At 66.8% G+C, this 113,212-nt stretch carries 94 protein-coding genes and 1 riboswitch; of the genes, 35 read left to right on the forward strand and 59 right to left on the reverse strand.

Annotated elements, in window-relative coordinates; translation table 11 throughout:
• Positions 1–165 precede the first annotated feature (165 nt).
• The 21 genes from ileS to HH308_RS19135 all read right to left on the reverse strand — a co-directional run bounded on the left by ileS (position 166) and on the right by HH308_RS19135 (position 25,551).
• On the reverse strand, positions 166–3,375 hold the full coding sequence (gene ileS, locus HH308_RS19035) for an isoleucine--tRNA ligase (RefSeq protein ID WP_170195822.1): 3,210 nt from the start codon (positions 3,373–3,375) through the stop codon (positions 166–168).
• Positions 3,376–3,634: 259 nt separating this feature from the next.
• Positions 3,635–4,405 carry a hypothetical protein gene (locus HH308_RS19040; RefSeq protein ID WP_170195823.1) on the reverse strand — a complete coding sequence of 257 codons (771 nt, stop codon included), beginning with the start codon at positions 4,403–4,405 and terminating at the stop codon, positions 3,635–3,637.
• A gap of 14 nt (positions 4,406–4,419) precedes the next feature.
• Complete coding sequence (gene wag31 / locus HH308_RS19045; RefSeq protein WP_170195824.1) at positions 4,420–5,256, reverse strand: DivIVA-like cell division protein Wag31; 837 nt, start codon at positions 5,254–5,256, stop codon at positions 4,420–4,422.
• 424 nt (positions 5,257–5,680) lie between these two features.
• Positions 5,681–5,968: a YggT family protein gene (locus HH308_RS19050; RefSeq protein ID WP_170195825.1), complete on the reverse strand. Its 288-nt coding sequence runs from the start codon at positions 5,966–5,968 to the stop codon at positions 5,681–5,683.
• A gap of 102 nt (positions 5,969–6,070) precedes the next feature.
• Positions 6,071–6,835, reverse strand: a complete 765-nt coding sequence (locus HH308_RS19055; protein WP_170195826.1) for a cell division protein SepF — start codon at positions 6,833–6,835, stop codon at positions 6,071–6,073.
• Between the two features lie 85 nt (positions 6,836–6,920).
• The gene (locus HH308_RS19060; protein WP_170195827.1) at positions 6,921–7,679 is read right to left on the reverse strand and encodes a YggS family pyridoxal phosphate enzyme; all 759 of its coding nucleotides are present in this window, start codon (positions 7,677–7,679) and stop codon (positions 6,921–6,923) included.
• 3 nt (positions 7,680–7,682) lie between these two features.
• Entirely contained in the window at positions 7,683–8,441 is a 759-nt protein-coding gene (gene pgeF / locus HH308_RS19065) for a peptidoglycan editing factor PgeF (protein ID WP_170195828.1), read from the reverse strand.
• A gap of 2 nt (positions 8,442–8,443) precedes the next feature.
• Positions 8,444–9,604, reverse strand: a complete 1,161-nt coding sequence (gene ftsZ, locus HH308_RS19070; RefSeq protein WP_170195829.1) for a cell division protein FtsZ — start codon at positions 9,602–9,604, stop codon at positions 8,444–8,446.
• A gap of 258 nt (positions 9,605–9,862) precedes the next feature.
• A complete protein-coding gene (locus HH308_RS19075) occupies positions 9,863–10,561 on the reverse strand; it encodes a cell division protein FtsQ/DivIB (protein ID WP_170195830.1) in 699 nt (232 codons plus the stop codon).
• A gap of 10 nt (positions 10,562–10,571) precedes the next feature.
• Positions 10,572–12,053, reverse strand: a complete 1,482-nt coding sequence (gene murC / locus HH308_RS19080; RefSeq protein WP_170195831.1) for a UDP-N-acetylmuramate--L-alanine ligase — start codon at positions 12,051–12,053, stop codon at positions 10,572–10,574.
• Between the two features lie 2 nt (positions 12,054–12,055).
• On the reverse strand, positions 12,056–13,225 hold the full coding sequence (murG, locus tag HH308_RS19085; protein ID WP_376767237.1) for an undecaprenyldiphospho-muramoylpentapeptide beta-N-acetylglucosaminyltransferase: 1,170 nt from the start codon (positions 13,223–13,225) through the stop codon (positions 12,056–12,058).
• Entirely contained in the window at positions 13,213–14,853 is a 1,641-nt protein-coding gene (gene ftsW / locus HH308_RS19090) for a putative lipid II flippase FtsW (protein ID WP_170195833.1), read from the reverse strand. Before ftsW ends, murG begins: the two co-directional genes overlap by 13 nt.
• Positions 14,850–16,415, reverse strand: a complete 1,566-nt coding sequence (gene murD, locus HH308_RS19095) for a UDP-N-acetylmuramoyl-L-alanine--D-glutamate ligase (protein ID WP_312870712.1) — start codon at positions 16,413–16,415, stop codon at positions 14,850–14,852. The genes ftsW and murD overlap by 4 nt, the downstream gene beginning before the upstream one ends.
• Positions 16,408–17,496, reverse strand: coding sequence for a phospho-N-acetylmuramoyl-pentapeptide-transferase (gene mraY / locus HH308_RS19100; protein WP_170195834.1), 1,089 nt, complete (start codon positions 17,494–17,496; stop codon positions 16,408–16,410). Before mraY ends, murD begins: the two co-directional genes overlap by 8 nt.
• A 108-nt stretch (positions 17,497–17,604) precedes the next feature.
• Entirely contained in the window at positions 17,605–19,638 is a 2,034-nt protein-coding gene (locus HH308_RS19105; RefSeq protein WP_170195835.1) for a UDP-N-acetylmuramoyl-L-alanyl-D-glutamate--2,6-diaminopimelate ligase, read from the reverse strand.
• A 113-nt stretch (positions 19,639–19,751) separates the two neighbouring features.
• Positions 19,752–21,662, reverse strand: coding sequence for a peptidoglycan D,D-transpeptidase FtsI family protein (locus HH308_RS19110; protein ID WP_170195836.1), 1,911 nt, complete (start codon positions 21,660–21,662; stop codon positions 19,752–19,754).
• 21 nt (positions 21,663–21,683) lie between these two features.
• Positions 21,684–22,466 carry a cell division protein FtsL gene (ftsL, locus tag HH308_RS19115; protein ID WP_312870713.1) on the reverse strand — a complete coding sequence of 261 codons (783 nt, stop codon included), beginning with the start codon at positions 22,464–22,466 and terminating at the stop codon, positions 21,684–21,686.
• On the reverse strand, positions 22,463–23,500 hold the full coding sequence (gene rsmH / locus HH308_RS19120; protein WP_170195837.1) for a 16S rRNA (cytosine(1402)-N(4))-methyltransferase RsmH: 1,038 nt from the start codon (positions 23,498–23,500) through the stop codon (positions 22,463–22,465). Before rsmH ends, ftsL begins: the two co-directional genes overlap by 4 nt.
• Positions 23,501–23,663: 163 nt before the next feature.
• Positions 23,664–24,104, reverse strand: a complete 441-nt coding sequence (mraZ, locus tag HH308_RS19125) for a division/cell wall cluster transcriptional repressor MraZ (RefSeq protein ID WP_170195838.1) — start codon at positions 24,102–24,104, stop codon at positions 23,664–23,666.
• Positions 24,105–24,558: 454 nt separating this feature from the next.
• Entirely contained in the window at positions 24,559–24,969 is a 411-nt protein-coding gene (locus HH308_RS19130; RefSeq protein ID WP_170195839.1) for an SCO2097 family morphological protein, read from the reverse strand.
• A gap of 84 nt (positions 24,970–25,053) precedes the next feature.
• On the reverse strand, positions 25,054–25,551 hold the full coding sequence (locus tag HH308_RS19135; RefSeq protein ID WP_170195840.1) for an SAV_6107 family HEPN domain-containing protein: 498 nt from the start codon (positions 25,549–25,551) through the stop codon (positions 25,054–25,056).
• A 238-nt stretch (positions 25,552–25,789) separates the two neighbouring features.
• On the opposite strand from HH308_RS19135, the gene HH308_RS19140 reads away from it, so the two are divergent.
• From HH308_RS19140 to HH308_RS19170, 7 genes are all read left to right on the forward strand, one after another.
• Positions 25,790–26,560, forward strand: coding sequence for a GNAT family N-acetyltransferase (locus HH308_RS19140; RefSeq protein ID WP_170195841.1), 771 nt, complete (start codon positions 25,790–25,792; stop codon positions 26,558–26,560).
• Between the two features lie 71 nt (positions 26,561–26,631).
• A complete protein-coding gene (locus tag HH308_RS19145; RefSeq protein ID WP_170195900.1) occupies positions 26,632–28,281 on the forward strand; it encodes a phytoene desaturase family protein in 1,650 nt (549 codons plus the stop codon).
• Between the two features lie 41 nt (positions 28,282–28,322).
• On the forward strand, positions 28,323–29,111 hold the full coding sequence (locus HH308_RS19150; protein ID WP_211188615.1) for an LppM family (lipo)protein: 789 nt from the start codon (positions 28,323–28,325) through the stop codon (positions 29,109–29,111).
• Positions 29,112–29,154: 43 nt separating this feature from the next.
• Complete coding sequence (locus HH308_RS19155; protein WP_170195842.1) at positions 29,155–30,243, forward strand: polyprenyl synthetase family protein; 1,089 nt, start codon at positions 29,155–29,157, stop codon at positions 30,241–30,243.
• Complete coding sequence (gene crtI / locus HH308_RS19160) at positions 30,240–31,826, forward strand: phytoene desaturase family protein (RefSeq protein WP_170195843.1); 1,587 nt, start codon at positions 30,240–30,242, stop codon at positions 31,824–31,826. Before HH308_RS19155 ends, crtI begins: the two co-directional genes overlap by 4 nt.
• On the forward strand, positions 31,823–33,409 hold the full coding sequence (gene mptB, locus HH308_RS19165) for a polyprenol phosphomannose-dependent alpha 1,6 mannosyltransferase MptB (protein ID WP_170195844.1): 1,587 nt from the start codon (positions 31,823–31,825) through the stop codon (positions 33,407–33,409). The genes crtI and mptB overlap by 4 nt, the downstream gene beginning before the upstream one ends.
• The gene (locus HH308_RS19170; RefSeq protein WP_170195845.1) at positions 33,406–34,344 is read left to right on the forward strand and encodes a phytoene/squalene synthase family protein; all 939 of its coding nucleotides are present in this window, start codon (positions 33,406–33,408) and stop codon (positions 34,342–34,344) included. The genes mptB and HH308_RS19170 overlap by 4 nt, the downstream gene beginning before the upstream one ends.
• A 1,032-nt stretch (positions 34,345–35,376) precedes the next feature.
• On the opposite strand, the gene HH308_RS19175 is transcribed toward HH308_RS19170, so the two are convergent.
• Both HH308_RS19175 and HH308_RS19180 read right to left on the reverse strand, forming a co-directional pair.
• Complete coding sequence (locus tag HH308_RS19175) at positions 35,377–36,969, reverse strand: DUF222 domain-containing protein (RefSeq protein WP_170195901.1); 1,593 nt, start codon at positions 36,967–36,969, stop codon at positions 35,377–35,379.
• A gap of 959 nt (positions 36,970–37,928) precedes the next feature.
• Positions 37,929–39,116 carry a protein kinase domain-containing protein gene (locus HH308_RS19180; RefSeq protein ID WP_170195846.1) on the reverse strand — a complete coding sequence of 396 codons (1,188 nt, stop codon included), beginning with the start codon at positions 39,114–39,116 and terminating at the stop codon, positions 37,929–37,931.
• Between the two features lie 75 nt (positions 39,117–39,191).
• On the opposite strand from HH308_RS19180, the gene HH308_RS19185 reads away from it, so the two are divergent.
• Positions 39,192–39,557, forward strand: coding sequence for an Rv2175c family DNA-binding protein (locus HH308_RS19185; protein ID WP_170195847.1), 366 nt, complete (start codon positions 39,192–39,194; stop codon positions 39,555–39,557).
• 432 nt (positions 39,558–39,989) lie between these two features.
• Here HH308_RS19185 and HH308_RS19190 read toward each other — a convergent pair whose 3' ends face one another.
• On the reverse strand, positions 39,990–41,384 hold the full coding sequence (locus HH308_RS19190) for a class II 3-deoxy-7-phosphoheptulonate synthase (protein WP_170195848.1): 1,395 nt from the start codon (positions 41,382–41,384) through the stop codon (positions 39,990–39,992).
• A gap of 100 nt (positions 41,385–41,484) precedes the next feature.
• Positions 41,485–41,970, reverse strand: a complete 486-nt coding sequence (locus HH308_RS19195; protein WP_170195849.1) for a polyadenylate-specific 3'-exoribonuclease AS — start codon at positions 41,968–41,970, stop codon at positions 41,485–41,487.
• A 71-nt stretch (positions 41,971–42,041) separates the two neighbouring features.
• Between HH308_RS19195 and HH308_RS19200 the strand changes: the two genes are divergently transcribed.
• Complete coding sequence (locus HH308_RS19200) at positions 42,042–43,370, forward strand: glycosyltransferase 87 family protein (RefSeq protein WP_170195850.1); 1,329 nt, start codon at positions 42,042–42,044, stop codon at positions 43,368–43,370.
• A 75-nt stretch (positions 43,371–43,445) separates the two neighbouring features.
• Here the strand turns inward: HH308_RS19200 and HH308_RS19205 are convergent, their stop codons facing one another.
• From HH308_RS19205 to HH308_RS19230, 6 genes are all read right to left on the reverse strand, one after another.
• Complete coding sequence (locus HH308_RS19205; protein WP_170195851.1) at positions 43,446–44,165, reverse strand: lysophospholipid acyltransferase family protein; 720 nt, start codon at positions 44,163–44,165, stop codon at positions 43,446–43,448.
• Between the two features lie 150 nt (positions 44,166–44,315).
• The gene (locus HH308_RS19210; protein WP_170195852.1) at positions 44,316–45,284 is read right to left on the reverse strand and encodes an ROK family protein; all 969 of its coding nucleotides are present in this window, start codon (positions 45,282–45,284) and stop codon (positions 44,316–44,318) included.
• A gap of 28 nt (positions 45,285–45,312) precedes the next feature.
• On the reverse strand, positions 45,313–45,660 hold the full coding sequence (locus HH308_RS19215) for a hypothetical protein (RefSeq protein WP_170195853.1): 348 nt from the start codon (positions 45,658–45,660) through the stop codon (positions 45,313–45,315).
• A gap of 87 nt (positions 45,661–45,747) precedes the next feature.
• Entirely contained in the window at positions 45,748–46,899 is a 1,152-nt protein-coding gene (locus tag HH308_RS19220; RefSeq protein WP_170195854.1) for an ArsA family ATPase, read from the reverse strand.
• A 20-nt stretch (positions 46,900–46,919) separates the two neighbouring features.
• A complete protein-coding gene (locus HH308_RS19225; RefSeq protein ID WP_170195855.1) occupies positions 46,920–47,375 on the reverse strand; it encodes an SRPBCC family protein in 456 nt (151 codons plus the stop codon).
• Positions 47,375–47,794 (reverse strand): hypothetical protein, encoded by a 420-nt coding sequence (locus tag HH308_RS19230; protein ID WP_312870716.1) that lies wholly within the window; start codon positions 47,792–47,794, stop codon positions 47,375–47,377. Before HH308_RS19230 ends, HH308_RS19225 begins: the two co-directional genes overlap by 1 nt.
• Positions 47,795–47,959: 165 nt before the next feature.
• Between HH308_RS19230 and HH308_RS19235 the strand changes: the two genes are divergently transcribed.
• Positions 47,960–49,765 (forward strand): AMP-dependent synthetase/ligase, encoded by a 1,806-nt coding sequence (locus tag HH308_RS19235; protein ID WP_170195856.1) that lies wholly within the window; start codon positions 47,960–47,962, stop codon positions 49,763–49,765.
• Positions 49,766–50,228: 463 nt separating this feature from the next.
• On the opposite strand, the gene HH308_RS19240 is transcribed toward HH308_RS19235, so the two are convergent.
• From HH308_RS19240 to HH308_RS19260, 5 genes are all read right to left on the reverse strand, one after another.
• Positions 50,229–51,353, reverse strand: a complete 1,125-nt coding sequence (locus HH308_RS19240) for a glycosyltransferase family 4 protein (protein WP_170195857.1) — start codon at positions 51,351–51,353, stop codon at positions 50,229–50,231.
• Positions 51,354–51,373: 20 nt separating this feature from the next.
• Positions 51,374–52,789, reverse strand: a complete 1,416-nt coding sequence (locus tag HH308_RS19245) for a hypothetical protein (protein WP_246284715.1) — start codon at positions 52,787–52,789, stop codon at positions 51,374–51,376.
• Positions 52,790–52,795: 6 nt separating this feature from the next.
• Positions 52,796–53,821 carry a C40 family peptidase gene (locus HH308_RS19250; protein ID WP_170195904.1) on the reverse strand — a complete coding sequence of 342 codons (1,026 nt, stop codon included), beginning with the start codon at positions 53,819–53,821 and terminating at the stop codon, positions 52,796–52,798.
• Between the two features lie 108 nt (positions 53,822–53,929).
• Complete coding sequence (locus tag HH308_RS19255; protein WP_170195858.1) at positions 53,930–54,598, reverse strand: C40 family peptidase; 669 nt, start codon at positions 54,596–54,598, stop codon at positions 53,930–53,932.
• Positions 54,599–54,612: 14 nt separating this feature from the next.
• A riboswitch (cyclic di-AMP (ydaO/yuaA leader) is annotated at positions 54,613–54,783 on the reverse strand.
• Positions 54,784–54,892: 109 nt separating this feature from the next.
• Positions 54,893–55,186, reverse strand: coding sequence for a hypothetical protein (locus HH308_RS19260; protein WP_170195859.1), 294 nt, complete (start codon positions 55,184–55,186; stop codon positions 54,893–54,895).
• Positions 55,187–55,400: 214 nt separating this feature from the next.
• On the opposite strand from HH308_RS19260, the gene HH308_RS19265 reads away from it, so the two are divergent.
• Together HH308_RS19265 and HH308_RS19270 are read left to right on the forward strand one after the other, a co-directional pair.
• Positions 55,401–57,239, forward strand: a complete 1,839-nt coding sequence (locus HH308_RS19265; RefSeq protein ID WP_246284716.1) for a DEDD exonuclease domain-containing protein — start codon at positions 55,401–55,403, stop codon at positions 57,237–57,239.
• A gap of 5 nt (positions 57,240–57,244) precedes the next feature.
• Positions 57,245–57,520 (forward strand): Lrp/AsnC family transcriptional regulator, encoded by a 276-nt coding sequence (locus HH308_RS19270; protein ID WP_170195860.1) that lies wholly within the window; start codon positions 57,245–57,247, stop codon positions 57,518–57,520.
• A 33-nt stretch (positions 57,521–57,553) separates the two neighbouring features.
• On the opposite strand, the gene trpD is transcribed toward HH308_RS19270, so the two are convergent.
• Positions 57,554–58,612, reverse strand: a complete 1,059-nt coding sequence (gene trpD / locus HH308_RS19275) for an anthranilate phosphoribosyltransferase (RefSeq protein WP_376767238.1) — start codon at positions 58,610–58,612, stop codon at positions 57,554–57,556.
• A 216-nt stretch (positions 58,613–58,828) separates the two neighbouring features.
• Between trpD and ctaE the strand changes: the two genes are divergently transcribed.
• The 4 genes from ctaE (at position 58,829) to qcrB (ending at position 63,253) form a co-directional block, all read left to right on the forward strand.
• Positions 58,829–59,440, forward strand: coding sequence for an aa3-type cytochrome oxidase subunit III (gene ctaE / locus HH308_RS19280; RefSeq protein WP_312870719.1), 612 nt, complete (start codon positions 58,829–58,831; stop codon positions 59,438–59,440).
• Between the two features lie 62 nt (positions 59,441–59,502).
• Positions 59,503–60,441 (forward strand): cytochrome bc1 complex diheme cytochrome c subunit, encoded by a 939-nt coding sequence (gene qcrC / locus HH308_RS19285; RefSeq protein WP_170195862.1) that lies wholly within the window; start codon positions 59,503–59,505, stop codon positions 60,439–60,441.
• Positions 60,438–61,595, forward strand: coding sequence for a cytochrome bc1 complex Rieske iron-sulfur subunit (qcrA, locus tag HH308_RS19290; protein WP_170195863.1), 1,158 nt, complete (start codon positions 60,438–60,440; stop codon positions 61,593–61,595). Before qcrC ends, qcrA begins: the two co-directional genes overlap by 4 nt.
• Positions 61,592–63,253 (forward strand): cytochrome bc1 complex cytochrome b subunit, encoded by a 1,662-nt coding sequence (qcrB, locus tag HH308_RS19295; RefSeq protein ID WP_170195864.1) that lies wholly within the window; start codon positions 61,592–61,594, stop codon positions 63,251–63,253. Before qcrA ends, qcrB begins: the two co-directional genes overlap by 4 nt.
• A gap of 67 nt (positions 63,254–63,320) precedes the next feature.
• Here qcrB and HH308_RS19300 read toward each other — a convergent pair whose 3' ends face one another.
• The 4 genes from HH308_RS19300 to ctaC are packed head-to-tail and all read right to left on the reverse strand — an operon-like array spanning position 63,321 to position 65,937.
• Positions 63,321–63,785: an SRPBCC domain-containing protein gene (locus HH308_RS19300; RefSeq protein ID WP_170195865.1), complete on the reverse strand. Its 465-nt coding sequence runs from the start codon at positions 63,783–63,785 to the stop codon at positions 63,321–63,323.
• A gap of 7 nt (positions 63,786–63,792) precedes the next feature.
• Complete coding sequence (locus HH308_RS19305; protein ID WP_312870721.1) at positions 63,793–64,380, reverse strand: GNAT family N-acetyltransferase; 588 nt, start codon at positions 64,378–64,380, stop codon at positions 63,793–63,795.
• Between the two features lie 18 nt (positions 64,381–64,398).
• Entirely contained in the window at positions 64,399–64,815 is a 417-nt protein-coding gene (locus HH308_RS19310; RefSeq protein ID WP_170195866.1) for a cytochrome c oxidase subunit 4, read from the reverse strand.
• Positions 64,816–64,818: 3 nt separating this feature from the next.
• Positions 64,819–65,937: an aa3-type cytochrome oxidase subunit II gene (gene ctaC / locus HH308_RS19315; protein WP_170195867.1), complete on the reverse strand. Its 1,119-nt coding sequence runs from the start codon at positions 65,935–65,937 to the stop codon at positions 64,819–64,821.
• A gap of 224 nt (positions 65,938–66,161) precedes the next feature.
• Between ctaC and asnB the strand changes: the two genes are divergently transcribed.
• Positions 66,162–68,087, forward strand: coding sequence for an asparagine synthase (glutamine-hydrolyzing) (asnB, locus tag HH308_RS19320; protein WP_170195868.1), 1,926 nt, complete (start codon positions 66,162–66,164; stop codon positions 68,085–68,087).
• Between the two features lie 407 nt (positions 68,088–68,494).
• Here the strand turns inward: asnB and HH308_RS19325 are convergent, their stop codons facing one another.
• Together HH308_RS19325 and HH308_RS19330 are read right to left on the reverse strand one after the other, a co-directional pair.
• Positions 68,495–69,466 (reverse strand): carbohydrate kinase family protein, encoded by a 972-nt coding sequence (locus HH308_RS19325; RefSeq protein ID WP_312870722.1) that lies wholly within the window; start codon positions 69,464–69,466, stop codon positions 68,495–68,497.
• A gap of 193 nt (positions 69,467–69,659) precedes the next feature.
• Positions 69,660–70,019: a HesB/IscA family protein gene (locus HH308_RS19330; RefSeq protein ID WP_170195870.1), complete on the reverse strand. Its 360-nt coding sequence runs from the start codon at positions 70,017–70,019 to the stop codon at positions 69,660–69,662.
• A gap of 205 nt (positions 70,020–70,224) precedes the next feature.
• On the opposite strand from HH308_RS19330, the gene HH308_RS19335 reads away from it, so the two are divergent.
• The 3 genes from HH308_RS19335 to HH308_RS19345 are packed head-to-tail and all read left to right on the forward strand — an operon-like array spanning position 70,225 to position 73,371.
• Positions 70,225–70,908, forward strand: coding sequence for a DUF3043 domain-containing protein (locus HH308_RS19335; protein ID WP_170195871.1), 684 nt, complete (start codon positions 70,225–70,227; stop codon positions 70,906–70,908).
• 5 nt (positions 70,909–70,913) lie between these two features.
• The gene (gene cobT, locus HH308_RS19340; protein WP_170195872.1) at positions 70,914–72,629 is read left to right on the forward strand and encodes a nicotinate-nucleotide--dimethylbenzimidazole phosphoribosyltransferase; all 1,716 of its coding nucleotides are present in this window, start codon (positions 70,914–70,916) and stop codon (positions 72,627–72,629) included.
• Positions 72,619–73,371 carry an adenosylcobinamide-GDP ribazoletransferase gene (locus tag HH308_RS19345; RefSeq protein ID WP_170195908.1) on the forward strand — a complete coding sequence of 251 codons (753 nt, stop codon included), beginning with the start codon at positions 72,619–72,621 and terminating at the stop codon, positions 73,369–73,371. The genes cobT and HH308_RS19345 overlap by 11 nt, the downstream gene beginning before the upstream one ends.
• 426 nt (positions 73,372–73,797) lie before the next feature.
• Here the strand turns inward: HH308_RS19345 and HH308_RS19350 are convergent, their stop codons facing one another.
• From HH308_RS19350 to HH308_RS19360, 3 genes are read right to left on the reverse strand one after another with little or no spacing between them, the layout of a single operon-like run.
• Positions 73,798–74,898: a branched-chain amino acid aminotransferase gene (locus HH308_RS19350; protein WP_170195873.1), complete on the reverse strand. Its 1,101-nt coding sequence runs from the start codon at positions 74,896–74,898 to the stop codon at positions 73,798–73,800.
• 57 nt (positions 74,899–74,955) lie between these two features.
• Positions 74,956–76,068 (reverse strand): glycine cleavage system aminomethyltransferase GcvT, encoded by a 1,113-nt coding sequence (gene gcvT, locus HH308_RS19355; protein WP_170195874.1) that lies wholly within the window; start codon positions 76,066–76,068, stop codon positions 74,956–74,958.
• Between the two features lie 42 nt (positions 76,069–76,110).
• The gene (locus tag HH308_RS19360; protein WP_312870723.1) at positions 76,111–76,716 is read right to left on the reverse strand and encodes a CHAP domain-containing protein; all 606 of its coding nucleotides are present in this window, start codon (positions 76,714–76,716) and stop codon (positions 76,111–76,113) included.
• 79 nt (positions 76,717–76,795) lie between these two features.
• On the opposite strand from HH308_RS19360, the gene HH308_RS19365 reads away from it, so the two are divergent.
• The 7 genes from HH308_RS19365 (at position 76,796) to eccA (ending at position 85,674) form a co-directional block, all read left to right on the forward strand.
• Positions 76,796–78,325, forward strand: a complete 1,530-nt coding sequence (locus tag HH308_RS19365; RefSeq protein ID WP_170195875.1) for a leucyl aminopeptidase — start codon at positions 76,796–76,798, stop codon at positions 78,323–78,325.
• A gap of 206 nt (positions 78,326–78,531) precedes the next feature.
• Entirely contained in the window at positions 78,532–80,343 is a 1,812-nt protein-coding gene (gene sucB, locus HH308_RS19370; protein WP_170195876.1) for a 2-oxoglutarate dehydrogenase, E2 component, dihydrolipoamide succinyltransferase, read from the forward strand.
• A gap of 6 nt (positions 80,344–80,349) precedes the next feature.
• Positions 80,350–81,237: a TIGR01777 family oxidoreductase gene (locus HH308_RS19375; RefSeq protein ID WP_170195877.1), complete on the forward strand. Its 888-nt coding sequence runs from the start codon at positions 80,350–80,352 to the stop codon at positions 81,235–81,237.
• Entirely contained in the window at positions 81,230–81,964 is a 735-nt protein-coding gene (gene lipB / locus HH308_RS19380) for a lipoyl(octanoyl) transferase LipB (protein ID WP_312870725.1), read from the forward strand. The genes HH308_RS19375 and lipB overlap by 8 nt, the downstream gene beginning before the upstream one ends.
• Positions 81,965–82,050: 86 nt before the next feature.
• Complete coding sequence (gene lipA / locus HH308_RS19385) at positions 82,051–83,031, forward strand: lipoyl synthase (RefSeq protein ID WP_170195910.1); 981 nt, start codon at positions 82,051–82,053, stop codon at positions 83,029–83,031.
• Positions 83,032–83,070: 39 nt separating this feature from the next.
• Positions 83,071–83,817 carry a DUF4191 domain-containing protein gene (locus HH308_RS19390; RefSeq protein WP_170195879.1) on the forward strand — a complete coding sequence of 249 codons (747 nt, stop codon included), beginning with the start codon at positions 83,071–83,073 and terminating at the stop codon, positions 83,815–83,817.
• 87 nt (positions 83,818–83,904) lie between these two features.
• On the forward strand, positions 83,905–85,674 hold the full coding sequence (gene eccA / locus HH308_RS19395) for a type VII secretion AAA-ATPase EccA (RefSeq protein WP_170195880.1): 1,770 nt from the start codon (positions 83,905–83,907) through the stop codon (positions 85,672–85,674).
• Positions 85,675–85,759: 85 nt separating this feature from the next.
• Here eccA and HH308_RS19400 read toward each other — a convergent pair whose 3' ends face one another.
• The 4 genes from HH308_RS19400 to HH308_RS19415 all read right to left on the reverse strand — a co-directional run bounded on the left by HH308_RS19400 (position 85,760) and on the right by HH308_RS19415 (position 90,060).
• Complete coding sequence (locus HH308_RS19400) at positions 85,760–86,467, reverse strand: DNA alkylation repair protein (RefSeq protein WP_170195881.1); 708 nt, start codon at positions 86,465–86,467, stop codon at positions 85,760–85,762.
• 265 nt (positions 86,468–86,732) lie between these two features.
• A complete protein-coding gene (locus HH308_RS19405) occupies positions 86,733–88,238 on the reverse strand; it encodes a flavin-containing monooxygenase (RefSeq protein WP_170195882.1) in 1,506 nt (501 codons plus the stop codon).
• A complete protein-coding gene (locus HH308_RS19410) occupies positions 88,235–89,173 on the reverse strand; it encodes a patatin-like phospholipase family protein (protein WP_170195883.1) in 939 nt (312 codons plus the stop codon). Before HH308_RS19410 ends, HH308_RS19405 begins: the two co-directional genes overlap by 4 nt.
• Positions 89,170–90,060 (reverse strand): SDR family oxidoreductase, encoded by an 891-nt coding sequence (locus HH308_RS19415; RefSeq protein ID WP_170195884.1) that lies wholly within the window; start codon positions 90,058–90,060, stop codon positions 89,170–89,172. The genes HH308_RS19410 and HH308_RS19415 overlap by 4 nt, the downstream gene beginning before the upstream one ends.
• Positions 90,061–90,161: 101 nt before the next feature.
• Here HH308_RS19415 and HH308_RS19420 point away from each other — a divergent pair, with 101 nt between their 5' ends.
• Positions 90,162–90,797, forward strand: coding sequence for a TetR/AcrR family transcriptional regulator (locus HH308_RS19420; protein WP_170195885.1), 636 nt, complete (start codon positions 90,162–90,164; stop codon positions 90,795–90,797).
• A gap of 537 nt (positions 90,798–91,334) precedes the next feature.
• On the opposite strand, the gene HH308_RS19425 is transcribed toward HH308_RS19420, so the two are convergent.
• Positions 91,335–91,829 (reverse strand): RDD family protein, encoded by a 495-nt coding sequence (locus tag HH308_RS19425; RefSeq protein ID WP_170195911.1) that lies wholly within the window; start codon positions 91,827–91,829, stop codon positions 91,335–91,337.
• 316 nt (positions 91,830–92,145) lie between these two features.
• Here HH308_RS19425 and glnA (HH308_RS19430) point away from each other — a divergent pair, with 316 nt between their 5' ends.
• Both glnA (HH308_RS19430) and HH308_RS19435 read left to right on the forward strand, forming a co-directional pair.
• On the forward strand, positions 92,146–93,579 hold the full coding sequence (gene glnA, locus HH308_RS19430; RefSeq protein ID WP_170195886.1) for a type I glutamate--ammonia ligase: 1,434 nt from the start codon (positions 92,146–92,148) through the stop codon (positions 93,577–93,579).
• Between the two features lie 171 nt (positions 93,580–93,750).
• Positions 93,751–94,365, forward strand: coding sequence for an FKBP-type peptidyl-prolyl cis-trans isomerase (locus tag HH308_RS19435; RefSeq protein WP_170195887.1), 615 nt, complete (start codon positions 93,751–93,753; stop codon positions 94,363–94,365).
• An 82-nt stretch (positions 94,366–94,447) separates the two neighbouring features.
• On the opposite strand, the gene HH308_RS19440 is transcribed toward HH308_RS19435, so the two are convergent.
• Positions 94,448–96,037: an AMP-binding protein gene (locus HH308_RS19440; RefSeq protein ID WP_246284719.1), complete on the reverse strand. Its 1,590-nt coding sequence runs from the start codon at positions 96,035–96,037 to the stop codon at positions 94,448–94,450.
• Between the two features lie 77 nt (positions 96,038–96,114).
• Between HH308_RS19440 and HH308_RS19445 the strand changes: the two genes are divergently transcribed.
• On the forward strand, positions 96,115–96,987 hold the full coding sequence (locus HH308_RS19445) for a TetR family transcriptional regulator (protein WP_170195888.1): 873 nt from the start codon (positions 96,115–96,117) through the stop codon (positions 96,985–96,987).
• A gap of 82 nt (positions 96,988–97,069) precedes the next feature.
• Here HH308_RS19445 and HH308_RS19450 read toward each other — a convergent pair whose 3' ends face one another.
• From HH308_RS19450 to HH308_RS19460, 3 genes are all read right to left on the reverse strand, one after another.
• Entirely contained in the window at positions 97,070–98,737 is a 1,668-nt protein-coding gene (locus tag HH308_RS19450; protein WP_170195889.1) for a class I adenylate-forming enzyme family protein, read from the reverse strand.
• Entirely contained in the window at positions 98,734–99,690 is a 957-nt protein-coding gene (locus HH308_RS19455; protein WP_170195890.1) for a cyclase family protein, read from the reverse strand. The genes HH308_RS19450 and HH308_RS19455 overlap by 4 nt, the downstream gene beginning before the upstream one ends.
• A 149-nt stretch (positions 99,691–99,839) precedes the next feature.
• Positions 99,840–101,342: an MFS transporter gene (locus HH308_RS19460; protein ID WP_211188618.1), complete on the reverse strand. Its 1,503-nt coding sequence runs from the start codon at positions 101,340–101,342 to the stop codon at positions 99,840–99,842.
• Between the two features lie 100 nt (positions 101,343–101,442).
• Here HH308_RS19460 and HH308_RS19465 point away from each other — a divergent pair, with 100 nt between their 5' ends.
• Positions 101,443–102,183: a TetR/AcrR family transcriptional regulator gene (locus HH308_RS19465; protein ID WP_170195891.1), complete on the forward strand. Its 741-nt coding sequence runs from the start codon at positions 101,443–101,445 to the stop codon at positions 102,181–102,183.
• Between the two features lie 698 nt (positions 102,184–102,881).
• Here HH308_RS19465 and HH308_RS19470 read toward each other — a convergent pair.
• The 3 genes from HH308_RS19470 to glnA (HH308_RS19480) form a co-directional block, all read right to left on the reverse strand.
• Complete coding sequence (locus tag HH308_RS19470; RefSeq protein ID WP_170195892.1) at positions 102,882–103,505, reverse strand: biliverdin-producing heme oxygenase; 624 nt, start codon at positions 103,503–103,505, stop codon at positions 102,882–102,884.
• Positions 103,502–106,504 carry a bifunctional [glutamine synthetase] adenylyltransferase/[glutamine synthetase]-adenylyl-L-tyrosine phosphorylase gene (locus tag HH308_RS19475; protein ID WP_312870727.1) on the reverse strand — a complete coding sequence of 1,001 codons (3,003 nt, stop codon included), beginning with the start codon at positions 106,502–106,504 and terminating at the stop codon, positions 103,502–103,504. Before HH308_RS19475 ends, HH308_RS19470 begins: the two co-directional genes overlap by 4 nt.
• A 123-nt stretch (positions 106,505–106,627) precedes the next feature.
• Entirely contained in the window at positions 106,628–107,968 is a 1,341-nt protein-coding gene (gene glnA / locus HH308_RS19480) for a type I glutamate--ammonia ligase (RefSeq protein WP_170195893.1), read from the reverse strand.
• Positions 107,969–108,215: 247 nt separating this feature from the next.
• Here glnA (HH308_RS19480) and panB point away from each other — a divergent pair, with 247 nt between their 5' ends.
• On the forward strand, positions 108,216–109,085 hold the full coding sequence (gene panB, locus HH308_RS19485; RefSeq protein WP_211188619.1) for a 3-methyl-2-oxobutanoate hydroxymethyltransferase: 870 nt from the start codon (positions 108,216–108,218) through the stop codon (positions 109,083–109,085).
• A 21-nt stretch (positions 109,086–109,106) separates the two neighbouring features.
• On the opposite strand, the gene HH308_RS19490 is transcribed toward panB, so the two are convergent.
• Positions 109,107–109,571 (reverse strand): variant leucine-rich repeat-containing protein, encoded by a 465-nt coding sequence (locus HH308_RS19490; protein ID WP_170195895.1) that lies wholly within the window; start codon positions 109,569–109,571, stop codon positions 109,107–109,109.
• Between the two features lie 430 nt (positions 109,572–110,001).
• On the opposite strand from HH308_RS19490, the gene pip reads away from it, so the two are divergent.
• The gene (gene pip, locus HH308_RS19495) at positions 110,002–111,012 is read left to right on the forward strand and encodes a prolyl aminopeptidase (RefSeq protein ID WP_170195896.1); all 1,011 of its coding nucleotides are present in this window, start codon (positions 110,002–110,004) and stop codon (positions 111,010–111,012) included.
• Between the two features lie 87 nt (positions 111,013–111,099).
• Positions 111,100–112,620, forward strand: coding sequence for a CYTH and CHAD domain-containing protein (locus tag HH308_RS19500; protein WP_312870728.1), 1,521 nt, complete (start codon positions 111,100–111,102; stop codon positions 112,618–112,620).
• Positions 112,621–113,212 lie beyond the last annotated feature (592 nt).

Below are 113,212 nucleotides of genomic sequence, written 5' to 3' on the forward strand. Positions count from 1 at the left end.
ACTCGGCTAGCGCTACTTCGACTCGGCTAGCGCCTCGCTCAGCACGGCGCTCGGACCGGCTCAACCAGCAGAGGGGCGCTTCGGCCGGTGAAACCAGGCTCAACCAACGGTAAGTCCGGCTCAACCAGCGGTGATGCCGGCTCAACAGGGCGAGGGCCGGACCCCCTACGCCTTGCGCACGTCCGCGCTCACGCCGTCGCCGAGTTCGATGGCGCCGGGCGCACCGGTCTCGACGTCGAACGTGGTGGCCAGGACCTCACCGGCGATCAGCTGGGCGTGGGTGCGCGCCCAGTCGAGGCGGTCGTCGCCGACGACGAACCGCACCACGATCCGATCCGACACCTCGAGCCCGAGGTTGCGTCGTGCGTCCTGCAACTCACGCACTCGATCCTTGGCCCAGCCTTCGGCTTCTAGTTCCGGTGTGACCGTGGTGTCGAGCACCACCAGCCCGTTGCCGCCGGGCAGTTCGGCCGTCGAGTCCGGTTCGGCGGCGACGAGTTTGCGGGTGTACTCACCGTCGATCAGGTCGATGCCGCCGGCGGTGACCACCTCGTTACCGTCGGCGTCGGTGCGCACCGACCAGTCGCCCGACTTCACCGCCTTGATGACCTTCTGGACGTCCTTGCCCAGCCGCGGACCCGCCACCCGGGCGTTGACCGCGACCTCGACACGACCGAACTCGTCGGCGTCGGAACTCAGCGTCACCGACTTCACGTTCATCTCGTCGGCGATCAGATCGACGTAGGGCTTGAGCCGGTCAGCGGTCGACGACGCGATCGTCAAGCCGGCCAACGGAAGTCGGACCCGCAGCTTGTTCGCCTTGCGCACACTCGACGTCGTCGAGCAGACCGCCTGCACTTCGTCCATCGCGACCACGAGGTCGGCGTCGGCGGGCAGGATGTCTGCGGCGGGCCAGTCGGTCAGGTGCACCGACCGCTCACCGGTGAGCCCGCGCCACATCGCCTCGGTTGCCAGCGGCAGCAGCGGCGCGGCCAGCCGTGCCGAGACCTCCAGCACGGTGAACAGCGTGTCGAAGGCATCCGGGTCGGCGTCTTGACCGCCCCAGAACCGCGCACGTGACCGTCGGACATACCAATTCGTCAACGATTCGCAGAACTGCCGGAACGACTCGCACGCGCCCGCGATGTCGTAGGCGTCGAGCGCCTCGGTCATCTCGTCGCGGGTCACCGCCAACTTCGCCAGGATGTAGCGGTCGAGCACGTTGGTCGAGTCGGTCCGCCACGTCGCCGGGCGTTCCGCGTAGAGCTGCAGGAAGCTGTAGGCATTCCACAACGGCAACAACGCCTGCCGCACGCCCTCGCGGATGCCGCGCTCGGTCACCACCAGGTTCCCGCCGCGCAGGATCGGCGAGGCCATCAGGAACCAGCGCATCGCATCCGAGCCGTCGCGGTCGAACACCTCGTTGACGTCGGGGTAGTTGCGCTTGGACTTCGACATCTTCTGACCGTCGTCGCCCAGCACAATGCCGTGGGCCGCGACGTTCTTGAACGCCGGCCGGTCGAACAGTGCCGTCGCCATCACGTGCAGGTTGTAGAACCACCCGCGAGTCTGGCCGTTGTACTCCACGATGAAGTCGCCCGGATTGTGCGCGATCTGGCCGCCACCGCCGTTGAACCAGTCGGCGTTTTCGAACGGATAGTGCACCTGGGCGAACGGCATCGACCCCGATTCGAACCAACAGTCGAGCACCTCGGGGACGCGACGCATCGTCGACCGGCCACTCGGGTCGTCGGGATTCGGGCGCGTCAGCTCGTCGATGTGCGGGCGGTGCAGGTTCGTCGGGCGCACACCGAAGTCACGTTCGAGCTCGTCGAGCGACCCGTAGACGTCGACGCGCGGGAACTCGGGGTCGTCGGAGATCCACACCGGGATCGGCGCGCCCCAGTAGCGGTTGCGACTGATGTTCCAATCCCGCGCTCCCTCCAGCCACTTTCCGAACTGGCCGTCGCGGATGTGCGCTGGCACCCAGTTGATCTGCTGGTTGAGTTCGAGCATGCGCTCCTTGATGGGGGTCACCGCGACGAACCACGACGGGACCGCCATGTAGATCAGCGGCTGACCCGACCGCCACGAGTGCGGATAGGAGTGCTCGATCGTCTCGTGCCGCAGAACCCGGCCCGCGGCCTTGAGATCTTTGATGATCACCGGGTTGGCGTCGAAGACCATCAGGCCCTCGTACGGGGGCACCTGCGCGGTGAACCTTCCGCCCGGATCGAGCGGCTGCACCACCTCGATGCCGTTGGCCGTCGCAAGGTCCATGTCCTCTTCACCGAAGGCCGGCGCGAGGTGGACGACTCCGGTGCCGCTGTCGGTGGTCACGTAGTCGCCCAGCAGGATCTGATGGGCGTTCGGGTGTCCGACGAAGAAGTCGAACGGCGGTGTGTACCGCAGGCCGGCGAGCTGCGACCCTCGGTAGGTGCCGAGCACCTCCGGCTCGGCGATCTCCCTGGCGTAGGCGCCGAGCAGCGCCTGTGCCAGCAGATACTCCTGCCCGTCGGCGGCGCGCACATGCACGTAGTCGACGTCGGGGTTGACGGCGATCGCCAAGTTCGACGGCAGCGTCCACGGGGTGGTCGTCCAGATGAGCGCGTTGACTCCGTCGAGGACGGCGAGGTCGGAGTCGGTGGGGACGACGAGCGGCATCCGGACCGTCAACGCCGGATCCTGGCGCATCTTGTATGCGTCGTCGAGTTTGGATTCCTGATTGCTCAGCGGCGTCTGCTCGTACCAGCTGTACGGCAGCACGCGATAGCCCTGATAGATCAGGCCACGGTCGTGTAGAGATTTGAACGCCCACATCACCGACTCCATGAAGTCGATGTCGAGGGTCTTGTAGTCGTTGTCGAAGTCCACCCAGCGCGCCTGGCGGGTGACATAGGTGCGCCATTCGCCGGTGTAGCGCAACACCGAATCGCGGCAGTAGTCGTTGAACTTCGCGAGACCCATCTTCTCGATCTCAGCCTTGTCGGTGATGCCCAACTGGCGCTCGGCTTCGAGTTCGGCCGGCAGACCGTGAGTGTCCCAACCGAATCGGCGCTCGACGCGCTTGCCGCGCATCGTCTGGAAACGCGGCACGAGGTCTTTGACGTAACCGGTCAGCAGGTGACCGTAGTGCGGCAGACCGTTCGCGAAGGGCGGGCCGTCGTAGAAGACGAATTCCTCTGCGTCGCTGCGGTTCTCGATCGACGCCGCAAAGGTCTGATCGGTCTCCCAATAGTCGAGGACCGTGTTCTCGACGTCGGGGAACCGGGGCGCGCCGCGTCCGGTGCCCGCAGTCATGTCAACGACGGGATAGACGTGTCCGACGGCGGCGGGCGCCGCGGCGTCGGTGGTCTGCTCAGGTGAGGTAGTCATGTTTCCTCCGTGCCGAATCACCTCTGGCACGGGGACGCCGATCCGGGAACGTTCCCGGTGGACCAGCGCGGTACCACCCCGCTTGCATCAAGCGATGCCACTCTGCGACGCCGACGCGAACGTCGAGGTCGAGTGGCTGTGACGGGCCACGCCCGCTCGGGTCTACTGGGTCGGCGCGCATGAGCGCCGACGGTTCTTCCGAGTGCTCCCCGGTGATGGCCGGATCAATGCGATGAAAAACTCCGTGTCTAGTGTGCCACTACTCCGCGGGCGGATGCCAGTCGGGATCGAGCGGATCGAACTTCGGCATTCCCGACGACCCGCCGGTCACCGGCCCGCTGCTCGCATGACGCCGTGAGCGCGTCACCGACTCGCGCGGATGCGTAGTCGACGCACCGGTGGACGGCTCCGGCGTCGACGACGACGCCGTCACCGCCGGTGACGACGAATCGGGTGAGGAGTAGCTGGGCCACTGCGCGAAGTTCGACTCGCCGTCGCCGGGCGCGGGTTGAGTCACCGTCGGTTGAGCGGGGAAATTGCCCGACGTCGCGGCGACGTAGTCGGTGAACGTGCCTTCGGTGGATGCGGCTTCGGTGGCTGCGGCTCCCGTGCCTGCGGCTCCGGCCGGATCGACGGCTCGCGTCACCGCGGTGGCGCCGCGCTGCACCGGATGCTGACCGGTTGCCCAGTCCGGTCGGTCGGCGTCGGCACCGACCGCGGATGCACCTTGCGTCGCCGGCGACCACCGATCGTCGGACGGCGCCGCGGCCCGATCAGATGCCGGCGCGGTGCGGACCGACGGCCGCACCGACGCCGACGCCTGCTCGGCGTCGCCGAAAGCCGCCGAGTCGGTCGTGTCGGTCCGCGCCTTCGCGCGTCTCCCGGACCGGATGACGTCGGCCACCAAAAGACCGACACCGATCAGGCAGACCGCGATGCAGATGATCGCGAACCACACCTGACCGGTGATCAATCCCACTACCAGCAGCGCGAACCCGATGAGGGTCGTCGCAATGGCGAGCGACAACACGAGACGAGAACCTCTTAGTTCTTGGTGAAGTTCGTGAAGCCGCCGCCGTTGTTGCCCGCGTCCGAGCCGTAGGCTTCGTTGCGGTTACCCTCCACCGGAGCCGCGCTGCCACGCTGCTGCAACTCTTCGAGCTGCGACTCCAGGTAGGTCTTCAGACGCGTCCGGTATTCCCGCTCATAGGTCTTGAGCTGTTCGATCCGACCCTCGAGCACGCCGCGCTGCTGGTTGATCGTGCCCATGATCTCGCTGTGCTTGCGTTCGGCATCGGCCTGCAGAGCTTCCGAGCGCTCCTGTGCCTGACGCAGTTGCGCCTCCGAACGGGTCTGCGCGTCGGCGAGGATGGCCTCCGAGCGCTGACGTGCATCGGCCAGCAGTGCATCGGCCTTGGTCTGCGCGTCGCCGACCATCGAGTCGGCGCGGGTGCGGGCGTCGGCGAGCAGCGTGTCGGCCTCGGTGCGGGCGTTCGACGTGACGCGGTCGGCGGTGTCCTGGGCGAGGGCCAGCACGCGCGCGGCGCGGACGTTGGCGTCGTCGCCACTCGGCGGCTGCGGAGGGCCGGCGGCGAACTGCGGCTCGGCGGGTGCAGGCGCGGCCACCGGCGCGGCCGAGAAGACCTGGGTGCGCTCTTCGGGCGCGGGTGCGGCGGCGGGAGCACCGGACCGAGCGTTGGCGAGGTCGCCCTCGAGCTCGTCTACACGTGCCTTGAGATCAGTGTTCTCTTCAATCAGACGCGCAAGTTCCGCCTCGACGAAGTCGAGGAACTGATCGACCTCATCTTCGTTGTAACCGCGCTTGCCGATCGGCGGTTTACTGAACGCGACGTTGTGCACATCAGCTGGTGTCAGCCGCATGGTCGGTTCCCCTTAATCCTTGTCTTCGAGCGTTTCTACTTGTTGGTCGTGCCACTGAACTCGCACACACGTTGACGCGAGGCCGTTGCCAACATGTGACCTTTACTCTGTCACACGTCGACTTGAGACTCACCGTCGCAGTCACTTTGAGTTCAAATCCGTAACTAGCGTCTCATCCTGTCACACCATTACCACCTGTCGCACCCGGTCGATGCGCTCTCGCAACACAATGGTCGCCAAACAATGACATTCAACGTTACGTCATTGAGACCACCGAGACCACCCGGCCGGGTGATCGATCGGTCGATCAAGCATCGGAAAATATACTCTCACCTGCGCAAACACTTCTACCTCGAGTACTAATGACATTGATGTGACTATTGCGAATCACATTAATGTCATTTGACGGAGAAAGAAGCGGGTATCAAATGCGACTACCCGTGAGTTGCATGCCCACAATAGCCACGATCATCACAATCATGAGGGAAAGATCAAGGCGAACAGGGCCCAACGGCAACGGCGGAATCAGCCTGCGGAGCAGCTTGATCGGCGGGTCGGTAACGGTGAACACCGCCTCGATGATGATCACCGCGACGCCCTTGGGGCGCCAGTCACGGGCGAAGGAGCGCACCAACTCGACCACCAGGCGGCCCAACAGGAGCAGCCAGTAGACGAGGAACGCGTAGTAGAGGATGGCCCAGAAAATCGTCACAACACCACTGTGCCCGATTGTCGGCGAACAGCGCGCGCCGGGTGCCCGCCCCACCCCCGATCCGCCGTGCGGATTCGGCTGCGGAGCACTCGGCGCGCGCGGTCAGCTGTGGTTGTAGAAGCCGGTCTCGGCGATCTTGCGACGGTCCTCGGGCGACACGTCGATATCGGCGGGCGAGAGGAGGAACACCTTGGTCGCGACCTTGTCGAACGACCCGCGCAATGCGAACGCCAGGCCCGCGGCGAAGTCGACGAGACGCTTGGCGTCGTCGTTGCTCATATCGACGAGATCCATGATCACCGGGTTGCCGTCGCGGAACCGCTCGCCGATGGTCCGCGCCTCGCTGTAGTCCGACGGACGCAACGTGGTGATCTTGTGCAGTGGCCCGTCGGCGAAGATGCGATCGAGCTCACGCTGATCGGTGCCCGCCACCGACCGCGACACCGCCGCGGCCCGCATTCCCGCGGCCGACCGCGGCAGCGGCTCGAGCCGCGACACGCCGGGACGGTCCCGCTCGGCACGCACCGGCCCGGCATACGCATAGGCGTCGCCCGCGAGCCGGCGCTCCTCGTAGCGGTCTTCGGCGTAGCGGTCTTCGGCAGCGAACCGCTCACGCTCGTCAAGGTAGCGCTCCTCGGCCAACCGATCGGCGGCCAGCCGGTCCGCGGCGAAGCGGTCGCCTGCGAATCGCTCCTCACCGTAGCGGCCGTCGCGGAACGACCCCTGGCCGTAGTACTCATCGCGGTAGGCACGCTCGCGCGACGTCGGGCGTGCCGGCACGACATTCGAGTCTTCGAGGTAGTCGTCCTCGTAGTCGCTCGGAGGCACCATGCCGAAATATGCCTTGAACTTCTGCATCGTTGTCATCTCGGGCCTCTCGTTCTGACGATCGATGTTGCGGTTGTGGTTCATGTGAAACCTGTGAATCGTGGTACTTCTGTGACCAATGTGATTACGGTATCGGCCGAAGGCCCAGGATTGCAGTTCCGACACGCACACATGTAGATCCGAATTTCACCGCCACGTCCAGATCGCCCGACATTCCCGCCGACAAGACCGTCGCATCGGGAAACCGCCGCACGAAGTCGGCATGGACACCCGCCAGCTTCGCCATCCACATCTCCCGCTCCCCGTGCAGCGGTGCGATCGCCATCAATCCACGCAGATGCAGGTCCGACGCTCCCGCGACGACATCGCCCAGAGCCGGGAGTCCGTCGATCGAAACGCCGCCCCGCGCAGCGTCGCCATCCAGGCTGACCTGCAACAACACGCCCAGCGGCGCGGTGCGCTCCCCGGCGTCGAGCGCGGCGCGGGCACCTCGCTGCAGCGCTTCGACGAGCGGCGCGCTGTCGACGGAGTGGACCGTGCGCGCCCAGCGCGCCACCGACCTGGCCTTCTTGCGTTGCACGCTGCCGATCATGTCGAAAACCGGCTGCGCCGACGCGCCGGGCCCGAGCGCCGCGCGGACCTCCGCAATTTTTCGGCTCGCCTCCGGTTCACGAGACTCACCGAACTCGCCGCACCCGAGTTCGATCAACCGCAGGACGTCGGCTGCCGGAAAGTATTTAGTCACGACCAGCAGCGTCACCTCCCCCGACGACCGGCCGGCCGCTCGCTCCGCGTCGTCGACGCGCGTCCGCGCCGCGGCGAGATTGGCCGCCAGTTCAGCGCGCCGGGCGTCGTCGACGCCTCCGACGTTGCCCGACGACACCGGTCACCGCCCGGATTCGCGCCAGATCACCGACGCCAACCGACCGGTCGGCGCCCCACGTCGGTGACTGAACAGCGTCTTGTCGGCGATCGTGTCGCGCGGATCCACCGCGACCGCGGCGATCCCCGCTTCCAGCAGTTGTCTGCGCAGGCCGGCGCGCAGGTCGAGGCCGGTGGTCCCCTTGGCGGTTCGGCTCGCGCTGCCCGGCAGATGTGCCTCGACGTCGGCCTGCATGGCAGGAGGTACCTCGTAGTTGTCGCCCGACGCCGCGGGGCCCAGGAACGCGCCGATGCGCTCGATGCGGGCACCGAGTTCCACCATGACCGCCAACGTGGCGGGAATGATGCCTACCCGCGCCCCGACGCGTCCGGCGTGTACCCCCGCGATCACGCCCGCCTCGTCGTCGGAGAGCAGCACCGGCACGCAGTCCGCGGACAGCACAGCGAGGGCGAGGTCGGGGGCGGCGGTGACCAGTGCGTCGGTCGCGGGCACCACGTCGTCGGACGGGCCCTCCACGACGGTGACGTTGCGACTGTGGATCTGCTCCATCCAGATCACGTTCGACGACGGCAGACCGAGCTGCGCGGCGAGCCGCGCACGATTGGCGGCCACCGCGGCCGGGTCGTCGCCGACGTGATCGCCGAGATTGAAACTGTCGTAGGGAGCCGCGGACACACCACCGGCACGGGTGGTGGTCACGCGCCGCACGCGTGAGCCACCCGACACCTGCTGCGCGGTGCGCGAGTCAGTCGATTCGCTCATTCCTAACGTCGCATGAAGTCCGGAACGTCGACGTCGTCGTCGTCGAGGCGGACGCTGTTCTTGCGCGGTTCGTCGCGCGCGAACGGATCCGACGCCGGGGTCGGGGGCGTCTTGTCGAACAGCGGGTCAGGATTGGCCCGGGTGGTCCCGGCCTGGCCCGGCGTGACGTTCGCGCGTCCGACGTTGGCGATCGGCGGTTCCACCTTCTTGCGTGGCGTGCCGCCGTCGAAGCCCGCGGCGATGACGGTGATGCGAACCTCATCACCGAGGTTGTCGTCGATCACCGTGCCGAAGATGATGTTGGCGTCTTCATGCGCCGCTTCCTGCACGAGCGTCGCGGCGTTGTGGATCTCGAACAGGCCCAGGTCGCTGCCGCCCGCGATCGAGATCAGCACGCCGCGCGCGCCCTCCATCGACGCTTCGAGCAGCGGTGAGTTGATGGCCGACTCGGCCGCCTTGCGCGCACGCTCTTCACCACGTGCCGATCCGATGCCCATCAGCGCGCTCCCCGCGTCGCTCATGACGCCCTTGACGTCGGCGAAGTCGACGTTGATCAGGCCCGGAGTGGTGATCAGGTCGGTGATGCCCTGCACACCGTTGAGGAGCACCTCGTCGGCGCTGCGGAAGGCGTCCATCAGCGCGACTTCGGCGTTGCCCAGCTGCAGCAGGCGATCATTCGGGATGACGATGAGGGTGTCGCACGATTCACGCAGCGCGGCGATGCCCGCTTCGGCCTGTCCCCCGCGGCGTTTGCCTTCGAAGCTGAACGGGCGGGTCACCACGCCGACGGTGAGCGCACCGAGTTTGCGGGCGATCTGCGCGACGACGGGAGCGCCGCCGGTGCCGGTGCCGCCGCCTTCGCCCGCGGTGACGAAGACCATGTCGGCACCCTTGAGGAGCTCTTCGATCTCGTCACGCGCGTCCTCGGCGGCTTTGCGGCCCACCTCGGGATCGGCTCCGGCGCCGAGGCCGCGCGTCGAGTCGCGCCCGACGTCGAGCTTGACGTCGGCGTCGGACAGCAACAGCGCCTGTGCGTCGGTGTTGATCGCGATGAACTCGACACCTTTGAGGCCCTGTTCGATCATCCGGTTGACAGCGTTGACGCCACCACCGCCGATACCGACGACTTTGATGACGGCCAGGTAGTTGTGCGGTGGCGTCATGCCTCGCCCTCCTCGTGAGAAAACCCTAAACCTAAACCATAGATATAGAGTTATGTCAAGTACTTGATGTTGCCCATGACCGTATGCATCGCGGGGACTCCAAGCCAGCTTGTGCGCGGCGTGTCGGCAAAGTTGTCCTGATTTTGCTTGCGGGACACGCGAAATCCGGCGTGACGCAACGCAAATCACCGCACCGAGCGCTATGCATGCACTCTACTTCGTATCGATTTGCAACTTGTCGCTGCTTGTGAGCCGTACCTATTTGTACGCCGGCGACTCGGGACTTGACACGTTGTAACTCGACGCCCGCTGAGTCATGACGAGTCGCAATGCCTCGGCCTTGTCCGCGGTCCGGTCGCTGTCGCCCCAGACGACGGTCTTGTTGCCGCGCAGTACGAACTGAATATCCACCGGCGACGACGCATGGACCTCGAGGAGCTGGTCGGCGACGAACGCGGGCAGGTCGGCGATCACCGGGAGCACGGCCTTCGTCGTCGGGTCCGTCGGCCCCGGGTTCGGCGTCGAGAAGCTCGGCAGTTTCGAGATCTCCGGGGGCAGCGTGATCGACTTGTCGTAGTGGCGGTAGGCCACACCGGTCTTGTCGAGCACCTGTATCTGCGTGTCGGTGACCACCCGTACCACCGGTTCCCGCTCGGTCACCGTGATCACGATCTTCGACGGATACGACCGCTGGATGCGTACCTGCGCGACGTCGGCGATCGCCGCCACCCGTCGCGCCGCCGGCGCCGTGTCGACCTGCAGCAGCGGGGCGCCCTTGGGTATCGCCGCAGCGGACAGGATCTGGTCGGTCGACACTTCGCGGGTGCCGGTGACCTCGATGCTGCGCACCGACATCAGCGGGGTGAAGTAGGCGACGGCCGCCAGTCCCCCGACGATGACGACGACTGCGAGCGCCCAGAGCAGGCCGCGTTTGGACCTGGTCGATCTCCTCGACATGACGGCGCCCTCACGCCCCCGAAGCACTCGGTGCGCTCGGGGCACTCGGTGCGCTCGGGGAGGCACCCAGCACCGCGAGGATTTCCGGGCCCTGCATGGTGATGTCTCCGGCACCCAGGGTCAGCACGATGTCGCCGGGCGCGGCCAGTCCGGCCACGACGGCGGGCAACTCGGACAGGTTCGGTGCGAAAACCGCGGGCGCGGTGACCAATTCGCTGATGCTGCGGCCACTGATGCCGGGCAGCGGCTCCTCGCGCGCGCCGTAGACGTCGGCGACCACCACCTGGTCGGCGGCCGACAGCGAAGCGGCGAAGTCGGCGGCGAATTCCTTTGTGCGCGAATACAGATGCGGCTGGAACACGGCGACCACCCGCCCCGCACCGGCCATCGACCGGGCGGCCGCGAGTACCGCCGCGACCTCCGTCGGGTGGTGCGCGTAGTCGTCGAACACCCGGATACCGCGCGCGGTGCCGCGGAACTCGAAGCGGCGGTGCACGCCGCTGAACGCCTCGATGCCTGCGATCACCCCGGCGAGTTCGCCACCGGCGCGCACGCAGCCGAGGATGGCGCCGAGCGCGTTGAGCGCCATGTGCTCACCCGGCACGGTGACGGTGAACTCGTGGGTGACCTCGTCGGCGTCGGGCAGCGCGAATCGCGCTCGCACGCGACTGCCCTTCGACGTCGGCTCCCATGAAAGCAGTTGCGCCGCAGTCCCGTTGCGGCCGTAGGTGAGAACCGTCACGTCGCGCTCGGCCAGCGTCGACGCCGTGCGCCGCGTGAGCGCAGCCGCGCCGGGATCGTCGGCGCACACCACGACGGTGCCGCCCGGTACGACGCGATCACAGAATTTGTCGAATACCTCGACATAGGCCTGCTCGCTGCCGAAGAAGTCCAGGTGGTCGGCCTCGATATTGGTCACGACGATGACGTCGGGTCGATACTGCAGCAGCGAGCCGTCGCTCTCGTCCGCCTCGGCGACGAAGATGCCGCCCGTCCCGTGATGGGCGTTGGTGCCCGATTCGTTGAGCTCGCCGCCGACCGCGAACGAGGGGTCGAGACCGCAATGCTGAAGTGCCACGACGGCCATCGACGTCGTGGAGGTCTTACCGTGGGTGCCCGCCACCAGCAGCGTGGAGTAGCCCTCCATCAGCGTCGCGAGGACTGCGGGGCGCAGCAGGATCGGGATGCCGCGTTGACGTGCGGCCACCAGTTCGGGGTTGGTCTTGGGGATCGCCGCGTGGGTGGTCACCACCACCGTCGGGCCGCCGGGCAGCTGGTCCAGCGACGCCGGGTCGTGCCCGATCGCGATCTGTGCGCCGCGCGTGCGCAGGGCGAGGATTCCGCGGCCGTCCTTGGCGTCCGACCCGGACACCTGCCCGCCACGAGCGAGCAGGATGCGCGCGAGCCCGGACATTCCCGCACCGCCGATGCCAACCATGTGGACCCGCGCCAACGATTCGGGAAGTGTTGCGGTGGTTGAGGTTTCGTCCATGATCAATCCTTCTGCGCGGCGAAGTCGGCGGCGAGACCCAACGCGATCCGCGCCACCGCGTCCGCGGCGTCGCCGTGTCCGCCGGCGACCGCCGAGCGCGACATCGCGGCGAGCCGCTCCGGATCGGCGAGCAGCGCGGGCACCTCGCGCGCGATCCATTCCGGCGTCATGTCCGCGTCGTCGACGAGCAGTGCTCCCCCGGCCTCGACGACGGGCAGCGCGTTGAGCCGCTGCTCCCCGTTGCCGTGCGGCAGCGGTACATACACCGCGGGCAATCCGGTCGCCGACACCTCGGCCACCGTCATGGCGCCCGACCGGCAGATCACCAGATCGGCCGCGGCGTACGCGAGATCCATGCGCTTGAGGTAGGCGACCGCGACATACGGCGGCGAGTCGTCGGACAGTTGCGGGTCCACGGTGTTCTTGGGGCCGTAGGCGTGCAGCACGCCGATACCCGCCGCACCGAGGGCGCCGGCCGCCCCGACGACCGCGTCGTTGAGCCTCGCCGCGCCCTGCGATCCGCCGAAGACCAGCAGCGTGGGGGCGTCGGCATCGAGCCCGAAGTAGTGACGAGCCTTGTCCCGCAACGCTTTGCGGTCGAGCTGCGCCAGCGACCCGCGCACCGGCATGCCGACCACCTGCGCACCCGGCAGCCCCGACGAGTCGACCGCGGCGAGCACTTTGTCGGCATACCGCGCGCCGACCTTGTTGGCGACGCCCGCCGATGCGTTCGCCTCGTGGATGACCACCGGGATCCGACGCCGGCGGCGCAGATGGCCACGCGCCGCGAGATACGCGGGCATCGCGACATAGCCGCCGAAACCGACCAGCACGTCGGCGTCGACGTCGGCGAGCACCTTGCGAGCGGCCAGTACGGCGCGGCTCAACCGGAACGGCACCTTGAACAGATCCGCGGTGACCTTGCGCGGCATCGGCACGGGTGGGATCAGCTCGAGCGAGTAGCCGCGCTCGGGCACGATGCGCGTCTCCAGACCGCGGGCGGTCCCCAGTGCGGTGATCCGGGCACCGGGTGCCGTCGCGGCCACGGCATCGGCGACCGCGAGTGCCGGCTCGATATGCCCGGCCGTGCCGCCACCTGCCACCACGACCGACAGATCGTCGAATGCGTGATCGTCGAGTGCGTTGTCATCCGGTCCGGTCACGGACGCCACCACCGTTCTTGTTGCGTATCCGCCGCGCGCCGCGGATCGGCGCGCCCGGATCGATTGTCCTCGCCGGCGCGACGCGCTGCCCGCCGGACTCCGGTTGTGTCTCTCACATCGGCGCGACCGCTCCGTCGAGAACCGGCCGAGCCGCGCCGGGCACCCGAGGTGAGCAAGTCATACGACGACGCTCGACCCGCCCCCGGCCGCGGACGTCCCGTCGGCTGGCGTGTTCGGGACGAGCCGGATGCGCCGCGCTGCGGTTTGTCCCGGGGATGGCGCCACCCCGCTCGCGTCGACTGCTCGTCGCGCGGCCGCTGATCGAGGCGGTCGCGGAGCCGATCGGCGCGAGTCGGGTGATAGGCGACCGGGGTGGGCAGCCGGAGCAGCCGGCTGACCCGCGCGGGGCCGCTCGCGGTGAGCGCGGCGACGGCGTCGGGCTCGTGCCGAGCCGCATTGGCCATCAGACCGAGCATCGCCAGGACCGTCAGGGTCGACGTTCCGCCCGCCGACAACAGGGGCAACTGGATGCCGGTCACCGGCAACAGCCCCACCACGTAGCCGATGTTGATGAAGGCCTGCGCCGTGATCAGTACCGTGATCGTCGCGGTCATCAGCTTGAGGAACGGATCGACCGACCGTGCGGCGATGCGCAGGCCGAGGAAGGCGAGCAGCGCGAACAGCCCGACGACCAGCAGTCCGCCGATCAGGCCGAGCTCTTCTCCGATGATCGCGAAGATGAAGTCGTTGTGGGCGTTGGGCAGGTAGTTCCACTTTGCTCGGCTCTGCCCCAGCCCCACGCCGAAGATGCCGCCGTTGGCCAGTGCATACGTCGCCTGTCGCGCCTGGTAGCCCGCGCCCTGCGGATCGTTGATCGCGCCGAAGAAGCTGCGCACACGCTCGGACCGGTAGCCCTCGGCCAGCGCGAGCACGACGGCGATCGCGACGCCGGACGCGACGAAGCCGCCGAACACCCGCAGCGGCAGGCCGGCGAACCACAGCAGGGCGCCGACGATGATCGCGACGGTGATCGTCGTGGACAAGTTGGGTTCGAGCATGATGAACAGACAGATCAGGATCGCCATCGGCAGCAGCGGCACGAGCAGTTCACGCAGTGACGCGTTCTCCCGGCGACGCGAGGCGAGCAGGTGCGCGCCCCAGACGCACAACGCCACCTTGACCAGCTCCGACGGCTGGACGGACAGTCCGCCGATGACGAACCAGCGCCGCGCACCCTGGCTCAGCGTGCCGATCCCGGGGATCAGCACCAGACCGAGCAGGAACGTCGTGATCGCGATCATCGGCATCGCGACGCGGCGGATCAGCCGGATCGGCAGTCGCATCATCACGTAGAACCCGACGAGACCGAGCAGCGCGAAGGTCACCTGGGTGGTGAACAGCCCGTACGCGGACCCCTCTTTCGAATAGCCTTCCACCGACGACGCGGAGAGCACCATGACCAGGCCGAATACGGTCAGAAAGAAGGCCATCGCGAGGATCAGGTGAAACGACGCCAGTGGTCTGCCGAGGACGGTCCGCACGGCCGCGACGATGGCGGCCGGCCAACTCATGTCGTCGGCCGCCGCTCGCTTGGTTCCCGGCGCCTGCGGCTCGTCGCGGCCTGCGCCCGCGCTCATCGGTTCGCCCGGGCCGATTCCACCACGCTGCGGGCGGCGGTGGCGAAGGCATCGCCTCGGACGCCGTACCCGGCGAACATGTCCAGCGATGCCGCGGCGGGTGCGAGCAGCACCGCCGAGACCGGCTCGCTCGCGGCACCCGCATCCGACGCCGCGGCCAGCCGCCACGCCTGCTCGACGGCGGCGGTCATCACCGCCTGCGACGACGACGGATCGCGGACTGGATCGACCGGCTGATTTGGCGCCTCGACCGCGGGCTGCGCCAGAACTGTCCCTTCGACGACACTCACCCGCCCATCGTCCCCTGTGAATACTGTGACTGTTGGGACTTCTGGGGCGTGTCGCGCAATCGTGTCGACGATTACTCGCCGATCCCGGCCGATCGCGACCACCCCGGCGAGCCGATGTGCGTGCGCGGTCACCAGTTCGTCGACCGAGGCACCCTTGAGTAGGCCGCCTGCAATCAGGACGACACGATCATGGCCGGCCAACGCCGCCATCGCCGCGTGCGGATTCGTTGCCTTCGAGTCGTCGACGAATTTCACCGCCACCCCGCCGAGGTCGGCGGTGGCCACCACTTCCCCGCGATGTGCGGCAGGCGCGTAAGCGCGCAGTCCCTGTGCGACCTGCGCGGGCGTGACCCCGACGGCGCGGGCCAGCGCCGCGGCGGCCAGGGCGTCGGCGATCCCCGACGGTCCGGCCGGACGCACCGCACCCGCATCGATCAGTTCGACCTCGACGTCACCGAAGGCGGCGTCGACGAGCATCCCGCCGCGCACGCCGAGTTGTCCCGGCGCCGGCTCGTTCAGCGTGAAGCCGACCCGCCTGCTGTCCGGGCCGATCGGCAGGGTGGCGGCGACGGCGTCGTCGTCGCCGACGACGGCGACCCTCGCCTGCAGCGCGAGCGCCTTGTCAGCGGCGTACGCCGCAAACGATCCGTGCCAGTCGAGATGATCTTCGGCGACATTGAGGACTACCGCCGCATCGGCGTGGACCGAAGGCGCCCAATGCAATTGGAAGCTGGACAGCTCCACGCACAGCACGTCGACCCGGGCTCCGGCAGGTTCGCCGACCATCGCGTCGAGCACCGTCAGTCCGTAGTTGCCGCAGGCCGCTGCAGCGGCACCCGACGCCGACATGATCGCCTCGACCATTCCGGTGGTCGTCGTCTTACCGTTTGTCCCGGTCACCACCAGCCAGGTACGCGGCGCGCCGAGCAGTCCGGCGCGATCGAGTTGCCACGCCAGCTCCACTTCGCCCCACACCGCGACCGCGGCGGCCGCCGCGGTCACGGGCAGCGGGTGCGTCGGCGCGAACCCCGGCGACACGACCAGCAGCTCCACGTCGTCGAACCCGGCGTCGAGCGCGGTTTCGATGGACGACCCCGGCACCTGCACGCCGGCGAGGGTGACCGTGGCCGGCGTGGAGTAGCGGTCGTCGACGAGCCGTACACGTGTGCCGATGCCGGCGAGATAGGTCGCCGCCGAGATGCCCGCGGCGCCGGCACCGGCGACCAGCACCGTCGAGTCCGACAGGGCGGCCACCAATTGCGCGTTATCCACTGGCCGCGATGAATTCGCCGTAGAACAGGGACAGTCCCAGCGCACACGCGATGGCGGTGAGCAGCCAGAATCGGATGATCACCGTCGTCTCCGCCCAGCCGCCCAGCTCGAAGTGGTGATGGAACGGCGCCATCCGGAAGACGCGTCGCCCGGTCGTGCGGAAGAAGGCGATCTGAATGACCACCGACACGATCTCCGCGACGAACAGTGCGCCGAGCACGACGGCCAGCAGTTCGGTCCGCGTCGTGATCGACAGTCCCGCCAGCAGACCACCCAGTGCCAGCGAGCCGGTGTCGCCCATGAAGATCTTGGCCGGTGCGGCGTTCCACCAGAGGAATCCGAGGCAGGCGCCGCCGCCGGCGACCGCCAGCAGGGCGAGGTCGAGCGGGTCGCGGACGTGGTAACAGCCCGGATTGCCGACGGCGGCCGATCCGCCGACGCAGGCGTTGTCGTACTGCCACAGCGCCACCAGCACGTAGGTGCCCAGGACCATCGCCATCGACCCGGCGGCGAGACCGTCGAGGCCGTCGGTGAAGTTCACCGCATTCGACCAGGCGGCGACGACCAGCCAACAGAAGACGACGAACACGATCGAGCCCATCGAGATGGCGAGAATGTCGCGCACGTAGGACAGGTTGGTGCTCGCGGGCGCATCCCCGGCGTCGTTGCGGAACTGAATCACCAAGACGCCGAACAGGATTGCCGCGATGAACTGCCCGACCGACTTGGCGGTCTTGTTCAGTCCGAGATTGCGATGTTTGCGGATCTTGATGAAGTCGTCGAGAAAGCCGACGATCCCCAGTGCGACGGCGAGACCGAGGACCAACATGCCCGACGCGCGTGGGCCGGTGCCGTGCACGATGAAACCGACGAGATGCGCGCCGAAGTATCCGGCCACCAACGCGGTGATGATGGCCACGCCACCCATCGACGGGGTGCCGCGTTTAGTCTGGTGACTCTGCGGGCCCTCGACGCGGATCTCCTGGCCGAAGCCCTGCCGCGAAAACACCTTGATCAGAATCGGGGTCAACAGAATCGCGACCGTCAGCGAGATCGCGCCCGCAATCAGGATCTGCCACACAAGTAGGTCCCTTACCGTTTGTTGGTTCCGATGTCGTCTTGTTGGTTTCGATGACGACGTCTTGTTGGTTCCGATGACGTCTTGTCAGCCTTCTATCAAACCCTGTTCTCAGGTTGTCAAGACGACCAGCCCCGCCGCAGTCAGCTCGGCCGTGAGCCCGGTCACCGCGCCCGGTCCGGCCAGCGCGACCATGTCGCCGGTGGCGGGCTGCCAGTCCGGGTCTGAACGCAGCAGGTCACGTGCCTGTTCGGCGTCGAGCGCCAACACGGCCTCCTCGCCCCACGAGCCTTCCATGACCGCTCCCTGGTGCAACGCGCGCACCGCGCGCGAACTGCCGACGGCGAGGATCTTGTCGACGGCCAACCGGACCGCGAGACGCCCGAGGCGGTCGTGATCGACGACGGTCTGCTGCTCGTCGGCGCCGGCGTCGGGGGCCAATTCCCCCAGGATCAGCCAGGTCCGCGCGCCACGCTCGCGGTGAGCGCTGCCCACCCCGGCGTCGGCCGCATCGGCGACCAGACGCCGGACCAGCTTGCCCGCGTCGGCGACGGTGGCCACCTCGCCCGGTCTCGCCGCCGCGCGCAGTGCCTCGGCGACGACCAGGCGATCGTCGAACGGATGTTTGACGCCGTTGATCTCCTGCCCGGCCTCGTGTCCCTTGCCCGCGATCAGCACGACGTCGCCGGGTCGCGCCCAGGCGACCGCTTCGGTGATCGCGGCAGCCCGGTCCCCGACGTTGCGGATCGGCTCGGCCGACGCGGGACGGTCGCGCGCGGCGACGTCGACCGCGCCGCCGTAGACCGCCGCCCTGATCATCGCCGGGTCTTCGGTGCGCGGATTGTCGTCGGTGATGACTACCAGCTCCGCGCCGCGTGCAGCCGCGGCGCCCATCTTGGCGCGTTTGTCGGTGTCGCGATCGCCGCCCGCTCCGACGACGACGGCGATCCGCCCGGCGGTCTGCGCGCGCAGGGTCGCGATCACGGCCTCCAGGGCAGCCGGTTTGTGGGCGTAGTCGACGACGGCGAGAAACTGCTGCCCTTCGTCGATGCGCTGCAGCCGACCGGGCACCGACACCGCGGCCAGGCCGGCCGTGATCGCATCGAAGGCGACGCCGACCGAGCGTGTGATCGCAAGGGCGACAAGGGCGTTGGCGACGTTGAAGCGTCCCGGCACGGGCAGGGTGAGTGCTAGCTCATCGCCCTCGCGACTCGTCACGCGAACGGTCTGGGTGCCGTCGTCGGCGACCACCGACTCCCCGGCCGTCCACTGTGCGGGCGTGTCGCCGGTCGACACGGTGACCGGCGAGGACGCTATCTGCGCCATCCGGGCTCCCCACGCGTCGTCGACGCAGACGACGCTGCGTCGCGCGTGCAGTGGCGTGCCCCCGCCCGGCGTCGAATCCGGTTGGAACAGAAGCGCTTTAGCCGCGAAGTAGTCTTCCATCGTCGGGTGGAAGTCGAGGTGGTCCTGGGACAGATTGGTGAACGCCCCGACGTCGAACCGGGATCCGGCGACGCGACCGAGTGACAGTGCGTGGCTCGACACCTCCATCACCACGGTGTCGACTCCCTGCTCGACCATCGCGGCGAACAACGCCTGCAGATCGGGAGCCTCGGGAGTCGTCAGCGAACTCGGTTGTGCCACACCGTTGATTCGGGTCGCCACCGTGCCGAGCAGACCGACCGAGCGGCCCGCCGCGAGCAGAATCGACTCGACCATGAAGGCGGTGGTGGTCTTGCCCGACGTCCCGGTGATGCCGATGAGCGTCAGTGCGCCGCTCGGGTCACCGTAGATCGTGGAGCTCAGCTCGCCGAGCACCGACCTGGGGTCGGGATGGACCAGGATCGCGACGGTGTCGGGCAGATCCGTGGGCAGCAGCGCACGTCCCGCGGGGTCGGTGAAGATCGCGCGAGCGCCCGCGAGCACCGCGTCGGCGGCGAATCGCGCGCCGTGCACCCGCGTCCCGGGCAGTGCGGCGAACAGTTCACCGGGGACGATCGACTGCGCGCGCAGGTTGACTCCGGCCACCGTGGTGTCGGGGGAACCGATCACCTCGGCGTCGATCGACGACGCCAACTCCCCGACCCGCGTGGGAGTGACTCGCTGCGGGCGAATCGGCCCGGATTGTTGCGACTGCGACACGCGCCATCGCCTCCTAACTGTTCGCACCGACACGGCTTTCACCGCACATCAAGATACCGCCACCCACCGACAGCCCCGCCGAGCCGTCGGAGCGGGGCCGGACCCGAGACGCCTCAGTCGGTGGTCAACGTCAGCCGCGGGGTCGGCGCGGGTGACAGCGGCACCCGGTCACGCTGCAGCAACCACGACGCGATGGTGCCGAACAGCGGGGCGGCCGACTGGCCGCCGCTGCCGTCGGAGCTGCGCGGCGGGTTGTCCATCATGATGCCGATCACATAGCGCGGGTTGTCCGCGGGCGCGATTCCGGCGAAGGTGATGTTGTAGCTGGAGTTGGAGTAGCGCCCGGTGGCCGGATCGACCTGCTGCGCGGTACCCGTCTTGCCGGAGATCTGGTAGCCGGGGACGGCTGCCTTGTACCCGGTGCCGCTCTGCACGCCGGCCGGATCGTATTGGATCACCCCGCGGAACATGTCGCGGACCGTCTTGGCGGTCTGGGCGCTGACCACGCGCACCGGTTCGGGCCGCTCGGGCGTCGTCGGGTCGTGCCCGCTGCGCTGCTCCGATTTGAGGATGCGCGGCGGGATCCGCATGCCGTCGTTAGCGATCGTCTGGTAGATGCCGGTCATCTGCAGCAAGGTCATCAGCAGACCCTGACCGATCGGCAGGTTGGCGAAAGTCGAACCGGACCATTGGCTCAGCGCCGGCACATCGCCCGACGATTCCGCAGGCAGTTCGACGCCGGTGCGCTCACCCAGACCGAAGCGGGCCAACAGGTCCGCGTATCGCTTGTCGCCGATCTTCTGCGCGAGCATCAGGGTCCCGACGTTCGACGACTTGCTGAACACGCCGGTCGTCGTGAAGTGTTGCGGGCCGTGCACCCAAGCGTCCTTGACGGTCACGCCGCCCATCGAGATGCTGCCGGGCACAAGCATCACCGTGCCCGGCGTCGACACGCCGTATTCGATCGCGCCGGCGGCGGTGATCACCTTGTTCACCGACCCGGGCTCGAACGGCGAGGTGACCGACGGATTGCCGAGTTCGACGCCCTTCTGCTCGGACAGCGGCTTGGAAGCGTTGAAGGTCCCGGCGTTGGCCATCGCCAGCACCTCGCCGGTCTGCGAGTCGAGGACCACCGCGGAGACGCTCTTGGCACCCGACGCCGTCTTCGCCGCGGCCACCTGCGCCTGCACGAACCACTGGATGTCGGAGTCGATGGTCAGTGCCACGGTGGCGCCGTTGATCGCCGGGTGCACGTTACGGGTGCTGCCCGGGATGATCGCGCCGTCGGACCCGCGGTCGTAGGTGGTGGAACCGTTGGTACCGGCCAGAACCGAATCCATCGACGATTCCAGGCCGATCAGTCCGTTGCCGTCGTAGTTGACGTCGCCGACGACGTTGGCGGCCAGCGAGCCGCCGGGGTAGAGCCGGATGTTCTGCGGGTCGGCGCCCACTTCGGGGTAGTCGGCGAGGATCTTCGCGGCGACGTCGGAACTGACCGAACGGGCCAGGTAGACGAACTGGTCGTCGCTGGAGAGTTTGGCGAGCAGGTCGGCCTCACTGATCGAACCGCCGAGCGCACTGGAGATGCCCTTGGCGATCTGACTCAGCCGGGTCTTGACGTCGGGCAGTGAATTGTCCTGCTTGTGCGCCTCGTCGATCGACTTGCGCACCGCCTTGGGCAGGAAGGTCAGCGCCCGAGCCTCGTCGGTGTAGGCCAGCGGACGGCCGTTGCGGTCGACGATCGCGCCGCGCTTGGCCGTCAACACCTGGGTGTATTCCCGCTGCTGCGCCGCCTCCGCGGACAGCGAGCGCGCGTCGATGGCATGGACGAACACCATTTTCGCGGCGACGACGAGTACTGCGACGATGACGAACACCCCGGCCAACCGGCCGCGGAAGACGAACTTCTCCGGCGGCTGGCCGCCGCCGCGCCGCCTACGACCGGACGTCGACGTACGAGACGTCGACGGCCGACGAGCGGCCGGCCGATCGGTGCGCGGCGGGAACAAAGTGGCTCGCGTCATGATGAACGATTGTCCCCCGGCCTATTGGCTGCGCCCGGAATTTGCCGGAGTCGGCGTGCCGTTGCCGGGCAACACATTCGGCGATCCGCCCGACGGTGCCGCCGCGGACGCCGTCGGCGTGGGAGTCGCGGGCGCGGGAGTCGCGGGCGCGGCGGGTGACGTCGTCGTGGGCGCGGTAGCGGCATTGCTGCCGGGCAGTCCCTCCGAGTCGTCGACCTTGGATACGTCGATCTTCGCCGTCGGATCGTCGCTCTGTCGTGGATTGATCGACCTCGGCGCGTGTCCCGTCACCGCCTCGGGAGTGCCGTAGATACGCGGCTTGCCGTCGGCGCCCACCACCATCCGCGCCGGGTTGCGTGCCGGGACCATTCCGAGCTGCGCGGCTTTGTCGGACAGATCGGGCGCCGCGTCGGCGGACTCGAAGGTCTTCTTCAGCGCGTCCCGCTGGTCGGTGAGCGACTGGTTCTGGGCGCGTGCGACGCTGAGATCGTAGGAGTCCTGCGCCGACTTGGTGGACAGCCACAGCGTCAGGGCCATCCCCGCGACGATGAGCGCGACGACGGGAACGACGAAGGGCACGTTGGCGATTCGCTCACGCAGCGTCGGTGTGGGGAGGTGCGCGGCCGGTGCCGGGGCGTCGTCGGCGCGGCGTCGGCGCGACCATGACTGCTGCGGAGCCTGTTCGACGCCGGTGCCGCGCTTGGCGCGGCGGTCCATCGCGCGCTGCGCGGCCTTCGATCGAGTCGACCGAGAAGTGTCGGACGAGGGTGTCTGGGCCCGCGAGCGGGTGTCGAGCAACGTCACAGCGGTGCCTCCTCGGCGATACGTTCGATGGCGCGCACACGGACCGGCGCCGAACGCGGGTTGCGTTCGAGTTCGGCGTCGTCGGGGCGCTCGGCACCGCGCGTGATCAACGCGAACCGTGCCGCCGCGCCCGGCAGCTCCATCGGCAATCCGGGTGGAGTTCGCGACGTAATACGTTGCGCGAACTCCCTTTTCACAATCTTGTCTTCGAGCGACTGGTAACTCATCACGACCACCCGCCCACCGACGGACAGGCTGGCGAGCGCTGCGGGCAGCGCATGCCGCAGCGAGTCGAGTTCGTGGTTCACCTCGATGCGCAGTGCCTGAAAGGTGCGCTTGGCCGGGTGACCGCCGGTGCGCCGGGTGGCTGCCGGAATCGACGAGTAGAGCAGTTCGACGAGCCGTGCGCTGGTGGTGAACGGTTCGGTTTCGCGGGCGCGCAGGACCGCCGATGCGATCTTGCCCGCGAAGCGCTCCTCGCCGTATTCGCTGAGTACGCGGGCGAGCTCCCCGTGACTGTAGGTGTTGAGGATCTCCGCCGCGGTGAGCGTGTCGTCCGGGTTCATCCGCATGTCCAGCGGCGCATCCACCGAGTACGCGAATCCGCGATCGGCCTGATCGAGTTGCATCGACGAGACACCGAGATCGAACAGTGCGCCGTCGATACGGGCGCCGGGTCGGCCGGACTCGGCGAGGATGCCGGGCAACTCGTCGTAGCGCGCCCGGTGAAATTCAATCCGCTCACCGAATCGCGAAAGTCGTTGTCGGGCAATGGCTATGGCACTGTCGTCGCGGTCGATGCCGAGCACGCGAGCGCCGGGAAAGGTCTCCAGCAGCAACTCGCTGTGTCCACCCGCGCCCAGCGTCGCGTCGACGACCACCGCACCGGAACCGTCGTCGGACACGCGGGTCAGCGCGGGGGTGAGCAATTCGATGATCCGGGGCCCCATCACGGGCACATGCCCGAACTCACCCGAGCGACGCGAAGTGGTGGGTGCGGAATCGTCGTGATCGTTCTCGCCGTGATAGGTCATGCATCTACCCCCTCACCGAAGTCGAATGGCACACATGGCAAACGCAGGGACGGGTGAGACTCAGGTCCCAGCCCGAGCCGCACCTGGCGTTGGGGAAGTACGCCAGGGTCGGTTCGGACCAGGGCCTCAGCTCACCCGCCGGGGCCATCGGGTCATACCTGCTCTAAAGCACCGAATCCAACGCGGATGAACCACCCGCGGAGAAGTCGTCCTCGTGCTCGTCCTGGTACGCACGCCAGGTCTGCGCGTCCCAGATCTCCAAATGGGTAAAGCTGCCGATCACCACGCACTCTTTCGAGAGCCCGGCATATCGACGATGGTCGGCGGACAGGGTGATCCGGCCCTGACCGTCGGGGCGTTGCTCATCGGTGCCCGCGAAGAAGTACCGCTGGTAGGCGCGCGCTTCGGGGTCGTTGCGCGAGGCCGCCATGGTCTTCTCCGCGATGGCATCGAACTCTTCGAGCTGATACACCGCGAGGCTGCGGTCCTGGTTTCTGGTAACCATCACGCCTCCTGCCAGTGCATCGCGGAATTTGGCGGGCAGCGTGAGCCGCCCTTTGTCGTCCATCTTGGGCGTGTAGGTGCCGACAAATCGCACAGACATGTCGACCACCTCCTGCCCTCCGGGAGAGGTGTGCGATTCCGGCTGTCGCGCCCCTCACCCAGTGCTGCCACAGTACCCCACTTTCCACCACTTTCCACCCTCGATGCCCCACTTGCGTGTCGCGTTATCGTAAAGACGCAGTTCAGCAGCGGTAAACGGAGTGGGGGAAGAATTCGCGTTTTGAAATGAAATCACGGTGACAGAGTGTCTGAAGTGGCAAAAGAGCATCTCTGAGGCATGCTATTGGGCGCGCGAGGCCGATGGTGGAGCAAAGTGGGGGACGTGGGGCGAAGTGGGGCGCCGACGGTGGGGCGAGGTGGGGAGCGCCGCGTTAATCCTGGGGTGAATCCTTGGGGAATCCCTGGGCGGGGCCACGGCGGGGAAGGAAACGCAACGCTTGCGAAGACGGCAAAAAAGCCGCACATCATCGATGTGCGGCTTTACAACCGGTGAGTCACTGCTCTTGGTCGAACCTTCGGTTGAAGCGTTCTTCCATCCGTTCGGACAGTTTGCGGCGCGGACCGCCGGAACCGCCTGAGCGCCGTGAACCCGACGCACCGCTCGCGGACTTGGCCGCGGTGCTGCCTCCCCCACCACCCCACAGCGCCATCAGGCAGGCGCCGAACATCACAAGGAAGCCGATCAGGCTGATGATGGGGAATCCACCGAGCTTCACGTCAACGGCCACGCCGCCGACCAGCAACACCAAGCCGATGACGAATATCGCGACGGCTTGCAGACGCCGCCGCCCGCTGCCGGGACCGATGCGACGACGCTTGACGCTCGACGCAAACTTGGGGTCTTCGGCGTACAGAGCACTTTCGATCTGTTCGAGCATCCGCTGCTCGTGCTCAGAGAGTGGCACCGACCCTCCTTCAACCGCTTGTTGGCCCGATGCACCGCACGGGCGGAACATCATCGGACACGCAAGGCGTGCGTGTCCCACTGCTCATGATACGAGGTGAATCTCCGGGCGACCACCATTGGCTGACTTCCCCTGCTCGTAGGCCACGATAATGCCCTCGGCGTCATCGAGCAGTGCGACGACATATCGGCGCAGCGTGGCGGGCAACGCGGCGTCGACGGTACGGGTCTGACCGGTCTCTATTTTCATTCGAACATCGGACAGGGATGCGAGGTACTCCGCGGCCTGCGCCCACTCGGGAACCTCGATGCTCAACCTGCTCCAAGCACTGCGGCTGCCGCGACGACGGGCGGGCGGCGCAGGTGGCTCCAGCACGGCCAGGATGCTGCCCGCGGCGCGCAATGCGGCCAGATAGTACTGGCGGAACCGTTCGGCGGCGTCGCCGACACCGTCGGCGTTGGTGAGCAGGTTGTCGCCGCGGTCGAGCAGGTCACGGGCCCGGCGCACGACGATCGGATCGACGTCGGCGGTGGCTGGTGCGGTGCGTCGAGATGTTGCGGATTTCTTCAGTGCGCGGTGCATGACGTCGGTCCCTTCGGCTCGTAACTCCCGGTGTCCGTCACTTTGTACAACGACCCGGTGACAAGAACGCTTCCCTCGTGCTCGCCACCGGGCGTCGTACCCGTCTTACGAGTAGTCAGACGCAGCTTGCGGAGGCTGAGTACTCGAACACTCGTTCGACAGATTCAATATAGCTTGTGCACCGTCACCGTTCAAGGCCGAATGCGGCCACACCGACCTCCCCGCGGGCGGGCCGCCGATGACCGTGCGAGTGGTTCGCCTGACCGGTCAAGACGCTCACCTGTGGCTCGACCCGGCGCTCAACATCTACGTCACCGCGATGGGCTATCCGCGCGGTACGGAGGCTCATCGCGCACCGCTGTGGCGCGAACACATCAGCCGGCCGGGATGGCGGGCGTTCGGCGCGATCGCTCAGGTCGGCGATCTGAAGCCGGAGCCGCGCGGTCCGCTGGCCGGCCGCCTGGGCCGCACCGGCGGCGGCTCACTGGCCCGTCGTCGACTGCGCGCCCCGCTGGCCGCCTCCGACGACGAACTGCTCGTCGGCATCGCCTACGGCTACCGCGGAGCACCCGACCAATGGTGGAACCAGCAGCTGCGGACCGGCCTGCGTCGGACCGGGCTGTCGCCGGTGGCCGTCAACGATCTCGCCGCCGACTACTTCGAACTCACCGAATTGCACGTGCATCCGACGGCGCAGGGACTCGGCATCGGGCAATGGCTGCTGACCCGGCTGGTCGCCGACTGCACCGAGAGCCGCGTGCTGTTGTCCACCCCGGAGGTGTCGGGCGAAGACAACCGCGCGTGGTCGCTGTATCGGCGACTCGGCTTCACCGACGTCCTGCGTGACTTCACCTTCGCGGGCGATCCGCGCCCGTTCGCCTTCCTCGGGCGCCCCCTGCCGCTGCCGGTCAGTCCCCCGCCCGGCCCAGCCGCCGCGCCAGCGCCGACCGACAGCACCGACAGCACCGACAGCACCGATGATGCTGCCACCGATCCGGAACCGTCGTGACGTCCGGTGTCGACGGTGTCGATGGTTTCAACGGTTTCGACGGTGTCAACGGTGTCGACAACAGCGACAGCATCGACGACGTCGTCGTGATCGGCGGCGGTCACAACGGACTCGTCGCGGCCGCCTATCTCGCGCAAACCGGCTTGCGGGTCCGGGTCGTCGAACGCGACACCGTCCTCGGGGGCGCGGTGTCGACCGTCGAACGTTTCCCCGGCTACCGCGTCGACCGCGGGTCGTCGGCGCATCTGATGATCCGCCATACGCCGATTCCCGACGAGCTGGAACTGTCCCGCCACGGGCTGCACTACCTGGACTGTGATCCGTGGGCGTTCGCGCCCGACACCGACGGCGGCGACGCCCTGGTGTTCTCCGTCGACCTGATGCGCACCTGCGCGAATATCGAACGTGTCTGCGGCCCTGCCGACGCCGAGGCCTATCGGGAGTTCATCGGGGTGTGGACGCCGCGGGCGCAGGCGATGATGCGCGCATTCTGCGAACCGGCCACCGTCGGCCGATTCGGTCGGGCCTTCGGCGGCCTGTACCGCACCGGCACCACGGCACGCCGCGGGCCGATCGGCAGGCGAGCCGGGGCGATGAGCGCGATGGCGCAGGACATGATGCTCTCCGGCGACGCCCTGCTCGACCGATGGTTCGACTCTCCTCGACTCAAGGCGGCACTGTCGTGGTTCGGGGCGCAGTCGGGGCCGCCGATGACCGCACCGGGCACCGCGCCGATGATCGGGTTCGCGGCCCTGATGCACCAGATTCCACCCGGCCGCGCGGTCGGCGGCAGCGGCGCACTGACCACCGCGCTGCTCGCCCGCCTGGATGCCGACGGCGCCGTCGTCGAATCCGGTTGTGCGGTGACATCGCTGCGACGTCGTCGGGGCGGATGGCAGATCGTGCTCGCCGACGGCCGCAGCCGACGCGCCCGTCACGTCATCGCGGCCTGCCACATCACCGCGACTCTCGACCTGCTCGCCGACGCCGCGCCGCGCGACGTCGCACGGTGGCGTCGGTCCATCGATGTCGGCAACGGTATCGGCATGGCCGTGCGGCTGGGCACCACCGCACTACCCGACTATCCGGGGCTGCCCGCGGATCTCCCCGCCCACGGCGTACACAGCGGACTCGGGCTGCTCGCCGGCGATCGATCGGACCTCACCACCGCATACGCCGACGCCCGCGCGGGTCGGCTCCCCCGCCGGCCCGCAGTCGTCGCGATGTCGTTCTCGGCCCTCGACCCGACCCTGGCGCCGCCACATCGTCACCAGATCAACCTGTGGGCGCAGTGGCACCCCTACCGGCTGGCACGCGAGCTGACCGACGTCGGCCACTCGTGGGCCACCCTCGCCGACACCGCGGCCGACACCGTCCTCGCCGAGTTCGACCGCTTCGCACCGGGCATCGCAGCCGCCGTCGAACATCGTCACGTGCAGACTCCGGCAGATCTGGAATCCGAGTTGGCGCTGCCCGCGGGCAACATCATGCACGTGGAGATGAGCATCGATCAGATGTTCATGTGGCGTCCGCACCCCGACCTCGCCGGACACACCGTGCCCGGCGTCGAGGATCTGTTTCTGGCCGGAGCGTCGACGCATCCCGGCGGGGGTGTCACCGGGGCCAGCGGTCGGATCGCCGCGCACGCCGTCCTGGCCCGCGTAGGAGGCCCGCAACACCGTCTCAAGCAACTGCGACGCACCGGTCTGGCACGATGGTGACCGTGCCCGTTGCGTCTCGAAGAGCTTTTCCCAGATCAGTCGTGTCCCTGACATCGCTCGTCGTCCTGCTTGCCATGAGTTCGCTGCTGTCGGGCTGCATGACCCGCTCGACGACGGTCGGCGACCGGTTCGCCGGTGAGATCATCGTCGCGACCTCCCCGGACAACCCCCGCGGCGCACCGCACCTCGACATTCCGCAGTCGATGTCGAGCCACGTCACGGTCACCGACTACAAGGAGACCGATAAGACCGGCGATCAGACTCTGCGCATCGGCACCCGTGCGTACTACTCCGACCTCACCGCGGGTCAGTTCGGCCAGCTCGCCGACATCATCGCCGGAGCCTTCGACAACTCCAGCATGAGCATGGACATCAGCGGCAAACGCAGCGGCGACGTCGTCCGGATGCGCGGGACCGCGGACCTGTCCGACCTTGTGGCACAACGGGATCAGATCCGCTTCACGGTGTCCTTCAGCGGTCCGGTGGTCGCGACCAACGGTGAGCAGACGGGCCAGCAGACGGTTTCCTGGAACCTGCCGATCGGCAAGTCGAGCACACTCAACGCCGACGCCGAGTACCCCGACCCGGCAACCGCCGCCGTCAGCAGTTGGGCGTGGCTGCTCGCGGTCATCTGCATCGTGGTCGTCGCGCTCGTCCTGCTGGTCGCCTACCGCAACCGCGATCGCGCACCGCGGCCGGGAGCACCGGCGGCGAAAACCGGGAAGTCGGCGGAGACACCGAAGACGGCGGCACAAAAGGCGGCGGCGCAAGAGACGGCGGCGCAAGAGACGGAAAAGGCAGCGAAGGCCACGAAGGCCGCCAAGAGCTGAGCCCACCACCGTCGCGATGCGGACCGTTGGCTAGCCTGGTCGGGTGACTATCGACGCGGCCGCACCGACCCCGATCGAGGCCGTCCCGACGGTGATTCAGGCGCGATTGACCGAATTCTTCGACGCCGTGGCACCCACGGTCGCGGCGATCTCGCCGGTGGTCACCGCCGGAGCCGACCACCTGCGCGCCTTCGTCCTCAACGGCGGCAAACGCGTCCGCCCCACCTTCGCGTGGGCAGGTTGGCAGTGCGCGGTCCAGACCACAGATCCCCAGGTCAACCCCGATTCCACTGACGTCGTGACCCTCGGCGCGGCGTTGGAGTTGGTGCAGGCGTGTGCGTTGATCCACGACGACATCATCGATCGATCCGACACCCGCCGCGGTCGCGCCACCGTGCACCGCGTCTACGACGCCGAGCACGCGGAGTCGGGCTGGTCGGGTTCGTCGTCGCATTTCGGCGAATCGGCCGCGATTCTCGTCGGCGACCTCGCACTGGCGTGGGCCGACGACCTCGCCGGCACGCTGCCCCGCCACGTCGCGCCCATCTGGTCGGCGATGCGGACCGAGGTGCTCGGCGGTCAGCTCCTCGACATCGTGAACGAAGCATCCGGTGACGAATCGGTCGACGCGGCGATGGCCGTGATGCGATTCAAGACAGCCGCCTATACCGTCGCCCGACCACTGGAACTCGGTGCGGCGCTTGGTGATGCGTCCGCGGATCTCATCGCTGCCTTGGCCGGGATCGGCGCCGATCTCGGCCTCGCCTTCCAACTGCGCGACGATCTGCTCGGTGTGTTCGGCGATCCCGCGACCACCGGCAAGCCGTCCGGCGACGACCTCGTCGCGGGCAAGCGCACCGTCCTGATCGCCGATGGTCTGTCGCGTGCTCACGCGACCGCTCCCGAAGCGGCACAGGCGCTTCGGTCGTCGCTCGGACGGCAACTGTCCGACGCCGAGCTGACCGCGGCCCGCGACATCCTGCGTGACGTCGGAGCCGTCGGAGCCATCGAAGACCGCATCACCCATCATCTTCAGCAAGCCCTGCAGGCCATCGACGACCTGCCGACCGGCGCGCGTGCACGCACCGACCTCGCGAACGTGGCGACCGCGATCGCCTACCGGAACTCATGAGCACACAACGCATTCCAGGACCGACCGAACGGATCGTCATCGTCGGGGCGGGTCTGTCCGGTCTCACCGCGGGGCTGTATCTGCGCGCCGCGGGCCACCAGGTGACGATCATCGAACGCGATGGTCATGCCGGCGGCCTGGTCCGCACCGAACAGCTGACTGCCGCAGACGGCACCACGCACCGATTCGACACCGGCGCAACGATTCTCACCATGCCCGAGTTGATCCTCGACGCACTGGGCGCGGTCGGCGTCGACCGGGTGCGGGCCACGGCGCGCCTGGACCTGCGGCGCGTCGATCCGAGTTATGCGATGCGATTCGCCGACGGCTCCGCGCTCGACGTGCGCGCCGACCGGGCCGCATTGGTCAAAGAGGTCGACGTACGGTTCGGCGCCGAGCAAGCGCGCGGGGTCGCCGAGCTCGCGACGTGGCTCGACCGGCTCTACGACGTCGAGTACGACGCGTTCATCGACCGGAATTTCGACGGACTGACCGATTTCGTGGGACCCGAATTGCGCGGTCCGGTAACACAATTGGTTCGGCTGGGCACCATCCGCGGGCTCACCGGGGCGATCGCCCGCTTCGTGAGCGACGACCGCCTCCAGCGAGCGTTCACCTTTCAGGCGCTCTACGCCGGTGTGCCGCCGCAGCGAGCCGCGGCGATCTACGCGATCATCGCGCAGATGGATATCGGCCGCGGCGTGTCGTATCCGGTCGGTGGCATGGGCCGGGTGGGCGAGGTTCTCGCGCAGGCGTTCCGCGACGCGGGCGGGGTGATCGACTTCGGCACGCGGGCGACGGCGTTGCGGCATGTCGGTAGCCGCGTCGAAGTCGTTCACGGCGTCGACTCCGACGGTGCGTCGATCGACTATCCGGCCGACGCGGTGATCGCCGCTGTCGGCGTGCCAGTCATCGAGTCGTTGTTGGCCGCGGGGTCGTCGGGCGGAGGGCGCGGAACCCGGCGCCGGCGCCGCTCGGTGCGCTACTCCCCGAGTGCCGTTGTGGCACATGGCATCGTACCGACGTCGGCGACGCGGTCATGGCCGGGTGATCACCACAGCATCGACTTCGGACAGGCATGGAAGTCGACGTTCCGGCAGATCTCACCCGGACGCCGACGTCGGGGTGAATTGATGTCGGATCCGTCGCTGTTGCTCACCCGCCCGGCGATCAGCGACCCGGAGAACTTCTGCCGCAACGGATTCGAGTCGGTCTCGGTGCTGGCGCCCTGCCCCAACCTGGACACCGCCCCATTCGACTGGGCGCCGCTGGCGCGGCCCTACGTCGCCGAGTGCCTCGCGGTGCTCGAACAGCGCGGCTACTGCGGGATCACGGACATGGAGGTTCTACGGGTCGACGACCCCAGCAGTTGGGCCGCCGCGGGTTACGGCGCGGGCACCCCGTTCAGTGCGGCGCACACCGTCGCGCAGACCGGACCGTTCCGCACGCCGAATCGGTGGCCCGGCGTCGAGAATCTCATCGTGGCCGGTGCCGCGACCACACCGGGCGTCGGAATTCCGCCGGTGCTGATCTCCGGCCGGCTCGCGGCCGATCGAATCACGCCCACCGGAGCGCGACGGTGACTGACACCCCCGACACTGCTCGCGCGCCACGCGAATTGTGGTGGGGCGCGCTGGCTTCTGGCCCTGTGGCGATCGGAGCGTTCGGCGTGGCCGACATCCCCCGAGCAAGCCACGCGGCACAGTGGGGATTCCTCGCCACGATGACGTACGGCCACGGAAAGACGCTGTCGGCGATTCTGTTCTGGACGGGCGTCGCGACGATGGTGTTCTGCTGGATGCGGGTCGGGCGACGACTGCTCGCGGGCGATGACCAGTCGCGGTCCGCGGTCCCACCCACTCTGCGCCACATGCGACTTGCGGCGCTCGGCTGGGCGGCGCCACTGATGGTGACCGTCCCCATTTACAGCCGCGACGTCTACGCCTACCTCGCCCAGGCCGCGGTGTTCCGGGCCGGCTTCAACCCCTACACCGACGGACCCGTGCACTACCCGGGCCCGCTGCTGGACAGCATGGCGCAGGTGTGGGCGGCGACCACGGCCCCCTACGGCCCCGCGTTCGTCGCATTGATGCGCGGCGTCGTGCAGCTCACCGGCGACCACGTCATCCTCGGCGTGCTGGTCGTCCGGCTCGTGCTGTTGCCCGGATTGTTGTTGTCGCTGTGGGCGATTCCCCGTCTGGCCCGGCATTTCGGCGCGTCGCCGCAGACCGGTTTGTGGCTGGCGATACTCAATCCGCTGATTCTGATTCACGTCGTCGGCGGTCCGCACGTCGAACTGCTGATGATGGGAGTTCTGGTCGCCGGGGTGACCCTCGTCGTCACCCGGCGTCACCTGACCGGCCTCGTGGTCCTCGGGCTGGCGGTGTCGATCAAGATCACCGCGGGCGTGGCCATTCCGTTCGTGGTGTGGATCTGGCTCGCCCATCTTCGTGACGACCGCGCACAGTCTGATCCCGACGCGTCGGCAGTTGCGTTGTGGCGGTTGGGTTGGCGGCCGGTCGTCGGTGTGTTCGCGGCGACCGTGCTGATTCCGGTGGCGGTGTTCGCGTTCTGGACGACGGTGACCGGACTTGGCATGGGCTGGCTCAACGGGCTGAGCTGGGCGGATCGAATCATCAACTGGCTCACCGTCCCGACACTCGTCGGGCACGTCGTGACGTGGGTCGCCGCACCGTTCGTCGCCCTGAATCTGCAGCCGGTGCTGGGAGTCACCCGGCTCATCGGTGAGGCTGCGCTCGCGCTGATCCTGGTCTGGATGTGGTGGCGGGGCCGTGGTGGCGAGCGGATCGCGATGACCTCGTTGCTGTGGGCGATGTTCGCGGTGCTGCTGCTCGAGCCCTCGTCGCTGCCGTGGTATTACACCTGGGTGCTGGTGCTGGCCGCGGCGGTCACGCTGCCGAATTCGGCGCGGGCATGGATCATCGGCGCCGCTGTGGTGGGTCTCATCGTGTTCCAGCCCGACGATTCGATCGTGTTGTACAAGCCCGTCGAGTTGCTGTTGGCGTTCACGCTCGGAGCGCTGGCGGGTTGGTCGCTGCGCCACCCCGATCCGTTGCGATTGGGGTCGGCCGCACGCTGGGTCTGGTCGGATTCGGCATCGCGCCCGACTGACGTCGCCGACGCCGACGCGGCGCCGGTCCGATGACCGGTGCTCGCGTCCCGCAGATCGATCGCGGGTACCGATATTCGGCCGCGCTGATCGCCGACCACGGTCGGACGTATCACCTTGCCGCGCAATTGCTTCCGGCCGCCAATCGCCGAGGAGTGAGTGCGCTCTACGGATTCGCGCGAATCGTCGACGACATCGTCGATCACGCCGACGACGAGCCGCTGGCGACGTTGACGCATCTCGACGCGGTTCTCGCCGCATTCGACGCGACGGTGCGCGACGGTTCAACGGGTGATCTGGTCGCGACGGGGAAGCTGTCGCAGATGGAAGCCGACGTCGTGGCCGCGGCCGCCGACACCGCTCGACGCTGGACGATCCCGACGGAGTATTTCACCGCCTTCGGCCGGTCGATGCGGATGGACGTGCCGGGGGCGGAGGACTTCGTCAACCGCTACCGAACCTTGGAGCAGTTGCGTTGTTACACATACGGTTCCGCGTCGGTGATCGGCCTGCAGCTGTTGCCGTTGCTCGGCGTCGGCGATCAGGCACCCGACTCACCGACCGCCACCGCGGCGGCGCTGCTCGGTGAGGCGTTTCAGCTTACGAACTTTCTCCGCGACGTCCGCGAAGACCTCGACCGCGACCGGATCTACCTGCCGACCGACGAGCTGCTCACATTCGGCGTCGACGAGGCCCACCTCCGACGGTGCCGTGCGGCGCGCACGACGAGTCCGCAACTCCGCCGCGCCGTGGCGCACCTAATCGCGATCAACCGCGGTCTCTATCGTCGGGCGACGCCGGGAATCGCGTTGTTGCCCAGAAGAATCCGCCCGGCGATCGCCGCTGCGGCGGCCTCGTACGCGGAGATCCTGACGGTGATCGAGTCACCTGCCACCGACATCATGGCGACGCGAGCGGTGGTGAGCAGACGTCGTCGACTGCGGCACGCGGTCGAGGCGTTGAAGGGCTAGTGCACACGCTGACGCCGCCCTCCACTGGCTGAGCCCAGGCTGAGCCCGGATTCACCGCCGGCAGGCTCTCTCCGCTGGTTGAGCCGTGAGGAGCGTTAGCGACGAGCGTGTCGAAACCAAGGTGACACAACGGATTTCGCGAGTCACGGCTGACGGCAGACCAACACTGCGACATCAGCGCAACCGTCGATTGCACCCGCTGGGTGCGCGACGGGAGACGATCTCCACGGTCGGAGTCGAAGTTGAACTAGTGGATGCCGCGTCTAAACGGTGTGATGTGGCGGCCCTCCGGCCCCGAGCGGCCGATTGCATTCTACCCCGTCACCGGCGCCCGGGGAACATTCACCCCGCCACCGCTGAGCAGGCAGTTTCCAATCAGGGCCGCGGGTGAGTGGAAACGCGCGCGAACGGTTCACCTCATCTGCTCACAGACACCTCACCTTGACGGCGGGGTGTCTGCGAGGAAACGAGGTGGACGTGGCGGTCATCGACGACCGCCGTGACGGTTCGACTACCGCCGCGTGACCGCACTCCGTGGTGCGAACGCGGCCGTGGCGCAGTCCAGAACGCGAGTCGCCACCCGGGTGGGGTACAACGATTCGTTGATACCACTGATGCGCAATAGACGCGAGCCCCTCTCCAACCGCCGTGGCAACAGTGGCATCGGTGCCTTCGGTACGCAATCATGGTCGCGGCCGAATTCCCGCGGGATATTCCCGACCGCTTGGCCGCGACAATCTACGGTCGGAGTCGAAGTGGACGGGCTTCGGTGTGTCGGTGGCTGTCGGTGAGCGACGTCGGGGGTCGACCATCGTTGCGGCACAACGGAACTCGCAGATGCTCCAGTGCACGCACGTCCGGCCCGCTGTCACGACTGTGACGCGGGCTGATCCACTGTGTGTGGCGTGAGTTCAATGGGCGGTGTGTGACGCTGCCAGGCGTGCGCGACACGACTGGCTACCAGTGCGATGGTGCCGCGTTCTGGGCTGTGACGCGCTGCCACAAACGATTGTGTGCCGGTGGGGTGGCCCATCACGTTTGCAGGCGCACACTCTGCACGGTGATGTCGGCTCGGTGCAGCACCGTCATGTACCGGAGGAACCGTTCGACGGCCGACCCACCCGAGGACACCCGAGTAGTGTGCGGTCCCGGCATGGTTGCAGCGGTCGGCGCGGCAGCGGCGGGTCCAGTGGTCGGCGGATCGGCCACGGCGATCGGCTCGACCGGCAGGTCTATCCGGTGGACCGGATTGACCTGCCACGGCCCGTCACTACCGGCCGGTCGCCACCCCATCCGCCCGGAATGCGGGCCGGCGTCGAGAACCCGTGTCTCCCACTGCCCCGGCCGCGACCCGACCATTCTGTTATGCCGCCCACACGCCGCACCCAACTTGTCGATATCGGTGTGCCCGTTCTTCGCCCAGTCCGGGGCATGGTGGGCCTCGGTATGCGCGAACGGCACACTGCACAACGGCGCCGTGCAGCCACGGTCACGCCCGAACAACGCCAACCGCTGCGCCTTGGAGGCGAACCGGTTCGCCCGGCCGAGATACAGGACCTCCTGGGTGTGGTCGGCGAACACCTCCAACCAGACACCAGCCTGTGCAGCGATCTCGACGAGGTCCCCGACCGGGATGTCAGTACCGGTGGCGGTGTACCCGAACCCGGCAACGTTGGCCAACTCGGCCAGGCTCGTGGTGACCACCACCTCCGCCGGCAGTCGATCCGGCCGTCCCAGCGCCCCATGCCCCAGGACATACCGCAACATCGCCGCCAGGGCGTCATGATTGCGCTGCGCCTGCGTGCGGGTATCGCGGGCCCGAGCCTCGGCGAGCACCTGCGGGTCCAGCTGGGGATCGTCGCCGGGCCCGAACACCGGCTCCTCATCGTCGGGATTGTTCATTCCCGGCGCCGCCCACGCCGACAGGATCACCTCCAGCATGGCCCGGACCGTCGGGGTCAACAATCCCTTCAACGTCGACATCAACTGCTGATCCTGTGGGCACAGCGTCAGGCCGCGTTGACGTTGCCGATCCCTGTCATCGGTGAGCCTGCCGTCCGGATCCAGATGGGCCAGCAGCCGGTCTCCGATCTTCGCCAGATCAGTCGGATTGAACAGCCGCGCGTTGGCGGCGAGTTCTTTTTCCGCCTGCGCGATCCGGTCGACTCCGACCGCGGCTGGAATCTTCGTCATCACGGATTCGATGACAGTCACATGATCCTCGCCGATCGCGCCGTCGGCGATCGCCTCAGCCGTGCACGGTCGGTGCGGGGGCAGTGGTTGGCCGGTAACCGCGCGGCGTTGCGACACCGCGTTCGCCGCGGTGATCCGCCTGCTCGCCGGCCCGCCGCCCAACCGGATTCCGGTCGACAGAAACTGGCGCAACGTCGTGAACCCGACCGCGGTGAACGCGGCCCGGTCCTGGGCCTCCCGTACCCGCTGCAACCCCACGCAGGCCAGTTTGCGACCGATCCGCTCCTGCGTATACAGCAGCGCAGCGAGTTCCCGCTGCGATAACTCCGTCGTCGACGAGGCAGCCACGTGGTCCACGCTGACTTCGACCAACTCGTAGAGTTGGTCCACCGGCAGCTCACCCAAGCGAGCCTCGTCGACCACATCGCACATATCGGTCACCGAGTCCTCACCTCCCACCGAATCACTGGGTTGACCTGCCCCTCTCCGGGGTATGACCGAACACTACCCCGACCCACTGACAACAAATTGTGTGCCGACCGCCCGGCCCCCGACGCGCCACAGCCGTGGGCGCTTCGAGCAAGCCAACGCACGGCCACCCCAGTACACCGACGTTCGCGAGCTCGTCTCGGCTCTCGGCCTGGATCGACCGATGGCACCCCCTCCGCTGGTTGAGCCGGGTTTCACCGGTCGGGGCCACTGCATCTGCTGGTTGAGCCGCGAGGAGCGCTAGCGACGAGCGTGTCGAAACCCCTGTACCACAATGCATTTGATGGTCGAGCACGTGTCGGACTGCGATGGAATCGAACATCGAGGCATGGGCACCCGAAGGGGGCGCACGCGACACTTGCCGGGTGACATCGACGATATTGGCGCACATCATCGAAAGTCGTTGTGGCTGAGAGGTTTCGACACGTACTCGGCTAGCGCCTCGTCCGGCTCAACCAGCAGAGCGGCGCTTCGGCCGGTGGATTCAGGTGAGCCGGTCCGAGCGTCGTGCTGAGCGAGGCGCTAGCCGTGTCGAAACCATGGTGACACAACAGATTTCGCGCGACCGTTCATCTCACGTTCCGATCGTGGTGATCCTCTCCAGCCGTGCACCCACCAGGTGCATCCGACGATTCGCTGATGGTGCAGTCTTGGTCAGCCATGACTCACCGAAATCTGTTGCCTCACCGTAGTTTCGACACGCTCGTCACTTCGACTCGGCTAGCGCCTCGCTCAGTACGGCGCGCTAACGCAGCGCTAATCCTCCTCACGGCTCAACCAACGGACAGGACCCGCCGTCGGTGAATTCAGGCTCAACCAGCGGAGGAGCCTGCCGTCGGTGGATCCAGGCTCGGCGAACTGGATGGGCGGCGCACCGGGCCCGTTCAGCAATCGGCTGGTCGTCAGCTCGGCAGGTGGGCTCCCAACCACCACCCGGCCGATGCGAGTGACGCCGCTGCGAGCAGCACAAGGAAGATCCAGAACACCGCGACACCCGCGCGTCCCGGTTCCTCGATGAGGTCGTCGATGTCGTCGGGCAGATCTCGGGTGTGCTCCTGCGGCTCCGGCTCGTCGAGCAGCTGCTCGCTCCGAGGCATTGCGACGCTGTGGGTATGGTTCGGCGGCATGGTGTCGATGACACTCGGAATCGGTTGCGGGGCAACGGAATGCCCGCCTCTGGACCGGAACGCCGACACCGATTCACGTTCGGCGGATCGCACCGGAGCGGGGACGGTGAACTCGGGAAGGTCGAGTTCGTCGGCGACGTCGAGCAGGGCGTGGCGCAGGTCGAAGCCATCGAGGAAACGGTCGCGAGGGTCGCGTTCGGTGGCCCTCAGCACCAGCTCGTCGATCTCCGACGGTATTCCGGGGACCACCGCGCTGGGAGCGGGGACGTCGTAGGTGAGACGTTGGTAGGCGAGGCCGAGCGGCGTGTCACCGCGGAAAGGTGTTTTGCCCGTGAGTAATTCGAACATGACGATACCCGTCGAATACACGTCGGAGCGTGCGTCGGCATGCGTGCTCTCGACCTGCTCGGGCGACAGATACGCGGCGGTACCGAGGATGACGCTCGCCGACGTGACACCGGCTTCGGCGACGGCGCGTACGAGTCCGAAGTCAGCGATCTTCACTTCCCCGTCGTCGGAGATCAGGATGTTCTCCGGCTTGACGTCGCGGTGCACCAGCCCGGCACGGTGGGCCGTGCCCAGGGCACCGAGTACCGGGTCGAGGGCAGCGACCATGGCGTGTGGCGGCATCGGACCCCGTTCGCGCAGCAGCTCACGCAGGCTGCCCCCCTCGACGAGTTCCATGACGAGGAACGCGGTCTCGGCGTCCATGCCCTGGTCGTAGACGGCGACCAGCCCCGGATGTTTGAGCCCGGCGACGGCTCGCGCCTCGAAGTCGAAGCGCTGCAGGAAGATCGGATCGTGACTGTAGGCGGAATCCATTACTTTGACCGCGACCGACCGGCCCAGCCGGAAGTCGTGGGCGAGATAGACCGCACTCATGCCGCCGCGAGCGATAAGTGCGTCGAGCCGGTAGCGGCGTTCGAGGACGGCCCCGAGAAGGGGGTCGACGGCGTTGTTCACCTGCATGAATTTACCCGTCTACCCAATCGTGGCGGCTATGGCGTGGCGGGTGAATGACTCGGGTAGGGTCACAATGTGGCTTCTCTACCCCTGTCCGCCGATGATCTGCCCGGCGAGGTTGAAGTACTGACCGTTGACGAAGTATCGCAACGCTTGCGGGTATCCCCCGGCCGGGTGCGCACCCTCATTCGAGATCACCATCTGCTGGCCCTGTCGCGCGACGGGGTGCCGGGCATACCGGCCTTGTTCTTCGACGACGGCGGCATAGCGAAGCACGTCGACGGTATCGTCGACGTACTGCTCGACGGCGGCTTCAGCCGCGACGAAGCCCTACGGTGGCTGTTCACCGTGCAAGAAGACCTCGGCATGCACCCAGCCCAGGCCCTGCATTCCCATTCGGCGCGCGAGGTGATCCGACGAGCCCAGGCCGAGGCCTTCTAGCGCCCAGCACCGCACTGATCAACACCATCTCGAGCTGGTTGAGCCGACCACGAGCCGGTCGAGCCGACCCCACGAGCTGGTTGAGCCGACCACCAGCCGGTCGAGCCGACCCCACGAGCTGGTTGAGCCGGGCCGAAGCGCTAGCGGAGGCCCGTGTCGAAGCCGCCGTGAGTCGACGGTGTCAGAGCAACCAATCACCTTGTAACAGTTGAGAATTCGTCGCAGTGTGGTTTCGACTCGGCTGCGCCTCGCTCAACCAGCAGACGGGCTGCGCCTCGCTCAACCAGCAGACGGGCCGCGCCTCGCCCAACCACCAGAACGGCCGCACCTCGCCCAACCAGCAGAACAGCCGCACCTCGCCCAACCAACGGACGGACCGCACCTCACCCAACCAGCAGCCCAGCCGCACCTCACCAAACCAACAGACGGGCTCTACCCGCGTAGCATCTCCGCCACCAGGAACGCCAACTCGAGGGACTGCTGGGTGTTCAGCCGTGGGTCGCAGGCCGTTTCGTAGCGGCCGGCGAGGTCGACATCGGAGATCTCCTGGGCGCCGCCGAGGCATTCGGTGACGTTCTCACCGGTGAGTTCGATGTGGACGCCGCCGGGATGGCTCCCGAGGGCGCGGTGCACTTCGAAGAAACCTTGGACTTCGTCGACGATGCGATCGAAGTGGCGGGTCTTGTATCCGGTGCTGGCCTCGTGGGTGTTGCCGTGCATGGGGTCGCTCTGCCAGATCACCTTGTGCCCGGTCGCCTCGACTGCGGCGACGATGGGTGGCAGCACTTCACGGACTTTGCCGTTGCCCATCCGGGCCACCAGCGTCAGGCGGCCGGGCTGGTTGTGCGGATCGAGCAGCTTGACGTATTCGACAGCCTGCTCGGGCGTGGTCGTCGGCCCAATCTTGACACCGATCGGGTTGGTGATGAGCTCAGCGAAGGCGACATGCGCGCCGTCGAGGTCGCGGGTGCGTTCACCGATCCACAGAAAGTGTGCGGAGAGGTCGTAGAGGACTTTCTCGGCGTCGCCGCGCGGCGACTCGGCCAGCCGCAGCATCGCACGCTCGTAGTCGAGGACCAATGCCTCGTGCGAGGCGAAGATCGACGCCGTGTGCAGGCTCGAGTCCTTCACACCGCAGGCGTCCATGAAGCGCAGCCCGCGGTCGATCTCCGCGGCGAGGGCCTCGTAACGGGCACCGGCCGGGGAGATCCGTACGAACTCGCGGTTCCAGTCGTGCACCTTGTGCAGATCGGCGTCCGAACTCGTCAGTGCGCGAACGAGGTTCATCGCCGCCGACGCATTGGCGTAGGCGCGCACGAGTCGGGACGGATCGTGTTCGCGGACGCTTGCCTCCGGCGGGAAGCCGTTGACCATGTCCCCGCGGTAGGACGGCAGGCCGAGCGCATCGGTGTCCGACGACCGCGGTTTGGCGTACTGGCCCGCGATACGCGCGACCTTGACGACGGGCATACTCGCGCCATAGGTCAGGACGACTGCCATCTGCAACAGCGTGCGGATATTGCCCTTGATGTGGGGTTCGGTGTTGTCGGCGAAGGTCTCGGCGCAGTCGCCGCCCTGCAGCAGGAATGCCTTGCCGCATGCGACGTCGGCCAGCTGCGCCGACAGCGCCTCGACTTCGGCAGGCATGCAGATCGGCGGGACACTTTCGAGGACGGTGCGCATTTTGCGTGCTTCGTCGGCCGGCCAGCTCGGTTGTTGCTTGGCGGGACGCTCGAAGACAGCGTCGAACCGCTCCTGCAGGGCTCCGGGGAGCGGGGGCAGTTCGGGCAATTCGTCGATCGGTACGTCGACAGTCCAGTTCACCACGAGTAATAGCCTAGCGAGGCCCACCGACACGTCGCGCACGACCTCGGCGCAACCCGACTCCGCCGCCCCACCCGGCCCGACCGCTGCCCGACCGCACCCTCTACCGGTTGCGCGCCACTTCGATGGCCTTCCACTTGCGCAGGTTGTGCCGGGCGTCGGCGAGGGCGTCGTGTGCGTCCTGGGGTGCCGCAGGCAGCTGGGGACGTCCGGCGTCGTCCCAGTGTTGACGCAGCTCCCTGGTGAAACGCGGGATCTCTCGGGGCAGGGCCGTCATCGGTCCCCACAGCTGGCACAGCACGACGTGGTCGTAGGCGGCGACCCACGCCCACAGCTCGACGTCGGAACCGTCGGCGGTGAGGAACTCCAGGAGCTCGTCGCGGATGGCGCGACGCGACTTCCACGCCTTCGACGACGGTGAGGGAAGCTTGGGCAGCACGTGCGCGCGCACCCAGTCACCGGCGCGCGACTCGTCGAACTCGGCCGACACCGCGTAGAATTCACGACCGTCTTCGGCGACAACCCCGAGCGACACCAATTCAATGGTGTGGCCGTCCTCGATAAACTCCGAGTCGTAGAAGAAACGCATGACCGGTAGTATCCCCCGAGCCGTCGCCGGTTCAACCACGCCCTCCCGTCCCCGCCCCAGATTGCTCCCAGATGCCCTTGTTCCCCACCCGCGCCGATGCTTGGCTGTCTGCGTGGCGTCCGAGCCGGGTCGCGCGCGTTGCGATCGGGCTGATCTTCACGGCATCGGCGCTGATGCAGGTGATCGGCGTGCCGTTCACGTCGAGTTTCGGCACTCGTACCCGGATCGATCTCGACGTCTACCGACTCGGATCGCAGTTGTGGCAGCACGGCGTCTCGCTCTACGACGTCGGGTCGATGCCGTTCACCGACGACGGCATCTGGCTGCCGTTCACCTATCCTCCGTTCGCGGCGTTGTCGTTCGTCCCGCTCGGCGCGATGTCGTTGACGGTGGCCGGTTGGTTCGTGGCGCTCACGTCGATCGCGCTGGTGGTCGTGATCGTCAAGATCGTGTTGCGGGTACTCGACGTCGGGAGTAAGACCAACCGCTGGTGGCTCGCGGCAGCCACCACGGCGGCGGTCATCTGGCTCAATCCGGCGTGGATGACACTCGGCTTCGGTCAGGTGAACATCTACCTGCTGGCCCTGATTCTGATCGACCTGTTCGTGCTCGCACCGCGCAGCCGCGCACGCGGTTCGTTGATCGGTATCGCCTCGGCGATCAAACTGACACCGTTGGTGTTCGTCGCGGTGTTCCTGTCGGCCCGCCAGTGGCGGGCGGCCATCACCGTCGGAGTCTCGTTCGTCGCGGCCGCCGCTCTGGCCGCGGTGTGGATGCCCTCCGATTCGCTGCGCTACTGGACGCACACGCTGTTTCACACCACCCGCATCGGCGATCCGGCCGGACCGATCAATCAGAACTTGAACGCCCTGTGGATCCGGTTGGTAGACAGCCACTCCGCGCAGCAGATGCTGTGGATCGTCAGCGCGGCGGTCGCCACCGCACTGATGGTTCTCGCCGTCCGCTCGGCGCGACCGGTCGCCGCTTTCGCCTCGGACTCCCCGGCCCGCCGCGTCGACGCCATGTCGGTGACGCTGGCGATCGCGGTGTGGGGTCTGCTGATCTCCCCGACGACGTGGGGACACCACTGGGTGTGGGTGATTCCGGCGCTGGTGGTCTGCTCGGTCGTCGCCGCCCGCAGTCCACTGCGTCGCACTCAATGGATCTATGCCGCGCTCACCGTCTCGGGAGCGGTGATCTTCGCGGTCGGGCCGTATCAACTGTTGCCGCGGCGGGTCGACGACTGGGGACTGCTCGACCACATCGTCGGCAATTCCTACTGCCTGTGGGGGCTGTGCCTGTTGGTGGCCCTGTGGCTCGCGCCGGCTCGACTCGCCGACGCCTCCTCCGCGGTGGCGCTCGCCGGCGGAACGACCGACCGAGCCGCCACCGCGGGCTGACCGCCCCGCGCCCGTGGGCTTCACAAGCGCGGGCGCGACTCAAGCGCGGGCGAATTCTCAGGCCTGGGCGAATTCTCAGGCGGCAGGATTCTCCGGCCGGTCGTCCTCGTCCGACGCCGACGGCTTCTTGTCCTTCAGGCTCGCCGCGTACACGTCGACGTACTGCTGGCCCGACAGCTGCATCAGCTCGTACATGATCTCGTCGGTCACCGCGCGCTCGATGAATCGGTTGCCGGTCATGCCGTCGAAGCGTGAGAAGTCAAGCGGCTTACCGACTTTCACGGTGATGCGCGCCAGCCGCGGAATGGTGGTGCCGGGCGGGTTGAGGTCGTCGGTGCCGATCATCGCGACTGGAATCACGGGCACACCGGTCTCCATCGCGATCCGGGCCAGGCCGGTCTTGCCCTTGAACAGTCGACCGTCGGGCGAGCGGGTGCCCTCGGGATACATGCCCATCAACTCACCCTTGTCGAGCATGCGGCGCGCCGACAGCAGTGCACCCGCCGCGGCGTCGGCGCCGGATCGGTCGATCGGGATCTGGCCGGACGAGCTGAAGAACCAGCGCTGGAATCCCCCCTTGAGGCCGGTTCCGGTGAAGTACTCGCTCTTGGCGAGGAAGTAGATGCGGCGGGGCACCATCAGCGGAAGGTAGAAGCTGTCGACGACGGCGAGGTGATTGCTGGCGAGGATCGCCGGGCCGCTGGCGGGAATGTTTTCCAGCCCTTCGACTTTCGGTCGACCGATCAGTCGGAGGATCGGGCCCATCAGCACGAACTTGAACAGCCAATACCACATCGTGTACTCCGCACCGCCTCGAAAGAGATCCTCGGTGGCGGCCCGCGTACTCGCGCGGACCCACACCCGTCGAGGACTCAGATTACTCTGTGCGCGCCGTCACGACTCGGTGAAGGCCGCGACCCGACGCCGGGCTCGCCGAACCGCCGGTCACCCGAGCAGCGACGCCGCGGCGAGTTCCTGGCGTGCCACCTCGGCCGCGCCGATCACCCCCGCGGACTCACCGAGCTGGGTACCGCGGATGCGGGCGAGTTGACGATGCCCGGCGCCGGTGATCAACGCCGAATACTGCTCGCGCGCCTCGTCGAGGTACAGACCCGACGCCCGCCCCACACCCCCGGCGATCACGATGAGGTCGGGGTCGAAGATGTCGGCGATCATCGCCAGCCCCTGCGCGAGGGATCGGCTGAAGATCTCGAAAGCCTTGACCGCCACGGGATCTCCGTCGGTGGCGGCCGCCGCGACCCGACGCCCGGTCACCGACCCGGGGTCGGCCGCGAGATCCGCGGCGAGCTGACTGCGCCCCCAGTCGGAGTCGGCGACCAACTCGACCACGGTGTCAACCAAAGCCGTTCCGCTGCAATATCTTTCCCAACAGCCACGCTTGCCACAGGCGCACGGACGACCGTTCGGCACGACGACGATGTGCCCCAATTCCGGTGCGACGCCGAAGCTTCCACGATAGAGCCGACCGTCGAGCAGCAACCCCGCGCCGATACCGGTGCCGATCGTGACGACCAGCGAATTGTGGCCGCGCGCAGCCGCGCCGAAGCGATATTCGGCCACCGCGGCGGCGTTGGCGTCGTGCTCGGTGAAGACCGGCAGCCCGATGAGTTTGGTCATGTCGGCGGCCACCGCGGCCTCCCGCCACGGCAGGTGCGGCGCGAACCGCACGACGCTGCGGTCCGCGGTCAAGAAACCCGCGATGGCCAGGCCCACACCGGCGACCGACCATCGCGACGCCAACTCGCCAACCAACCGCTGAAGGCAGTGTTCGAGCGCCTCGGTGGTCGCCGGAGTCACCGCACGGAGGGTGTCGAGAAGCTCACCCCGCTCGTCGACGACGGCGGCGCGCACACTCGTACCGCCGATGTCGATGCCGACCGTCAACGCACTCATAACCTGACCTCTCCCATCCGACGTCGGGTCAGTCCCGCGCCGAGGTCGGAGCGATCCGCACGGCGATCGGCTGATACTGGCGTGGCACAGCGGCATCGGTGGCCGACGACGATCCGCGCAGTGCCTGGGCGAGCGCCTCCAGGACCGCGATGAGGGTGGCGATCAGCCGGGCCAGCAGTTCGCCGATCTCGCCGAGCAGTGCCGAGATGTCGCCGCTGAGGTCGGGCCCGACGAGGCCGTCGGCGCCCGCACCGGGCGTACCTACGAACATCGCAGCCAGGCTGTCGATCTGATTGGCCAGGCCGAGGAGCACTTCGCGCATCAGATCGGTCGGATCTGCGCCTGCGGTGGCGCCGTGGTCACGATCCTGCGTCATCGAGCATCTCCCGTACTGTCTACGCCGTTCCCCGGCCGGTCGGCGAGAACGTTCTGCTGCACCTGCGGTGCCCTTTTTCTTCTGCGCCTACTTCTTTTGCGGCCACACCGCCGGGTTCGGGGTGAACCTGATCCGCAACGTTCCGCTGTCCCACGCGGCGTCGATGACGTCGCAGCGGCGCAGCACAGACGGTAAGCGTACCGGGTAGCGAAACCCGCTCACCGTCACCAGCAGGTCGTCGTCGGATCGGCCGAGACCGAGACGATCGGGTTCGGGTAGCGGCTGCGGCCACGACATCTCGTAGATCGTGTCCAACCCACTACCCGACACCAGGCTCACCTGAGCCGACGCCGAACCGGCCGGACGTCCGCCCGGCGGGCTCAATCGAACACCCAGCTTCCGCAGCCGCGCGCTACGGTCAAGCGGCTCACCGACTCTCGGTATCGCGCGCACGGTGACGTCGGGACCGGTGAGCTCCGCAATCCGCGCGGCGTCGGCGTCGTCGCCGGAGTTGACAAGCACCGTGCGCACCGGCAACCCCATCAGTGCCGCCGAGGCCACCTGCGCGGTCAGCACCGACGTGCTGCGCGCGCCCGCCCCGACGACGAGATGCGCCGCGGTGGTGTGCGGATCGGCGAGCAGTGCGGCGATGTCGCGGCAGTCACCGTCGAGCTGGTCGATCGCCGCGGTCAGCCGCGCCATCAGCGGCCGCTCGCTGGCCGCAGCGAGACGTCGATGCCGGGGCCACAGCCGATTGAGCGCCTGACTGAGCACTGCGGGTGCGCGCAGCAACGCCAGCGGGTCACGCTGCCCAGAGCAGTCGACGATGACCGATGTCCACCGACCGCTCGTCGCCTCGTCACGAGCACGCCGCAACAACAGCAGATCTTCGACGCCGGGCAACGAGATCAGTTCGCCCGGTGCGACCGCGGCCAGCGTCGCGACGACGGGCAGGATCGGCCCGGAATGCGACTGCGCCATCGTCAGTGCGTCGGTGAACTCTGCCCAAGCTTGTTCGACGACGACCAGCGGGTCGAGTTCGAGAAGCGACAAGTTCGCCGAAACCTCAACCGGTACACCGGAATTACTGAAGACGCCGAGTCGCCCGGCGGTCTGCGAGTGGCGATCGCAGGTGATGAGCAGAGTGTGACCCGACGAGGATCGCCCACTGCTGCGCGGTCCCACCGCGGCGGCAGCGGCCACCACTGAAACCCCATCGCCGCCCGGTCCGAGAACCAAGTGGATGGGCGTGAGATCGATCAGCCTTCGACTCTTTTCTTGAGGTCGTTGAGCGCCGCGTCGGTGATGGCCTTCTCCGCGCGACGCTTCAACGCGCCGATCAGCGGCACCACCAGGTCCACCATCAAGTCGTAGGTGACCTTCGTCGATCCCGGAACCTGTTGTGCGAGTGTGTATTTACCGCGCTGGTCACGCTGCAGATCACTGCTCACCAAATGCCACGACACCGCACTGCCGTCGGCCGCCCACTCGTAGTCGAGGACGTAGGTGTCTTTGAGCACCCCGGCGTCGAGCACGAAGCGGACCCGCTTGGGCGCCCCGTCGTCGGACGTGGAGATCACCTCGACCGAGCGCGCCGCCGACACCCACTCCGGGTACTTCGGAAAGTCGGCGATCACCGCCATGACCTGTTCGGCGTCGGCGTTGATGATGATCGACTGCTGCGTCGAATCGCCGCTACTCGTGTCGGCTGCCACTAGTTCCGCTCCCCTGCCGAAGGTGCACTGACCGCCGGATCGCCCGGCTCACGACCCGCTTCAAGACGTTGCTTGACGTCGAACGACATCGCCTTGCCTGCCACTCGACGCACCCGATTGGCCTCGGCCAGCGCGTCGAAACGCGCGCGATCGTCGTCGGGCAGCGGCGTCGTGGGTTCCGCGTGAAGGTAGTAGTGCAGTACGAATCCGTCCATCATGGCCTCACACCACAGTTCCATCGTTCCGGTGACACCACCGTCGACGGTCCAGCGCATGCCCTCGTGGGCGCGGTCCTCGGTCACCGTCAACCGCAGGTCAGGCCACCAGTTGCGCCACAGGCCCCGGTCAGCGATCACGTCGGTCACCAGTTCCGGTGCTGCGGCGACGAAGATTTCATCAGCCACCTGGATGCTCGTCACCGAAATAGTGTCGCATGCGCCCGGATACGCGCAGTGCCCGACATATCGTTGCTCCGGCGCCCGGCGCATACGACGGGCACCAGCAGTCGATTCCGTGCCCGTCGGGGGCGGGATATATCCTGTTACCCGGCAGTATCCTCGCCCGACCAGTTGAAAGGCTCGAAGATGACCGAGTTCTCCGTCCCGGCCAAATTCACCATCGCCGAAGACGCGAACTGCACAGATGTCATCTTCGACATCGCCGCGCAGACCCCTGACAAGACCGTCTTCTCCGAGAAAGTCAACGGTCAGTGGACGCCGGTGAGCGCCAAGCGGGCGGCCGACACCATCACGTCCCTCGCCAAGGGGTTCATCGCGCAGGGCATCGAGCCCGGTGATCGCGTGGCGCTGCTGTCGCGGACCCGCCTGGAGTGGACTCTCATCGACTTCGCGATCTGGTCGGCGGGCGCCATTCCGGTGCCGATCTACGACTCGTCGTCGGGCCCGCAGATCGACTGGATTCTGCAGGATTCGCAGGCCGTCGCCATCGTCGTCGAGGATGACGGGCATCGCGAGATCGTCGAGTCGATCGGTTCGTTGTCGAACGTCAAGAAGGTCTATCAGATCGACAACGGCGACGAGGGCGTCATCGCCGTGCTCACCGAGGCCGGTGCCGAGGTTCCCGACGCCGACGTCGACGCGCGTCGGGGCGGAGTGAAGGCCGCCGACGCCGCCACGCTCATCTACACCTCCGGCACCACCGGCCGGCCCAAGGGCTGCATGCTGACCCACTCGAACATGCTCAGCGAGATCGACGCCGTGCTCGAAGGCAATCTGCGACTGCTGCTCGGCCCCGGCAAGCGGCTGCTGATGTTCCTGCCGCTAGCCCACGTGCTGGCCCGTGCGATCACCATCGTCGCCGTCAAGGCGGGCGTCGAGGTCGGCTTCTTCAGCGACACCCGCACCCTGCTCCCCGAATTCGCATCCTTCAAACCGTCGATGATCCTGTCGGTGCCGCGTGTCTTCGAGAAGGTGTTCAACACCGCACGTCAGGGCGCCCACAACGAGAGCCCCATCAAGGGAAGGATCTTCGACGCCGCAGCCGACACCGCGGTCGCCTATAGCGAGGCGCTCGACGCCGGCGGCGCCGGTCTGGTCCTCAAAATCACCCACACCGTGTTCGACAAGCTGGTCTACAGCAAACTGCGCGCCGCCCTCGGCGGACAGTGTGAGCTCGCCATCTCCGGCGGTGCGCCGCTCGGCGCGCGGCTGGGCCATTTCTTCCGCGGCGCGGGCGTGCCGGTGTACGAGGGCTACGGTCTGACCGAAACCACCGCAGCCTTCTCGGTCAACACCCCGGGCGAGCACAAGATCGGCAGCGTGGGTAAGCCGTTGGCGGGCAACGCGGTTCGCATCGCCGACGACGGTGAGGTGCTGCTGTCGGGTGGTGTCGTCTTCGACGATTACTGGCAGAACCCCGACGCCACGGCTTCGGCTCTGGAAGGCGGCTGGTTCCACACCGGCGACCTCGGCACCGTCGACTCGCAGGGCTTCCTGTCGATCACCGGCCGCAAGAAGGAACTCATCGTCACCGCCGGCGGCAAGAACGTCTCCCCCGCCGGCCTCGAAGACGTGATCCGGGCCAGCGCGCTGGTCTCGCAGGCGATGGTCGTCGGCGACCAGCAGCCGTTCATAGCGGCTCTCGTCACGATCGACCCCGAAGCCTTCCCGGGCTGGAAGGAACGCAACGGAAAGCCGGCATCGGCCACCGTCGAAGACCTGGCGAATGACGCTGACCTGCGCGCCGAGGTTCAGTCGGCCGTCGACGAAGCCAACAAGACCGTCTCGCACGCCGAGGCGATCAAGAAGTTCACCGTCCTGCCCAACGACTTCACCGAGGAAACCGGCGAGATGACGCCGACCCTGAAGGTCAAGCGCAACGTCGTGTCGGAGAAGTACGCCGACGCGATCGCCGGGCTGTACGCGAAGTAGCGTCGGCCGGGTCTCGGGGAGCGCCGCTCCCCGGGGCGGACGCGAGGCCCCGCTCCCCAAACCCACCCCGCTCCCCGAGTGCCGAAGCGAGCTTGCGAGCTTCGGTGTATCGAGGGGCCGGCGACCCGAAAACAATTGCGTCACCGTAGTTTCGACTCGGCTTCGCCCCGCTCAACCAGCAGGGCGGCGGGCGGCCGTCCGTATATCCAGGCCGAGTGCCAAACCCACCCCGCTCCCCGAGTGCCGAAGCGAGCTTGCCGTCCGTATATCCGGGCCAACTGCCAAACCCACCCCCGCTCCCCGAGTGCCGAAGCGAGCTTGCGAGCTTCGGTGTATCGAGGGGCCGGCGATCCGAAATCGATTGCGTCACCATGGTTTCGACTCGGCTTCGCCTCGCTCAACCAGCAAGGCGGCGGGCGGCCGTCGGCGTATCCGGGCCAACTGCCAAACCCAGCCGCTGCGCCTACAACAGTTCGCGCAACCTCGCCGCGATCTGCGCCCAACGCCACTGTCCCACGATCCATTCGCGGCCCGCGGCGCCCATGGCGCGCGCACGGTCGCGGTCGGACAGGATGTCCACCACGCCCGCTGCCACCGCGTTCGCCGAGCGGCCGTCTACCACCAGTCCGGTCTGCCCCTCGCGTACGGTTTCCGGTGCGCCGCCGGACATTCCGGCGACGACCGGCACACCAGACGCCGACGCCTCCAGGTACACGATCCCCAGTCCCTCGACGTCGAGTCCCTTTCCGCGGGTGCGCGATGGCATCGCGAAGACGTCGGCGACGTTGTGGTAAGCCGCCAACTCGTCGGCCGGCACCGACCCGGTGAAGACGATGTGTTCGCTGACCGGCGACGCCGCAGCCATCTCCCGCAGCGTGTCGCCGTACGGCCCGCCGCCGACGATGACCAGCGTCGCGTCGGCGATCTGCTCCCGGATGGCGGGCAGCGCCTCGATCAGCACGTCCTGCCCCTTGCGTGGCACCAACCGGGACAGGCAGAGCACCACCGGCTTGTCGCCGAGATCGTGGCGCTCCCGAAGCCGCTGCCGCGCAACGGGATCCGGGCTGAATCGGTCGGTGTCGACGCCGGGCGGCAAGTACTCCAGCGACGCGTCTGCGCCGAACGCGGCGGCGAATCGACCACGCGTGTACTTGCTGACGAAAGTCACGACGTCGGTGTGGTGGCCGATGACGCGTAACACCTGACGCGCGATCGGCAGCATCGACCACCCCACCTCATGACCGTGCGTCGAGGCGATGACTCGGCGGGCGCCGGCCCGCCGCACCGACGGCGCCAGCACGGCCAGTGGTGCCGCCGCGCCGAACCAGACGGTGTCGATGTCGTGCTCACGCACCAGTCGCGCAGCGCGGCGAGCCACGAACGGCGTCGGCAGCATCAGCGTGGTGCGGTGGCGCACAACGGTATACGGCGCGCGCGCGTCGAACTCATCGTGACTGGACCCGCGCCACCGCGGTGCGTACACCACGACGTTCTCCGGCGGCAGCAGGTCGACCAGATTCTCCAGATACGACTGGATGCCGCCGGGTCGGGGCGGAAAGTCGTTGGTAACCAACAACGTTCGGGGCATTCGATGCCCCGACGACACCGTCACCGCACTTGCTTTCGGAGCCAGTCCTGCCACTGCGCGACGAACTGAGCACGTGAGAGCTGCAATGTGGCGACGATCGCACTGTCCTGCGCCGCAGTCTTATCCGCGCCCGCGACACCGATGTAGAGCGACTTGAGCCGATCCTGGCCGAACTTCTCGGCGACGAACGCCGCCAACGACCATGCCGACTGATAGGCCACCAGCGCGGTCTGCTGATCGACGGCGAAGTCCCGGTCGTCGGGCAGTCGCACCGGTGTCTCCCCGGCGCGCAGCTCGGCTGCGAGGTTGGGAGCCGCATCTTCGAATCGTTGGTAGGTTCCCTTACGGCCCACGTATTCGGGCACGCCTTCGGTGATCCACAGCGGCGCGCCGGGGACGGTGACGCCGCGTACCGCGACGTGGGTCAGCTCGTGCCGCAGGACCACCGCGAGTGCCGGCGCGGGGAGCGCTCGCGCGTTGGGAGTCAATACGACGCGCTGCCCCGTCGCGCTCTTCGACGCGTTGTCGAGCGTCGCGTAGACGGTGGCCGCCGCGGCCGCACCGACCTGAGCGTTGGACGCGGTCAGTCCGCTGAACTCGTCGGTAGTGCCCGTCGCGACGACGGCTGCGCGCCGCGCCCAGGCCGACCCCCAGAAGTTCGTCACCGCCACGATGGCTTGCGGTAGCTCAGCGGCGATCGTCCCGACGAACGCTTCGGTCCCGGGGTAGGACACCACCACCGACGTGCCCCCGGGGGTGGGGACATTGCGGCCCTGCAGGCCCGGATAGTTCCACAGCTGCGGCGCGGGTGCCTGGACGTCTTGCAGCACGGTCGAGTCGCCGACGATCTTCCAGTCGTCGTCGTAGCGGGCGAGCGCGAACGGCGTGTCCACCACGACGTTCGGTTCCGCGAGCCCCGGCGCCGACTCGCCGCCGAGTGCGTAGTCGAGCTTGATCGGAGCGAACCAGCTGTCCGAACTGCCCTGGTCGTCGAGGCGGGCCTGCACGGTCGCCGGCACCACGAACTCGGCGTTCGCACTACCCAGCCGGTAGTTAAAGGTCTTGTAACGCAAGACATTTCCGCGCTTCGACGGAGCCGATCGCGCCCCAACGTCGGCTGCCTCGGTCTTCAGCGCCGCTCGAAACTGCGGTGATGCGGATGCGTCGAACAGGGCGTCGAGTTTGGTCTCATCGCCCGATCTGATCGCCGCGTTCAGGTTCGCCAGGAGACGGTTGACGCCGTCGATGCGGGTCGCCTCGAAGACGTTCGGCGGTGTCGTCGACGACGATGTGCCCGACGTCGGCGTCGCGTTGTCCGACGACGAACACGCCGTCACGGTGAGGGCGGGCACCACCACGGCGATCAGTGCGGCGCGGGTGAACAACGACGGGATCCGGCCGCGGCGAATTCTGCGGCCTGTCAGGGTACGAGTCATCAAGCGCTAAGCGTACCGGCGTGCCGATTGATACGGTCCCGCCTTGTCGATCGGCACCACCTTCACTGGAACCCCGAAGGTCGAGGCGTGGATGACGTACCCGTCCCCCACGTACATCCCGACGTGGTGGGCGTCGGAATAGTAGATGATCAGGTCGCCGGGCTGCAATTGGTCTCGGCTCACCGCTTTGCCACTGGCCTGCTGAGCCTCGCTGGACCGCGGGAGCGTCTGTCCCGCCTGCTTGTAGGCCCAGACCATCAGCCCGGAGCAGTCGAACGTGTTCGGGCCGGTGGCGCCCCAGACATATGCGTCGCCGATGCGCGTCAGTGCGGCCTGCACGGCGACCAGTGCCGCCGAGGTGCCCTTGGGCACCAGCCGGGGGTCGAAGTCGAACTTCGGTCCGCGCAGCTCGGCGAGCTGCTTGCCGGTCATCGACTCGTAGATGGCGCGGATCCGAACGGCTTGCAGGTTGAGATTCGCTCGTTCCACCTGAAGTTGTCCGCGGGTCTTCTCGACCGCCGCTATTGCCGTAGTCGCGGTGGCCGCGGAATCGTCGGCGGTCTTCTTGGCCGCCAGCGTGGTGCGTCGGCTCGCTTTCAGCTTGCGCAGGTCTGCCGCCGACTGACGCGACACCAATTCCAGTCCCGACATCTGGTCGAGCAGATTCTGCGGTGAATCACTCACCAGCACGGCGTAGAGGCGGTTGATACGGGCCCCGCGATAGCTCGCCCGGACCACCTTGTTGACCCGCGCTTGCACCGCGGCCAGATTCTTCTGCGAGACGTCGAGCGTCTGCTGCGCCTTCAGCGAGGCCGCGCGCGCGACGGTGAGCGCTTTGCGCTGCTTGTCGTATTCGAGTTCGGCGTTGTGCATCGCCTCCGCGGACGTCTCCGCGTCGAGGCTCAGCTTGTTGTACTTGACCATTAGTTGATCGGCGGTCTGTGTGGGTGCTGCGTTACTCGTCGCGGCCAGCCCACCAGACATGAGTGCGGCGACGGCCAGCATCGCCACCGCCACGATGGTTCTCAGCATGCGCACTGCGCGATACTCCTCTACCCATTCATAAGACGAGTCTGGGCGGACCGCCGAAGTCCGGCGTCCGCCCATGTCTCGTCAATATCGCATGTCGAGTGGTGGTGCTCAGTAGCGGCGCACGCCGGTCAGTGCCCATTCCTTGACGACGGCCTTGCGAACCGGCACACCTTCGGTCGAGGAGTGAACGAACATGCCGTTGCCCGCGTAGATGCCTGCGTGGCTACCGCCGTTGAAGATCAACACGTCACCCGGCTTCGCGTCCTTATAGGCCACCGGGCGGCCGCCGCCGAGCTGACCGTAGGAGTCGCGCGGGATGGTCTTGCCAGCCTGCTTGTACGAGTAGTAGACCAGGCCGGAGCAGTCGAAGGCGTTGGGGCCGGCGGCGCCGTAGACGTACGGCGAACCGATCTTCGACTCGGCCGCGGCCAGGGCGCGCACGCCGGTGTCCTGACGCAGGAACGGTGCGATCTGCGCACCCGGACGGAACTGCGCCGGAATCTGATTCTGACTCAGGCCCGGAACGTTGATGGAACCGATGCCGGGAATGGCGACCTCGGCAGAACCGGGTGCCTTCTTCGCGGCGTCGTGCTTCGCATTCGGCGTGAGCAGAGCCTTGCCCAAAGCTGGGAAGTCGATCGTGTTAGTGGGCGCCGGGGCTGCCAGCGCGGAGCCTGCGGATGCGGCGAGCGAGCCGACGGCGATCGATCCAGCGATCACTGCACCCTTGGCTACCTTCGCCCCACGGCCAGGCTGCTCCAAACGATGTTTGGCCACGAAGAATGTTCTCCTTTTGGTCTCCCTACCGCCTACCGAGTTAGCTGTCGGGTTCGGGCTGGAAGATCGCCCTACGCGGCACGACGACGCGTGGTCGTCGATTCGCGACTCACCCCAATCGGACTCGCGCCCGAACAAAGTGGTTCCCCGGCTCACCCTCGCGGATGACTAAGCGGTGAAATCTGTGGACCACTTCGAGTTCGGAGCGGGACGTTCCACAAAAGTCTCAGAAAGGTTACGAAACTTTCCGGGTGAAGTCCAACGAGACGACGCAACCGAATTTCGGCCGGTCCGCTAGCCCGCGCGCAGAATCCTCAAGTGCCGTGCAGCCGCAGCGCCCTGACGTGGGGCGATCGCATTCTTTGCGGATACTGCATCTTGAGTGTTCACCATCGAAGCAGCGCTGAACACGTCGATGGCCCCGCGCAGTTCATGATCGTCGAGCGGGCCGGTGCCCACCATCACAACCGGGCCGTCTGGGCCGCCCGACGGTTCATCCGCGCTGCTCACCGGCTCGAACAGCAGCTGCATCATGCAGCCGTCACAGGCGATCTGACGCGCCGGGCAGGTCTGGCAATCGATCCTCATGATGTGATCTCCATCTCATTGATCGTTCGATCTGTCGATTCCTGGCAATTCGCCGTTCACCACCGGGCGTGCGGCGTGATCGACGCACCTGCGCTGAACTTGACCGGAGCCTAGAACGGACCACTGACAAGTCGCCGATTCCCACACGCCACACTCATCCCACGGGCCCCGCCGCGGTCGGCGTCCGTCCGCACCCGCTCGCAGGCCGACGACGATGTCAGTGGGTCGAACTAGTGTTCGCGGCGTGGAACAGCTGACCTTCACCGACAGCGACCTCCCGGAGGTCGGTATGCCGACTCACGAGTCCGCCGCCGCACGGCGGCGCAGTCGCCGTACCTCCTCGCCGACCGAGGCCGAGCTGATCGCCGCGGTCTACGGCGGGATCGACCAGCCGCTGTTCGAGACACCCCTCGTCGTCGTGGACCTGGAGACCACCGGCGGCGCCGTCACCGACGCGATCACCGAGATCGGCGCGGTGCGCATCCAGCGCGGCGAGGTCGTCGGGGAGTTCGCGACCCTCGTCGACCCGGGCCGCGACATCCCACCGCAGATCGTGACGCTCACCGGCATCACGACGGCCATGGTCACCTCCGCGCCGACGATCGCGTCTGTGCTGCCCGCGTTCGTCGAATTCGCCCGGGGCGCGGTGCTCGTGGCGCACAACGCCCGCTTCGACACCGGCTTTCTGCGCCGCGGCCTGCAGTCGCTCGATCTCGACTGGCCGTTCGCCGCGACGCTGTGCACCGTCGCGATGGCCCGCCGGATCCTGAGCCGGGACGAGGCGCCGACCGTCAAACTCGCCGCGCTGGCCGATCTGTTCGACGTCGCCACCCGCCCCACACACCGAGCACTCGATGATGCCCGGGCGACCGTCGAGGTGTTCTACCGTCTCCTCGAGCGAGTCGGCAACCGCGGCGTGCACACCTACCGGGAGCTGTTGGAATACCTACCGCGCGCCACGCCCGCTCAACGTGCGAAGCGCCACCTGGCCGCCGCACTGCCCCGACGCCCCGGCGTCTACCTGTTCCGCGGCCCCGCCGACGAGGTGCTGTATGTAGGTACCGCGGTAGATCTTCGACGCCGCGTCTCGTCGTATTTCAGCGGCGCCGAGACGCGGCCGCGGATGTCGGAGATGGTGGCCCTCGCGACTCGCGTCGACCACGTCGAGTGCGCCCATGCCCTCGAAGCGGGCGTCCGCGAACTCCGGCTCCTGGCCGCCCACACCCCGGCCTACAACCGCAGATCCAAGCAGCCGCACAAGGGCTGGTGGATCGTGCTGACCAGCGAGCGCTTCCCCCGATTGCGCGTGAGTCGCAGCCCCGATGCCGACTGCATCGGCCCCGTCGCCAATCGTGTCACCGCGCAAGCGATCGCCGACCAACTGTCATCGGCGGCCCAGTTACGCACGTGCACAACGCATTTGGGGTCGAAGACAAAACATCACTGGTGCCCGGCCGAGTCGCCCGGTGCGCGGGCTGTCGGCGGGTGCCGAGCCGCCAGTGAGGTTCCCCAGACGCTTCCCGACTACCTGCCCCGGGTCAGCGCGGTCCACGCATTGCTCATCGGCACCTCCGACGACCTCCTGTGCACGCTGCGCGACCAGATGAACGGTTACGCGGCGGCCGAGATGTTCGAGACCGCCGCGCGCCACCGCGACCGCCTCTCGGCGACGATCGACGCCCTCGCACGCTGCCAGCGCCTGCACGCGATGTGCTCGATCGCCGAACTCGTCGTCGCACGTTCCGACGGCGCACACGGTTGGGAGTTCGCCGTCGTCCGCCACGGACGGCTGGCGAACGCGGGCGTCGCCAGACGCGGTACCGCGCCGATGGCCGTCGTCGACGCGCTGGTCAGTTCGGCTCAGACGGTGACCGCCGACGCCGGGCCGCTGCATGGTGCGCCGGCCGAGGAGGCGAGCCTCATCTATCGGTGGATCACCGAGCCCGGTGCGCGGATCGTCGCGACGTCCGACGCGCTGAGTCTTCCGGCACGGGCGGCGTGTCGGTGGGAGGGATGGCTCAGCGTCGCGCGCGGCGCCCGGGCGATACGCTGAGGACCATGATCACCGCCATCGTGCTCATTGCGGCCGACGTCCACAACATCCCCGAGACCGCCCAGGCAGTCGCCGACATTCCCGGCGTCACCGAGGTGTACTCCTGCGCGGGCGACGTCGACCTGATCGCCAAGATCCGGGTGCGTGACCACGAGCAGATCGCCGACGTGGTCACCGGCAAGATCAACCGACTCGCCGGCGTCACCCACACGACCACGCACATCGCCTTCCGCAGCTACTCCAGCGCCGACACCGAGGCCGCCTTCTCGATCGGCGAGTAGGCGGCGGAGCCGGCGAAACGAGGAGTACGGCGCTCAGGCGTTCGTCAGTGCAATCCAGTCGTCGAGCAGTCTGCTCGTCGCACCGGAGTCGATGGCCTCGGCCGCACGCTGCATGCCTGACCCCAGCGCCTCGACCAGATCGGGGCCTTCCAGCGGACCGGTCTGCTCGGCGGCGACGATCGCTCCTGCCGAGTTGAGCAGCACCGCGTCGCGTACCGGCCCGGTCGCCCCGGCGAACAGATCACGAGCGACCGCGGCGTTGCGATCGGCGTCGCCACCACGCAGGGCCGACAGCTCGACGATCTCGATACCCAGATCCGCGGGGTTCACCGTGGAGGTGGTGACGACGCCGTCGACCACCTGCCACACCGTCGACGTCCCCGTCGTCGTGAGCTCGTCGAGCCCGTCGTCGCCGCGCACCACGAGTACCGAGTTGCCGCGCTCGGCGAATGTGTCGGCCAGCACCGACGTGAGATCGCCGAAAGCGCAGCCGATCAGACCGGCCCGCGGCGACGCCGGGTTGGTCAGCGGACCGAGAACGTTGAACACGGTCGGGATGCCGATCTCTTTGCGCGGCGGCCCGACGAAGCGGAACGACGGATGAAACGCCGCCGCGAAGCAGAAGCCGATCCCGAGCTCGGCCACCGACCGTTCTACCTGTGCGGCGGACTGGTCGATCTTCACTCCCAGCGCCTCGAGCACGTCGGCGCCGCCGCTCTTCGACGACGATGCGCGGTTGCCGTGTTTGACCACCGCCAGACCGCTGGCCGCGACGACCAGGGACGACATCGTCGAGATGTTCACCGTGTGCGACCGGTCCCCACCGGTGCCGACGATGTCGAGCGCCGGGCGCGTCACCTTGACCAGCGTCGCGTGCGAGAGCATCGCCTCGGCCAGCCCGCGCAGTTCGGCGGGCGCCGCGCCTTTCATCTTCACGGCAACCGCGAATGCCGCGATCTGAGCGCTGGTCGCCGAATCCGTCATGATCTCGTTCATCGCCCAGCGAGCCTGATCGACGTCGAGATCATTGCCGTCGGCCACCGATCCGAGGATCTGTGGCCAGGTGAACTGTTCAGTTGCAGAGTCGGTCACCACACAGACAGTAGTCGGCATCCGATCACCTCCCCGGTGCAGGCGCACCGACGGGCCCGCGTGGCCCGTTCTCAGCGTCGTCTCACCTGTTTTTCAGTGTCGTGACACGCCGAACGGCACTCGGCGCAGGTCTCCTACCTGGGTCTCGTCAATTTCTTCGACCAATTTCTCGACCCCGGTGGTCACCGCTTACTACGAACCGTCATACTTTCATCTGTGACTAGCGCTGCAGGTACCCAAGGAACGGCCATCACGGCGCGGGTGCACTCGCTGAACCGTCCTAATATGGTCAGCGTCGGCACGATCGTGTGGCTCTCCAGTGAGTTGATGTTCTTCGCCGGACTATTCGCGATGTATTTCGTGGCCCGAGCGAATTCCAATATCGGATGGCCGCCAGAGCCGACCGAGCTGAACCTCGGTTTGGCGATCCCCGTCACGACAGTTCTGATCCTGTCGTCGGTGACCTGCCAGATGGGCGTCTTCGCCGCCGAGCGAGGCGACGTCTTCGGCTTGCGCCGTTGGTACATCCTGACCTTCCTGATGGGCGCATTCTTCGTCGCCGGCCAGGGCTACGAGTACTCACACCTCGTCGCCGAAGGCACCACCCTGTCGTCCAGCGCCTACGGCTCGACGTTCTACATGGCGACCGGCTTCCACGGCATGCACGTCATCGGTGGTCTGGTGGCGTTCGTCTTCCTGCTGATCCGCACCAAGCTTTCGAAGTTCACCCCGGCCCAGGCGACCGCGGCGATCGTCGTGTCCTACTACTGGCACTTCGTCGACATCGTCTGGATCGGCCTGTTCGTCACGATCTACTTCATCCGCTGACGAACCACCCCACGACTTTCAGCCCGATAGTTTTCAAAATCCGTCCGCATAGAGAGACACAGATGAGCTCATCTCCACCGCGACTGTCGGATGACGCGACCGACACCGACCGAGACACTCGGCCCGCTCGCAACGCTCCCGGCGCCGGTCAGGCTGCGCGCAGCGCCCGCTCGCGCCGCAAACTGCGTCGGCGAGCCAGCGGCGTGATGCTGTTGATGCTCGGCCTGGTGGCCGCAGGCGTCATCGCCTCGCTCCTGACTCCCAAGCCGCAGGTCGCCACTGCCGACCCGTCCAACGCGTCACTGATCTCCGATGGCAAGAAGCTGTACGACACCTCGTGCATCACCTGCCACGGCGCCAACCTGCAGGGCGTCACCGACCGCGGTCCGTCTCTCATCGGAGTCGGCGATGCCGCGGTCTACTTCCAGGTGTCCACCGGCCGCATGCCCGCAGCGCGTGGCGAGGCACAGGCGCAGCGCAAGCCGGAGAAGTTCACCGCGGCTCAGATCGAGCAGCTCGGCGCATACATCCAGTCGCAGGGCGGTGGCCCGAAGGTCTACCCCGAACGCAACCCCGACGGATCGGTCAAGCACGACAAGAACGGCGTCGTCGTTCTCGCACAGGAAAGCCTGCGCGGCGAGAACCTCGGTCGCGGCAGCGAGCTCTTCCGTCTCAACTGCGCGTCGTGCCACAACTTCACCGGTCGTGGCGGTGCGCTGTCGTCGGGCAAGTACGCTCCGCCGCTCGACGCACCGAACGAGCAACAGCTGTACACCGCGATGCTCACCGGCCCGCAGAACATGCCGAAGTTCTCCAACCGTCAGCTGTCGCTGGAGGAGAAGAAGGACATCATCGGCTTCGTCAAGTACGTCACCGAATCGCAGCCGCAGGGCGGTTTCGCACTCGGTGGTTTCGGACCTGTCTCTGAGGGCATGGTCATGTGGGTGGTCGGCGTCGGAGCGATCGTCGCCTTCGCAATGTGGATGGGATCACGTTCATGAGTGCAAACGACAAGGACACGCCGTCCAACGAAGAACTCGAGCAGATGTCGAACGACGAACTCGTCAAACTCGGCCTCAACCTCGACGGCGTCGAAGTTCTGCATCGCGAGCCGCGTTTCCCCGAGCCGGGTACCAAGGCAGAGAAGCGCGCCGAACGGACCGTCGCGTTCTGGTTCGCCCTGGCCGGTGTCTCGGCCATCGCCTGCTTCATCATCTTCATCTGGAACCACTGGCAGTTCGCACTGCCCGGCGATGACAACTACTGGCGCTACACGCTGAACACGCCGCTGCTGGGCATCACCTTCGGCTTGGCGATCCTGTCCATCGGTATCGGCGTGGTGCAGTTCACCAAGCGCTTCATTCCCGCAGAGATCGCGGTGCAGGATCGTCACGACGGCGGGTCCAAAGAGGTCGACAAGAAGACCACGGCCGCACTGCTGGGCAACTCGCTGGAGACCTCGACCCTCCCCCGCCGCAAGATGATCCTCGGATCGGCTGCGTTCGGCCTGGGTGCGTTCGCTCTCACCGGACTGGTCGCGGCCCTCGGCGGCATCATCAAGAACCCGTGGGCGCTGCGCGACAAGGCACCGCTGTGGCACACCGGCTGGTCGCCGATCTACAACCCGCCGGAGCTGCCCAACGAGACCGTGTTCCTTCGTCGCGACACCGGCAACCCCTACCAGGTTGCTCTCGTCCGTCCTGAGGATCTCGACGCGGGCGGCATGGAGACCGTCTTCCCGTGGCGCGTCTCCGACGGCAAGGGCGAGACCGAGGAATCGCGGGAGAAGCTGCTCTTCGGTCTGCGCTACGTGAGCAACCCGGTGATGCTGATTCGCCTGCGTCCCGAGGACGCGGCCCGCGCGGTCAAGCGCAAGAATCAGGAGAGCTTCAACTACGGCGACTACTTCGCCTACACCAAGGTCTGCAGTCACCTCGGCTGCCCGACCTCACTGTATGAGCAGCAGACCAATCGAATCCTGTGCCCGTGCCACCAGTCGCAGTTCGATGCTCTGCACTACGCCAAGCCGGTCTTCGGGCCCGCTGCGCGCGCGCTGGCCCAGCTGCCGATCACAGTGAATAATCAGGGGTATCTGGTCGCTGCCGGCGACTTCATCGAGCCCGTCGGACCGGCATTCTGGGAGCGCAAGTCATGAGCCGTATTGCCACTCAGGCAGAAGAAGTCGATTCGCGGTATCACCTCGCCGCCGGAATGCGGCGCCAGATCAACAAGGTCTTCCCGACGCACTGGTCGTTCCTGCTCGGTGAGGTCGCGCTCTACGCCTTTGTGATCCTGCTGCTCTCGGGTGTGTACCTCACCCTGTTCTTCGACCCGTCGATGAGCGAGGTCACCTACCACGGTGCCTATCAGCCGCTCAACGGCGTGATGATGACCAAGGCCTACGAGACCACCCTGAACATCTCGTTCGAGGTGCGTGGCGGCCTGTTCGTGCGCCAGATCCACCACTGGGCCGCGCTGCTGTTCGCCGCGGCGATCATCATTCACATGCTGCGCATCTTCTTCACCGGTGCGTTCCGACGTCCCCGCGAGGCCAACTGGATCATCGGCTGCCTGCTGCTGATCCTGGCGATGTTCGAAGGCTTCTTCGGCTACTCGCTGCCCGACGACCTGCTGTCCGGCACCGGCGTGCGCGCCGCGATGAGCGGCATCGTCCTCGGAATTCCGCTGATCGGTACCTGGATTCACTGGGCGCTGTTCGGTGGGCAGTTCCCCGGCGACATCATCATCCCGCGCATGTACGTGATCCACATCCTGCTGTTCCCGGGCATCATCCTGGCTCTGATCGGCGCGCACCTCGCGCTGGTCTGGTACCAGAAGCACACCCAGTTCCCCGGCCCCGGCCGCACCGAGAAGAACGTCGTCGGCGTGCGCATCATGCCGGTGTTCGCGACCAAGGCCGGCGCCTTCTTCGCGATCGTGTTCGGCATCCTGGCGATCATGGCGGGCATCTTCCAGATCAACCCCGTCTGGGTGCTCGGCCCGTACAACCCGGCGCACGTGTCGGCCGGTTCGCAGCCTGACATCTACATGATGTGGACCGACGGTCTGGCCCGTTTGATGCCGGCCTGGGAGCTCTACCTGGGCAACTACACGATTCCCGCGATCTTCTGGGTGGTCGTGATCATCACGATCATGTTCACGCTGATGTTCGCCTACCCGTGGATCGAGAAGCGCCTCACCGGTGACGACGCGCACCACAACCTGTTGCAGCGTCCGCGCGACGTTCCGGTCCGCACCGGCCTGGGCGCCATGGCCGTGTCGTTCTACGTGATCCTCACGCTCTCGTGCATGAACGACATCATCGCGCTGAAGTTCCACGTGTCCCTCAACGCGACCACTTGGATGGGCCGCATCGGCCTGATCGTGATCCCGCCGCTGGCGTACTTCATCGCCTACCGCTGGGCACTGTCGCTGCAGCGCAGCGACCGCGCGGTGCTGGAGCACGGCATCGAGACCGGCATCATCAAGCGGCTGCCGCAGGGTGAATACATCGAGATCCATCAGCCGCTGGGGCCGGTCGACAGCCACGGGCACCCGATTCCGCTCCCCTACGAGGGCGCGGCTCTGCCGAAGCGAATGAACAAGCTCGGCTCCGCCGGTTCGCCGGGTACCGGCTCGCTGATGGTCGCCGATCCTCCGGATCAGCAGGAGCTCAACTCCCATCACGTCGAGGAACATCGACGGGACGAGGCGAGGGTCCTGCGCGAGCTGCAGGCGATCGGTGGGAACCCGCTCGATCCGCAGACTCCGGCATCGGACGACGGGACGACCAGTCTGCAGAAGAACGACTGATCCGGCACTTCCACGGCAACGGGCCGCGGCGCGAACTGCGCCGCGGCCCGTTGCTTTCGTCTCTCCCCTACCCCGTGACGAACTTCGCGAGCTGCGCGAGCGACGACGCCATGCCCAGCGCGTGGTCGGAATCGTCGATGCCGGGCGGAACATCGCTCGCCACGATGTCCACTCGCGTGCCGCCCACGTCAGGTCTCAGGTTCCAGGTCATCGTCATCGCGCCCGCGAAGGCGGGGTCGTCGGAGACGAACACCGACCGCCACCCGATCCGGCGGTCGGGCACCAGCTCGACGACGTCAGAGCACACCTCATCGGAGTCGGGCGTCGACTTGCCCTGTCCCCCACCGGATTCGACGAAGGTCAGCGTGAGGCACAGCTGCCCGCCCAGTACGGCGTCGTAATGCGTTACCCGACAGGTCATTCCGCTCGGCGGCAGCCACACCTCAAGGGCGCCGGGATCGGTCAGTGCCGCGAAGATCTTCGACGCCGGGGCTGCGATGCTTCTCGACGCCCGATCCTCCCGCCCGGCCATCGTCGCCTCACCAGAGCGGGCCGGCGCGCCAATCACACGCCAGGCTGCCGCTGAGGTCGATTACGCCCGCACCCCACACCATGACCGACCCGACGTCGCCCGGCGTCGTACGGTAGCCCTCAGGCGCCAAGACACCGAGTTCGCCGGACCAGACACGCCAGCCCCGACGCCGGTACAGTCCCGCGCCCTGTTCCGAGGCGCTCAGCGCCCCGAGGTCGTAGGCTCCGGCGATCACAGTTTCGATCGCAGCCATCACCGCTCCCCCGATGCCGCGGCGTCCCTGATCGGGATGTACCGCAACGGCTTCGACATACCCGGCACGCAACGGCCGACCGTCGACGAGCAGCTGCCGCTGTACCACCGACGCATGCCCGACGACGCCGCGCGCGCCGTCGTCGACGATGACGTGGATTCCGCCGAGCGCATGGTCGAAGTCGGCATCGTCGAAGTCGCCGCGGAAGGCGATGTCCATCAATTCGCGGATCGCCCGGCGCTGCTCCGACGACAGCTCCCAGGTATGCCGAAGGATCGGGTCCAGACAACACAACAGCCGCTCCCCCGTCTGGGGAGCGGCTGTCGCGAATTGTTCTGACACGTCGGTCAGTGTGTCACGTCAGTGCTTCTCGGGACCCACGTGGTACTCGAAGACCAACCCACCCGCGGAGAAGATGACGAAGCAGGCGCCGGGGATCACGATGAACCAGTTGCCCATCGCGAAGCCGACCGCGAAGAACGCGGCGGACAGCGCGAGCAGCAGCGGCCACCAGCTACCGGGGCTGAAGAAGCCCAGTTCGCCTGCGCCGTCTTCGATTTCGGCCTCTTCGTAGTCTTCCGGGCGGATTTCGACGCGGCGCGCGACGAATCGGAAGTAGGTTCCGGAGATCAGCGTCAGACCGCCGGTGAAGAACAATGCGGTGACGCCTGCCCACTCGGTGCCCTTGCTGGCAAGGGTGGTGGCGACCGCGTAGATGATCCCGCAGAGGAAGAAGAATCCGGTCAGGAGCTCAAAGAGCCGCGCTTCGATTTTCATCGGTTACACCTCGGGTGTGCAGTTGGCGAGCTTGGTGTTGGAGGGATCGCCGATGTCCTTGGGCGTCTTCCCCGCTTCGGAGCGTCGCGTGTCGAACGGAACGGTCGTCACCGACACCGGCTGCTGGCAGATCGCCGCGAGTGCCTGAGCGTTGGTGGCGGTCTTGTGGCTCGCCCGATAGGCGATGTAGCGGTCGAAGTCCGCGGGGCTGACCGCGCGCACCTCGAAGTTCATCATCGAGTGGTACGTGCCGCACATCTCCGCACACCGCCCGACGAATGCGCCTTCCTTGTCGACCGAGCTGATCTGGAAGCTGGAGTCGCTGTGGTTCTGCTTGGGGAACGGCATCACGTCACGCTTGAACAGAAACTCGGGGACCCAGAACGAGTGGATGACGTCGGCGGAGGCGATGTCGAACTCGATGCGCTTGCCGGTCGGCAGCACCAGCACGGGGATCTCCGACGACGAGCCGACCGTTTCGATGGTGCTGAAGTGCAGGTAGTCGCGGATGTCGTCGGAACGACCGTCGGCGGGCAGCGGGATCTCCTTGCCGTCCTTCGATTCGACGGAGTTCTGCAGGTCGAACGGACTGCCGACGCCGCGGGAGTAGCTGACCTTCTGCCCGTCCGGGCCGACGACCTCGCGGTAGCCGAACTTCCAGTTCCACTGGAACGCCGAGACGTCGACGACGACCGACGGATTGTCCGTCTTGGCCTCGACGTTGTTCTGCACGATGACGGTGAAGTAGAACAGCACCGCGATGATGAGGAACGGCACAGCCGTCAGAGTGAGCTCGATCGGTACGTTGTAGGCGGTCTGACGGGGGAACGTCTCGCCACCTTCCTTGGCGCGGTGGAACGTGATGGTCCAGAAGATCGCCAGCCACACCAGCAGGCCGACGACGAGACAGGCGATAACCGACCATGTCCACAAATTGCCCATGTCTTTGGCCTGGGGAGTGATGCCTTCCGGCCACCCGAAACGCATGGCGTCACGAGCATCACATCCCGACATCAACAGGGCGCCGACACCAAGCGCGGCTACTGCCCCGATCCGCTTGACCGCGCGTGACCTGCTAGCGACGCCACGCACCGGTGCCATTCCACCGTGAGTCAATTTCATGCCTTCCTGCCTGCTCGGACGGTACTTTTGCGACTCGTCGTACCGACCGAATCCCACGCATAACGACTGCACGGGCTCGACCGAATCGAACCCATTACTACGCAGCGTAGACCAAACGCCCGCGCAATTCGTGATTGGGGTTGAAGTCGTGGCTGGCGAGTCCGGTACGGCATACTCGTCGGGGCAAGGTTTGCTGGGATTTCTTTCGAAACGAGGGTGTCAACGTGTGCGGATTGCTCGGTCTTCTGACTCCGGACGGCAGCGCGGCGGGCGTGGCCGAACGAGTTGCCGCGGCATCGGTGTGCATGCGCCACCGCGGCCCGGACGAGCCGGGCACCTGGCACGACGACGACGTCGTGTTCGGCTTCAACCGCCTGTCGATCATCGATATCGAGCATTCGCATCAACCGCTGCGGTGGGGGCCGCCGGAGTCGCCCGACCGCTACGCCATGGTCTTCAACGGCGAGATCTACAACTATCTGGAGATCCGCGAAGAACTGAAGACTTCCGTCGGTGCAGAGTTCCGCACCGAGGGCGACGGTGAGGCGATCGTCGCGTCGTTCCACCACTGGGGCCCCGACGCGGTACGCCGCCTGCGCGGAATGTTCGCATTCGCGATCTGGGACACCGCCGAATCGACGCTGTTCATCGCTCGCGACTCGTTCGGCATCAAGCCGCTGTTCATCGCGACCGGCCCCGGCGGTACGGCGTTCGGCAGTGAGAAGAAGAGCATCCTCGAACTGCTCGATGTACTGCAGCTCGGCGCGGGCCTCGACGCCCGGGCCACCGAGCACTACACCGTTCTGCAGTACGTTCCCGAGCCGGAGACGCTGCACGCGTCGATCCGTCGCCTGGAGTCGGGCTGCTACGCCACCTTGCGCCCCGGCGAGGCGCCCAAGGTCACTCGCTACTTCACTCCCAAGTTTCCGGTGGTCCCGTTCACCGACGCGACTAGGCAGAAGCGCTACGACGAGATCGCCGATGCTCTGCGGGATTCGGTCGCCAAGCACATGCGAGCTGACGTCACCGTCGCCTCATTCCTCTCCGGCGGCATCGATTCGACCGCTGTCGCGGCCCTCGCCAAGCAGATCAACCCGGACCTGATCACCATCACCACCGGTTTCGAGCGCGACGGTTACTCCGAGATCGACGTCGCAGCCGAGTCCGCCGAAGCCATCGGCGCGAAACACGTCATCAAGGTGGTCTCGCCGGAGGAGTTCATCAACGCGATCCCGGAGATCGTCTGGTACCTCGACGACCCGGTCGCCGACCCGGCGCTCGTGCCGCTGTACTTCCTCGCCAAGGAGGCACGCAAACACGTGAAGGTGGTGCTGTCCGGCGAGGGCGCCGACGAGTTGTTCGGCGGATACACCATCTACAAGGAACCGCTGTCCCTCGGCGCGTTCGACAAGATGCCGAAGTCGTTGCGTCGCATGGCCGGTCGCGTCTCCGACCGCATCCCCGAGGGCACCCGGGGCAAGAGCCTGCTGCACCGGGGGTCGCTGACGCTGGAGGAGCGCTACTACGGCAACGCCCGCAGCTTCGACGACGCGCGGTTGCGCGCGGTGCTGCGCGACTACCGCCCGGAGTGGACGCACACCGACGTCACCGCCCCGATCTACGCGCAGAGCGTCGGTTGGGATCCGGTCGCGCGGATGCAGCACATCGACCTGTTCACCTGGTTGCGCGGCGACATCCTCGTCAAGGCCGACAAGATCACGATGGCCAACTCGCTGGAACTGCGTGTTCCGTTCCTCGACGCCGAGGTGTTCAAGGTCGCCGAGCGGCTACCGGTCGACGAGAAGATCGCCCACGGCACAACGAAATACGCGCTGCGCAAGGCACTGGAGCAGATCGTGCCCGCGCACGTGCTGCATCGCCGCAAGTTGGGCTTCCCGGTGCCAATCCGCCACTGGCTCGCCGGCCCGGAGATGTTCGACTGGGCACACGAGACCATCGAGCATTCGCAGACCGACCACATCTTCGACAAAGATGCGGTGATCTCCATGCTCAACGAGCACCGCGAGGGCGTGGTCGACAACAGCCGACGACTGTGGACAATCCTGATCTACATGATCTGGCACGGAATCTTCGTGGAGAAGACCATCGTCCCGAACATCGAGGATCACCACTACCCGGTGCGGTTGTAGGGCCGCGGTTGTCGGCGCGCGGTTGTAGGGGCGCAGCCGACGGCCAGTCGCGCAGTACGGACGCGACGCAACGGCCCCCCGCGCAGTACGGACGCGACGCAACGGCCCCTCGCGGGCCCCGACACTCCCCCCGCTCACCGAGTGCCGAAGCGAGCTCGCGAGCTTCGGTGTAACGAGGTGCGGCGACCCGAAAGACCAACCGGGGAACGAGAATTCGAATCGCCGGCCGACGACGCTCGTTGACCGCGCCTAGGTCTCGAGGACAGGAGCGTCGACCGGCTTAGTCGGTCAGCTCACCGGACCCCTCGTTACACCGACGCTCGTTCCTCGCCTCGGCACTCGGGGATCAGGAGACCACGGACACACCAACCGCCTCGGCACTCGGGTTAGGTCATTACGCCGACGGCTCACAGCGCTGCGAAGATCTCCTGCGCCGCCTCGTCGCCGTATGCTGCGGCGATACGCTTCGACGCCGAGTCGCGATCCCACGACCAGTCCTGCGTCGACTCCGTTTCGAGCACCAGCACGGCCACCATCGACCCGAGTTGTGCTGCGCGCTCGAAGCTCAATCCCTTCGACAATGCGGTGAGGAATCCGGCACGGAATCCGTCGCCGACGCCCGTGGGGTCGACTTTCTCGGTTTCCGGTACCACGCCCACCTGGATACGAGCACCCTCGGCGTCGACGATCTCCACACCGGCGCCACCGAGGGTGGTGATGCGTGTCCCGACCATTCCGGCGACCTGCTCGGTCGACAGACCGGTCTTCTCCCGCAGCAGCCCCCACTCGTATTCGTTGGTGAACAGATACTTCGCCCCGTCGATGAGCGCGCGCGCCTGCTCGCCGTCGAGGCGAGCGAGTTGCTGCGACGGATCCGCTGCGAAATCGATTCCGGCGGAACGACATTCGTCAGTGTGCGCAATCATCGCAGCGGGGTCGTCGGCGCCGACGAGGACCAGCTCCGGAGTTCCGACGGTGGCGAACACGGATGCGAGCGAGATATCACGCGCTTCGCTCATCGCGCCGGGATAGAACATCGCCAACTGCGCCATCGCCTCGTCGGTCGCACAGGTGAATCGCGCCGTATGTGCGGTGGTCGACTCATGGACACCGCGGGTGTCGACCCCGTGGTCGTCGAGCCACGCACGGTATTCGCCGAAGTCGGGACCGGCCGCGCCGATCAACACCGGCGAGCCGCCGAGCTCACCCATCGCATAGGCGATGTTTCCACCCACTCCCCCACGTCGGACGACGAGGTCGTCGACGAGGAAGCTCAGCGACAAGTGCTCGAGATGATCCCCGAGCAGCTGCTCGGAGAACTTTCCGGGAAATTTCATCAAATGGTCGGTCGCAATGGACCCACATACCGCAATAGCCACGAGGACCACGCTACCGACCGGTCATCAGGGTGGGTGAGGGCACCCTGGGTAAACCCGGACAGCATTTCGGCCGCGCACGCGGTCTGCGTGCGCGGCCGAAGGACCAGCTGTATTCACGACGACGTAATCGGGCGACGCGTGGACGACCACGACACCACGCCGCTCGACCCGGGAGCGTCAGCGAATTGTCAATTCAGTTGAACGAATCTCCGCAGGCGCAGCTGCCCGTCGCGTTCGGGTTGTCGATGGTGAAGCCCTGCTTCTCGATGGTGTCGACGAAGTCGATGGTCGCGCCCTGAACGTACGGTGCGCTCATGCGATCGACGGCGAGCTTGACGCCGCCGAAGTCACTGGTGACGTCGCCGTCGAGCGAGCGATCATCGAAGAAGAGCTGGTAGCGCAGGCCCGCGCAGCCGCCGGGCTGGACTGCGATGCGCAGGGCGAGGTCGTCGCGGCCTTCTTGATCGAGAAGTGCCTTCGCCTTGGCAGCGGCGGAATCGGTCAGCAACACGCCGGTGTCGGTGGTCGCTCCGGTCTCATTCGAAACGGTCATGGGTGCTCCTCGGTTATTCCCCGATCGCCGCGGCGATCCGGCGTGGCGTCGGCTCGCAGCACGGGCCGACGACGTTGTGTTCTCACGTCTGCACGTACAACCGTACTCCATGGCGCCGTATTCCCCGGTTCTCCTGCATCGGTCCGCGGCCGCGCAGCACGAGGCCACGGTGGGCCGATCCGGTTCATCACCTAGTCTGAAGTACGTGAAGTTGCCATGGCAGAAGGACGCCGACGCGGCGTCGAACTCCTCAGCGGTCTCGCTGGACAAGGAGTCGACCGATTCCGACGATTCGGCCTCGGGGTCGGCTAAGGGATCCGCATACACCGCCGGGAAGGGCCGGCCGACGCCGAAGCGTCGTGATGCGCAGAACAAGCGTCCCGGTCCGGTGTCCCCGCCGCCGACGACCCGCGCGGAGGCTCGGGCGCGCCGCAAGGAGCTCAAGGCGACGCAGACGAAGGAACAGAAGCGCGAGGCCAACGCGGAGCGTCGGGCGCAGCGCCTCCAGCAGCGCGAGCGAATGATGGCGGGCGACGAGAAGTATCTGATGCCGCGCGACAAGGGACCGGTACGGAAGTTCACTCGTGACATCGTCGATTCCCGGCGCAATTTCGCCGGACTGTTCATGCCGTTCGCGATCTTCCTGATCCTGGTGATGTTCATTCCGTCGCTGGCCGGCTATTCGACCGTGGTGATGTTGGTGTTCGTCTTGTTCCTCGCCATCGACGGCGTGATTCTGGGCCGCTTGGTGAACAAGCGCGTGCGCGAGCGGTACCCGGACAGCACCGATACCGGCGTCAAGCTCGGTTGGTACGCGTTGACTCGGTCGATGCAGTTGCGTGCGATGCGTGCACCAAAGCCGCAGGTTTCTGCCGGCGACAAGGTTTAGGCGCGATGCGCTCACTGATCTTAGGCGGTGTGCGCTCGGGCAAATCGGCGCACGGCGAGTCGCTTCTGCGTGGATCGTCGCAGATTCGCTACATCGCAACGGGCCCGGTGCTGTCGTCGGACGCCGACTGGACGGCCCGCGTCGACGCACATCGGGCCCGACGCTCGGCGAAGTACCTGACCGTCGAGTCCATCGACGTCGCCGGGCTGCTGCGAACCGACTCCGCGACCGCGACTCTCGTCGATGACCTCGGCAATTGGCTTGCCGCGGCACTTGATTCGTGTGACGGGTGGACCGGCGATGTGGACCTGTCGCACATCTACGACGAATTGGCTTCCGCGATAGCGGCTTTCGACGGCGATCTGGTGATCATCAGTCCCGAGGTGGGTCTGTCGGTCGTTCCGCCGACGCCCGCCGGACGTCGCTTTCAGGACGAGCTCGGCAGACTCAACACCGCTGTCGCACGGGTGTGTGATCGCGTCGATCTCGTCGTCGCCGGGCGAGTGCTCTCTCTGCCGGCCGATTCGGCTGCGGCCGATTCGGCTGCGGCGGAGCCGGTTTCGGCACCGGCGTCCGTACCGGGCGCAGCACCGATCGTCGCGGCCGCCGCACCGGCCCCCCTACCGGCACCCGACGTCGCGCCGTTGCCCGCGCCGGGAATCGGAGTCCCCGACCCCACCGACGCGGAGAACTTCCCCCGGATCGACGCCCCCGACGTGGACGCCGCCGAGCGGGCTCGGCAGCGTCAACTGACCCTGACCAAGCCGCCGGGCTCCCTGGGTCGGCTCGAGGAGATCGGCAACTGGGTCGCCGCGTGTCAGGGCACCTGTCCGCCGCGACAGTTCTCGCAGCCGCGTGTGGTCGTCTTCGCCGGCGACCACGGCGTCGCGCGGACCGGCGTGTCGGCGTTCCCGCCGGAGGTGACGGCGCAGATGGTCGCCAACATCGCCTCGGGCGGAGCGGCCGTCAACGTACTCGCCCGACGCAGCGGTGCAAGCGTCCAGGTGTTCGACATGTCGGTCGACGCCGACACCTCACCCGACGTCGCGCGATTCAAGGTCCGGCGCAGCAGTGGGAATCTCGCGGTCGAGGACGCTCTCTCCATCGACGAAGCGCGCCGAGCACTCGCGGCGGGGCGGGCCATCGTCGACGAATTGGTCGACGCCGGCGCCGACCTGCTCATCGCGGGCGAGATGGGTATCGGAAACACCACTCCCGCAGCCGTGTTGATCGGTGCGCTGACGGGTAGGGAGCCAGTCGCCGTCGTCGGACGGGGCACCGGGGTCGACGACGCGGCGTGGAATCGCAAGACCGCCGCGATCCGCGACGGTATGTGGCGGGTGCGACGGTTGGTCGACGATCCGTTGGCTCTGCTTGCCGCCGTCGCCGGTGCCGACCTGACCGCGATGGCGGGTTTCCTGGCGCAGGCCGCCGTCCGGCGGACTCCGGTCATCGTCGACGGCGTGGTGGTCACCGCCGCGGCGCTGGTGGCCAATCTATTGGCTCCCGGTGCCGTCGACTGGTGGATCGCCGGACATAAGTCGACGGAGCCGGCGCACGCGTTCGCGCTCGATCTGCTGCGCCTGGAGCCCGTCGTCGAGCTGTCGATGCGCCTCGGCGAGGGCAGCGGAGCGTTGACAGCGTTGCCGATCGTCGCGGCGTCGGTGGACTTGTTGTCGTCGATGGCGACGTTCGACGAAGCCGGTGTCAGTGGCGGTTGACCCGCTGCGCGCGGTGGGGACCGCGTTCTCGTGGTTGACGGTATTTCCGGTGCCGTCGACTCACGAGGCGCCCGACCGTCGCGTCGGCGCGGCGGCGATCACAGCGGTGCCCGTCGTCGGTGCCGCATTGGGCGCCCTGGCAGCGTGCGCGGCACTCGGCCTGTCGTACACCCGCGCACCGACCCTGCTGATCGGACTGCTCGTCGTCGGGCTGCTGGCGCTGCTCACGCGGGGAATGCACGTCGACGGCCTCGCCGACACCGCCGACGGCCTGGGTTGCTACGGATCGCCGGAGCGGGTGCGCGAGGTGATGCGCGGCGGTAGCGCTGGACCGTTCGCCATCGCGACGCTGGTGCTGGTGCTCGGCATCGATGCCGTGTGCGTCGCCACCCTCGCGAACGACAGATGCTGGTACGCAATCGGTTTCGCAGTCATGCTCAGTCGGGTGGCAGCGGTCGTCGCATGCCGATGGACCCTGACGCCCAGCTCACCGGACGGATTCGGCGCACTGGTCGCCGGGTCGCAGCGCTGGTCGATCGTGGTGTGGACGGCAGTAGCCCTGGCCGTCGCCTATCCGGCGGGACTAGCCGCAATGGCGACGGTTCCCGTTGCGGCAGTGGCGATTTGGTGGTTCTCAGCCCATTGCGCGCGCCGAATGGGCGGAATCAACGGCGACGTACTGGGCGCGAGTATCGAACTCACGCTTGCGATTTCGCTGGCAGTGCTGGTATGCGCCGGGTGACACCGACCGCCGAATGCCCGATTAACCCTGCTGGTTGAGCAGGAATTAACGATCCAACCGCTGGTTGAACCGACCTCTCTGCTGGTTGAGCCGACCTCTCCGCTGGTTGAGCCGCGAGGGGCGCTAGCTAGCGACGAGCGTGTCGAAACCATCGCACCACCCCGCTGGTTGAGCCGTGAGGAGCGCTAGCGACGAGCGTGTCGAAACCATCGCGAGACGAATTGCCAACCGCCGCTACGCGATCGGCGCGCAGGCAACGCCGGCCTACGAGGTTTCGACACGGGCCTTCGCTAGCGCTCCGGCCCGGCTCAACCAGCGGAGTGTAAGGCCTTCACTAGCGCTCCGGCCCGGCTCAACCAGCAGAATGGACGGCTCAACCAGCAAGCGACGGTGCCCTACGGCATCAGTCAGCAACCGCCCAGCACGCTAGAACAGCCGGGTCATCCAGCCGTGCGTATCGGCGAACGTCCCGCGCTGGATACCCGTCAAGGTATCGCGCAGCGCTTGCGTCACCGGGCCGGTGGTGCCGTCGCCGACGGTGTAGTCCTCGCTGGCGCCCTTGACCCGACCGACCGGCGTGATCACCGCGGCGGTACCGCACGCGAACACCTCGGTGATGGCTCCATCGGTGACGCCCTTGCGCAGCTCCTCGGTCGTGATACGGCGTTCCTCGACGCCGAATCCCGCGTCAGTTGCCAACTGCAGCAATGAGTCTCGCGTGATACCGGGCAGCAGGGAGCCGGTCAGTTCGGGCGTGACGAGGCGGGCGTCGGAGCCGGACCCGAAGACGAAGAACAGATTCATCCCGCCCATCTCTTCGATGTAGCGCCGCTCTACAGCGTCGAGCCACACGACCTGATCACAACCCTGTTCGGTGGCCTGCGCCTGCGCGAGGAACGCCGCGGCGTAATTGCCGCCACACTTGGCGGCGCCGGTTCCACCGGGAGCGGCGCGCACGTATTCGGTGGACAGCCACACGCTCACCGGCTTGAGACCGCCGGAGAAGTAGGGTCCGGCCGGCGATGCGATGACGGCGTAGCGGTACTCGTTCGACGGCGCGTTGACTCCCAGTCCGGCCTGCGACGCGAACATGAACGGGCGCAGGTACAGCGCGGCCTCTCCCCCGGCCTCGGGCACCCACGCGTTGTCCGCGGCGAGCAGTTCGCGCAGCGACGCCAGGAAGTCGTCGACCGGCAGTGGCGCCATGGCCAACCGCTCGGCGGACCGCTGCAGTCGCAGGCCGTTGGCCTCGGGCCGGAACGCGGCGATGGAACCGTCGGGCTGACGGTAGGCCTTGAGTCCTTCGAAGATCTCCTGCCCGTAGTGCAGCACCATCGCTGATGGATCCAAAGCGATTGGGCCGTAAGGCTTTACCTGCGCGTTGTGCCAACCGCGGTTGCGGTCGAAGTCGACGATCACCATATTGTCGGTGAAGTACTTGCCGAAGCCCGGTGCGGCGAGAATCTCGGCGCGACGCGACTCCGACACCGGGTGGGGATGCTCGGTGCGACTGAACTGCAGGGTCATGGCCACATGGTACCGCCGGGCCGCAACCGGTTTAGCACTGACTCGGCGGCACGTAGGCTACACGTGCGATTCGACGAACGGCGGCAACACGACCTCACATTCGAGTGCGCGCCCCCGCACGTCGACGACCACACGGTCGCCCTTGCGAACGCCCGACGCGGTGTCGAGGAGCGCCAACGCGATACCGGTGGCCAAGGTCGGCGAGAAGGTGCCCGACGTCGTCGCGCCGATGCTCGCTCCCCCCGCCTCGGTCAGCACCGACAGTTCCGCGCGCGGCACTCCGCGGCCCAAGGCGCGCAGGCCGTAGAGCCGCCGAACCGGTCCGGCTTCCTTTTCGGCGAGCAGCGCGTCGCGGCCGAAGAACTCCGGTTTGTCCCAGCCGACCGCCCACGAGCTGCGAGCCTGAACCGGCGTGATCTCCGGGCTCAATTCGTGCCCGTGCAACGCATAGCCCATCTCGGTGCGCAGCGTGTCGCGGGCGCCGAGTCCCGCCGGAAGTCCGCCCGCCGCAATCACTTCCGCGAGCAGAGCGTCGAACACCGCCGCCGTGTCGGCCCAGCGGGGCAGAATCTCATAGCCCTTCTCGCCGGTGTATCCGGTCCGGCACACCCGTACCGGATACCACGCGTCGACGACGCTGAGGTCGGCGTCGGCGAAGGCCATGTACTCCATGTCGGTGGGCAGGCCCAGCGCCGCCAGGACGTCTTGCGCCTTCGGGCCCTGCACGGCCAGCACGCCGTAGTCGCGGTGCAGGTCGGTCACCTCGACACCGTCGGGCGCCACAGCCGACAGCGCCGCAACGACGTCGGCGGTGTTGGCCGCGTTCGGAACGAGGAATACCTCGTCGTCGGAGACGAGGTAGGTGATCAGATCGTCGACGACGCCGCCGGATTCGTTGCAGCACAACGTGTACTGTGCTTTGCCGGGCGCGATCCTACCCAGATCGTTGGTGAGCGTCGAGTTGATCAGCGCTGCCGCGCCGGGACCTTTCACCAGGGCTTTGCCGAGGTGGCTGACGTCGAAGATGCCGACGGATTCGCGTACCGCTTTGTGCTCGGCGACGGTTCCCGAGTACGACACCGGCATATTCCATCCACCGAATTCCGCGAACGTGGCCCCCAGTTCGGCGTGACGAGCAGCGATCGGACCATCCAGCAGTGCGTCAGTCATGCCGCACAGGGTATCGGGTGGCCGAGTGTGACGCGGGTCGGGCTACCTGCTCTCGACCACCCCGTACCCGACGATCCCGGTGACCGTCGCGGCGTCGTAGCTGTTGATGCTGATACTCGTCGGCGGTTCGTTGCCGCCGACGGTGGTGACGGTGTCGCCGTCGACCTTCAGCACGATGTTGGTGTGCTGTCTGAATCGATTGGGTGTCTCGTAGAGCACGACGTCGCCGGTGCGCGGTCGATACGACGGCGCGCGCAACCGCCCCACCGAGCGGTAGTAGTCGGTGAGCGTGGCGACCCCCGGGATCCGCCACGACCCGGAGTTCGGATTGTCCAGCGGCACACCGGCTTCGTGCATGGTCCAACTGACGAAGTCGGCGCACCACGGTTCGGTGGCGCCCTGCGCGTAGTACGTTCCCGACTGTTTGTGGTCGTACTCATGCCGAACGACGTCGACGATGCGTCGGCGGGCCGGTGTCAGGCCCGTCGTGTCGACGTCGGGGAACGCCTCGGTGAGACCGAGCGTCGCCGACACCCTGTCGGTGAGTCCATCGTCGCGGCCGACGAGCCGCCAGCCGACCACCGCGGCCGCCACGACTGCGACGACCACTGCCACGACGATCCACACTCCCCTACGGCCAACGCTCACCCGATCGAGCCTACCGATGCGCCCGGCGGCCGACGCGGGCCGTCAGACACGGCGCAGATGTTGTGGCAGAGTGTTTTCGGTGACCAACACCCTCTCAATCGACCGTGCCCGCGGCCCCGAATTCGACTTGTCCACCTCTTTCGGACGCGACGACGACGTCCTGGTGATCGGCCTCGTGCAGGGCGAGAAGTCGGATGACTCCACCGGCGATCCGACTCTCGTCATCGGTGACGGCATCCTCGACGACGCCGCGGCGTCGGCGATCTCCGATGCGCTGTCGGCGGTCGGCGCGACTGGTTCGCACGGCGAGGTCACCAAGCTGCCCGCCCCGGCGTCGTTGCCGGTGAAAACGGTCATCGCGGTGGGACTCGGCGGCGCCGACGATCTCGACGACGCCGACAAGCTGCGTCAGGCCGCGGGGATCGTGGCGCGCGAACTCGACGGCTTCAAGGCTGTCATCACCACGCTCGCGGCGACCGATCTGTCCGCGATCGCGGAGGGCTTGTTCCTCGGCAGTTACCGGTTCACGAGTTTCCGTTCGGACAAGACGGCCCCTAAGAAGTCGCCGCCGCAGCGCTTCACGCTGCTCGTCGAGCAGAAGCGCAAGGAGGCGAAAGCCGAACTGACACACGCCGTCACGGTCGCCGACGCCGTTGCGATCGCGCGCGACTTCGTCAACACGCCGCCGAGTCATCTCTATCCGGAGGCATTCGCCGACGCCGCAGCCGAGCTGGCCCGCAAGTCGGGTCTGTCGGTGGAGATACTCGACGACACCACCCTTGCGCGGGAGGGCTACGGCGGCATCGTCGGCGTCGGCAAGGGATCGTCGCGCCTGCCCCGCCTGGTTCGGCTGACGCACGCGAAGAAGGACACCAAGTCGGTCGGGCTGGTCGGCAAGGGCATCACCTTCGACACCGGCGGCATCTCCATCAAACCGGCTGCGGGCATGGATCACATGACGTCGGACATGGGCGGCGCAGCGGCGGTCATCGCTACGACAATCCTCGCCGCGCGTCTCGATCTCGACGTCAACGTCACCGCGACCGTGCCGATGGCGGAGAACATGCCGTCGGGCACCGCGCAACGCCCCGGCGATGTGCTGACGCAGTACGGCGGCATCACCGTCGAGGTGCTCAACACCGACGCCGAGGGACGCTTGATCCTGGCGGACGCGATTGTCCGCGCGGGGCAAGACAATCCGGACTACATCATCGATACCGCGACGCTCACCGGCGCGCAGATGGTCGCCTTGGGCACCCGCACACCCGGGGTGATGGGCACCGCTGAGTTCCGCGACCGGATCGCGGCGCTGTCGGCGGAGGTCGGCGAGAACGCCTGGGCCATGCCGCTGCCCGACGAACTGCGCGACGACCTCAAGTCGCGGGTCGCCGACCTCGCCAATGTCACCAACCATCGGTGGGGCGGCATGTTGTCGGCCGCGATCTTCCTGCGCGAGTTCGTCCCCGAGTCCGTTCAGTGGGCGCACGTCGACATCGCCGGACCGGCGTTCAACACCGGCGGCCCCTGGGGTTACACCCCGAAGGGCGGCACCGGGGTGCCGGTTCGGACGCTCATCCGCGTGCTGGAAGACATCGCCGCGAACGGCTGAGCGCCACCCGAAATCGCCCGCGCGAATCCCTACTTTCCAGTAGCTTCACCGTTGTTGGTACACAGCGGGTCGCCGACGCCGATGGCCTGTAGGGTTTAGCGCGGGCACGTGATCCATCCGTCACACGTCCACCAGTCTTGGCGACATCACGGCCGAGGCGACCACAACCGAGCATGTCGAGACCCGAGTTTGAGGAGTCAACAGAAATGGCCTTCTCCGTCCAGATGCCTGCACTGGGTGAAAGCGTCACCGAAGGAACCGTTACCCGGTGGCTGAAGGAGGAGGGGGACACCGTTGAAGTCGACGAGCCATTGCTCGAAGTATCGACCGACAAAGTCGACACCGAGATCCCTTCTCCCGCAGCAGGTGTGCTGACCCGGATCGTCGCCAAGGAAGACGATGTGGTCGAGGTCGGCGGCGAGCTCGCCGTCATCGGTGACGCCGGCGAGTCCGCGCCCGCCGCCCCGGCACCGGCAGCCGAACCCGAGCCGCAGGCCGCTCCCGAGCCCGAGCCCGAGGTGGCCGCCGAGGCGCCCGCACCTGCCGCCGATTCCGCCCCGGCCCCCTCTGCCGCGCCTGCCGCTGCCGCATCGGGCACCGACGTCGTCATGCCCGCACTCGGCGAGTCCGTCACCGAGGGCACCGTCACCAACTGGCTCAAGAGCGTCGGCGACACCGTCGCACTCGACGAACCGCTGCTCGAGGTCTCCACCGACAAGGTCGACACCGAAATCCCCTCGCCCGCCGAAGGCGTGCTGCTGGAGATCACCGCCAACACCGACGACGTCGTCGAGGTCGGCGGCAAGCTCGGCGTCATCGGCGCTCCGGGCGCCGCACCCGCGCCTGCCGCACCGGCTCCGACGCCTGCCCCGGAACCCGAGCCCACGCCGGAGCCCGAGCCCACCCCCGCACCTGCACCCACCCCGGCACCTGCTCCGGCCGCCGCCACACCACCTGCTGCGCCGGCACCAGCGCCTGCGCCGGCCGCGCCCGCTCCGGCCCCGACACCGGCTCCCGCCGCGTCCACCCCGGCCGTCGAAGCACCGCTGGAGTCCACTCCGTACGTGACGCCGCTGGTCCGCAAGCTGGCCACCGAGAACAACGTCGACCTGAATGCCGTCAAGGGCACCGGTGTCGGCGGCCGCATCCGCAAACAGGATGTGCTCGCCGCCGCTGCCGCAAACGCCGCTCCGCCGGCTGCACCCGCACCGGCGGCCGCGCCCGCCGCGCCCGCCGCGGCCGCCCCCGCAGCACCTGCGGCGGGCGGCTCGGAGATCAAGCCCGAGCTCGCGGCACTGCGCGGTACCACCCAGAAGATCAACCGCATCCGTCAGATCACGGCGTCGAAGACCCGCGAGTCGCTGCAGACGAGCGCGCAGCTCACGCAGGTGTTCGAAGTGGATCTCACCAAGATCGTCGCTCTGCGCGCACGGGCGAAGGCTTCGTTCAAGGCCAACGAGGGCGTCAACCTCACCTATCTGCCGTTCATCGCGAAAGCCGTCATCGAAGCGCTGAAGGTTCACCCGAACATCAACGCCAGCATCAACGAGGCGGCCAAGGAGATCACCTACCACGGTTCGGTCAACCTCGGCATCGCCGTCGACACCGAGCAGGGACTGCTGTCACCGGTCATCCACAACGCCGACGACCTGTCGATCGCCGGTCTGGCCCGCGCCATCGCCGACATCGCCAACCGGGCCCGCACCAACGGCCTCAAGCCGAACGAGATCTCCGGCGGTACGTTCACCATCACCAACATCGGCAGCCAGGGCGCCCTGTTCGACACCCCGATCCTGGTGCCGCCGCAGGCCGCGATGCTGGGTACCGGCGCCATCGTCAAGCGCCCGGTGGTCATCTCAGGCCCCGACGGCACCGAGTCGATCGCGGTGCGGTCGATGTCGTACCTGCCGCTCACCTACGATCACCGTCTGGTCGACGGTGCCGACGCCGGGCGATTCCTGACCACCGTCAAGAAGCGCCTGGAGGCAGCGGAGTTCGCTGCCGACCTCGGGCTGTAATTCCCGGTGCGAATCGTCGTCGCGGGTTCATCAGGTCTGATCGGTTCGGCCCTGGTGGACTCGCTTCGTTCCGGCGGCCACTCGGTCGCCCGGCTGGTGCGTCGCGAACCCTATAACGACGACGAATTCAGTTGGGACCCCGAGTCTTTCGGAGTCCCACCGGATTCGATCGCGGGCGCCGACGCAGTCGTCAACCTCGGTGGCGTGTCGGTCGGCGGCTGGCGCTGGACGGGCAGCTTCAAACAGGAGTTGCGTGACTCGCGCATCACACCGACCGAGGTGTTGGCCGAAGCGGTGGCGATGGCCGGTGTGCCGGTTCTGCTCAATGCCAGCGCGACCGGCTTCTACGGCAACACCGGCGATCACATCGCCACCGAAGCCGATCATGCGGGCGACGGCTTCCTCGCCGAACTCGTCACCGAGTGGGAGGCTGCGGCGACCGAGGCGACCAAGGGCTACGACACGCGCGTCGCCTTCCTGCGCACCGCGCCGGTGTTGTCGAGCCGTGGCGGCATCCTCGGCAAGCTGCGGCTGCCGTTCCAGTTGGGTCTGGGCGCGCAGTTCGGTGACGGCCGCCAATACTTCTCGTGGATTTCCCTCGCCGACGAGGTACGGGCCATCGAGTATCTCCTCACCAACGACATCGCCGGTCCGGTGAACCTGGCCGCCCCGGAACCGGTGCGGTTCAAGGAGTTTGCGCGTCAGTTCGCGCACTCGCTGCATCGGCCGGCACTGCTGCGGATCCCCGGCGCCGCGGCCACCATCGTCGGCGGCGAGATGGCCCGGGAAATGATTTTGTACTCCCAGCGCGTTGTACCTGCCGTGCTTTCCGATCATGGCTTCACATTCGAACATCCGACCCTCACCACCGCATTGGAGTACGCCCGTGGCTGAGCACCCGGACTCGACGCCCAGCGGCGCCCGCGCCGAGCGCTCCCCCTTCGAGGTCCGCTGGCTGGGCACTGCCGGCTACCGCGAGACCTACGACCTTCAGCACCGACTCGCCGGTGATCGCGCCGACGGCACCCTCGACCACGACGTCCTGCTGCTGCTCGAGCATCCCTCGACGTACACGGCAGGCAAGCGCACCGAGCAGACCGACCTGCCGACCAACGGCGCCGAAGTCATCGACGTCGACCGCGGCGGCCGCATCACCTGGCACGGCCCCGGGCAACTGGTGGGTTATCCGATCGTCAAGCTGTCCGAGCCGCTCGACGTCGTCGACTACGTCCGTCGCCTCGAGCAGGCGCTGATCACGGTCTGTGCAGGTGTGGGTGTCGTCACCGGCCGCGTCGAGGGGCGCTCGGGAATCTGGATCGATGACGCCGCGGGCGAACGCAAACTCGGCCAGATCGGCATCCGGGTGGCACGCGGTGTGACTCTGCACGGATTCGCGCTCAACATCGACCCCGACATGACCGCCTTCGACGCGATCGTCCCCTGTGGCATCGCCGACGCTGGAGTCACCTCGCTGACTCGCGAAGTCGGCCGCACCGTCAGCGTCGCCGAATTGCGCGACGCCGTCGCCGAACAGGTCCAGATCGCGCTCGACGCCCCGCGGTCGACGCCGAATGCGGCCCCAACCCCGTCCACCCCGCAAAGCGTAGGATCTGTTCAGTGACGTGCTCGCCCAATAACTCTGATTCGCCGTCGTCCGGTTCGTCGTGCGGCTCCGCACCGGCCGAGTCGGTCCCCAGTGGACGTAAGTTGCTGCGCCTGGAAGTGCGCAACGCGCAGACGCCGATCGAGCGCAAACCGAAGTGGATCAAGACGCGCGCCACGATGGGTCCCGAGTACACCGAACTCAAAGGGCTCGTGAAACGTGAAGGGCTGCACACGGTTTGCGAAGAGGCCGGCTGCCCCAACATCTATGAGTGCTGGGAGGACCGCGAGGCCACCTTCCTCATCGGCGGCAGCCAGTGCACACGACGCTGCGACTTCTGCCAGATCGACACCGGCAAACCCGAACCGCTCGATCGCGACGAGCCGCGCCGCGTCGCCGAGAGTGTCGCGGCGATGGGGCTGCGCTACTCCACCATCACCGGCGTAGCCCGCGACGATCTCCCCGACGAGGGCGCCTGGCTCTACGCCGAGACGGTCCGCAAGATCCACGAACTCAATCCGGGCACTGGCGTCGAGAACCTCATCCCCGACTTCCACGCCAAGCCGGATCTGCTCGCCGAGGTGTTCGACGCCCGGCCCGAGGTGCTCGCCCACAACCTTGAGACCGTCCCGCGGATCTTCAAGCGGATCCGTCCCGCATTCCGCTACGAACGTTCGCTCGACGTCATCACCCAGGCCCGCGACTTCGGATTGGTCACCAAGTCGAATCTCATCCTCGGCATGGGCGAGACCGTCGACGAAGTGCGCGAAGCTCTCGTCGACTTGTACGAGGCCGGTTGCGATATCGTGACCATCACGCAGTACCTGCGCCCGACGCCGCGGCACCATCCGGTGGAGCGCTGGGTCAAGCCGGAGGAGTTCGTCGATCATTCGGAGTTCGCCGACGAACTCGGCTTCGCGGGCGTGATGGCCGGGCCGCTGGTCCGGTCCTCCTACCGGGCGGGTCGACTGTACGCGCAGGCGATGGCCCGGCACGGCCGCGAGCTCCCCGCGGCGATGGCGCACCTCGCGCAGGAGAGCTCGGCGAACCAGGAGGCGTCGAGCCTGCTGGCGCGGTTGGGGTAGAAGGTATTTCCACCCACGCCTCGAAGTAGACTGAACACCATGGCAAAGGCGCAGTCCAACACGAGTAAAGAGGCGAAAGCCGCCGCAAAGTCGGCCCGCAGGCAGGCGTCGCGCGAGCGACGCTCCCAGCTGTGGCAGGCCTTCCAGATGCAGCGCAAGGAAGACAACCGCCTCATTCCGTACATGGCGGGGGTATTCCTGCTCGTCGTGGCGGTCTTCGTCGCGCTCGGCTTCGCGTTCGACCAGTTGCTCTTCCTGATTCCGATCGGCGTCATCCTCGGTGCGCTGGGCGCGTTCATCCTCTTCGGGCGTCGCGTGCAGAGCTCGGTGTTCAAGAAGGCCGAGGGGCAGAAGGGTGCCGCGGGCTGGGCCTTGGACAACATGCGCGGTCAGTGGCGCGTGAAGCAGGCCGTCGCCGGTACCACTCACCTCGACGCCGTGCATCGCGTCATCGGCAAACCGGGCGTGATTTTCGTAGGTGAGGGTTCACCCACCCGGGTGAAGGGTCTGCTCGAGCAGGAGAAGAAGAAGGCCGCCCGCGTCGTCGGCGACACGCCGATCTATCTGGTGATCGTAGGCAACGAAGACGGTCAGGTGCCGTTGCGCAAGCTGGAACGGCATCTCACCAAGTTGCCCGCCAACATCGACCGCAAGCGGATGGAAGCCCTCGAAGGCCGGCTGTCGGCGCTCGGCGGCCGCCAGCCCGGCCCGGGTATGCCGAAGGGGCCGATCCCGCAGGGCGCGAAGGTGCGCAACGTGCAGCGGGCGGCTCGCCGGAAGTCGTAGTCCCGCACACGAAATCGCGAAACCCGCCGGCGCGTTCCGGTCGGCGGGGTAGCCTCGGGTCACCGTTCACCTTGGGGGGAGACATCGGTGACAGCTACTCACGAATCGGTCGGCGCGCGCATCGGTCGCGCGCGAGGTTTCTTCGACGCCGGACTCTCGGCCCATTTGCAGACCGAACATGACGGCGACTACGCCGCTCGCGCGTTCCACCGGGCGACGGCACTGGCCCCCGAGATGGCCGACGCGTGGCTCGGACGTCTCGCCGCCGGCGACGACACCCCCGAGGTGTTCTTCAATCTCTACAAGTTCCGCGACAACATCTTCACCGAACAGCGCCGACTCGGGCTGACTCCGCGGACTCTGCACGGCCGCTTCGGAACCGGATTCTTCATCGACTATCCGGTGTCCGACCCCACCGAGGCCGTCGCGGCGTACGCGTGCACGATGCTCGGAGTCGACGACTACGACGGTGCCGAAGCCGCACTCGACTCGATCACCGATGGCGCTCCGATCGTCGCGTTCGCCCGCGGGCTGTTGCACTTCAAGACCAAACGGTGGCCCGATGTGCTTGCCGCCCTTGCCCATTCATCGGAGTGGACGGACGAGTACATGACTGCGGCGGCGAATCTGATGATCGGCACCGCCTGCGCACAGCTCGGGCTGTTCGGGGAGTCGATCCGGCGGCTCGAGGCCGCCGAGTCCGGTCCCATTCCGTCGATTGCTCCGTCGGCGATGTTCACCCGCGGTCTCTGCCTGCGCGAGATGGGCAACGAGGACGATGCGCGAGCACTGTTCGAGACGGTCTACGCGCGTCAGCCCGACTTCGGCGACAACGCGAAAGCCATGTCGGATCGTGGATTTCGGCTCGTCGTGGTCGCCAAGGAGACCATCGACGCGCGCACCGACCGGTGGGATCCGGAGTCGGTCCCGGCGTCGACGTCGACCGTTGACCGAACCGACTCGGACCAGCTCGCGCAAGCCCAGCATGAACTCGACGCGCAGATCGGTTTGGAGTCGGTGAAGGTGCAGATCGACAAGCTCAAATCGGCGGTGACGCTGGCCAAGATCCGCGCCGACAAGGGGTTGGCGAGCGCGTCACGCAGTCAGCATCTGGTATTCACCGGCCCACCCGGCACCGGCAAGACCACCATCGCACGCATCGTCGCCAAGATCTATTGCGGCCTGGGCATTTTGCGGACCGACACCGTCGTCGAGGCGAGCCGTCGCGACTTAGTCGGAGAGCATCTCGGGTCGACTGCCATCAAGACCGGATCACTGATCGACACTGCGCTCGACGGCGTTCTGTTCATCGACGAGGCCTACACGCTGGTGCAGTCGGGCCTGTCCGGCGGCGACGCGTTCGGCCGCGAAGCCGTCGACACTCTGTTGGCGCGGATGGAGAACGACCGTGATCGCCTCGTCGTGATCATCGCCGGATACGACGCCGAGATCGATCGGTTCATGGCGTCGAACGACGGCTTAGCGTCGCGCTTCGCCAAGCGGATCCGCTTCGACTCCTACTCCCCCACCGAGCTGGCGCGGATCGGCGAAGCGATTGCGCGCGAACGTGATTCGATCCTATCGGCCGACGCGGTGGACGTGCTGACGGATCGGTGCACCGCTCTCTGCGCGGCCGGCGGCCTCGACCGGCGCGGTATCGCCCGCCGCGCCATCGATCTCGCGGGCAACGGCCGCTTCATCCGCAATGTGATCGATGCGGCAGAAGAGGAGCGTGAGTACCGGCTCAGCACCGGCGACGTGGACGTGACGGCCCTCGACGAGCATGCGCTCATGCGCATCGAGGCGGCGGATGTCGTTGCGGCACTGGACAACGTGCTGGGCATGCTGCCGCATTAGGCTGTATCGGTCAGACGTTCGCAGTCACCGCGTTGCTCGTCGCAAACCTGCGCAGCCGGACAATGACCGACGACGTCGTCGATTGTCAACGCCGACTGGTCTGTTCTCGCGCTCCCTGTCGTCGGACCATCTCGGCGATCCAGGCCGGCGCGTACGGCGACGTACAATTCGGCGGCGTCGGATAGTCCTTAAACACTTCGAGGTGCTCGCCGATGGCGACGGCCCGGTCGCGATGTGCGGGATGATCGATGCCGATCTGCGCGAGGCAGTGGTTCATCGCCCACTGCAACCGCTCCGGCGCATCGCTCATCTGAGTCTCGATCTGATCGAGCAGTGCGGGCAGATCCAGACCGCCGGGTTTCTTGGCGACGCGCTCGATTGTCAGTGTCCACCCCGCGCTGGCGACGATCGCGTCGGCGTCGGCGAACCAGGTCTCCCGCAGCGCCTCAGCATGCGGACTCTTCTTCACGACGTAGTTGACCAACCAGTCCTGAACCTTGGGGGTGCGCGCATCACGGAGCATGGCGTCGAGTTCGTCGAATCCGAAAACCCTTGGACGACAAATTAATAGAGCGAGAAGTCGTGCAGAACCGTCGCCATGCGCCCACAGCGCCACGGCCAGTTCATGCTGGGTCTTGAGCCGCTTGGCCACCGCTCGCAGCTTGGTGAGATTCACGCCGTGATCGTCGCCGTGCTTTTCATTCACGGCACGGATCTTCGGGTCTTCGAGCGCCGCGAGTTCGGCGACCACGTCGTCGAGGACGCTGTCGGTCTGCGAAGCGGTGTCGGTCATATCTCTCCTCGCCGGTCGGCTGCCGCCCATCATCATCGACCTTTGTGACAGTGGCAAGTCTGTGCGTCGCATCGGGCGTACGTCAGCGGCGTCGCACCGATTGCAATCAAGCCACGTCCCGCCCGCTCAGTTTTAAGTCGTGCACTCCCTCACCGACTGTGCCACAACGGAACCAAACAATGCGGGCCGTCGTTTTGCACGATGAGATGCGCCGGGCTGGTCCCCGTTCCGCTGACGGCGATATCGGACATGCTCGACGACGGCGCTACGACCTAGACTGCGCAACATCGACAGTCGCGCCGCAGCCGGGTCCGGTCAGCGAGAAGTCCCCGACCTCGGGTGTCGTCAGCATGCGCCGCATCGTCGCACGGTCGAACGGCCACAGGTCCACAGTGCCGGCGTCGGTCAGGTACCACGAATTGCAGCCGGTGTTCCATACCGTCGGCTCCAGGGCCTCGGCGACTCGACGATTGAACTCGGCGGTGGCCTCCTCGGTCACTTCGACGGTGTCGACATCGCCCGCGGCGAATCGCTCGAGCCATTTCACGATGTATCCCGCGGTGAGTTCGGCTGAGTACTGCAGTGAGATCGATCCGGTCGGCGAGTTGGGGCCCAACACCGTGAAGAGGTTCGGGAAGCCCGGTATCGCCGTCATCCGATATGCGCGCGGGCCGTCGGCCCATGCGTCGTCGAGCGTCACTCCGCCCCGACCCTCGATCCGCATCGGCCGCATGTAATCGTGGGCGCGGAATCCAGTGGCCAGCACGATGACGTCGACCTCGTGCAGGGTCCCGTCGGCGGTGCGGATGCCGGTGGGTGTGATCTCTGTGATCGGATCGGTCACGAGTTCGGTCCGCGGCGATCGCAGCGCGCGGTAGTAGCTCCCGGAGATCACCTGCCGCTTGCACAACGGCTGGTAGTCGGGGGTCAGCTTCGCGCGCTCGTCGGCGTCGAATACCTGGCCGCGCAACGAGATCCGTGCATAGGCCTGCACCGCTCGCCGCCGCCACGACTGCCTGAGCACGACGTCGGCGAGGATTCCGGACGCCTCGAGCGACAACTGATACACGGCGTCCTGCAGGGTCCGGCTCGCACCGAGCAGGACCGACACGCCCGGAATCTGCGGCAGCCACATCGGGGCCCACAGAATCCACTGCGCGGACCGCACGAAGTGAGTGACCGACGCTGCCCCCTCGTGCAGCGCCGAGACCACTTGCACCCCGGTCGATCCGGTGCCGATGACCGCTACCCTGCGGCCGTCGGTGACGAGATCGTCGTCCCAGCGCGCGGTATGCACGACGTCGCCGGTGAAGTCACCGAGCCCGGGAATGTCGGGGACCGCGGGGTTGTGCAGAATGCCGGTGGCGCAGATGACGAAGTCGGCGACGAGCACCTCACCGGCCGCGGTAGCGACCGTCCACTCGGCGGTGTCGTCGTCGAATACCGCGGAGGCGACTTCGGTGTCGAAGCGGATCTGCTCGACGATCCCAAGTTCTTCGACGACGTCGCGGTGATAGCGCTGTATCTCCGGTCCGGTTGCCCAGATCCGCGACCAATCCGCTTTGGGAGCGAAGGAGAATTGGTAGATCTGCGACGGCACGTCACACGTCAGCCCCGGATAGTGATTCCAGTACCAGACGCCGCCGACGTCGGAGCCCTTCTCCAGGATGGTGAAGTCGTGAAAACCCGCCTGCTGCAACGCATGTGCGGTGGCGATGCCCGCGACGCCGGCGCCGATCACCACGATCCGCGGCTCGCGCACCCGAGTCATCGCGAAACACCGTTCGCGGCAAGGGTTTCCGACACGGTTGCGCCCACGGTACGACGCACCGCGTCGAACGCCGCCTGCCGACGGTCGCGATTCATGAAGTTGGCGCCGAGTCCGGCCATGTCGTCGGCCGACGGTGTGAGGACGACGACCTCGGTTCCGAGCGCCCGCACGGTGTTCACCTCGGCGCGCAGCACCGCCGACATCGGATTGCGCAGTGCCACTTGCTCGATGCGCCCGCCGACGCCCGGTGCGCGCACACCGTCCAGCGACGCCATCGGAGCGATGACATAGATGAGGTCGGCCTCGTGCGGGGCGATGAGGTCGACCGATGCGGTCGACGCCGCGCCGCCGTCGACGTAGGCGCGGCCGCCGATTTCTACCGGTGGCAGCCAAGCGGGGATCGCCCAAGATGCGCGCAATGCTTCCTCGGCGGTCGCGCTCGGAGACCCCGGCGCACCGAAAGCGACGCGCTCGCCGTCGTCTACCCGGTAGGCGACCAGCCGCGCACCGGGATGCGCAAGCCACGAATCACCTTCGGGCACAACGGATTGCGCGAGACGCGACAGCCACCCGGCATCGCCGCCGCCACGAGGAGCGATGCCGGTGAGCCGGGCATGGCCGCCCCCGCGGGTCCACAGCGTCGACGGTTGCAGTCGCGCCGGCCGCGGCAATCGCGGCAGGCTCGGCGGGGTGTCGTCGAGGTGACGACGCAGCACCTCGTCACCGGGGGCGCCGCTCTGCATGGCGACGAGGTCGTCGACGCCGTAGCCGCCCGATAGCATCGTGACCAACTCGGCCCCGGCCGAAGTGCCCTGCAGAATGTCGGCTTGCCTTGGGTCCCAACCGGTTTGATCGGCGAGCTCGGCCAGCACGGCGACGATCCAGGCGGCGCCGATGGTGCCGCCGCACCCGATGGCGACTGCGATTCGGGTCATTTCGCATCCCTCAGATCGTGGTGCGCGGCGTTCGCGGCCGCCTGCCGGTCGATTCGCGACAGATAGGACGTGCGCTCGACGGCGTCGAGCGCGAGGGCGCGGCCGTCGTCGATGATCTTCCGAGCAATCCGCTCGACAAACTCCGGAACGAAGGCATCCACCAGATCCCAAGCGGGAGCGACCCATTCGGGTACCGAGGTGCGCGCGGCGCGGGTTCGCAGGGTCTTGACGACGGCGCGCGCCACGTCGTCGGGATCGACCGTCGGGAGAGTCCCGCCGAGGTGGGCGCCGGAGGCGAGTTCGGTGCGCACGGCCGCGGGCAGGATCGCCGACACCGACACGCCGGTGCCGTCGTATTCACGGCGCGCGGCGAGCGAAGCACCAAGTGCCGCATACTTGCTCGCGTTGTAGGTCACCATTCCAGGAAGCGGGATCATGCCCGCCATCGACGCGACGTTGACGATGTGACCGCGCCCGGCGTCGAGCATTCCGGGCAACACAGCACGCATGCCGTTGAGGACGCCGGCGACGTTGACGTCGAGCATGAGGTCGGTGGTCGCCTGCGATTCCCGGTCGAAGGCCCCGACCGGCATGACGCCCGCGTTGTTGACCAGAACGTCTGGGCCGCCGTGGTTCTGCCGGACCGTCTCGATGAATTCCGTCCACGACGCCGGGTCGGTGACGTCAAGCGGGGCAGAGAACGTGTTGTCCAGGCACGCTGCCGTGGTGAGGGCGACTTCGGCGTCGACGTCGCCGATCCAGACCGTCGCGCCGAGCCGTGCGAATTCCGCAGCGGTGGCGGCGCCGATGCCGCGGGCACCTCCGCTGATCACGACGACGGCGTCGCTGACGTCGATGTGCGGTTTGCGATTGCCGAGCAGTCCCATGAGGCCTCCGAGTTACCGATACTGAGAGTGACAGACACCCAGCATTGTTCAAATACCGTCGGTATGTCAATACCCCGAGTATCTCGACATAGAATTACCCAGTGCCTCGACTCACCCGCGCCGAACAACAGGCTCGCACCCGGACCGAACTGCTCGCCACCGCACGCGAGCAATTTCTTCGGGCGGGCTACGCCGCGACCAGCCTGGACGGGATCGCCGCCGCCGCCGGCTACTCCAAGGGCGCGGTGTACTCGAATTTCCGCGACAAGCCGACGCTGTGCGGTGCGGTGCTCGAAGGCATCCACCAGGAGAAGCTCGGCGAACTCGCGGCACTGGCAGCCGACGCGGCCGGTTTCGACAACGCCGATGAACGTGCCGACGCATTCGGAGAGTGGATCGAACGGACTGCGGGCGATGTGGGGTGGACGATGCTCGAACTCGAATTCGTCGTGCTGTCCCGGCACGACGAAGAACTCAGCGCGATGATCGTCGGCCTGCGCGAACGCGCGAGCGAGATGGTCACCGACATGTTGCAACCGCTGTTCGGCGATGTGCTGCCGGATCCAGCCGACGACGCGGCGTCGCCGCTGCCGACCTCGGCCGACCTCGCCGACCTACTGCTTGGCGCCGGAATCGGCCTGGGGATTCAGCGCGCAGTGGACCCGCGAGTGTCGGTGAAGCCCGCGGTCGAGGCATTGCGGGCGGCCCTGCGATTGGTAGAGATGATGCGAGACTGAGTCGGGTTCCGAGGTGGCCCGCTCCCCGAGGCAAGTTCGCGAGCCTCCGATGCCCCCGCTCCCCGAGTCCCGAAGCGAGGAACCGGCGACGAGGTGACCATCCCGCTCCCCGAGTGCCGAAGCGAGGAACGAGCTTCGGTGTAACGAGGGGCTGGCGAGACAAAGAACCAGACGCGACCACCGAAGTTCCCGCTCGCAGAGGCAAGTTCGCGAGCCTCCGATGCCTCCGCTCCCCGAGTGCCGAAGCGAGGAACCGGCGGCGAGGTGACACCCCGCTCCCCGAGTGCCGAAGCGAGGAACGAGCTTCGGTGTAACGAGGGGCTGGCGAGACAAAGAACCCGACGCGACCACCGAAGTTCCCCGGCCGCCCACAGGCGAGCTCGCTCTCCTCTGCTGATTGAGCGAGGCTCCAGCCTAGTCGAAATCCTTGGTATTTGGCGCGGTGAATTCTCAACTGTTCCACGGTGTTCGGTTGCGCTGGCACCGTCGGCGTACGCGGTTTCGACACCGACTTCGCCACCACCCCAGCCGGCAAACCTAACGACTCTTAACGACGGCCGTGCCCGTGGCCCGATCGTGCAGTGCTCGACCGTTGTAGTCGTTCATCAGTGCCGGAACGATGAACACGATCAGCACCTGCCGACCGAGTGCGCGCACAAACCCGACCGCGACCGATTTCTTTCCCGACGCGATCGATTGGGTCAGCTCGGGGCCGTGGTCGACTCTGATGACCCGCAGTCCCAGAATGAATTGCCCCGGCGTGAATCCGAACAAACTGATCGTGAACACGCCGACGACGAACCACACGGCCAGTTCGGGAGTCGCCGCGCGCTGCATGTCACCGCCGACGATGAGCAGAGCGATGCCGTACGCCATCAGCCAGTCCAGCAGCAGACCGCCGCAGCGGGTCCAACCGGTTGCCAGCGATCCGGCGCCGCGCTGAGGCAAACCGAGGTCCTGACCTTGATACTCGTTCTCGGCCCCCGCACCCGGCTGGGTGCCCGACAGCCACGACCCGATCGACCGGCTCATCGCGCCACCCCCTGCGTCGACGCCGATGCGGCGCTGCGGGAACGCGGTGAGAGGCACACAGTCATACCGTCCATCGTAGGCACCGATGTAAATCGGACATATTCGGGCTGCGCGTGACGGTAAAGACACGATCGGGAATAGTTAAGGGGCACGACGACCAATTCCGAGGATCGCGTAACACAGGGGAAACATGGGCTTAGCGCCTGGGCAACCTCACCTCCATACGGTTTTCGCTGTGATCCGCTGCATCGCGATGCGTGGCGGGTGTGCGTGCCAGGACCACCTGGCTACCCGATAGTGAAGGAGTCACCGAACGGTGTACAGCAGCAAGGAAGAACTTCTCGAGGGCATCAAGAAAGAGGGTGTCGAGTACGTCGACATCCGGTTCTGCGACCTGCCCGGTGTGATGCAGCACTTCTCGATCCCCGCTGAGGCGTTCGACGAAAGCGTCTTCGAGGACGGCCTGGCCTTCGACGGTTCGTCGGTTCGCGGCTTCCAGTCGATCGACGAGTCGGACATGATGCTTCTGCCCGACCCGGCAACCGCGCGCATCGATCCGTTCCGCAAGGCCAAGACGATGAACGTGAGCTTCTTCGTCCACGACCCGTTCACCCGTGAGGCCTACAGCCGCGACCCGCGTAACGTCGCGCGCAAGGCCGAAGACTACCTGGCCTCGACCGGCATCGCCGACACCTGCTTCTTCGGAGCCGAGGCCGAGTTCTACATCTTCGACTCGGTGTCGTTCAGCTCCGAGATGAACGGTACGCACTACGAGGTCGAGTCCGAGAGCGGCTGGTGGAACACCGGCGCACCGACCGACCCCGACGGCACCCCCAACAAGGGCTACAAGGTCCGGCCTAAGGGCGGCTACTTCCCCGTCGCACCGTACGACCACTACGTCGACCTGCGCGACGAGATGTCGACCAACCTGACCTCCGCCGGATTCACCCTGGAGCGCGGTCACCACGAGGTCGGCACCGCGGGTCAGGCTGAGATCAACTACAAGTTCAACACCCTGCTGCACGCCGCGGACGACGTGATGCTGTTCAAGTACATCATCAAGAACACCGCGTGGCAGAACGGCAAGTCGGTCACCTTCATGCCGAAGCCGCTGTTCGGCGACAACGGTTCGGGCATGCACGCTCACCAGTCGCTGTGGAAAGACGGCAAACCGCTGTTCCACGACGAGGCCGGCTACGCCGGGCTGTCGGATCTGGCGCGCTACTACATCGGCGGCATCCTGCATCACGCACCGTCGCTGCTGGCGTTCACCAACCCGACCGTCAACTCCTACAAGCGTCTGGTCCCGGGCTACGAAGCCCCGATCAACCTGGTCTACAGCCAGCGCAACCGTTCGGCTTGTGTGCGTATCCCGATCACCGGCAACAACCCGAAGGCCAAGCGCCTCGAGTTCCGCTGCCCGGACAGCTCGGGCAACCCGTACCTGGCGTTCGCGGCGATGATGATGGCCGGCCTGGACGGCATCAAGAACAAGATCGAGCCGCACGAGCCCGTCGACAAGGACCTCTACGAGCTCCCGCCGGAGGAGGCCAAGAGCATTCCGCAGGCGCCGACGTCGCTGGCCGCAGTCATCGACAAGCTCGAAGAGGACCACGACTACCTCACCACCGGTGGCGTGTTCACCGAGGACCTCATCGAGACCTGGATCGCGCACAAGCGTGAGAACGAGATCGAGCCGGTGCAGATCCGTCCGCACCCCTACGAGTTCTCGCTGTACTACGACTGCTGACAGCTGAGTCCTACGCCAATCGACCCGCTCCGCGATCACGTTTCCGATCGCCGAGCGGGTCGATTTGTCTGCCGTCCGAACCTTTGCGGCGTTGCTGCGATTCTCCTGCGGCGTGTCGCCGCACAAACGTCGCGGAAGTTCGCCGCCCACCCACCTGTTAGGTTTGCAGCCATGACTGTCTCCCGTCGGCTCCCCCTGTTCCTCGTCGCCCCGATCGCCGCCTGCGCCCTGCTGGTCACCGCCTGCGGCTCCGACGACACCACCGCGGTCTCCACCACCGACAGCGCCGCTACCGAAGCGGGCGCCACCACCACCGATCAGGCACTCGCGACGTGCGCAAGCGGCGAACCGGCCGCCGACGCCAAGCCGCAGTGGACCTTCGACGGCACCACCGGCAAGGTTGCGGTGACCGCGTCGACCGACAACTCGGGACCCAAGATCACCCCGACGACGCCGTTCGCGGTGTCGTCGACGCAGGTACACACGCTGGTCCCCGGCACCGGCCCGGTGGTCTCGCAGACCGCCACCGTCAAAGTCTGCTACGAGGGGGTCAACGGCCGCGACGGCAAAGTGTTCGACAGCGCGTACAAGAACGGGCAACCGGCCGACTTCCCGCTCAACGGCGTGATCCCCGGATTCACCAAAGCCATTGCGGGACAGAAGGTCGGGTCGAATGTAGCTGTAGCAATCGCTCCCGCCGACGGCTACACCTCGGGGATGCCCGACGCCGGAATCCAGGCAGGAGACACATTGATCTTCGAGATCAAGATCCTGTCGGCCTCGTAGCTGATTGATTCCCGACGATGGGCAATCGTCGTTCAGCGGCCGGACGCGATGACACAGCCGGGGCGGTCCGGCGTCGGACCGCCTAGCGAATCTCGCTGTCCCGCAACACTCTTCGCAGAATCTTGCCCGACGACGTCTTGGGCAACGCACCGGTCAGCACGATTCGCCGCGGCCGCTTATAGGCGGCCAACTGCTCTCGTGCGTAGGCCATCAACGCGTCCGCATCCGCCCGACGCCCCGGCTCCAACGCGACGAACGCCGTAACCGACTCGCCGCGCACGTCGTCGGGCACACCGACGACGGCGGCCTCCGCGACGTCGGGATGGCGATACAGCACCTCTTCCACCTCACGCGGCCACACCTTGTAACCGGCCGAGGTGATCATGTCTTTCTTGCGGTCGATGAGGAACGTCCAACCGTCGGCGTCGACGAATCCGACGTCGCCGGTGCGCAATTCGGCGTCGGGGAACGATTCTCCGGTGGCCTCGGGCTGCTGCCAGTACCCGGCTGCCACTTGCGGGCCGGAGATCGCCAATTCACCGATCTCCCCTGCCCCGACGTCGGCTCCCAGCTCGTCGACGATCCGTACGACGGTGTCGTACACGGGAACTCCGATCGACAGCGCACCCGACTCGGAGTCGACCGGAATCGGCGTGCCGAGCGGCGTCGCCAACGCAGGCGAAGTGGTCTCGGTGAGCCCGTAGACGACAGTGAGCGGTTGCCCCACCGCCGCCTCGATCTTGCCGGCGAGCCTCGGCGAAATCGCCGCGCCGCCCGAGCCGAGTCGTCGAATCGAGGAGAAGTCGGCAGGCGACGACGCGTCGGCCAGCGCCACCAATGCGCTGATCGTCCCGATCACGAATGTCGGGCGCCGCAGTCGAATGGCGTCGAGCATCCCGTCGACGCTGAAACGATGCGTCAGAATCAGCGGAGCGCCGAGTCGCAACGAGAGGGCGACGTGCCCGATGAGGCCGGTGATGTGGAACAACGGCGTGAGTCCGAGCACCACGTCGTCGGCGTCGAGTTCCATCCAGCGTCGGTAGTACTCCGCTCCGGCAGTGAAGTTGGAATGCGTGTTGATGGTCGCCTTCGGCACACCGGTGGTACCCGAGGTGTACATCAGGACGGCCGGGTCGTGCGGCTTCAGCTTTCCGGTGCCGATCCGAGCCGCACCGGGAAGCTCGGTCAGTTGATACGCATCATGCTGTGCGGCAGTTGATTTCGCGGAGCCGCGCCAGTCGTCCGCGGAGGTGGTCACCACCACCTCGACGTCGGTCTCGCCGGATTCGACGACGCCGCGCGCGACGTCGTCGTAGAGGGAGTCGAGCACGACGAGTGCCCGGGCACCGGTGTCGATCAGTGAGAAGGTGAGCTCACGGGCGGTGTACATCGGATTGATCGGCACCCCGATGCCGCCGACCTTCCACGTCGCGATCAGACCGATCACGAAGGCCGGATTGTTCTGGGTGAAGATCGCCACCCGGTCTCCGAAGGCAATTCCGTTGTCCATCAACACCTTCGCCAGCGCATTGGCCCGTTCATCGACGTCGCGCATGGTGAGTACACCGTCGAAGTAGTAGATGAGCGGCCGCTCGGCGCCGTTGGCGAGGGCCGCCTCGAACATCGCCAGCGCGGTCGGGGGTCGGGTGTCGACGTCGGACGATGCGGCCATGGGGCGAGTGTAGTCGGCGTCACGTCGAGTTCGAGTGTCGGTGATCGTCCGCGCGGCGCATGCCCTAGCGTGGAACCATGCCACAGCCACCTGCTCGATCACAGACCCGAACCGGGTCCGGCGTCGAGCCGCGCCCCGACGGCGCGGTGGCACCGCAGACGATGATTCGCCCGGCCCGCGAACTCGCAGGTATCTCGTTGCGTGAGCTCGCCCGCCGGATCGGGGTGAGTGTCGGAACGATGAGCGCCATCGAGACGGGTAAGACGCCTGCTTCGGCGGAACGACTCGAGTCGATCGTCGCCGAGCTGGGCACCACCGTCGAATTGCTCTCCAGCACGGGACCGGCAGACGAGCCGCGCGAGGTGGCCGAATTCGACTGGCGCGTCTACCCGGACACGCACCTCGACCCCGTGCTCGACGCCGCCATCGCCTGCTTTGTCCGGACCGGTTACCACGGCGCGACGATGCGTACCATCGCCGCCGAAGCGGGGATCAGCGTTCCGGGCGTCTACCATCACTATGCGAGCAAGCAGAGTCTGCTGGTCGCCGGGTTCGATCTGGCCATCGCCGAACTGAGCGCACACCTGCACCCGGCCCGCGACGAAGGCACCGATCCCGTTACGCGACTGAACAATCTGTGCCAGGCGCTCGTCTTGTTCGCCACCGTACGCCGCAGCCTGGCCCGCATCATGGTCAACGAGGCACGTAACATCGACGCTCCCGACGCCGCCCGGATCGACGCGTTCACCGACGATCTGCTCACGTTGTTACGCGACGAGATCCGCGCCGGCGTACGTACAGGGGCATTGACGACCGACGACCCCGCGGCCGCCGCGCGCGCCATCCTGTCGTTGAGTTTGAGCGTGTGCCAATGGGATTCGCCCGCGGACGACCCCGCGGCCGTCGCCGCACAGTACGCGCGGTTCGCGATCAACATCGCGCGGAATTGAGCCACACCGGCTCGCCGCGACACGACTCGGCCACGGACCCGTGGTCCGTGGCCGAGTTGGTTGAGATGCGTTGGCGCGGTTGTTACTTCGCGACTTCCTGATCCCGCAGCGTACGCCGCAGGATCTTGCCGGTGGTCGTCTTCGGCAGAGCCTCGACGATCTCGATGGTGCGCGGATACTTGTAGGCCGCCATGCGTTCCCTGCAGAACTCGACGAGTTCGTCGGCGGTCGCCGTCTTACCCGGCTGCAGGGACACGAACGCCTTGACGGTCTCGCCGCGGTATTCGTCGGGCACGCCGATCACGGCGGCCTCGGCGATGGCGGGATGACCGTAGAGCACGTCCTCCACCTCACGCGGCCACACCTTGTAGCCGGACGCGTTGATCATGTCCTTCTTGCGGTCGACGAGATAGAACCAACCGTCGGCGTCCATGAAACCGACGTCGCCCGTACGCAATTCGCCGCCCGGAATCGATGTCGCGGTGGCTTCGGGCTTGTTCCAGTACCCCGGGACCACCTGCGGGCCCGACGTCGCGAACTCCCCGACGTCGCCGATCGGAACCTCGTTGCCCTCGTCGTCGATGACGCGGACGACCGTGTTGAACACCGGCACGCCGACCGATAGTGCACCCGACTCGGCGTCGACCGGCGCCCGTACTCCGAATGGCACGCCGTGCGATGGAGAGTTGGTCTCGGTGAGCCCGTAGATGTTGTGAATGTAGGCGCCGAAGATTCCTTCGAGGCGATCGGCCACTGCCGGTGCGATCGGTGCGCCGCCGGAGTACAGGGCGCGCAAGGACGTGAAGTCTCCGTCTTGAGCGCCACCGGAATCCGCCAGCGCGATGTACGCGGTGATCGCGCCGACGGTGAACGTCGGGCGATGCTCACGGATCGCCTCGACGAAGACCGCCGGATGGAAGCGGTGGGCGATCACCAGTGTCGCGTGCAGCAGCAACGAGATCATCACATGCGCGACGAGCCCGGTGATGTGGAACAGCGGCGCGATGCCGAGGACCACGTCGTCGCTGGTCAGGCCGATCCACTCACGGTAGGTCTGCGCGTTGAACGTCAGGTTGCGATGGGTGTTCATCGCCCCCTTCGGCTGTCCCGTGGTACCGGAGGTGTAGGTCAGTACGGCGACGTCGTCGGGCGACAGGTTGACCGCGGACGGCCTTGTGCCGTCGTGGTTTTCGATCACCTCGACCAGCGAGATGGTGCCGTCGGGGGTGAACCGCGTGACGCCGTCGAACAAGCGCGCATCATCACGCGACTGACCGTCGAGCGCCGACACGGTGAACGTCGTGCGTACCGACGAGCCCTCGGCCAAGACGCCGCGCGCCACCTCGTCGTACAACTCGTCGAGGGTGAGCAGCGCGACAGCGCCGGAGTCGTCGAGCAGATACTTGAGCTCGCGGGCCTTGTTCATCGGATTGATGAGGACCGACGCCCCGCCCGCCTTCCACGAGGCGATCAGTCCGACGAGGAAGGCGGGGTTGTTCTGCACATAGATCGCGAGCCGGTCCCCAGCGGAAAATCCCTCGGCCACAAGACGATTGGCCAGTGCGTCCGACGCCGCGTCGAGGCCTGCGAAGGTCAGCTCGCCGTCGAAGTACTTGATGGCCGGCTTGTCGGCGGCGGCGTCGACGGCGCTGCGGAACAGGTCGAGCGCGGTGTCGAACTCGGGGATCAGATCACTCGGCTGCCCTGGCGCATAGCGCGCCAGCCACGGCCGATCGGCATATGTCGTCACTTGATCGCCACCGGATTCACGGGCGCGCCGGTGGCCTCGCTGATCTTCAGTGGCGCGGCGACGTAGAAGCAGCTGTAGCGGCCGTCCGCGGCGCAGTCGGCAGCGAGTTTCTCCAGGTCGCAGATCTCGGTGAATGCGATGCCGAGGTTGCGCATCAGCGCATTGTGCAGGACCAGCGCGACGCCGTTGTGCGGGTCGAAGGTGACTTCGTTGGCGATGGTGTCGGTGACGAGGTTCGGGATCTCCATGTCCTGGAACCACTGGACCAACTCCGGCGAGTACACCAGGCCCGACTCGCAGAAGTCCTCGTAGAAGCCGTCACCCTTGTCGAAGAAGAGCTGCAGGTGGTTGGTGCGGATCAGCAGGATGTCGCGCTTCTGAATCGGCGTGCCCTGCTGCTCGGCGCACGCGATCAGGTCTTCGTGGGTGTAGGTCTCATACGGGTCGAGGTTGTTCTTGCCGCGGTAGCGGGCCATGTCCAGCAGCACCGCGCGACCCGCGACGCCGCGCTCGGCGATCGGTGCGACGCTCGCCTTCGACAGGCCGCCGATGGTGGTGCGGGCGTCGTAGCCGTTCCAGATCTTGCCGTCGTACCAGACGTGGCCGAGTGCGTCGTACTGCGTGGAGCCCTGCAGGAAGGCGTAGATCTTGTCGTCGGCGTAGTGCAGGCCACCGGGGAACGCCGGTCCGTCGCCGCCCTCGTCCCAGTGCGACTCGTCGAGGATCATCTCACGGGTGGCCGGACTGCGGCCGGGCCAGACCGGGTCACCGTTAGGATCGCCGATCAGGCGCTGCAGAGTGAACAGTTCACCCTTCTGAATTTGCGCGGCGCCCGCCAAAACCTGTTCGGCGGTGAGATAGTTGAGGCTGCCTACCTCGTCGTCGGGGCCCCACTTGCCCCAGTTCGTCGGGGAATCGGCGAGCAGCTCGGTCAACGGAGGTACGTCGGTCATCTGAACTTCCTTTCTAGCTGAACGCCTCGGAGCGATCGTTCAGTCTGTTCAACGTGACTAGGGTCACCCGTGGCACGCGATTTGTCAAGAACCACTGGTCAGCGCCGTCGAGATGATCTCCCAAAAGCTGCTGAACGCAGCGGGAAACGTCAGACTTCGACAACCTCGGGCAGCTCGACTCGCTGCTGACGCAGCGCCCATGCCGCCAGCACCGCGGTCGCCACCAACACGGCGGCACCGACCCAGGCCGCGGCCGACAACCCCGACACGAACGCCTCGCGTGCGGCGGCGATCAGCGCATCCGCACGATCGGCGGGAAGTCCGCGCGATGCTGCGAGCGCTCCGGAAAGACTTTGTCCCGCAGGTGTTCCCGAGAAGGTCGGGTCGTCGAACGACAACCGGAACACCACGTTGAGCACGCTGCCGAGGATGGCGATTCCCAGCGCTCCGCCCAGCTCGCTCGACGTCTCTAACAGACTCGACGTCGCTCCGGCGCGATCAGCGGGAGCCACCCCGACGACGTAGTCGGCGATCACCGACGCCAGTGCCACGGTTCCGGCCGCAAGGAATGTCGCGCCGATCAGGACCGTGATCAGCGAGTCAGTCGTGGTCAGCGCGCCCAGGATCACGAATCCCGCTGCGGCGCAGAGCAACCCGGCGACGACAACCTTGGGCCGGCCGAACTTCGACGCTGCTGCGGCAGCGGCGGGTGCGGCCGCTCCCACGAACACCGACGGCAGCAGACTCCACAGCGCCGCCACCAGCGGGGTGTAGCCGAGGACCGACTGCAGGTACTGGGTCATGATGATGGCGTTGCCGAGGATCGCGAACATACCGATCACGTTGATCCAGATCGATGTCGCGAACCGTCGGTCGCGGAAGAGTGTGATGTCCACCAGCGGCTGCGCGAGTCGACGCTGCCGCCACACGAAGATCGCGCCGACGACGAATCCGCCGAGGATCAGACCGATCCACGCCAACGACCATCCGTCGGCGGCGAGCTTCTTGATGCCCTCGATGATCGGCAGGACAGTTGCGAGTGCCAGCAGAGCGCTGAGTACGTCGACTCGCCGGGAAGGATCAGCTGTATTGCCCGGCAACAGCATCGGAGCCACCACCAACAATGCGACCATCACCGGCACGTTGATCAAGAAGACCGAACCCCACCAGAAGTGTTCCAGCAGAAGGCCGCTGATGATCGGGCCGACTGCGACGCCACCGGTGAGCACGGCACTCCAGATCGCGACGGCCTTGGCACGTGCGGTCGGGTCGTCGAAGGTGAACCGGATCAGCGCGAGCGTCGACGGCATGAGCGTCGCCCCGCCGATCGCCAGCAGTGCGCGCGCGGCGATCAACATCTCCGCCGATACTGCGAACGCCGCACCGATCGACGCGACACTGAACGCGACCGCGCCGATCATCAGCAGGCGCCGATGGCCGATCCGATCGGCCAGCGAGCCCATCGTGAGCAGCAGACCGGCGAGCACGAACCCGTACACGTCGAAGATCCACAACTGCTGCTCGGAGCTCGCGTGCAGGTCGGCGGCGATGAACGGAGCCGCGAAGAACAGCACGGACACATCCATCGAAACGATCAGCATCGGCAGGCATAGCGCAACCATCCCCAACCAGGGAGAACGCGACTGAGTCATGACATTCCAATCTGTTTATGTTGCATACTGTTTACTCTGAACACAGATACTAGGCCGGTACTGCGTACGACGCAAGCAGTAATTGCGATAGGGTTGGGCCATGACCTCCGAACCGCGTGATCTCCCCAGATACCTGCAGCTCATGTGGGGAATCGACGACGGAGCACGCCGTGGCCCGAAGCCCAAACTCACCATCCCCGACATCGGGCGGGCAGCCGTGGACGTCGCCGACGCCGAGGGATTCGACGCGGTATCGATGAAGGCGATCGCCGAGCGTCTCGGCGTCACGACGATGTCGCTGTATCGCTATGTCGAGTCGAAGGAAGACGTCTACGAGATCATGATCGACGAGGCGTACGGTCGGCCGCGGCCCGATCTGACCGCGCACGGCACCTGGCGTGAGCGTCTCACCGCCTGGGCAACGGCGGTCGCCGACGCGCTGCGTTCACATCCGTGGGTCACGAACATCCCGATGACCCATCCGCCGTCGGGGCCGAAGACTCTCCTGTGGACCGAAGCGGGCGTCCAAGCCTTCGACGAAACCCCCCTCACCAGCCAGGAGAAGCTCTCGTCCATGCTCGTCATCGACGGTTTCGTGCGAAATCACGTGCGCATGGCGTCGGAGCTGGGGTTGGTCGGCACCGATTCGCAAGGCGAAACCGACAGGTACTCAATCGTTTTGGGGCAGGTGATCGACGACGTCGACTATCCGCGACTGACCCGCGCCGTCCGGGAGGACGTACTCGACGACGACACCGACTTCTACACCGACGAACTGGCCTTCGGCCTGGACTTGATCCTCGACGGAATCGCTGCCCGAATCACGCGGGCCACCGCCTGAACCTGGATTCACCCACTGCAGGCCTTCTCCGCTGGTTGAGCCTGGATTCCGACTGCAGGCTTACTCTGCCGGTTGAGCCTTGGTTGAGCCTGGATTCACCGACGGTGACCCCTCCGCTGGTTGAGCCGGACGAGCGCCGTGCTGAGCGAGGCGCTAGCCGAGTCGAAGTAGCGCTAGCCGAGGTCCGTGTCGAAACCTCTCAGCCACAACGACTTTCGACGGTCCGCGCCAACATCGGCGATGACACCCGGCAAGTGACGCGTGTGCACCCTACGGGTGCACACGCCTCAATGTTCGATACCATCACAGTTCGACACGTGCGCCACCATCAAATGCATTGTGGTATAGGGGTTTCGACACGCTCGTCACTTCGACTCGGCTAGCGCCTCGCTCAGTACGGCGCGCTAACGCTCCTCACGGCTCAACCAGCGGATAGGGCATGCCATCGGTGGATCCAGGGTGAGCCGTGAGGAGCGCTAGCGGTAGCGCCTCGCTCAGCACGGCGCTTCGGCCCGGATCAACCAGCGAAATGGGTCTGCCGAGGAGCGCCAGCGACGAGGTGTATCGACACTCCGCGACCACCGAATACAACTGCACCACAACACTTTTCGGCCGACGGGGACTCGATACACCGGCTACTCGACCACCCAGAAGCAGCACGTCCGCAGTAGTCGCCAAAACAGCCCTCGGCGTTGCGGTTACGTCAGCTCTCCGAACAGCGCTGAATTGAATTCGAATGCTCGCACTGCCTCGACGGTGAGACGCTGCACCGCGGAATCGTCGATCCGCAGCGCGTCCAGGCGATCGCGATATGCATCCTTGTAGCGCTTGAGTTTGTCGATGCCGGCGAACCGGTAGAACGACAGTGCGTCGTCACCGAGTCGGTAGTGCTCACGCAGCCGATGCGCGACGATCTGCCCACCGGACAGGTCACCGAGATAGCGGGTGTAGTGGTGGGCCACATATCTCACCGGATCGGCGGCGCTCGCACGGATCGCCTCGACGTAGCCGCGGGTAGCCGCAAGCGGTGGCAGCGACTCGACGTCGACGCCGAGTGTAGCCAAGTCCGTGGAGAGCGACGGCAGCCGCCGCAACCTCTCGTCGTGGAAACCGCCGGCGACGGGATCGTCGGCCAGCGTGTCCCCGACCTCCTCCAGCGCCCGGTAGACGAAGAACAGCTGCCCGGCCAGGCGGCCGTACGCGTCGGCATCGAGGCTGCCCGACAGCAGGGCTTCGACGAACGCCGACCGCTCGGCGTTCTCATGTGCGATCGACGTCGCCGCGCGAAGCTTGTCGGAGACCGCGGTTCCGAGGGCGGTCATGCGCCGAACACCTTGGTCACGACGGCCTTCGCGCGCCGGGTCACGCGCAGGTAGTTCTCCAGAAATTCGGCCGCCTGGTCGTCGGGCCACCCAGCGGCGAAGGCAATGGGCCGCAACGTTTTTCCGGGACCGGGCAGTTCATCGACGGGTTTGCCGCGCACGAGCACCAGCGCATTGCGGGCCTCGGTCGCGGTGAGCCAGGCGTCCTTGAGCAAGGTGACGTCGTCGAGTGCGAGCAGCCCTTCCTCGGCGATCGCGTCGAGTGACTGCAGGGTCGAAGTATTGTGCAACGACTGATACTCGTGCGCATATCGCAACTGCATCAGCTGCACGGTCCATTCGACGTCGGCGAGCCCGCCACGCCCGAGCTTGGTGTGCAACGCGGGATCGGCGCCGCGCGGCAGACGTTCGGCGTCGACGCGGGCCTTGATCCGCCGGATCTCCTTGACGGCGTCGTTGGAGACGCCACCCTGCGGGTAGCGAATGCGGTCGGCCATCAGCAGGAATTCGATGCCGAGGTCGTTGTCGCCCGCCACCTGATGCGCGCGCAGCAGGGCTTGAATCTCCCACGGCTGCGCCCATTGGTCGTAGTAGGCGGCATAGGCGGCGAGGGTTCGCACGACCGGTCCGTTGCGGCCCTCCGGGCGCAGACCGGTGTCGACTTCCAGCGGCGGGTCGGCGCTGGGCGACCCGAGCATCGTGCGGACGCGCTCGGCGACCACTTGAGCCCACTTCACCGCGTCGGCCTCATCGGCACCCTCTACCGGGTTGCAGACGAAGAGCACGTCGGCGTCGGATCCGTAACCCAGTTCGCCGCCTCCCAGGCGGCCCATGCCGATGACGGCGATCCGCGCGGGCGCCACCTTGCCCCGTTCGCGTTCGGATTCGGTGATGACCACCGCGAGCGCCGCGTTGAGGACCGCCGCCCACACACTCGACAGTGCCGCACACACCTGCGGCACGTCCATCATGCCGAGCACGTCGGCCGACGCGATGCGCGCCAATTCGGCCCGACGATGTGAACGGGCAACTGCCACAGCCTGCTTCAAGTCCCGACGCCGGATCGTCGACGCGATCAATCCGCTGGCGACGTCGGCGGAGTCGACGCTGGTCAGCTTGGGGCCGTCGGAGCCGTCGGAGTACAGCTGGATCACCTCGGGTGAGCGGACCAGCAATTCCGCGATATAGGCCGATGTACCAAGCACTTTCATCAGTCGCTCGGCGACCACACCGTCGTCGCGCAACAGCCGCAGAAACCAGTCGTTGCCGACCATCTCGTCCGACAGCCGCCGATAGTTCAGCAGTCCGGCGTCGGGGTCGGGGGTGCGGCCGATCCACTCCAGCAGCGACGGCAGGATCAGCAGCTGCACCTGTCCCCGACGTCCCGGCGAGCTCGCCAAGGCTCGGATATGGCTCAGTGCCCGTTCGGGTTTGGAGTACCCCAGCGCCGAGAGCCGCCGTTCCGCCGACTCGTCGGACAGGGTCAGCTCATCGGCGTTGAAACGCGTGACTGCTTCCAGCAGCGGCCGATAGAACAGCTTCTCGTGCAGCTTGCGGACTCGGTGCGAGTGGCGGCGGATCTCGGCCAGCAACGCGCCCTGCGCGTCGAGGTCGCCGTCGAGCCGGATGTGCGCGGCACGGGCGAGCCACCGCATGCCCGCGGCGTCGTCGAAGGTGGGCAGCAGGTGCGTTCGCGACATTCGTTGCAGCTGCAGGCGATGTTCGAGGAGCCGCAGGAATTGATACGACGCGGAGAGGTTCGCGCCGTCGTCGCGTCCGACGTAGCCGCCCGCGGTGAGCGCGGCCAGGGCGTCCACGGTGGCCAGTACCCGCAGCGATTCGTCGACGCGTCCGTGCACCATCTGCAGCAGCTGCACGGCGAACTCGACGTCACGCAGACCGCCACTTCCGAGTTTCAGATTGCGTTCCTTGAGCCCTTCGGGGACAAGGGATTCCACGCGTCGGCGCATCGCCTGCACTTCGGGAACGAAGTCTTCGCGCTCGGCGGCGGTCCATACCATCGGGTTGACCGCGGCGATGTAGTCGCGGGCCAACCCCAGATCACCGGTCATCGGCCGCGCCTTGAGCAGCGCCTGGAACTCCCAGGTCTTGGCCCACCGCTTGTAGTAGGCGATATGCGACTCCAACGTGCGGGTCAGCGCCCCCGCTTTGCCCTCGGGCCGCAGCGCGGCGTCGACCTCGAAGAAGGCCAGCGAACCGATCCGCATCATCTCGCCCGCAATGCGCGACGACGTCGAGTCGGCAGGTTCGGCGACGAACACCACGTCGACGTCGGAAACGTAATTCAGTTCGCGCGCACCGCATTTGCCCATCGCGATGACCGCGAGGCGAGTGGTCAGCTCCTTGTCGCCGCATACCGTGGCGATGGCCACCGACAATGCCGCGGTCAGTGCGGCGTCGGCAAGGTCGGCCAGGTAAGCGCCCACCTCGTGCAGCCGCAGTACCGGCTCGTCCTCGACGGTGGCCGCCAGATCGTGAGCTGCCAACTGCAGCACCAGATTTCGGTACGCGAGACGCAGTTTGCCCACGGCCGCGGGACCGGTCTCGGTGGCCCGGAATAGCTTGTCACCCGACTCCAGGGTGCCCGGTTCAGGTTGCGCCCCAACCGATTCCAGCATCGTCGCGAAAGCAGCGTCGACGCTGGGCAGTTCGGCGGCGGTCAACAGGCGCCAGGCCGTGGGATCGGCGACGAGATGATCACCGAGAGCGTCGGAGGCGCCGAGGACCGCGAACAGCCGTCCCCGGAAGTGTTTGTCGGCCCGTAGCAGAGCGTCGACGTCGCGCCACTCGTCGCCCACCGACGACTGCAGTCGGACCAACGCGCGCAGTGCCAGGTCGGCGTCCGGCGAGCGGGACAACGACCACAGCAGGTCGACCGATGGCTCGTCGGTCCAGTCCAGCGCGTCGAGGTGTTCGCGCGCAGCGGCGTCGAGCAGACCTAGGCGACCGGGACTGGGCACACCCGACCGCGACCTCACCGCACACCTCCGAGTGCACGGACGGATTCGAGTGGCAGGGTCGACGCGGTCACAACAGCATTTCTACCGTGCGACCGCCTGCGATGGCAGGCGGGGGCACAAGTCGGGCAGCCTCGGGCAGCCCTAGAGCGGCAGGTAACTCTTCAGCTCGAACGGCGTCACCAGGCTGCGATAGTTGGTCCACTCGTCCCACTTGTTGCGCAGGAAGTAGTCGAAGACGTGTTCGCCGAGTGCCTCGGCGACGAGCTCGGACTTCTCCATCTCGCGCAACGCTTCGGCGAGGCTGCCGGGCAGTTCCTGGTATCCCATCGCCCGGCGTTCCGCCCCGGTCAACGCCCAGACGTCGTCCTCGGCCTCGTCGGGTAGGTCGTAGCCCTCGGAGATGCCTTTGAGTCCGGCGGCGAGCATGACCGCGAAGGTCAGGTACGGATTGCAGGCCGAGTCGGGGCTGCGGACCTCGATGCGCCGTGACGACGCCTTGTTCGGCGTGTATAACGGCAGCCGGACCAGCGCGGATCGGTTCGCACCGCCCCAGGTCGCGGCGGTCGGCGCCTCACCGCCGTGGATGAGCCGCTTGTAGCTGTTGACCCACTGGTTGGTGACGGCGCTGATTTCGCTGGCGTGATGCAGGATGCCGGCGATGAACTTCTTGCCGGTGTCCGACAACTGCTGCGGATCGTCGGGATTGTGGAAGGCGTTGGTGTCGCCCTCGAACAGGCTCATGTGGGTGTGCATCGCCGAGCCGGGATGGTCGCTGAACGGCTTGGGCATGAACGTCGCCCACACGCCCTCCCCGATCGCGACCTGCTTGACGACATAACGGAAGGTCATGACGTTGTCGGCCATCGACAGGGCGTCGGCGTAGCGCAGATCGATCTCCTGCTGGCCGGGCGCACCCTCGTGGTGGCTGAATTCGACGGAGATGCCCATCGACTCGAGTGCGTCGATGGCGTGCCGACGGAAGTTCGGCGCCGAATCGTGCACGGACTGGTCGAAGTAGCCGCCGGAGTCGGCGGGCGTCGGGACCGTGCCGTCCAGCGGCGCGTCCTTGAGCAGGAAGAACTCGATCTCCGGGTGAACATAACAACTGAATCCCTGATCGGCCGCCTTGTTCAGTTGGCGACGAAGGACGTGGCGCGAGTCGGCCCAGCTCGGCGTGCCGTCGGGCATCGCGATGTCGCAGAACATCCGGGCCGAGTGGTGGCGGCCGGCCGAGGTGGTCCACGGCAGCACCTGGAAGGTGGACGGATCGGGTTTGGCGACGGTATCCGCTTCGGAGACACGCGAGAATCCCTCGATCGCCGAACCGTCGAAACCAATGCCCTCGCTGAACGCACCCTCGAGTTCGGCGGGTGCGATCGCCACCGATTTGAGATAACCGAGAACGTCGGTGAACCAGAGTCGAACGAACCGGATGTCGCGCTCTTCGAGTGTCCGGAGCACGAATTCCTTTTGGCGATCCATGGTCGCTGACCCTAGGAGCAGCCTGTTAAATCCATGTTACAACGACGAGACGATCGCAATACCCTGCACGTTTGCCGACGGATTCTCAGCATGTGGGATCATTGCCCGTATTCGCGTCGACGACGCTGTGATCAACGGCACACGACCTCGGCCGCGCTACTCACTGGTAGGGGTGCAGAATGGTCGGTGTCCAACCCAGCCCGGGTACCCGCTCAGCGGGACCCGAGGAATGAAAAGAGACAACACAATGTCGGAAACCCGTGTATCCGAAGCTGCCGAGGCCTCACCCTACGGCGCAACTCCGACGCCGTCGGCAAAGCCACGTCGCACCACACGTGTCCACCATCTGGCGCAGATGAAGTCCGAAGGCGAGAAGTGGGCGATGCTCACCGCCTACGACTATTCTTCGGCGGCGATCTTCGACGAAGCGCAGATCCCGGTCCTGTTGGTCGGCGACTCCGCCGCGAACGTCGTCTACGGCTATGACACCACCATCCCGGTCAGCGTCGACGAGCTGATTCCGCTGGTCCGCGCAGTCGTGCGCGGTGCACCGCACGCACTCGTCGTCGCCGACCTGCCGTTCGGCAGTTACGAGGCCGGGCCGCAGCAGGCACTCGAATCGTCCATCCGCTTCTTCAAGGAGGGCGGCGCACACGCGGTGAAACTCGAGGGCGGTGAGCGTGTCGCGGACCAGATCGCGACGCTGACCTCCGCGGGCATCCCGGTGATGGCACACATCGGTTTCACCCCGCAGAGCGTCAACGGCCTCGGCGGTTTCCGCGTACAGGGTCGCGGCGACGCCGCCGATCAACTCATCGCCGACGCCATCGCCGTCCAGGAGGCAGGCGCGTTCTCCGTCGTCATGGAGATGGTTCCCGCCGACCTCGCCGGCCAGGTCACCCGCAAGCTCACCATTCCGACCGTCGGCATCGGCGCGGGACACGAGACCGACGCTCAGGTACTCGTCTGGCAGGACATGGCCGGACTCACCCACGGCAAGACCGCCAAGTTCGTCAAGCGCTTCGGAAACGTCGGAGACGAATTGCGCAAGGCCGCAACGCAATACGCGGACGAGGTGCGGCGCGGCATCTTCCCCGGCGACGAGCACAGCTACTGAGTTTCGACGCCCAGCGCGAGTCTATCGACGCTGCATTCGAGCGAGCGCGTCGTTGATAGCCGGATCGCCCAAGTTGCACAGCCAATTATGCAAGCCACGGTCCAGCACCGGATTCTCGATCAGGTAGGGGCGCAACTGCGGCGCATTGTTGGCCATGTGTAACAGGACACCGGGGTCGGTGCGCGGGTCGCGCGCGATCGCGACATCGCCCGGCAACGGCGCAATGGGCCCGGGCGGCTGAACCGCCGGAGGCTGCCCCATCTGGGGCTGAACCGCGGGAGGCTGGCCCATCTGGGGCTGAACTATGCCGAAGCCGTCGGGTCGCACAGGCACCCTGCCGTCGGGGAGTTGAGTCGCGCAAAACTCAGAGAGTGCGGGCTCGGGCCGAAACGGCTTGTACCTCCCCTTCCACAGGCGGTCGTAAATGGTGATCGCGCCACCGATTACGACGATGGCGAAGATCACCAAAGGGAAGAGGCTGTCCACCTAAGCCACCTCCTAGAATCCCGATTGAGTGGCCGGATCTTCGGTCCACAGCGCGCGGGTAAGTCGATCGAAATACTCGCGGTAGCCCTTGTAGCCCTCAAGTGACTTCCGGCCGGCCGGAATGAAACTCACCTTGGCGGCCCCCCGCCCCTTCGAAGCGCACTATGCTTCCCGAACAGCACGAATGCGCCAATTCAGCGACTCGGTACGGCGACAACCCGGTATCGAATCTCCCGAACGCATTCTGGTGCCGATGCGACGCGACCAAATCCGTGTCCTCTCCATACCAATTGTCCAATCAGATTTCGGGAGGCTATCAATGTCGAGAGCGCGGGAGTGAAGACTCGCGCCCGAATCCACCCGAACAGACGACACCGAGCCGCATCGGTATCGACACGCGCGCCCCTCGACGTCCACTACCGTTGGCCGGGTGCGCGACCTCTACCCCGCTATCGAACCGTACGACTCCGGACTCCTCGACGTCGGCGACGACCAACTCATCCACTGGGAATGCTCGGGCAACCCCGACGGCAAGCCGGCCGTCTTCGTGCACGGCGGCCCCGGCGGCGGGACGAGTGGCGATCAGCGTCGCTTCTTCGATCCCGACCGGTACCGGATCGTGTTGTTCGATCAGCGCGGCTGCGGTCAGTCCCGCCCGCACGTCCAGGACGGCGCCGATCTGTCGGTCAACACCACCGACCACCTCATCGCCGACATGGAGAGACTGCGTGAACATCTCGGCGTCGAACAGTGGCTGGTCTTCGGCGGCTCGTGGGGTTCGACGCTCGGATTGGCTTATGCGCAAACGCATCCCGAGCGCGTGACCGAACTGGTACTCCGCGGCATCTTCCTGTTACGCCGCGACGAGATCGACTGGTACTACAACGGCGGCGCCGCCCATCTGTACCCCGACGAGTGGGAGGGCTACCTCGCTCCCATCCCCGCCGACGACCTCGACGGCGACCTGGTGCAGGCATACCACCGGCTGCTCACCTCTACCGACCCCGACGTCGCCACCGCGGCGGCTCGCGCCTGGACCGGCTGGGAACAGGCCACCAGCTACCTGATCCCCAAATCCCTTGAACCAGAACACACTTCCGAACCCGAGGACCCACGGTTCGATCTCGCCTTCGCCTCGATCGAGAATCACTACTTCGTCAACAACGGATTCTTGCGGGAAGCCCAACTGCTGGAGAACATTTCGGCCATCGCGCACATCCCGGCGGTCATCGTGCACGGGCGCTACGACGTCGTCTGCCCCGTCGCCAACGCCTGGGATCTCCATCGGGCATGGACCGCTGCCTGCGGCGACGAACACTCCGGTCCGCAGCTGCATATCATTCCCGACGCCGGGCATGCGTCGTTCGAGCCGGGAATTCGCAATCAATTGATCCGCGCCACGGACGCGTTTGCCGCCAGGGAAACCCCCTCCGCCGACTAGACTGCCAACCACGCACACACCCCATCTCCGGCCTCGCGCCGGCGACGTCCCCTCTCGATGAAGCGGGGAGAAGGTCGAGGATCACCAGTGGCTGCTACCGAGCAGGTCGAGATCGAGTTGAAGTTCGACGTTTCGGCTAACCATCCCGCCCCCAGTTTCGCGGGACTCGACGGAGTGGATCAGGTGAGTGAACCGCAGACGGTCGCGCTGTACGCCACCTACTTCGACACTGAGAACCTCGACCTGGCGAGTAACCGAATGACGTTGCGGCGCAGGGTCGGTGGCGACGACGAAGGCTGGCATCTCAAGCAGCCCGCCCTGGTGAACTTCGGCGCGGTGAACACCCGGCGCGAGATTCAGGTGACATTCGACGACGCCCCGATGGACGCCGATGTCCCCGCCGAACTGATGCGGCCCATCCTGGCGATCACCCGGCGTCGACGCTTGATGCCGGTGGCCGCCATCTCGACGTCGCGGACCACCACCGAACTCCTCGACGACGAAGGACACGTCGTCGCCGTGTTCTGCGACGACCTGGTCACCGCGCAATCCCTGCTGCCCGACGGACAGTCGCAGTCGTGGTCGGAGTGGGAGTTCGAGCTCGTCGGCGGAACCGGCAGCCCGAAGGGCGACCGCAAACTGCTCAAGCAGGTACGCAAAATTCTGCTCGGCGCAGGGGCACAGGTGTCGTCGAGCCAGTCGAAACTGGCCCGCGCGATCGGGTCGACGCCGTTCGTCGGGCAGCCACATCTCGGCAGCAATCCGACCGCGCTGGAACTCGTGGTCACCGACATCGCGCTGCACCGTAACGCTCTGGTTGCGATGGATCCGCTGGTGCGTATCGACGCCTACGACGCCGTGCATCAGATGCGCGTCGCGACGCGCAAGTTGCGCAGTGTGCTGGCGAGCTTCCCCAGCGTGCTCGATCCCACGCGAACGGCCCACGTGAACAGTGAATTGCGTTTGCTCGCACAGATTCTGGGTACCGCGCGCGATTCCGAGGTACAGATCGCGCTGGCCACCGATCTACTCGCCGGCGAGGACGCGTCGGACACCTTGAAGGCCGCGCTCGTCGACGACGAGACGAAGATCCACGACAAGGCTCTCGCCGTCGCACATTCGGCGATGAACTCCAGGCGTTACTTCGCATTGCTCGATTCGATCGACCAATTGATCGCCGCGCCGCCCGCCGGCGTCAATGCCGAAGCACCCGCCCGCAAAGTCGTCGCAAGCGCACTTCGCAAGGTACGCAAGAAGATCGGCGACGATCAGGACACGCTGTCGCGGCTACCGGAACGGTCCTACGACTGGGAAGAGCACCTGCACACCATCCGCAAGCGCGCCAAGAAGCTGCGCTACACGGCCGAGGCGGCGGAAGCGTTGGGCCGCAAGGAGTTCGACGACGCCGCGCGCGCCGCGAAGAAGGTCCAGGCCGCCCTCGGCGACTACAACGACTCCCGCATCAACCGCGATCGCCTGGTCAAGATCGCCGAGCAGCCGCAATTGAGCGCGCGCGACCGATTCGTGCTGGGCCGCATCGACGCCCGGCAGCAGGTCAACGGCGAACGCGCGCTGCAGCTCTACTGGAAGGCCGCGAGCGAGCTGTAACGCGAGCCCGAGCGGCGCCGGCTCGCCCCGAGACGCCGTGCCCGCCAAGGGCTTCGGACGGGAACGCTCGTACGACGATCACCTCCGCTCCCCGAGTACCGAAGCGAGCAACGAGCCGCGTTACCTCCGCTCCCCGAGTACCGAAGCGAGGAACGAGCCGCGTTACCTCCGCTCCCCGAGTGCCGAAGCGAGGAACGAGCGACGCTACCTCCGCTCCCCGAGTACCGAAGCGAGCAACGAGCCGCGTTACCTCCGCTCCCCGAGTGCCGACGCGAGCAACGAGCCGCGTTACCTCCGCTCCCCGAGTACCGAAGCGAAGAACGAGCCGCGTTACCTCCGCTCCCCGAGTACCGAAGCGAGCAACGAGCCGCGTTACCTCCGCTCCCCGAGTGCCGAAGCGAGCTTGCGAGCTTCGGTGTAACGAGGGGTCTGGCGACACGAAGAATCCAACTTGACCGAGACTATGGTGGCGATGAAATTGTTCGCAGTCCGAGCTCCCGGTGCTGCACTGAATCTTCCAAGTATGTAATTGGCATTCAGGTGCTGAAAGCCGCACACCCGCAAGATGTTCCGGGTCGGTTTGGGTTCTTTA

This window comes from Gordonia asplenii (genome assembly GCF_012933505.1).
Taxonomy (GTDB): domain Bacteria; phylum Actinomycetota; class Actinomycetes; order Mycobacteriales; family Mycobacteriaceae; genus Gordonia; species Gordonia asplenii.

Bases quoted from the DNA above. Each gene is read 5' to 3' on its own strand.
- ileS (WP_170195822.1), bottom strand. From the start codon at position 3,375: ATGACTACCTCACCTGAGCAGACCACCGACGCCGCGGCGCCCGCCGCC.
- wag31 (WP_170195824.1), bottom strand. From the start codon at position 5,256: ATGCGGCTGACACCAGCTGATGTGCACAACGTCGCGTTCAGTAAACCG.
- HH308_RS19055 (WP_170195826.1), bottom strand. From the start codon at position 6,835: ATGACAACGATGCAGAAGTTCAAGGCATATTTCGGCATGGTGCCTCCG.
- pgeF (WP_170195828.1), bottom strand. From the start codon at position 8,441: ATGAGCGAATCGACTGACTCGCGCACCGCGCAGCAGGTGTCGGGTGGC.
- ftsZ (WP_170195829.1), bottom strand. From the start codon at position 9,604: ATGACGCCACCGCACAACTACCTGGCCGTCATCAAAGTCGTCGGTATC.
- HH308_RS19075 (WP_170195830.1), bottom strand. From the start codon at position 10,561: ATGTCGAGGAGATCGACCAGGTCCAAACGCGGCCTGCTCTGGGCGCTC.
- murC (WP_170195831.1), bottom strand. From the start codon at position 12,053: ATGGACGAAACCTCAACCACCGCAACACTTCCCGAATCGTTGGCGCGG.
- ftsW (WP_170195833.1), bottom strand. From the start codon at position 14,853: ATGAGCGCGGGCGCAGGCCGCGACGAGCCGCAGGCGCCGGGAACCAAG.
- HH308_RS19110 (WP_170195836.1), bottom strand. From the start codon at position 21,662: ATGACGCGAGCCACTTTGTTCCCGCCGCGCACCGATCGGCCGGCCGCT.
- rsmH (WP_170195837.1), bottom strand. From the start codon at position 23,500: ATGACCTATCACGGCGAGAACGATCACGACGATTCCGCACCCACCACT.
- mraZ (WP_170195838.1), bottom strand. From the start codon at position 24,104: ATGTCTGTGCGATTTGTCGGCACCTACACGCCCAAGATGGACGACAAA.
- HH308_RS19135 (WP_170195840.1), bottom strand. From the start codon at position 25,551: ATGCACCGCGCACTGAAGAAATCCGCAACATCTCGACGCACCGCACCA.
- HH308_RS19140 (WP_170195841.1), top strand. From the start codon at position 25,790: ATGACCGTGCGAGTGGTTCGCCTGACCGGTCAAGACGCTCACCTGTGG.
- crtI (WP_170195843.1), top strand. From the start codon at position 30,240: ATGAGCACACAACGCATTCCAGGACCGACCGAACGGATCGTCATCGTC.
- HH308_RS19170 (WP_170195845.1), top strand. From the start codon at position 33,406: ATGACCGGTGCTCGCGTCCCGCAGATCGATCGCGGGTACCGATATTCG.
- HH308_RS19175 (WP_170195901.1), bottom strand. From the start codon at position 36,969: ATGTGCGATGTGGTCGACGAGGCTCGCTTGGGTGAGCTGCCGGTGGAC.
- HH308_RS19195 (WP_170195849.1), bottom strand. From the start codon at position 41,970: ATGCGTTTCTTCTACGACTCGGAGTTTATCGAGGACGGCCACACCATT.
- HH308_RS19200 (WP_170195850.1), top strand. From the start codon at position 42,042: ATGCCCTTGTTCCCCACCCGCGCCGATGCTTGGCTGTCTGCGTGGCGT.
- HH308_RS19205 (WP_170195851.1), bottom strand. From the start codon at position 44,165: ATGTGGTATTGGCTGTTCAAGTTCGTGCTGATGGGCCCGATCCTCCGA.
- HH308_RS19210 (WP_170195852.1), bottom strand. From the start codon at position 45,284: ATGAGTGCGTTGACGGTCGGCATCGACATCGGCGGTACGAGTGTGCGC.
- HH308_RS19215 (WP_170195853.1), bottom strand. From the start codon at position 45,660: ATGACGCAGGATCGTGACCACGGCGCCACCGCAGGCGCAGATCCGACC.
- HH308_RS19235 (WP_170195856.1), top strand. From the start codon at position 47,960: ATGACCGAGTTCTCCGTCCCGGCCAAATTCACCATCGCCGAAGACGCG.
- HH308_RS19240 (WP_170195857.1), bottom strand. From the start codon at position 51,353: ATGCCCCGAACGTTGTTGGTTACCAACGACTTTCCGCCCCGACCCGGC.
- HH308_RS19245 (WP_246284715.1), bottom strand. From the start codon at position 52,789: ATGACTCGTACCCTGACAGGCCGCAGAATTCGCCGCGGCCGGATCCCG.
- HH308_RS19250 (WP_170195904.1), bottom strand. From the start codon at position 53,821: ATGCTGAGAACCATCGTGGCGGTGGCGATGCTGGCCGTCGCCGCACTC.
- HH308_RS19260 (WP_170195859.1), bottom strand. From the start codon at position 55,186: ATGAGGATCGATTGCCAGACCTGCCCGGCGCGTCAGATCGCCTGTGAC.
- HH308_RS19265 (WP_246284716.1), top strand. From the start codon at position 55,401: ATGTCAGTGGGTCGAACTAGTGTTCGCGGCGTGGAACAGCTGACCTTC.
- HH308_RS19270 (WP_170195860.1), top strand. From the start codon at position 57,245: ATGATCACCGCCATCGTGCTCATTGCGGCCGACGTCCACAACATCCCC.
- qcrC (WP_170195862.1), top strand. From the start codon at position 59,503: ATGAGCTCATCTCCACCGCGACTGTCGGATGACGCGACCGACACCGAC.
- qcrA (WP_170195863.1), top strand. From the start codon at position 60,438: ATGAGTGCAAACGACAAGGACACGCCGTCCAACGAAGAACTCGAGCAG.
- qcrB (WP_170195864.1), top strand. From the start codon at position 61,592: ATGAGCCGTATTGCCACTCAGGCAGAAGAAGTCGATTCGCGGTATCAC.
- HH308_RS19300 (WP_170195865.1), bottom strand. From the start codon at position 63,785: ATGGCCGGGCGGGAGGATCGGGCGTCGAGAAGCATCGCAGCCCCGGCG.
- HH308_RS19310 (WP_170195866.1), bottom strand. From the start codon at position 64,815: ATGAAAATCGAAGCGCGGCTCTTTGAGCTCCTGACCGGATTCTTCTTC.
- ctaC (WP_170195867.1), bottom strand. From the start codon at position 65,937: ATGAAATTGACTCACGGTGGAATGGCACCGGTGCGTGGCGTCGCTAGC.
- HH308_RS19330 (WP_170195870.1), bottom strand. From the start codon at position 70,019: ATGACCGTTTCGAATGAGACCGGAGCGACCACCGACACCGGCGTGTTG.
- cobT (WP_170195872.1), top strand. From the start codon at position 70,914: ATGCGCTCACTGATCTTAGGCGGTGTGCGCTCGGGCAAATCGGCGCAC.
- HH308_RS19350 (WP_170195873.1), bottom strand. From the start codon at position 74,898: ATGACCCTGCAGTTCAGTCGCACCGAGCATCCCCACCCGGTGTCGGAG.
- gcvT (WP_170195874.1), bottom strand. From the start codon at position 76,068: ATGACTGACGCACTGCTGGATGGTCCGATCGCTGCTCGTCACGCCGAA.
- sucB (WP_170195876.1), top strand. From the start codon at position 78,532: ATGGCCTTCTCCGTCCAGATGCCTGCACTGGGTGAAAGCGTCACCGAA.
- HH308_RS19390 (WP_170195879.1), top strand. From the start codon at position 83,071: ATGGCAAAGGCGCAGTCCAACACGAGTAAAGAGGCGAAAGCCGCCGCA.
- HH308_RS19400 (WP_170195881.1), bottom strand. From the start codon at position 86,467: ATGACCGACACCGCTTCGCAGACCGACAGCGTCCTCGACGACGTGGTC.
- HH308_RS19405 (WP_170195882.1), bottom strand. From the start codon at position 88,238: ATGACTCGGGTGCGCGAGCCGCGGATCGTGGTGATCGGCGCCGGCGTC.
- HH308_RS19410 (WP_170195883.1), bottom strand. From the start codon at position 89,173: ATGACCCGAATCGCAGTCGCCATCGGGTGCGGCGGCACCATCGGCGCC.
- HH308_RS19415 (WP_170195884.1), bottom strand. From the start codon at position 90,060: ATGGGACTGCTCGGCAATCGCAAACCGCACATCGACGTCAGCGACGCC.
- HH308_RS19425 (WP_170195911.1), bottom strand. From the start codon at position 91,829: ATGAGCCGGTCGATCGGGTCGTGGCTGTCGGGCACCCAGCCGGGTGCG.
- HH308_RS19435 (WP_170195887.1), top strand. From the start codon at position 93,751: ATGACTGTCTCCCGTCGGCTCCCCCTGTTCCTCGTCGCCCCGATCGCC.
- HH308_RS19440 (WP_246284719.1), bottom strand. From the start codon at position 96,037: ATGGCCGCATCGTCCGACGTCGACACCCGACCCCCGACCGCGCTGGCG.
- HH308_RS19445 (WP_170195888.1), top strand. From the start codon at position 96,115: ATGCCACAGCCACCTGCTCGATCACAGACCCGAACCGGGTCCGGCGTC.
- HH308_RS19455 (WP_170195890.1), bottom strand. From the start codon at position 99,690: ATGACCGACGTACCTCCGTTGACCGAGCTGCTCGCCGATTCCCCGACG.
- HH308_RS19460 (WP_211188618.1), bottom strand. From the start codon at position 101,342: ATGACTCAGTCGCGTTCTCCCTGGTTGGGGATGGTTGCGCTATGCCTG.
- HH308_RS19465 (WP_170195891.1), top strand. From the start codon at position 101,443: ATGACCTCCGAACCGCGTGATCTCCCCAGATACCTGCAGCTCATGTGG.
- HH308_RS19470 (WP_170195892.1), bottom strand. From the start codon at position 103,505: ATGACCGCCCTCGGAACCGCGGTCTCCGACAAGCTTCGCGCGGCGACG.
- glnA (WP_170195893.1), bottom strand. From the start codon at position 107,968: ATGGATCGCCAAAAGGAATTCGTGCTCCGGACACTCGAAGAGCGCGAC.
- panB (WP_211188619.1), top strand. From the start codon at position 108,216: ATGTCGGAAACCCGTGTATCCGAAGCTGCCGAGGCCTCACCCTACGGC.